The 115,343-nt window shown below is 45.5% G+C and carries 101 protein-coding genes and 10 tRNA genes; 40 read left to right on the top strand and 71 right to left on the bottom strand.

Features of this window, described 5'->3' with window-relative positions:
- Positions 1–133 precede the first annotated feature (133 nt).
- Together L5M29_RS07365 and L5M29_RS07360 are read right to left on the bottom strand one after the other, a co-directional pair.
- Complete coding sequence (locus tag L5M29_RS07365; RefSeq protein WP_263167208.1) at positions 134–1,627, bottom strand: putative bifunctional diguanylate cyclase/phosphodiesterase; 1,494 nt, start codon at positions 1,625–1,627, stop codon at positions 134–136.
- A 90-nt stretch (positions 1,628–1,717) separates the two neighbouring features.
- Positions 1,718–2,560 (bottom strand): HDOD domain-containing protein, encoded by an 843-nt coding sequence (locus tag L5M29_RS07360; RefSeq protein WP_131523262.1) that lies wholly within the window; start codon positions 2,558–2,560, stop codon positions 1,718–1,720.
- A gap of 328 nt (positions 2,561–2,888) precedes the next feature.
- On the opposite strand from L5M29_RS07360, the gene yegQ reads away from it, so the two are divergent.
- The 3 genes from yegQ (at position 2,889) to L5M29_RS07345 (ending at position 6,923) form a co-directional block, all read left to right on the top strand.
- Positions 2,889–4,256 (top strand): tRNA 5-hydroxyuridine modification protein YegQ, encoded by a 1,368-nt coding sequence (gene yegQ, locus L5M29_RS07355; protein WP_105251727.1) that lies wholly within the window; start codon positions 2,889–2,891, stop codon positions 4,254–4,256.
- 4 nt (positions 4,257–4,260) lie between these two features.
- Positions 4,261–4,512: a YfhL family 4Fe-4S dicluster ferredoxin gene (locus L5M29_RS07350; RefSeq protein ID WP_006082676.1), complete on the top strand. Its 252-nt coding sequence runs from the start codon at positions 4,261–4,263 to the stop codon at positions 4,510–4,512.
- 521 nt (positions 4,513–5,033) lie between these two features.
- Positions 5,034–6,923 (top strand): S8 family peptidase, encoded by a 1,890-nt coding sequence (locus L5M29_RS07345; RefSeq protein ID WP_263167031.1) that lies wholly within the window; start codon positions 5,034–5,036, stop codon positions 6,921–6,923.
- A 109-nt stretch (positions 6,924–7,032) separates the two neighbouring features.
- Here the strand turns inward: L5M29_RS07345 and L5M29_RS07340 are convergent, their stop codons facing one another.
- Positions 7,033–7,566 (bottom strand): SCP2 domain-containing protein, encoded by a 534-nt coding sequence (locus L5M29_RS07340; protein ID WP_263167029.1) that lies wholly within the window; start codon positions 7,564–7,566, stop codon positions 7,033–7,035.
- Between the two features lie 138 nt (positions 7,567–7,704).
- Between L5M29_RS07340 and L5M29_RS07335 the strand changes: the two genes are divergently transcribed.
- Positions 7,705–8,715, top strand: coding sequence for a peptidase U32 family protein (locus tag L5M29_RS07335; protein ID WP_113939322.1), 1,011 nt, complete (start codon positions 7,705–7,707; stop codon positions 8,713–8,715).
- A 37-nt stretch (positions 8,716–8,752) separates the two neighbouring features.
- On the top strand, positions 8,753–9,640 hold the full coding sequence (locus tag L5M29_RS07330) for a U32 family peptidase (RefSeq protein ID WP_263167027.1): 888 nt from the start codon (positions 8,753–8,755) through the stop codon (positions 9,638–9,640).
- Positions 9,641–9,676: 36 nt separating this feature from the next.
- On the opposite strand, the gene L5M29_RS07325 is transcribed toward L5M29_RS07330, so the two are convergent.
- Complete coding sequence (locus tag L5M29_RS07325; RefSeq protein WP_113939320.1) at positions 9,677–10,390, bottom strand: hypothetical protein; 714 nt, start codon at positions 10,388–10,390, stop codon at positions 9,677–9,679.
- Positions 10,391–11,096: 706 nt separating this feature from the next.
- On the opposite strand from L5M29_RS07325, the gene L5M29_RS07320 reads away from it, so the two are divergent.
- A complete protein-coding gene (locus L5M29_RS07320; protein WP_173243401.1) occupies positions 11,097–12,455 on the top strand; it encodes a YjiH family protein in 1,359 nt (452 codons plus the stop codon).
- A gap of 1,038 nt (positions 12,456–13,493) precedes the next feature.
- Here the strand turns inward: L5M29_RS07320 and L5M29_RS07315 are convergent.
- The 4 genes from L5M29_RS07315 to L5M29_RS07300 form a co-directional block, all read right to left on the bottom strand.
- Positions 13,494–13,952 (bottom strand): hypothetical protein, encoded by a 459-nt coding sequence (locus L5M29_RS07315; protein WP_219235956.1) that lies wholly within the window; start codon positions 13,950–13,952, stop codon positions 13,494–13,496.
- A gap of 88 nt (positions 13,953–14,040) precedes the next feature.
- Entirely contained in the window at positions 14,041–14,313 is a 273-nt protein-coding gene (locus L5M29_RS07310; protein WP_219235952.1) for a hypothetical protein, read from the bottom strand.
- 92 nt (positions 14,314–14,405) lie between these two features.
- Positions 14,406–14,882 carry a hypothetical protein gene (locus L5M29_RS07305; RefSeq protein WP_263167021.1) on the bottom strand — a complete coding sequence of 159 codons (477 nt, stop codon included), beginning with the start codon at positions 14,880–14,882 and terminating at the stop codon, positions 14,406–14,408.
- A 105-nt stretch (positions 14,883–14,987) separates the two neighbouring features.
- Entirely contained in the window at positions 14,988–15,371 is a 384-nt protein-coding gene (locus tag L5M29_RS07300) for a hypothetical protein (RefSeq protein ID WP_115334423.1), read from the bottom strand.
- A gap of 570 nt (positions 15,372–15,941) precedes the next feature.
- Between L5M29_RS07300 and L5M29_RS07295 the strand changes: the two genes are divergently transcribed.
- From L5M29_RS07295 to L5M29_RS07285, 3 genes are all read left to right on the top strand, one after another.
- On the top strand, positions 15,942–17,039 hold the full coding sequence (locus L5M29_RS07295) for a UDP-2,3-diacylglucosamine diphosphatase (RefSeq protein ID WP_263167018.1): 1,098 nt from the start codon (positions 15,942–15,944) through the stop codon (positions 17,037–17,039).
- On the top strand, positions 17,029–18,915 hold the full coding sequence (locus tag L5M29_RS07290; RefSeq protein ID WP_263167016.1) for a lysophospholipid acyltransferase family protein: 1,887 nt from the start codon (positions 17,029–17,031) through the stop codon (positions 18,913–18,915). Before L5M29_RS07295 ends, L5M29_RS07290 begins: the two co-directional genes overlap by 11 nt.
- Before the next feature lie 115 nt (positions 18,916–19,030).
- Complete coding sequence (locus tag L5M29_RS07285) at positions 19,031–19,462, top strand: CBS domain-containing protein (protein WP_113939315.1); 432 nt, start codon at positions 19,031–19,033, stop codon at positions 19,460–19,462.
- A gap of 62 nt (positions 19,463–19,524) precedes the next feature.
- Here the strand turns inward: L5M29_RS07285 and L5M29_RS07280 are convergent, their stop codons facing one another.
- Positions 19,525–20,877 carry an NCS2 family permease gene (locus L5M29_RS07280; protein ID WP_105251716.1) on the bottom strand — a complete coding sequence of 451 codons (1,353 nt, stop codon included), beginning with the start codon at positions 20,875–20,877 and terminating at the stop codon, positions 19,525–19,527.
- 708 nt (positions 20,878–21,585) lie between these two features.
- Here L5M29_RS07280 and L5M29_RS07275 point away from each other — a divergent pair.
- Complete coding sequence (locus tag L5M29_RS07275; protein WP_173243387.1) at positions 21,586–21,957, top strand: PilZ domain-containing protein; 372 nt, start codon at positions 21,586–21,588, stop codon at positions 21,955–21,957.
- 76 nt (positions 21,958–22,033) lie between these two features.
- Here the strand turns inward: L5M29_RS07275 and radA are convergent, their stop codons facing one another.
- Positions 22,034–23,398, bottom strand: coding sequence for a DNA repair protein RadA (gene radA / locus L5M29_RS07270; protein ID WP_006082696.1), 1,365 nt, complete (start codon positions 23,396–23,398; stop codon positions 22,034–22,036).
- A gap of 100 nt (positions 23,399–23,498) precedes the next feature.
- On the opposite strand from radA, the gene L5M29_RS07265 reads away from it, so the two are divergent.
- Complete coding sequence (locus L5M29_RS07265; RefSeq protein ID WP_263167015.1) at positions 23,499–25,880, top strand: PilZ domain-containing protein; 2,382 nt, start codon at positions 23,499–23,501, stop codon at positions 25,878–25,880.
- On the opposite strand, the gene L5M29_RS07260 is transcribed toward L5M29_RS07265, so the two are convergent.
- Together L5M29_RS07260 and serB are read right to left on the bottom strand one after the other, a co-directional pair.
- Positions 25,877–26,863 (bottom strand): alpha/beta fold hydrolase, encoded by a 987-nt coding sequence (locus tag L5M29_RS07260; RefSeq protein ID WP_212599319.1) that lies wholly within the window; start codon positions 26,861–26,863, stop codon positions 25,877–25,879. The two genes, L5M29_RS07265 and L5M29_RS07260, sit on opposite strands and share 4 nt — an antisense overlap.
- A gap of 115 nt (positions 26,864–26,978) precedes the next feature.
- Positions 26,979–27,959, bottom strand: coding sequence for a phosphoserine phosphatase SerB (serB, locus tag L5M29_RS07255; protein WP_263167014.1), 981 nt, complete (start codon positions 27,957–27,959; stop codon positions 26,979–26,981).
- A gap of 79 nt (positions 27,960–28,038) precedes the next feature.
- Here serB and L5M29_RS07250 point away from each other — a divergent pair, with 79 nt between their 5' ends.
- A complete protein-coding gene (locus tag L5M29_RS07250; protein WP_411569038.1) occupies positions 28,039–29,073 on the top strand; it encodes a YtjB family periplasmic protein in 1,035 nt (344 codons plus the stop codon).
- A 189-nt stretch (positions 29,074–29,262) separates the two neighbouring features.
- Here L5M29_RS07250 and deoD read toward each other — a convergent pair whose 3' ends face one another.
- The 11 genes from deoD to pnp all read right to left on the bottom strand — a co-directional run bounded on the left by deoD (position 29,263) and on the right by pnp (position 42,596).
- The gene (gene deoD, locus L5M29_RS07245; RefSeq protein WP_006086929.1) at positions 29,263–29,973 is read right to left on the bottom strand and encodes a purine-nucleoside phosphorylase; all 711 of its coding nucleotides are present in this window, start codon (positions 29,971–29,973) and stop codon (positions 29,263–29,265) included.
- Between the two features lie 91 nt (positions 29,974–30,064).
- Positions 30,065–31,279 (bottom strand): phosphopentomutase, encoded by a 1,215-nt coding sequence (locus tag L5M29_RS07240; protein WP_263167011.1) that lies wholly within the window; start codon positions 31,277–31,279, stop codon positions 30,065–30,067.
- 9 nt (positions 31,280–31,288) lie between these two features.
- Positions 31,289–32,620 (bottom strand): thymidine phosphorylase, encoded by a 1,332-nt coding sequence (gene deoA / locus L5M29_RS07235; protein ID WP_173243376.1) that lies wholly within the window; start codon positions 32,618–32,620, stop codon positions 31,289–31,291.
- Positions 32,621–32,804: 184 nt separating this feature from the next.
- Positions 32,805–33,575: a deoxyribose-phosphate aldolase gene (gene deoC / locus L5M29_RS07230; RefSeq protein ID WP_219234627.1), complete on the bottom strand. Its 771-nt coding sequence runs from the start codon at positions 33,573–33,575 to the stop codon at positions 32,805–32,807.
- 423 nt (positions 33,576–33,998) lie between these two features.
- The gene (locus L5M29_RS07225) at positions 33,999–34,868 is read right to left on the bottom strand and encodes an outer membrane protein OmpK (RefSeq protein WP_263140120.1); all 870 of its coding nucleotides are present in this window, start codon (positions 34,866–34,868) and stop codon (positions 33,999–34,001) included.
- A 347-nt stretch (positions 34,869–35,215) separates the two neighbouring features.
- Entirely contained in the window at positions 35,216–36,475 is a 1,260-nt protein-coding gene (locus L5M29_RS07220) for a NupC/NupG family nucleoside CNT transporter (RefSeq protein ID WP_263167010.1), read from the bottom strand.
- 176 nt (positions 36,476–36,651) lie between these two features.
- Positions 36,652–37,416, bottom strand: coding sequence for a TatD family hydrolase (locus L5M29_RS07215; RefSeq protein WP_263167009.1), 765 nt, complete (start codon positions 37,414–37,416; stop codon positions 36,652–36,654).
- 10 nt (positions 37,417–37,426) lie between these two features.
- A complete protein-coding gene (locus tag L5M29_RS07210) occupies positions 37,427–37,630 on the bottom strand; it encodes a hypothetical protein (RefSeq protein ID WP_317629662.1) in 204 nt (67 codons plus the stop codon).
- A gap of 91 nt (positions 37,631–37,721) precedes the next feature.
- Complete coding sequence (prfC, locus tag L5M29_RS07205) at positions 37,722–39,302, bottom strand: peptide chain release factor 3 (protein WP_263167007.1); 1,581 nt, start codon at positions 39,300–39,302, stop codon at positions 37,722–37,724.
- A 99-nt stretch (positions 39,303–39,401) separates the two neighbouring features.
- Positions 39,402–40,304: a lipoprotein NlpI gene (gene nlpI / locus L5M29_RS07200; RefSeq protein ID WP_173243270.1), complete on the bottom strand. Its 903-nt coding sequence runs from the start codon at positions 40,302–40,304 to the stop codon at positions 39,402–39,404.
- A 192-nt stretch (positions 40,305–40,496) separates the two neighbouring features.
- Positions 40,497–42,596, bottom strand: a complete 2,100-nt coding sequence (pnp, locus tag L5M29_RS07195) for a polyribonucleotide nucleotidyltransferase (RefSeq protein ID WP_105251702.1) — start codon at positions 42,594–42,596, stop codon at positions 40,497–40,499.
- 195 nt (positions 42,597–42,791) lie between these two features.
- Between pnp and L5M29_RS07190 the strand changes: the two genes are divergently transcribed.
- Complete coding sequence (locus tag L5M29_RS07190; protein ID WP_263167004.1) at positions 42,792–44,846, top strand: putative bifunctional diguanylate cyclase/phosphodiesterase; 2,055 nt, start codon at positions 42,792–42,794, stop codon at positions 44,844–44,846.
- A 181-nt stretch (positions 44,847–45,027) separates the two neighbouring features.
- Here the strand turns inward: L5M29_RS07190 and rpsO are convergent, their stop codons facing one another.
- The 14 genes from rpsO to rlmE form a co-directional block, all read right to left on the bottom strand.
- Positions 45,028–45,297 (bottom strand): 30S ribosomal protein S15, encoded by a 270-nt coding sequence (gene rpsO, locus L5M29_RS07185; protein ID WP_028761447.1) that lies wholly within the window; start codon positions 45,295–45,297, stop codon positions 45,028–45,030.
- A 148-nt stretch (positions 45,298–45,445) separates the two neighbouring features.
- Positions 45,446–46,411, bottom strand: a complete 966-nt coding sequence (gene truB, locus L5M29_RS07180) for a tRNA pseudouridine(55) synthase TruB (protein ID WP_113939302.1) — start codon at positions 46,409–46,411, stop codon at positions 45,446–45,448.
- Positions 46,411–46,869, bottom strand: coding sequence for a 30S ribosome-binding factor RbfA (rbfA, locus tag L5M29_RS07175; protein WP_263167003.1), 459 nt, complete (start codon positions 46,867–46,869; stop codon positions 46,411–46,413). The genes truB and rbfA overlap by 1 nt, the downstream gene beginning before the upstream one ends.
- Positions 46,870–46,926: 57 nt before the next feature.
- Positions 46,927–49,569 carry a translation initiation factor IF-2 gene (infB, locus tag L5M29_RS07170; RefSeq protein WP_105251699.1) on the bottom strand — a complete coding sequence of 881 codons (2,643 nt, stop codon included), beginning with the start codon at positions 49,567–49,569 and terminating at the stop codon, positions 46,927–46,929.
- 25 nt (positions 49,570–49,594) lie between these two features.
- Complete coding sequence (gene nusA / locus L5M29_RS07165; RefSeq protein ID WP_263167002.1) at positions 49,595–51,094, bottom strand: transcription termination factor NusA; 1,500 nt, start codon at positions 51,092–51,094, stop codon at positions 49,595–49,597.
- A gap of 29 nt (positions 51,095–51,123) precedes the next feature.
- Complete coding sequence (rimP, locus tag L5M29_RS07160) at positions 51,124–51,579, bottom strand: ribosome maturation factor RimP (RefSeq protein ID WP_006082718.1); 456 nt, start codon at positions 51,577–51,579, stop codon at positions 51,124–51,126.
- 173 nt (positions 51,580–51,752) lie between these two features.
- Positions 51,753–51,829 (bottom strand) — tRNA-Met (locus L5M29_RS07155).
- An 82-nt stretch (positions 51,830–51,911) separates the two neighbouring features.
- Positions 51,912–51,998, bottom strand: a tRNA-Leu gene (locus L5M29_RS07150).
- Between the two features lie 11 nt (positions 51,999–52,009).
- Positions 52,010–52,345, bottom strand: coding sequence for a preprotein translocase subunit SecG (secG, locus tag L5M29_RS07145; RefSeq protein WP_028761453.1), 336 nt, complete (start codon positions 52,343–52,345; stop codon positions 52,010–52,012).
- Position 52,346: 1 nt separating this feature from the next.
- Complete coding sequence (gene tpiA, locus L5M29_RS07140) at positions 52,347–53,129, bottom strand: triose-phosphate isomerase (protein ID WP_006082720.1); 783 nt, start codon at positions 53,127–53,129, stop codon at positions 52,347–52,349.
- Positions 53,130–53,323: 194 nt separating this feature from the next.
- Positions 53,324–54,661 carry a phosphoglucosamine mutase gene (gene glmM / locus L5M29_RS07135; RefSeq protein WP_028761454.1) on the bottom strand — a complete coding sequence of 446 codons (1,338 nt, stop codon included), beginning with the start codon at positions 54,659–54,661 and terminating at the stop codon, positions 53,324–53,326.
- A gap of 80 nt (positions 54,662–54,741) precedes the next feature.
- The gene (folP, locus tag L5M29_RS07130) at positions 54,742–55,575 is read right to left on the bottom strand and encodes a dihydropteroate synthase (protein WP_263167000.1); all 834 of its coding nucleotides are present in this window, start codon (positions 55,573–55,575) and stop codon (positions 54,742–54,744) included.
- Between the two features lie 210 nt (positions 55,576–55,785).
- Positions 55,786–57,756, bottom strand: coding sequence for an ATP-dependent zinc metalloprotease FtsH (gene ftsH, locus L5M29_RS07125; protein WP_173913187.1), 1,971 nt, complete (start codon positions 57,754–57,756; stop codon positions 55,786–55,788).
- A 29-nt stretch (positions 57,757–57,785) separates the two neighbouring features.
- Positions 57,786–58,415 (bottom strand): 23S rRNA (uridine(2552)-2'-O)-methyltransferase RlmE, encoded by a 630-nt coding sequence (gene rlmE / locus L5M29_RS07120; RefSeq protein WP_006082724.1) that lies wholly within the window; start codon positions 58,413–58,415, stop codon positions 57,786–57,788.
- Between the two features lie 90 nt (positions 58,416–58,505).
- Between rlmE and yhbY the strand changes: the two genes are divergently transcribed.
- On the top strand, positions 58,506–58,805 hold the full coding sequence (gene yhbY, locus L5M29_RS07115) for a ribosome assembly RNA-binding protein YhbY (protein ID WP_006082725.1): 300 nt from the start codon (positions 58,506–58,508) through the stop codon (positions 58,803–58,805).
- An 89-nt stretch (positions 58,806–58,894) separates the two neighbouring features.
- Here yhbY and secF read toward each other — a convergent pair whose 3' ends face one another.
- From secF to L5M29_RS07080, 7 genes are all read right to left on the bottom strand, one after another.
- Complete coding sequence (secF, locus tag L5M29_RS07110) at positions 58,895–59,797, bottom strand: protein translocase subunit SecF (protein WP_028761458.1); 903 nt, start codon at positions 59,795–59,797, stop codon at positions 58,895–58,897.
- Positions 59,798–59,799: 2 nt separating this feature from the next.
- On the bottom strand, positions 59,800–61,614 hold the full coding sequence (gene secD / locus L5M29_RS07105) for a protein translocase subunit SecD (RefSeq protein WP_263166999.1): 1,815 nt from the start codon (positions 61,612–61,614) through the stop codon (positions 59,800–59,802).
- 226 nt (positions 61,615–61,840) lie between these two features.
- Positions 61,841–62,416 carry a hypothetical protein gene (locus tag L5M29_RS07100; RefSeq protein ID WP_263167205.1) on the bottom strand — a complete coding sequence of 192 codons (576 nt, stop codon included), beginning with the start codon at positions 62,414–62,416 and terminating at the stop codon, positions 61,841–61,843.
- Positions 62,417–62,814: 398 nt separating this feature from the next.
- A complete protein-coding gene (gene greA, locus L5M29_RS07095; protein ID WP_028761461.1) occupies positions 62,815–63,291 on the bottom strand; it encodes a transcription elongation factor GreA in 477 nt (158 codons plus the stop codon).
- Positions 63,292–63,590: 299 nt separating this feature from the next.
- Positions 63,591–64,409 carry a DUF4198 domain-containing protein gene (locus L5M29_RS07090; RefSeq protein WP_263166997.1) on the bottom strand — a complete coding sequence of 273 codons (819 nt, stop codon included), beginning with the start codon at positions 64,407–64,409 and terminating at the stop codon, positions 63,591–63,593.
- A 55-nt stretch (positions 64,410–64,464) separates the two neighbouring features.
- Positions 64,465–64,977 carry a DUF2271 domain-containing protein gene (locus L5M29_RS07085; protein WP_105251693.1) on the bottom strand — a complete coding sequence of 171 codons (513 nt, stop codon included), beginning with the start codon at positions 64,975–64,977 and terminating at the stop codon, positions 64,465–64,467.
- A 16-nt stretch (positions 64,978–64,993) separates the two neighbouring features.
- Complete coding sequence (locus tag L5M29_RS07080) at positions 64,994–65,590, bottom strand: PepSY-associated TM helix domain-containing protein (RefSeq protein WP_212599331.1); 597 nt, start codon at positions 65,588–65,590, stop codon at positions 64,994–64,996.
- 470 nt (positions 65,591–66,060) lie between these two features.
- Here L5M29_RS07080 and L5M29_RS07075 point away from each other — a divergent pair, with 470 nt between their 5' ends.
- Complete coding sequence (locus L5M29_RS07075) at positions 66,061–66,777, top strand: hypothetical protein (protein WP_263167204.1); 717 nt, start codon at positions 66,061–66,063, stop codon at positions 66,775–66,777.
- 199 nt (positions 66,778–66,976) lie between these two features.
- Here the strand turns inward: L5M29_RS07075 and L5M29_RS07070 are convergent.
- The 10 genes from L5M29_RS07070 to L5M29_RS07025 all read right to left on the bottom strand — a co-directional run bounded on the left by L5M29_RS07070 (position 66,977) and on the right by L5M29_RS07025 (position 71,282).
- Positions 66,977–67,051 (bottom strand) — tRNA-Gln (locus L5M29_RS07070).
- Between the two features lie 40 nt (positions 67,052–67,091).
- Positions 67,092–67,176, bottom strand: a tRNA-Leu gene (locus L5M29_RS07065).
- A gap of 75 nt (positions 67,177–67,251) precedes the next feature.
- A tRNA-Met gene (locus L5M29_RS07060) sits at positions 67,252–67,328 on the bottom strand.
- 2 nt (positions 67,329–67,330) lie between these two features.
- Positions 67,331–67,405, bottom strand: a tRNA-Gln gene (locus tag L5M29_RS07055).
- Positions 67,406–67,429: 24 nt separating this feature from the next.
- Positions 67,430–67,504, bottom strand: a tRNA-Gln gene (locus L5M29_RS07050).
- A 74-nt stretch (positions 67,505–67,578) separates the two neighbouring features.
- Positions 67,579–67,663, bottom strand: a tRNA-Leu gene (locus L5M29_RS07045).
- A gap of 94 nt (positions 67,664–67,757) precedes the next feature.
- Positions 67,758–67,834: transfer RNA gene (locus L5M29_RS07040), tRNA-Met, on the bottom strand.
- A 208-nt stretch (positions 67,835–68,042) separates the two neighbouring features.
- Positions 68,043–69,134 (bottom strand): redox-regulated ATPase YchF, encoded by a 1,092-nt coding sequence (gene ychF, locus L5M29_RS07035; RefSeq protein WP_028761466.1) that lies wholly within the window; start codon positions 69,132–69,134, stop codon positions 68,043–68,045.
- Between the two features lie 132 nt (positions 69,135–69,266).
- On the bottom strand, positions 69,267–69,854 hold the full coding sequence (gene pth, locus L5M29_RS07030; protein ID WP_028761467.1) for an aminoacyl-tRNA hydrolase: 588 nt from the start codon (positions 69,852–69,854) through the stop codon (positions 69,267–69,269).
- Between the two features lie 165 nt (positions 69,855–70,019).
- Positions 70,020–71,282, bottom strand: a complete 1,263-nt coding sequence (locus L5M29_RS07025; protein WP_263166996.1) for an FAD-dependent monooxygenase — start codon at positions 71,280–71,282, stop codon at positions 70,020–70,022.
- A 377-nt stretch (positions 71,283–71,659) separates the two neighbouring features.
- On the opposite strand from L5M29_RS07025, the gene miaB reads away from it, so the two are divergent.
- The 7 genes from miaB (at position 71,660) to L5M29_RS06990 (ending at position 78,657) form a co-directional block, all read left to right on the top strand.
- The gene (gene miaB / locus L5M29_RS07020) at positions 71,660–73,084 is read left to right on the top strand and encodes a tRNA (N6-isopentenyl adenosine(37)-C2)-methylthiotransferase MiaB (RefSeq protein WP_006082739.1); all 1,425 of its coding nucleotides are present in this window, start codon (positions 71,660–71,662) and stop codon (positions 73,082–73,084) included.
- 214 nt (positions 73,085–73,298) lie between these two features.
- Positions 73,299–74,348: a PhoH family protein gene (locus L5M29_RS07015; RefSeq protein ID WP_028761469.1), complete on the top strand. Its 1,050-nt coding sequence runs from the start codon at positions 73,299–73,301 to the stop codon at positions 74,346–74,348.
- Positions 74,338–74,799, top strand: coding sequence for an rRNA maturation RNase YbeY (gene ybeY / locus L5M29_RS07010; protein WP_105251690.1), 462 nt, complete (start codon positions 74,338–74,340; stop codon positions 74,797–74,799). The genes L5M29_RS07015 and ybeY overlap by 11 nt, the downstream gene beginning before the upstream one ends.
- Before the next feature lie 40 nt (positions 74,800–74,839).
- Positions 74,840–75,715 (top strand): CNNM family magnesium/cobalt transport protein CorC, encoded by an 876-nt coding sequence (gene corC, locus L5M29_RS07005; protein WP_006082742.1) that lies wholly within the window; start codon positions 74,840–74,842, stop codon positions 75,713–75,715.
- A 6-nt stretch (positions 75,716–75,721) separates the two neighbouring features.
- Positions 75,722–77,296 carry an apolipoprotein N-acyltransferase gene (gene lnt / locus L5M29_RS07000; RefSeq protein WP_263166995.1) on the top strand — a complete coding sequence of 525 codons (1,575 nt, stop codon included), beginning with the start codon at positions 75,722–75,724 and terminating at the stop codon, positions 77,294–77,296.
- 10 nt (positions 77,297–77,306) lie between these two features.
- Positions 77,307–77,810: a type II secretion system protein gene (locus L5M29_RS06995; RefSeq protein WP_263166993.1), complete on the top strand. Its 504-nt coding sequence runs from the start codon at positions 77,307–77,309 to the stop codon at positions 77,808–77,810.
- Between the two features lie 187 nt (positions 77,811–77,997).
- Positions 77,998–78,657: a class I SAM-dependent methyltransferase gene (locus L5M29_RS06990; RefSeq protein WP_263166991.1), complete on the top strand. Its 660-nt coding sequence runs from the start codon at positions 77,998–78,000 to the stop codon at positions 78,655–78,657.
- Positions 78,658–78,762: 105 nt separating this feature from the next.
- On the opposite strand, the gene L5M29_RS06985 is transcribed toward L5M29_RS06990, so the two are convergent.
- Complete coding sequence (locus L5M29_RS06985) at positions 78,763–79,263, bottom strand: zinc ribbon-containing protein (RefSeq protein ID WP_028761474.1); 501 nt, start codon at positions 79,261–79,263, stop codon at positions 78,763–78,765.
- Between the two features lie 121 nt (positions 79,264–79,384).
- Here L5M29_RS06985 and leuS point away from each other — a divergent pair, with 121 nt between their 5' ends.
- From leuS to lipA, 14 genes are all read left to right on the top strand, one after another.
- Positions 79,385–81,964, top strand: coding sequence for a leucine--tRNA ligase (gene leuS / locus L5M29_RS06980; protein ID WP_263166987.1), 2,580 nt, complete (start codon positions 79,385–79,387; stop codon positions 81,962–81,964).
- Between the two features lie 100 nt (positions 81,965–82,064).
- Entirely contained in the window at positions 82,065–82,559 is a 495-nt protein-coding gene (gene lptE / locus L5M29_RS06975) for an LPS assembly lipoprotein LptE (RefSeq protein ID WP_012089938.1), read from the top strand.
- Between the two features lie 17 nt (positions 82,560–82,576).
- The gene (holA, locus tag L5M29_RS06970) at positions 82,577–83,608 is read left to right on the top strand and encodes a DNA polymerase III subunit delta (RefSeq protein WP_263166984.1); all 1,032 of its coding nucleotides are present in this window, start codon (positions 82,577–82,579) and stop codon (positions 83,606–83,608) included.
- 24 nt (positions 83,609–83,632) lie between these two features.
- Complete coding sequence (gene nadD, locus L5M29_RS06965; RefSeq protein WP_263166982.1) at positions 83,633–84,283, top strand: nicotinate-nucleotide adenylyltransferase; 651 nt, start codon at positions 83,633–83,635, stop codon at positions 84,281–84,283.
- A 107-nt stretch (positions 84,284–84,390) separates the two neighbouring features.
- Positions 84,391–84,720 (top strand): ribosome silencing factor, encoded by a 330-nt coding sequence (gene rsfS / locus L5M29_RS06960; protein ID WP_006082751.1) that lies wholly within the window; start codon positions 84,391–84,393, stop codon positions 84,718–84,720.
- A complete protein-coding gene (gene rlmH, locus L5M29_RS06955) occupies positions 84,720–85,190 on the top strand; it encodes a 23S rRNA (pseudouridine(1915)-N(3))-methyltransferase RlmH (RefSeq protein ID WP_006082752.1) in 471 nt (156 codons plus the stop codon). The genes rsfS and rlmH overlap by 1 nt, the downstream gene beginning before the upstream one ends.
- Before the next feature lie 61 nt (positions 85,191–85,251).
- Positions 85,252–87,108, top strand: coding sequence for a penicillin-binding protein 2 (gene mrdA, locus L5M29_RS06950; protein ID WP_131523225.1), 1,857 nt, complete (start codon positions 85,252–85,254; stop codon positions 87,106–87,108).
- Positions 87,105–88,211: a rod shape-determining protein RodA gene (gene rodA, locus L5M29_RS06945; RefSeq protein ID WP_028761480.1), complete on the top strand. Its 1,107-nt coding sequence runs from the start codon at positions 87,105–87,107 to the stop codon at positions 88,209–88,211. Before mrdA ends, rodA begins: the two co-directional genes overlap by 4 nt.
- A 15-nt stretch (positions 88,212–88,226) precedes the next feature.
- Positions 88,227–89,297, top strand: coding sequence for a lytic murein transglycosylase B (mltB, locus tag L5M29_RS06940; protein WP_263166979.1), 1,071 nt, complete (start codon positions 88,227–88,229; stop codon positions 89,295–89,297).
- Positions 89,281–90,126, top strand: a complete 846-nt coding sequence (locus L5M29_RS06935; protein ID WP_131523223.1) for a septal ring lytic transglycosylase RlpA family protein — start codon at positions 89,281–89,283, stop codon at positions 90,124–90,126. The genes mltB and L5M29_RS06935 overlap by 17 nt, the downstream gene beginning before the upstream one ends.
- Before the next feature lie 141 nt (positions 90,127–90,267).
- The gene (locus L5M29_RS06930) at positions 90,268–91,443 is read left to right on the top strand and encodes a serine hydrolase (RefSeq protein WP_028761483.1); all 1,176 of its coding nucleotides are present in this window, start codon (positions 90,268–90,270) and stop codon (positions 91,441–91,443) included.
- Positions 91,444–91,564: 121 nt separating this feature from the next.
- Positions 91,565–91,831, top strand: coding sequence for a DUF493 family protein YbeD (gene ybeD / locus L5M29_RS06925; protein ID WP_006082758.1), 267 nt, complete (start codon positions 91,565–91,567; stop codon positions 91,829–91,831).
- Between the two features lie 93 nt (positions 91,832–91,924).
- A complete protein-coding gene (gene lipB, locus L5M29_RS06920; RefSeq protein WP_263166977.1) occupies positions 91,925–92,578 on the top strand; it encodes a lipoyl(octanoyl) transferase LipB in 654 nt (217 codons plus the stop codon).
- Positions 92,575–93,540: a lipoyl synthase gene (gene lipA / locus L5M29_RS06915; protein ID WP_028761485.1), complete on the top strand. Its 966-nt coding sequence runs from the start codon at positions 92,575–92,577 to the stop codon at positions 93,538–93,540. Before lipB ends, lipA begins: the two co-directional genes overlap by 4 nt.
- 172 nt (positions 93,541–93,712) lie before the next feature.
- Here lipA and rimI read toward each other — a convergent pair whose 3' ends face one another.
- Both rimI and L5M29_RS06905 read right to left on the bottom strand, forming a co-directional pair.
- The gene (gene rimI, locus L5M29_RS06910; protein WP_411569037.1) at positions 93,713–94,300 is read right to left on the bottom strand and encodes a ribosomal protein S18-alanine N-acetyltransferase; all 588 of its coding nucleotides are present in this window, start codon (positions 94,298–94,300) and stop codon (positions 93,713–93,715) included.
- A 47-nt stretch (positions 94,301–94,347) separates the two neighbouring features.
- Complete coding sequence (locus L5M29_RS06905; RefSeq protein WP_113939278.1) at positions 94,348–94,701, bottom strand: hypothetical protein; 354 nt, start codon at positions 94,699–94,701, stop codon at positions 94,348–94,350.
- Between the two features lie 243 nt (positions 94,702–94,944).
- Between L5M29_RS06905 and dpsA the strand changes: the two genes are divergently transcribed.
- Positions 94,945–95,412, top strand: a complete 468-nt coding sequence (dpsA, locus tag L5M29_RS06900) for a DNA starvation/stationary phase protection protein DpsA (RefSeq protein ID WP_028761488.1) — start codon at positions 94,945–94,947, stop codon at positions 95,410–95,412.
- Between the two features lie 94 nt (positions 95,413–95,506).
- Here dpsA and L5M29_RS06895 read toward each other — a convergent pair whose 3' ends face one another.
- From L5M29_RS06895 to L5M29_RS06855, 9 genes are all read right to left on the bottom strand, one after another.
- Entirely contained in the window at positions 95,507–96,763 is a 1,257-nt protein-coding gene (locus L5M29_RS06895) for a DUF1624 domain-containing protein (RefSeq protein WP_263166974.1), read from the bottom strand.
- The gene (locus L5M29_RS06890; RefSeq protein ID WP_263166972.1) at positions 96,753–98,924 is read right to left on the bottom strand and encodes a TonB-dependent siderophore receptor; all 2,172 of its coding nucleotides are present in this window, start codon (positions 98,922–98,924) and stop codon (positions 96,753–96,755) included. Before L5M29_RS06890 ends, L5M29_RS06895 begins: the two co-directional genes overlap by 11 nt.
- Before the next feature lie 85 nt (positions 98,925–99,009).
- Positions 99,010–99,300, bottom strand: coding sequence for a DUF2607 family protein (locus L5M29_RS06885; RefSeq protein WP_028761491.1), 291 nt, complete (start codon positions 99,298–99,300; stop codon positions 99,010–99,012).
- 154 nt (positions 99,301–99,454) lie between these two features.
- Positions 99,455–100,456 (bottom strand): siderophore ABC transporter substrate-binding protein, encoded by a 1,002-nt coding sequence (locus tag L5M29_RS06880; RefSeq protein ID WP_263166970.1) that lies wholly within the window; start codon positions 100,454–100,456, stop codon positions 99,455–99,457.
- Positions 100,453–101,235, bottom strand: a complete 783-nt coding sequence (locus L5M29_RS06875) for an ABC transporter ATP-binding protein (RefSeq protein WP_113939275.1) — start codon at positions 101,233–101,235, stop codon at positions 100,453–100,455. Before L5M29_RS06875 ends, L5M29_RS06880 begins: the two co-directional genes overlap by 4 nt.
- On the bottom strand, positions 101,232–102,182 hold the full coding sequence (locus L5M29_RS06870) for an iron chelate uptake ABC transporter family permease subunit (protein WP_014611500.1): 951 nt from the start codon (positions 102,180–102,182) through the stop codon (positions 101,232–101,234). The genes L5M29_RS06875 and L5M29_RS06870 overlap by 4 nt, the downstream gene beginning before the upstream one ends.
- On the bottom strand, positions 102,179–103,120 hold the full coding sequence (locus L5M29_RS06865; RefSeq protein ID WP_317629547.1) for an ABC transporter permease: 942 nt from the start codon (positions 103,118–103,120) through the stop codon (positions 102,179–102,181). Before L5M29_RS06865 ends, L5M29_RS06870 begins: the two co-directional genes overlap by 4 nt.
- Positions 103,121–103,192: 72 nt before the next feature.
- Positions 103,193–103,903 carry a TetR/AcrR family transcriptional regulator gene (locus L5M29_RS06860; RefSeq protein WP_219234616.1) on the bottom strand — a complete coding sequence of 237 codons (711 nt, stop codon included), beginning with the start codon at positions 103,901–103,903 and terminating at the stop codon, positions 103,193–103,195.
- A 132-nt stretch (positions 103,904–104,035) separates the two neighbouring features.
- Positions 104,036–106,153 (bottom strand): TonB-dependent receptor, encoded by a 2,118-nt coding sequence (locus L5M29_RS06855; protein WP_263166967.1) that lies wholly within the window; start codon positions 106,151–106,153, stop codon positions 104,036–104,038.
- 319 nt (positions 106,154–106,472) lie between these two features.
- Between L5M29_RS06855 and L5M29_RS06850 the strand changes: the two genes are divergently transcribed.
- Positions 106,473–108,065: an ATP-binding cassette domain-containing protein gene (locus L5M29_RS06850; protein WP_263166965.1), complete on the top strand. Its 1,593-nt coding sequence runs from the start codon at positions 106,473–106,475 to the stop codon at positions 108,063–108,065.
- A complete protein-coding gene (locus L5M29_RS06845; protein ID WP_263166964.1) occupies positions 108,062–109,639 on the top strand; it encodes an ATP-binding cassette domain-containing protein in 1,578 nt (525 codons plus the stop codon). The genes L5M29_RS06850 and L5M29_RS06845 overlap by 4 nt, the downstream gene beginning before the upstream one ends.
- 285 nt (positions 109,640–109,924) lie before the next feature.
- Here the strand turns inward: L5M29_RS06845 and L5M29_RS06840 are convergent, their stop codons facing one another.
- From L5M29_RS06840 to L5M29_RS06830, 3 genes are all read right to left on the bottom strand, one after another.
- The gene (locus L5M29_RS06840) at positions 109,925–111,334 is read right to left on the bottom strand and encodes an ammonia-forming cytochrome c nitrite reductase subunit c552 (protein ID WP_263167193.1); all 1,410 of its coding nucleotides are present in this window, start codon (positions 111,332–111,334) and stop codon (positions 109,925–109,927) included.
- A complete protein-coding gene (locus L5M29_RS06835) occupies positions 111,318–112,529 on the bottom strand; it encodes an NnrS family protein (protein ID WP_263166962.1) in 1,212 nt (403 codons plus the stop codon). The genes L5M29_RS06840 and L5M29_RS06835 overlap by 17 nt, the downstream gene beginning before the upstream one ends.
- 671 nt (positions 112,530–113,200) lie before the next feature.
- Positions 113,201–113,277: transfer RNA gene (locus tag L5M29_RS06830), tRNA-Trp, on the bottom strand.
- A 381-nt stretch (positions 113,278–113,658) separates the two neighbouring features.
- On the opposite strand from L5M29_RS06830, the gene L5M29_RS06825 reads away from it, so the two are divergent.
- Positions 113,659–113,997, top strand: a complete 339-nt coding sequence (locus tag L5M29_RS06825; protein WP_028761503.1) for a PBPRA1643 family SWIM/SEC-C metal-binding motif protein — start codon at positions 113,659–113,661, stop codon at positions 113,995–113,997.
- A gap of 106 nt (positions 113,998–114,103) precedes the next feature.
- Here the strand turns inward: L5M29_RS06825 and L5M29_RS06820 are convergent, their stop codons facing one another.
- Together L5M29_RS06820 and L5M29_RS06815 are read right to left on the bottom strand one after the other, a co-directional pair.
- Positions 114,104–115,048: a hypothetical protein gene (locus L5M29_RS06820; RefSeq protein ID WP_263166959.1), complete on the bottom strand. Its 945-nt coding sequence runs from the start codon at positions 115,046–115,048 to the stop codon at positions 114,104–114,106.
- Between the two features lie 67 nt (positions 115,049–115,115).
- Positions 115,116–115,343, bottom strand: a 228-nt coding sequence (locus tag L5M29_RS06815) for a transposase (protein WP_411569023.1), incomplete at its 5' end; no start/stop codon positions are given.

The raw sequence follows: 115,343 nt of genomic DNA, 5'->3' as shown, positions 1-115,343 counted from the left end.
AGAAGTACAACTCAAATAGCGATAACTGGACAGTATTAAGGCGCGGCTGTAAGCCTTAATACTCTTGATTTGACGAGCATTTGATTTAACGAGCATTTGATTTAACGAGCGCTTACTTTAATGAGCACAAGGTTTAGATTGTATTATGTAGTTGGGCCCAGTTCATTTCGAGTTCGGCGGCACTCATGGGCTTCGCGTAATACATACCTTGTATAGTATCAACCCCCATAGCCACTAACCTATCTCTAATCTCAAGCGTTTCAATTCCTTCAACAGTTACCTCGTAACCGAGTTTTTTGGCAATATTAATACTGGCTTCGAGGATGTATTCCGACGGTTTATCCTGCTCTAGATCCTTTAAAAAGGCTTTATCGATTTTGACTTCATTAACGGGTAAATGCTTTAAATAAGCTAAGGAAGAATGACCTGTACCAAAATCATCAATTGCAAGCCTAACCCCTAAGGCACGTATCTTTCCTAACGTCTCGACCGCCTTAGTTAAATCGGCCATTAAAGTGCTTTCAGTAATTTCGATCATCAAGGATTCGGGAGGGAGCTGGTAATAGGCTAATCTTGCAGCAATTTCTTGGGGTAAGGTTTCACTGTCAAGGTCCCGTGTCGACAGGTTAACTGCAACACACAATTGTATCCCCGCCGCGCGCCATTTTGCCTGCTGTGCTAAAACCTGATCGAGTGCCCATTGGCTGACTAAATCAATCATGCCAGCATATTCAGCCAAGGGAATAAATTCTCCAGGAGAAATAATCCCGAGTTCGTCATGCTCCCAACGCATCAAGGCTTCAACCTGAAAACATCGACCCGTGGCAATATCCTGTTTAGCTTGATACACCATATATACTTGATTACGTTGCAAACCTTTAGGCAAACTATCGATAATTTTCAGTTCCCTTAACTGACGAATATCATCATTTTGGGCATAGTAAGCAATCGCACTACGAGAATGGCGGGCTTTCTTCAGCGCCAAATCGACTCGACGTAGCATCTGACTCGTGTCGGCGTGGTGTTCTTGTAAATGCAGACAACCGATTTGAAGCTTAACGCTGACTGGCGTGTTCTTAATGTTAAAAGGCACTTGCAACCGCCCTCTTAGGTGGACTAATTGCTCCTCAGTCAACGCTTGCTCGTAATACAAACAAAATTCATCACCATTGAGGCGTGCGATTAATCTCGGGGATAAACTTAAGCTGTTTAAGCGTTCGGCAAATTGCTTCAGCAGGATATCGCCAAATACAAAACCAAAGAGATCATTCACATAGCGAAATCGATAAATATCAATTAGCACTAATGTCCCTTGAGTCAGCGGCATCATGCCGGTAAGAGTACGTTTCAAGCCGACACGATTAACAAGTCCTGTTAGCTTATCCTTACCCACACTTGCCGGTAACGCCTTCAATAATTCATTTAAAGTATGGTAGAGAGGAGCAAACGCTTGGGGGACAATGCCAATGTCTAAAGCTTGGCGTTCAACCTTTTGCTGCTCTAGCTGGGTACAAAGCTGTGCTAAGAATTTTTGCTGCGACCGTAAAGATCTGTATTTTGCCTGCAGGATATACAATGAAAATATCAATAAAGCGAGAGAAGCGACAACTAACCCGATTACGAACATACCTTGGCCTCTGCCATACCACGTAAGCTTTTTCTCAAATGACACGATAAAAGATATCAGCGCCATTTGAATTCCATTTAGGCCTAACGATTATTGGTAACTTTCTCTAATTGAATGGAATTTATCCATAAACTCATCACTGGCTAAATCATCGGTCGTCACAGGTAATCCACGGGCGACAAACACACCGAGACGTTGCTCTAGTTCAGTGCCCGCTCGCAATTCACCAGTATAAAAGGCCGCTGCACGGATAAAGTCGAGATAGGTGACATGATCGGGTAGATAAGGTAAATCAGCCCAACGCTCAACCACTTCCATCACTTCGGTAGAGAAATCCCAACTTTTCAAAACCGCACGACCCAAAGGCCCTTGCATTTTACGTACGAGCGCGCGTAATTGATCAATGCTAGTGAATAAATGGGGATGCGCCTCCGCTTCTGTTAATACAGGTAAGGCGCCAATGTTATGCACGAGTCCAGCTAAGGTTAAGGTATCAAAATTTAACCGACTGGTTGAATGACGCTTATTGTACATCTGCAGCATGGCACAAGACGCAGCGGTTACATCGATTGAGGTACGCCACACTTCGTCCATGACTTCCCACACCATTTCATTGGTGGAAATGAACAATTGCTCCATCGCCACCGAAGTGGCGATGCTTTTAATCTGGATTAACCCAATACGAGAAACCGCACTATTAATGCTTTCAGCGGGGACGCCTCGGCTATATAACGCGCTGTTAGCGACCTTAATAATACGCGCAGAAATCGCAGCATCTTGACCGATCACTTCCGCCACTTGTTTAAGGCTCGCATCGGAGCGTCCGACCACTTCTTGCACCCGCATCGCCACTTCAGGCAAGGTCGGTAGCACTAAGGCATCATCTTTTAGTTTTTTTAATAAACTGACTAACAGTAGATGTTCGGTAGACATCTTAACTCCCATCAATCTGTAAACATCAACATTGGATTGTTGGAGTATATCAGTTGGCTGTCATTAGATGCCTAGAAAAAACAGCAGACGTTAATAATTTGTATGATTGCGTTATCAATTTTGCCTTACTTCTCTGTCTTGATCATCGACCTCAATCATCACTCAAGTTGAAATATTCCGCTCCAGTTGATCTAAGCCAAACTCACTATATTCGTAAAATGTGAAGTACTGCTAAAGTTAACTAAGCCAATTTGCATACCCCTACTTTCATTGTGTAAAATGCCGCCCCCGCGCACCGCGTCATTTATTAACCCATTTGAGAGTGATTATGTTTAAACCTGAGCTGCTGTCTCCAGCTGGAACCTTAAAGAACATGCGCTACGCCTTTGCCTATGGTGCAGATGCCGTGTATGCCGGTCAGCCAAGATATAGTCTAAGGGTACGTAACAATGACTTTAAAATGGAAAACCTTGCCACTGGGATTGAAGAAGCCCATGCACTCGGTAAAAAGCTGTATGTGGTGAGCAATATCGCGCCCCACAATGCCAAGCTAAAAACCTATATCAAAGACATGGAACCCGTAGTGGCGATGAAGCCTGACGCACTGATCATGTCCGATCCCGGTTTAATCATGATGGTGCGTGAAGCGTTTCCTGATCAAGTGGTGCATTTATCCGTGCAAGCGAATGCCATCAACTGGGCCTCGGTAAAGTTTTGGCAAACCCAAGGCATCAAACGCGTGATCCTGTCACGCGAATTGTCCTTAGATGAAATCGAAGAAATTCGTCAGCGCTGCCCCGATATCGAACTTGAAGTGTTTGTGCATGGTGCCCTGTGTATGGCGTATTCAGGCCGTTGTTTACTCTCGGGTTATATCAACAAACGCGATCCTAACCAAGGCACCTGCACTAATGCTTGTCGCTGGAAATACGATGTACACGAAGCGCAGCAAAATGACAGCGGTGACATCATTGCCATGCCAAATGCGGTGCAAATTGAAACGCCAACGACCTTAGGCGCAGGCGCCCCCACAGATCAAATTTACCTACTACAGGAAGCCAATCGCCCCGGCGAATACATGCCCGCCTTCGAAGATGAGCACGGCACTTATATCATGAACTCTAAAGACTTACGGGCCATTCAGCACGTTGAGCGCCTGACTAAAATGGGCATAGACTCGCTCAAAATTGAAGGCCGCACTAAGTCCTTCTATTACGTTGCCCGTACAGCACAACTGTATCGCCGCGCGATTGAAGATGCTTCATCGGGTAAAGATTTCGACCGCAGTCTAATGAATCAATTAGAAGGCCTAGCCCACCGTGGTTATACCGAAGGCTTTTTACGTCGCCATGTGCATGATGAATATCAAAATTATGACTATGGCTACTCAGTTAGTGACACCCAACAATTTGTAGGTGAACTGACGGGAAAACGTAATCTTGCAGGATTGGCCGAAATTGAAGTAAAAAACAAGTTCTCCGTTGGCGACAGTGTTGAACTGATGACGCCGCAGGGCAATATCAGTTTGACGATTGAACAACTCGAAAATCGCAAAGCTGAAGCGGTTGAAGCCGGTTTAGGTTCGGGGCACACTGTGTATCTACCCGTGCCGAAAGAAGTCGATTTGAGCCACGGTATTTTGCTGCGTAACTTGCCCCAAGGTCAGGATACTCGCAACCCACATGAACTAGGTTAAGATCATGGCACTACTGATCGACGATAGCTGCATCAATTGCGACATGTGTGAACCTGAATGTCCTAATCAGGCCATCACTATGGGCGAAGAGATCTATGAAATCGATCCAGACCGTTGCACCGAATGTGTGGGTCACTACGACAAACCGACTTGCGTGTCTGTCTGCCCCATTGATTGCATCGACCCAGATCCAAACCGTGTCGAATCTAACGACGAATTGTTAGTGAAATTTGCCGTGTTAACGCAAAAAGCTTAATCACGTCACCTGACCGAGTGGTTATAATGCCTCTCGGTCAAATCTACCCTAATACCTGCCATAACCTGCGCAAAACAACCCGCATAAAAAATCACAATAAAGATGCATTTAACGGTATGAGGAACCTTTAAATCGCTTAAATCCAAGCCTTTATTTCAGCATTAGTCAAAACACTACTTTAGACTGACTTCTTTTCAGCGGTGAATGTCAAAAAAGTAGCAGACGGAATTTATCGCTACTGCACGGTTTGTGATTCGGACAAAATGTCGCTTGATAAATCACCACTTTTACAAACTCGGTTGTTTTAATAGATTAATAGTTATTATTTTGACGCTTATTTGTACACCTCACTCTTTAGCTAAGTAAAAAGTCACTTGCGGTCAAATTGTAAATCAAGTGTTACATTTTAACCTTATAAATTAGGTATACCTTAATCATCAAACTGGGCAGGTTGAAAATACCTTCTACATTGAATTATGTCTCGAAGTCCGTGGAGACATAAAAAGAAAATGGAGTTCAACATGCATAAGAAACATTTAATTGCAGTCGCGGTCGCAACTGGACTTGCTTACTTCCCTGTTAACGCTAATGAATACCAAGCGAATATGGTAAGTGTCCCACAATCTAAAGCCATCAAAGATACTTACATTGTTGTATTCAATACCCCAAGCGTTCTTAATCTAAGTAATAACAACACCATAGCTGAATTCGCGACGAAACAAGCCGAGAGTTTAGTCAACCAATATGATGTCACTGTGATGAAAAACTTTGGCAATGTGCTCAATGGTGTACTCATCAAGGCCAGCGCCCAACAGATTAAAGCACTGCGTAAAGATTCAAATGTGAAATACATAGAACAAGATCAAATCATGTCAGTAACGCCTATGGTTGAAGCCAATGCCAATCAACCGAGTCCGACCTGGGGCATAGACAGAATCGATCAACGAAACTTGCCATTGGATAGTAACTATCACACGGATTTCGACGGCTCTGGTGTAACCGCCTTTGTGATCGATACTGGCGTGCTTAATACTCACAATGAGTTTGGTGGTCGCGCCAGCAGTGGCTATGATTTTGTGGATAATGATTACGATGCGACTGACTGCAATGGCCATGGTACCCATGTGGCAGGAACTGTTGGTGGCGCTACCTACGGTGTGGCTAAAAACGTCAATCTTGTGGGCGTCAGAGTACTCAACTGTTCAGGTTCAGGTAGTAACTCTGGCGTGATTGCAGGGATAAACTGGGTGAAAAACAATGCTTCCGGCCCCGCCGTCGCAAACATGAGTTTAGGAGGCGGCGCCTCCCAAGCAACTGATGATGCAGTCAATGCCGCAGTTGCCGCAGGGGTCACTTTCGTAGTGGCGGCGGGTAACGACAACAGCAGCGCCTGTAACTACTCACCCGCCCGTGCGGTAAACGCCATCACAGTTGGTTCAACCACCAGTAACGATTCCCGCTCGAGTTTTTCTAACTTCGGGACTTGCCTTGATATCTATGCGCCTGGTTCGAGCATTACGTCCGCTTGGTATAACTCGAATTCAGCGACTAATACCATAAGTGGTACCTCAATGGCAGCCCCACATGTGGCAGGCGTTGCCGCATTATACTTAGATGAAAATCCAAATCTCTCTCCCGCACAGGTGACAAACTTACTCACGACGCGCGCCACGTCAAATAAAGTTACAGACGCGAAAACAGGTTCACCCAATAAATTACTCTTTTCACTCGCAGGCGATGATGGTGGCTGTGGCAATAATTGCCCCGTCGATGAAACACCGCTGCAAAATAATGTGGGTGTCGCAATCAGTGGTGCCACAGGTTCTGCGACGTATTACTACATCGATGTCCCAGTCAATGCGGCAAGTTTAGGGATCAATCTAGCGGGTGGTTCTGGTGATGCGGATATTTATGTCAGCCAAGGGCAAAAACCGACGACAACAAGCTACCAATGTCGCCCCTATCAAAATGGCAACAACGAGAGCTGTAATTTCACCACACCTACGGCGGGTCGGTGGTATGTGATGGTGCAAGGCTATAATAATTACGCCAATGCCCAACTGACAGCCAGCTATAACCTGAATGGTGGCGGAAGCTGCACCGATGCAAACTGCTTAACCAATCGCGTACCTGTCACGAATTTAAGCGGGGCAACGGCAACAGAGAAACTGTATAAGATAGTGGTTCCAGCCAATAGCCAACTCAACATTGCCACCAGTGGCGGAACTGGAGATGTAGACCTGTATGTCAAAGCAGGCACTACCCCAACGACCACCAGCTATGATTGCCGTCCCTATAAAAATGGGAACAATGAAAGCTGTTCGATTACCGTGACTCAAGCGGGAACTTACCATGTAATGTTACGCGCTTATTCGAGCTACTCGGGACTACAACTGAGTGCAAGCTACTAACTCATTGACCAAACCATATAATAAAGTTTAAATAAAAATAAGCCCACTAAGATAACAACTTAGCGGGCTTCTTTATGGAATTAGCAGTGTGTAGTCTCACTAAATAACGTTAAAAACTTGGGGATTTGGCGAGAATAATTGTCGGTTTCGCTTCAATTTGCAGACGCTCAATCACAGCGGCAACCTTTTCAACACTAAGACGAATTGGGGCTGGCATACTGGCAAATTCGATACTTAACAGCAGGTTTTTCACTTCGAGTCCTAATTCAGTATCACCTTGAATACTCAGCTTGCGCTGGAAAAATAGCGTGTCGGGATCTTCCTTCGCCGCCGCCACTAACACTAGCTCAGCAGAGTTGGCACTAAAGGTCACCTGCGCATCGGTGAGCTCTCTGACTTGCCATTTTCCATTAAAACTGACTTCGAAGGCTAAGTTTATATCTTCCACTCGAATCGCGACCCATTTATCCGTCAAAAATCCAAGCTCATCGTCAGCAGCTTGCTCGGCAAGTAAGAGTTCAAGCAATTGGCTGATGGCTTTTGCTTTGAGGCTAAACGGCATCTTAGCAAGGGGAAAGCCGATGGCTTTTGGGGTGAACTCTAAAAGTTGCTGAGCAAATTTTGCGAAAAAAACAGCGGACATAGCGGGAACCCTACAAGAATAAAACATGATATATCCCAGTTTATCGGGATTTTATGATCTTAAACCTGTTTTAAATCAATTCATCGCCATTCAATCTTACCTACACTCAGCGGCTATCATTTTATCGGGAGCATCACTATGGAGCTGTTGTGTCCAGCAGGAAATCTGGCCTCGCTAAAGTCGGCATTACATGCCGGAGCCGACGCTGTGTATCTAGGGTTAAAAGACGACACCAACGCGCGCTCGTTTGCAGGATTAAACTTCACCCCCGCAAAATTGCAAGAAGCCACTGAGTTGACGCAAAAGCACGGCAAAAAAATCTTTTTAACCTTAAATACTTTTCCAAAGCCCGGTGAAGAGCATCGTTGGTATCAGGCTATCGATTTAGCGGCAAAACTGGGTATGGATGCATTAATTGTCGCCGATCTTTCTTTACTCGATTATGCCCATAGGCACTATCCAAACCTGCCACTGCATTTATCGGTGCAGGCCAGTGCAACCAATCTGGGTGCGCTGAGCTTTTATAAGGAAGCCTTTAACATCGCCCGAGTAGTATTGCCACGGGTGTTATCCATGAAACAAGTACGGGATCTTGCTAAAGTCAGCCCAGTGGATTTGGAAGTATTCGCCTTTGGTAGTCTGTGCATTATGGCCGAAGGGCGTTGCCAGCTGTCATCCTATGTAACGGGCCAATCGCCCAACACAGGTGGATCTTGTTCACCAGCAAAACACGTACGCTGGCAAGAAGAAGGGCAGAACAGATTAACCCGGCTCAACGATGTGTTAATTGATAAATCGGCCCTCGACGAACAAATGGGTTATCCCGTGGTATGCAAAGGCCGTTACATCACAGCAGATCAAGATTCGCCGCAATATTTACTCGAATCACCAACCAGTTTGAATACCTTAAGCTTACTTCCAGAGCTAGCCAAGGCGGGCATAGTGTCGCTGAAAATCGAAGGACGTCAACGCAGCCCCGCCTATGTTGAACAAGTCACTCGAGTATGGCGTCAAGCCATAGACACCTATCTAAATAATCCAGCGCTGTACTCACAAAGCCAAAATCAACCCCATTGGGAACAAGCCCTAGCGAAAGTATCCGAGGGTCAGATCACTACGCTTGGCGCCTACGAGCGCGATTGGCAATAAAAGGTAAATAGAGAGCAAGATTGACAAAGGACACCTTATGAAGATTTCCCTAGGACCACTGTTATATTGCTGGCAGAAACAGCAAGTCGCTGACTTTTACCAGCAAGTCGCCGCCAGTCAAATTCCCTTAGTGTATTTAGGTGAGGCGGTTTGTAGCCGCAGACGCGAACTCAAGTGGGGCGATTATCTGGAGCTGGCGCAAATGCTCAAGCAGGCGGGTAAAGAAGTCGTGCTTTCGACGCTGGCCTTAATCGAAGCGCCATCTGAATATACTGAGCTCAAACGCCAGGTCGATAACGGTGAGTTTATCGTCGAAGCAAACGATATGGCGGCAGTGTATCTTGCCAAAGAGCGTAAGTTACCCTTTGTCTGCGGCGCGAGTATCAATAACTACAATCGTGCTAGTTTAGACATTTTGCAGCGGTTTGGAATGCAAAGATTTGTCATGCCAGTGGAGCTATCTAAGGCTTGGTTACAACAAGTAATTCAAGAGCAGCCATCATTTGAGGTGGAAGTGCTCGGCCACGGCTATTTACCACTCGCCCATTCGGCGCGCTGCTTTACCGCTAGGCACAAACAGCTCACGAAAGATCATTGCGAAACGGTATGCCGTGAATACAGTAAAGGACTACTCGCGCAAACCCAAGAGCAGCAACCTTTACTCAGGCTCAATGGAATTCAAACCCAATCCGCTAGCTGTTTAGATTTACGCAGTGAAATAGCGGCAATGACACAAATAGGGGTCGATGTGTTTCGAGTATCACCCAGTAGTCTTGACTGCATCACTAAAGCCAATACTTTGGTCGATACGATTCAAGCGACTAAAAATGTTCAGGATTTTTCGATGAATAGCAATCTTGGTATAACCCAGTGCAACGGTTATTGGTTTGGTGAAGCGGGCCTTGCTGTGCATGTGAATCCATAGCCTAGAGCTGAAGATAAGTCTAAATTCAAAGATAACTCAGCCAATGATTTTGGGATCTTGGCTGAAGTTTAACTGGCTAAAAAGCAGCACACTTGTCCAGCACAATAAACTTCCCAGTCCAATCCATTCTAGTAGGGCTGGCCACCACAAAGTAGGACGCGGCAGTTGCAATACCATCTCCTGATAAAACGGTCTATCGCCTTCGGTCAAACCTAAATTGAGCTGTGGCGCATACAGAAACGTCAACATGCTACATAAGACTATTAACGCCAACAACCCAGTCCAACGGCCAAAGTTAGACTTGCCGAAACAGACCAAGGCTAAATAGAAGATCGCACTCAAACTCCCCAGATAGAAAAACCATTTCAGCCCAAGAACATGCAAGTGATACACGTTCACCGGAAATAATCCCACGCTCGCTAAAGCCAGAAAAGTGAGAGCCAAACTGATAAAGAAAGGATATCCCCAGCAAGAAGTTACCTGCTGCAAAGAAGACAAACAATAGAAAACGAGGCTTAAACTGCCAAAAAACAATCCACCGTTGAGAATGACAGCGAAAGACGAATGACCATAAGTCCCTAATTCACTTAGGGTATGATTCAAAAAATTGAAGCGATGGAATTCAGAATCATCGAACCCCAAAACAGTAATGACAATGCCAATTAAAAGCCCAAAGATCCCCAAAAAACCAAACTTAATGGCCAGTGTTGAGCCGCCTTTAATCGTAACCTTCTGTACTTTTGCGATCATGAATACTAGAGCTGGATGGGAGTAATACTAACTTACATGGAAATGAGAAGATTTAAAGCGGCGGGTATCCGCTTTATGAATAATATTTTTACTTTCATCGTTATTTGCGACTTTTTAGTCAATCACAAAAACATCAAGATAATGGAGAAGGTCACTTTTAGAGATAAGTCGATTTAAAGGCTTATCGCATAAAAATGTGTCCTAGTGCCCAAGACTCCTTAACATTACCGCGATATGCACAACAGGTTCTCGTCAACGCTATATAGCCAGAGTTATCTCTATTGCACTTTCAAATCGAACAGAAAACCAGCCAACATGGCGATAGGGCTAAAGTTGCTGATGTTTTTTTGTGCAGAAATAACATCTAGATAGTTTCACACACATCAGTAAACAAGTAATTAACCAGTCGTTAACCCTTCTAGGGTAAGTGATGGTAAAGCTATGTTTAATAATGCTTTTACAGTAATGTAAGCCAATATAGCCACTCTTAATTTATCGACAACTAAAGTAAAATAACTATGCTGTTTTGCTGCTTATATCAAACTAACTAGCGAATCGTTTTACATAGAGAAGCTAAGCGAGTAATCTTCCCCATTCTCGTTTTTGAGTTGAATTTAAATGCACCTTAATTAGCGTCGACAGCTTGTTACGTGCGGCTATTTATTCAAATTTACCATGTACGACTCGTACTTTAAGGTGTACAACATTGGCTACTGAAAATAAAAACCGAAACATTAAGACGATACTCACCTTTATCGTCCCTTCGCTGATTGGTCTGTTGTTATTTATGACCCCTATCAGCTACAACGATGCGATCACAATTCCTATCGCTATCATATCTAAAGCACTGCAAGGTGCATTGAGCGGTGTGCTAACCCTCATAGTGACTATTATTGTTGTGACTACGGCGCTGGCCTCTTTACTGTCAAAAGTGTTTAAGCCCACATTCGTTACGCAAAATCACTTCCTTAATGGTTTATTGAATGTCAGCCCTATGTGGTTGACAACTCGGATCTTAGGTGCAGTGTTTATCGTACTGACTTACTTAGGTTTAGGTCCAGAGATCATCAACTCCTCGAGCACTGGCGCATTAGTCTTAAACGACTTATTACCTGTGTTGTTCTCGGTATTTATCTTTGCGGGTATGTTACTGCCGCTGCTGCTGAACTTCGGCCTACTCGAGCTCTTTGGCACACTCTTAACGAAAGTCATGCGTCCCGTGTTCAATCTACCGGGTCGTAGCGCTATCGATTGTATGGCCTCATGGTTAGGTGATGGCAGTGTCGGCATTTTGCTGACCAGCAAACAATACGAAGCCCGTTTTTATACCCAGAGAGAAGCCGCAGTTATTGGTACAACCTTCTCGGCGGTATCGATTACCTTCAGCTTAGTGGTGATTTCACAAGTTAAGTTAGAGCATATGTTTGTGCCCTTTTATTTGACTGTGTGCCTCGCGGGTTTTGCCGCCGCTGTGATTGTGCCTAAGTTGCCACCATTATCGTGGAAGAAAGACAACTACATAGATGACACACCACGCATGCCAGATGATGAGCTAATCCCAGCTGGACATGGCGCCTTATCTTGGGGCTTTGATAAAGCCTTAGAAAAAGCCGCCAGTGCCGGTGGCATAAAAGCGGTCTTAAATGAAGGTATTAAAAACGTTGTCGATATGGTGTTTGGTATTATTCCTGTGGTAATGGCCATTGGTACGCTGGCACTGATTATTGCCGAGCACACGCCCATATTTAACTATTTGGGTATGCCGTTTATTCCATTACTCGAATTACTGCATATTCCAGAAGCCACTGAAGCCTCTAAAACAATCGTGGTCGGTTTTGCGGATATGTTTATTCCGTCAATCCTTGCCAGCTCAATTGAATCAGATATGACCCGCTTTGTAATTGCAGCCTTGTCTGTGACTCAGTTGATCTATATGAGTGAAGTCGGTGCACTGCTTATCGGCAGTAAAATTCCCGTCAACTTCGTTGAGCTTTTCGTGGTGTTTATTCTACGCACCTTAGTGACACTGCCTGTTATCGCAGGTGTAGCGCATTTATTGTTCTAAAAGCTAACGGCAACAATAGCTCAGCTAAAAGGGGAGTCAGATTAACTGGCTCCCCTTTTTTGTAGTAACTCATACACAAACTGACCGTTTTGATTATATCGTGTTACTTAATCGTACAACCTCCACTCGTAACCACACAACTCACTTTTGGACACTTAAAAGCTGGATCTGATGGATGGATGAGTCATGGCATTTGCTCGGCAACACGCAATAGTCCATCCGTGGATGTTCGACCGCCCCGTCTGATATGAAAAGATTCACAAATGCCGCGATGGCATGGACGCCAAAGAACGGCCATAGGGCGAACGGTCGTCTCGCTAATCACCATGGTTCCACCTTTCGTGCATTCGCGTAATCTGTAGATTTAAAGACATACGCAACATACTTTTGGACCGGTATGTGTTGGAGACTAATGTTTTGGACCAGTAATTTTAGTTGTTAGCAGTTTAGCGTTTGCTGATATTCACTCTCACAGGCTTGCCATGGCATTCGCTCGTCGACTCGCAGCCAGTCCGTCCTTGGATGCTCGACCGCCCCGTCCATGGGGCGGACGGTCGTCTCGCCAATCACCATGGCTCACCTTTTGGGCAATAGTGTAACCAGTCTGTATGAAGGAGATACCCAGCACGCTTTGGGACAAAAGTGCACGAATAGTACGATTGAGTGACTTATAACTTAAGCTGTAGGGAACTTAATGCATAGGCCCCGACTTATAGGTTTGCCATACCATTTGCTCGTCGACTCGCAGCAAGTCCGTCCTTGGATGCTCGACCGCCCCGTCCATGGGGCGGACGGTCGTCTCGCAAATCACCACGGCTCACCTTTTTGGCATTAGTGGAACATGCGGGTTTGAAGGAGATACCCAGCACGCTTTGGGACAAATGCGTGTTAGATTCCCAACTCTAATTTTTGAGTTTCGGATTAAGATTTCTATGGGTAACGCCGCGTTAAGCGGACTAAAACTGTGGGTTATAACGTGTAGCGAAGCGAAACGTAACTCACTGTTTTAGTTCTATTTAAACGCCTTGCTATGCGTATTTACACTTTTGCTCGAACTACGGTTTGGCTTGTAATTCGATTGTTTATTTTTTGTTTCCAAGCAAGTTGTTTCTCTGACAATTTTCGTTTGTTTTTTGTGTCCATAAGAAAGCTATATTCATTTTCAAATATATAACCTAGTTTATAAGCATGGATTATTAGATCTTCATTTGCGTTAGCTGAGTCATTTTTAGCTATTCGTTTTAGACCAGCAAATAAGTTACCAGTATCAATGCCAATAAATTTGTTAATACAAACATTACCAACGTAAGTCTTTTGATTGTTGAGTTGGTTTTCAATATAACAAAGCTCTTTAATCGATTGCCCACAGGGACAATTATCCCAGTCTTCATTTATTTCAACACCAACAAGTTTCCACTCGTTTTTTGCATGATGAAAGTCAGTTGAATTGGACAAAGGCAATATATGCTCTTTTAACTTCTCAAAATTATGTTCCATGTAGAAGACTCCTCATCAGTACGCATAACGCCGCCAGCAGGGGCAGACAAAGCGCGTCGCGGTTTGGCAGTCCCTCTGGCAGGCCTTGTTAACTGTGGGATTGAATAAGCTCATCGACCCACGCTTTAAGTTTTGGGATTACCTCATTGATTTCAGACTCAAAGCCCTCTTTGTCGAAGTATTCCTCAGTTTCAATTTTGTACTGCCAATCCCTACCTTGCTGCTGAACTGAATAGGGTATCCCCTCCAGGGCTTCGATTGACTCATAAACTATTTGTGCAAAAGCATCACGATCATTACGATTTTTATCGTACTTCTCTATTTCGTTTAAAAGTCTTTCTAATACGGTTTTATTCGACATTACCAACTCGATACTTTCGTACAGTTAACGTATGGTTAAGGGGCGGGCTTTAGCCCGTCCCAGTGAGCGAAGCGAACGGTTTGAACCAGTTGTTAGGAGTTGCTGACACTGCGATCAAAACTGACACCGCCTCTGCTCAGGAACCCTAGAGATTGTCGATCGAGAAGGGTCGGACTCTGACGGATATACATTTTGTACCCCGTTGCTTGCAAAGATACTTCTCCTTCCTGGCATGCAAAGCAAAATTTGTACTGAGTAAACTTCCCATTTGGAGAGGGGCCCAGCTCTGTGCAATGCAGAGCCGAAATCTCCATATCTCCTTGAGATGATTGGATATCCACTCTTACGTCAAAAGCATTTTCAAAGACCATTGTTACTGGTGCAACCCAGAACTTGTAATAGGTTTCGCCGGGGCCTGGATCAACCCATTTGAATATGTAATCAAGGTCAATCAGAAACTCGAAGGACTCAGTATTTGCCACCATTGACCAAATTGTGGCGTCATGCCAACCCATGATTTTGAAGTCATGGTGATCCCAAATGTTTTTGTCCGGGCGGTAATGGTCCATGATTATGTCCTGGCGACTCCTAACGCCAGCAGCACGCGCGGCTTTGTAGTGGAGGCGAAGCCGCAACGAAAAAGCCGTCGCTGTGCCTGCGATTGTTAGGCATTTCTACTCCCTACCTCTCGAGATATAGTCAGCATATTCGTCTTGAATCATTAGCTCATTCAGTAACTTTTCAGATGATCCAGTGAATCGCTGCTCAATAAATTCGATCGCTTGTCCAAATGAAGCGAACGATATGTCTTCATTTGCTTCTTCAAGCTCCAGGTCTGGATCAAGCGGACCAAATTCATAAATATCAAGGAATGACTCATCACCCAAGTCGGCTGTTTCGTAAACCGAGACATCTATTTGGGGGCCGGCCCCCCGAATGCTTAGCCACTTTATGCCGGCACGGCCATCCCGTTCGCATCCGCCAAGGAAGCACTCAACTGCTTTTCCTCGTTTAAGCGCCGATTCGGCTTCCTGAAGATTGAGATATCTACGGCTCATTGTGTATGCCTAACATTTTATTAGTGCGCATGCGCGTTTACCTCATTAGACCAGTGAAAACGCGCACAGTTAACTACCTGTATGCAAAGAACTTATCAGTTTTTTATCAAATACACCATCCGGAAAAACGCGCATGCGCGTTTTCCAAACCTATTAACTAATTTTGGAAAAATATATACAAATGATTTTAAAGGGTTTTGTTAATTTCATGCTGGATAAACGCGTAAAAAAATGAGCTTAAAAACACTCAAAAGCATCTAAATTTAAATACGACTGTACCCATACATTGTTAGTCGCTTTACGGTAGGGCCAAACATTCGTTAAATAGATGAGATTTTGTAGGGCAATTTATTCGTCCGTTTTCGACTCACTAAATGAATGCTAGCAAGCTTTGGGGCAGAAGTAAGTTAAACCAACCTATCGGATCTAATTGCATCCTGATGTGAATCTTGCAGGTTCAGTCCAGGCTAATTCACCTTTTGTCATCTGCATGTCATCTAAACTTCATCATTCGGTCAAAGCCCCCCACTAAGCTCATATTCGTTAACAGCCTAATGGGGTGAATACGAGATGACAGGATTTAATTTCAGGAAACTTGAGAGGTCTACGCGGGAAGAGATAAATGACCCCAGCCTTTCTCCTCCCATCTTTAATCGCTCAACACAAACGCCAACATTAGCACCAACATCCTCAAATCAATTCAATTATGCCGCGATTACCCCATCCGCATTAACTTCAGCCCATACAGCAAGCATCACAGTTAACGCCCTCTGGTTGTCAGATATCCATTTAGGCTGTAAGGATTGCAAGGCTGACTACCTGCTCAGCTTGCTTGAAACCGTGCGTTGTCAGCACTTGTATCTGGTCGGTGACATAGTCGATTTATGGGCGTTGAAACGTAAGCTGCACTGGCCCGATAGCCACAATAAGGTACTGCAGAAATTCATTGAACTGGCACAAAACGGCACCCAAGTGATTTATCTGCCGGGCAACCACGACGAACTGATTAAACCCTACGCAGAGCTAAGCCTGTGGAATATTAAAATTGCCCGCCAACATATTCACCACGGAATTGGCGGCCATAAACTCTTGATGCTCCACGGGGATCAGTTTGATGCCGATGTGTGTGTCGGCCGTTTCTACGCCATATTGGGCGACCATTTATATGACCTATTATTGTTCCTCAATCGCAATCTCCATAGCTTGCGGGAACGCTTAGGTTACCCCTATTGGTCACTGGCAAGTTATATCAAGTCCAAAGTGGGTAAGGCTCAAGCCGCTATTGGACATTACCGTCAAGCGGTACTCAACTATGCCCAGCACTTTGATGTTGACGGTGTGATCTGCGGTCATATCCATCAGCCCGAACTCTCGACTCACCCCAGAGCAGCCCAATATTACTCACCACTCAGTCCCCCTGAAAAGAGGCAGATCATCTACGCCAACGACGGTGACTGGGTCGAAAACTGCAGTTTAATCACAGAAACCTTAAGCGGCGAATTACAACTTTGCCGCTGGAACGAGCAAACGCTCAAGCTCGATATTCTCAACAGTATAGCGCTGGTACAACTGCCACCAGAGACGCACAAAGACAAGCAACAAAAAACGGCAGCGCAGCAAATGCCAAACATAAATACCGGCGAAACTCGCCCAAGGGATGTTGCCTAACACTATGAATCAATTACATAACGCTATGGAATACAATGAACAAATGCTAAACAGCAGCCTTAGCCATAACAAGCATACTGTGCCGTTCAAGGCGAATAACATGATTTTTACCGTTGATAATGTGGTTGAACAAAATCTACCAGCGATCAATGACAAACCTTGGCTAGCTAAACCTGCCAAGGCCATGCTGCGTTACCTGCTCAATGAAAAACAGTGCAACGATATCGCCAGTCAATATACCTATTTACAGGGCGTAGATTTTGTCGAACAAATGCTGGCGAGTTTTGACTTTAGTTTTACCGTACCCGCCAACGAAATAGAAAATATTCCCTGTGAAGGCCGAGTGGTCATATTCGCGAACCATCCTATAGGTTCACTCGATGCATTAGCGCTCATCAAACTCATCAGTGAAGTTCGCCCTGATATTAAAGTCGTCGCGAATGAACTCTTGATGGCGCTGGAACCGCTGCACTCAATCCTACTGCCAGTGCGCAATATGACCGGCGGCACACCGAAACAGCATTTAGAAAAAATCCACCAGCACCTGCGTAACGAAGGCGCAGTGCTGATTTTTCCGTCGGGCGAAGTCTCGCGTCTGCGCCCTAACGGCGTGCGTGATACCCAATGGCACTCAGGCTTTTTAAAGATGGCGATTTCCTGCAATGCGCCCCTACTGCCAATATTTTTAGATGCCAAAAACTCTGCCACTTTCTACGGCGCATCTATGATTTACAAGCCACTTGCGACACTGCTGCTAGTGAAGGAAATGTTCAAGCAGGCTAAACGTAATATGCCGATCCGCATTGGCGAGCTCATTTCTAATGAAGCCGTACGCTCAATGGACTTTCCACTCAAGACCAAGATAAAACTGCTTAAAAATCACTTGTATCGTATCGGCAAAGATAAAGATCCACTGTTTATCACCCAGAGCGCTATCGCCCACCCCGAATCGCGCCGTGAACTGCAAGCGGCACTGCAACAATGTGAACTTCTAGGGGAAACGCAAGATAACAAGTTGATTTATCTGTACCAACACAACGACAGTAATCCCATCATGCGGGAAATTGGCCGCCTGAGGGAAATCGCCTTTCGCGCCGTAGGCGAAGGTTCGGGCAAGCGCCGCGATATCGATAAATACGATTCCTACTACCAACACTTAGTGTTGTGGGATAAAGAGCAGTTTGAAATTATCGGCGCCTATCGTTTTGCCAGTGGTGAGCAAGTCTTAGCAAAATATGGCAACAACGCACTCTACAGCCAATCCCTATTCCAATACGCCGACAGCTTTATGCCCTTTGTGAAGCAAGGGTTAGAACTCGGTCGCAGCTTTGTGCAGCCTAAATATTGGGGTAAACGCAGTTTAGATTATCTGTGGTTTGGCATTGGGGCTTATCTCGCCAAGCATCCTGAATATCGTTATCTATTTGGCCCTGTGTCCATCAGTAATCAACTGCCTGGAAGTGCTAGGGAAATGCTAGTGCACTTTTATGCGCGGGAATTTGCACCTGCGCAGCAGATGGCAGTTTCCATGTCACCCTTTGGCTTATCTAAATCCCAAAAAGCTAAGTTAGATGACTTGTATTTCTCCGAGGATTATCAGAGTAACTTTAAGCAACTCAAACAAGTGCTCGCGAGTATGGGGGCGGCCGTACCTACGCTCTACAAACAATATGGTGAACTGTGTAAAGCGGATGGGGTTAAGTTTCTCGCCTTTGGTATCGACGCCGACTTTGGCGATTGTATCGATGGCTTAGTGCTGGTGGACACCCACAAACTGAAAGGCAAAAAGTATCAACGCTACATAGGCGCACACTTACCCGAATCGGAGCGGATGCCAATAACAGCGGATGATGAGCCAGAGGTCCAAGATCTTTGAGTTAAAACTTTGTAATGGGTGTTGGCTAAACTTGCACCACTCTGTTATAAGTAACTGTAATGCAGCGCATTAACAGAGCGCATCCTAGGATGCGCAAGCTTAACAGGGGATCATCATGCCGATCATTATCGCCGATATTATGAGTACCCGAGTCGTCACGGTTGAAATGGACGATCGATTAACTGTGGCGAAGGAAATCTTCGACCAAGCGAGCTTTCATCACTTGTTGGTCGTAGATGAGTACCAACTTGAAGGCGTGTTATCGGAGCGGGATCTATTGCGTGCGATTAGCCCGAACTTGGGCAGTAGCGCCGAAACCGCAAGAGACTTAGAAACCCTACAAAAACGTGTGCATCAAGTGATGACGCGTAATCCGGTTACCGTCGCACCCCACATCAATTTAGACACGGCTACCCGCATGTTATTAGATAACAATATAGGCTGCTTACCCGTGTTAGAGGACGGTAAATTGGTTGGGATTGTTACTTGGAAAGACTTATTACGTGCCTATTGTGAGTACAGAGCACAAAATCAAAGCGAGTGCTAATCCTAAGACTGCACTCGCTTCTGTTATCAATAACTAAGTTCAAATCACTCAGTTTGCCTAGCTTAAATCGCCCAACCACCCATATAGAACACCACTAAACCTAAGGTGATGGCAAGCACGCCTAACTTCAGTTTGCGCCATTCGCCACTGCAAATACGGCCTACCACCAGTGTCACAAAACCCAGCATTATACCGGTAACGATATTACAGCTTAAGATGATAAACACAGCGCAGGTTAAGCCCGACATGGCATCAACTTTATCGTCAAAATCGAGTTTCGCCACATTACTCAGCATCAACAAACCCACATACATCAAAGCAGGCGCTGTCGCATAGGCAGGCACTAAGTAGCTTAATGGCGCTAAAAACATCATCAATAAAAACAGTACGCCAACGATAGTCGCGGTTAAACCTGTCTTACCGCCCGCTGCAGTCCCCGCCGCCGACTCGATATACACAGCCGCTGGTGCTCCGCCGACTAAACCTGCCACCATACTGCTGACTGAGTCTGAGGTTAAGGCTTTACCACCGCCGACAATATTGTCGTCTTTATCGAGTAAATTCGCTTGCCCAGCCACAGCACGGATAGTGCCGGTCGCATCAAAAATCGCCGTCATCACTAACGCTAATACGATAGGCAATACCACAGGATTAAAGGCACCCATAATATCGAGCTGTCCAATCAGTGAATGCTCTGAGGTAAAATCAGGCAAGGCGAACAAACCTTGGTATTTAACGCTCGGATCGAACACTAAACCAAATACCGATAGCGCGATAATCACCAACAAAATACCGCCTGGTACACCGCGGCGCTCTAAACCAATTGTCGCCGCTAAACCTATAACGGTAGCGATAACAGGTAAGCTGTTAATGTCGCCTAACTTCACCGGTAAGCCTGCGCTATTGGCCACAATCAACTGCACACTGTTAGTCGCAATCAAAAGTAAAAACAAGCCGATACCTATGCCTGTACCGTGGGCTATGCCCTTTGGTAAATTAGCCAGCACCCACTGGCGAATACCTGTCACACTCACAAGTGTGAACGTCACACCCATTAGGAAAATAGCGCCTAAGGTGACTGGAATCGACATTCCCTGACCGAGCACTAAGCTAAACGCAGTAAAGGCCGTGAGCGAAATAGCACAGCCAATCGCCATAGGTAAGTTAGCCCATAAACCCATGAGCAAAGAACCAAATGAAGCAATTAAACAGGTAGCGATAAACACAGCGCCGGGATCAAATCCCGCTTGGCCTAACATGTTAGGCACCACAATCACTGAGTAGACCATAGCGAGGAAGGTTGTGAATCCCGCAATCACTTCTTGGCGAACAGTGCTACCACGTTGTTGAATAGAAAAATAACGGTCCAGAAACGAACCAGAGGATACGGCTGTTGAACTCAATTGCTCAGACATAATATTGTTATACCTTGTGATCTCTTAAAATGGGGTCGGTACCAATTACCCTAAAACGCAATTGGCGACGCTGGCTGCGGCAGATTAGAGCCCCAAATCCATCAGACTTGGGTGAGAGATCCACATCATTTTCCTACTGTGGGAAAAATCCATGATCTGCAAGCAGTGATGCCTCGCGATGATTAAAAAGCCATTAACCATGTAGACGCAGCCGTTGTTGGCCGCGGATGATACTGGAATCTCCCAAAGATAGCTAAGACATCGCCTACACTTCGATAAAAAATTAGCGGCAAAAACTGAAATCTGTTGTTTAAAAAAACGCCTAAACCTATGTAATAACTGCTACTTAATATCACATTAATCACGATAAGAGTCTGCCAGTGCCGCGTAAACGTACGCTAACTTCCCCCTCCTTCATCTCCCAATATTAGAATATGGCAAGTCAACCAAACCTTGATACTTAGTGTATTGATACTTAGTGTATTGATACTTGGCGTATTAACGTTTCAGTGGTTGTTGTTTAAGGAGCCACACTTACGCTTTCTGTAACGAACACCTCGTCATTCACACCGCCTGCGTGAATATGCGATCTTGGTAGCTTGATTGAACAAAAAATTACTCTGCTTTTACAGTCACATCAATATGACTTATGCTTAGAGGCACTGATGGGACTACACTTAGCTGACTATGAAAGAAAAAGGATTGGGTATGGACGAAAGGCGTAAGTTTTCGCGGATTCTATTTGCCACGAGCGCACATCTACAACAAGGTGGTGCACAGTGGGAGACGACCATTCTCGATTTGAGTCTAAATGGCGCCTTGGTTGAAGAACCGCAAAATTTTATTAATTCGGGTGATGCTATTACCCTCAGTTTTGCCTTACCAGAATCTGACATTGAGATCCGTATGGAAACTGAGTTGGTCCATCAAAAAAATGCCCAATTAGGTTTGAAGTGTAACTTTATCGATGTTGATAGTATCAGCCACCTAAAACGTATGGTGGAACTGAACCTAGGTGATGCTTCTTTGCTGAATCGTGAACTCATGTTGTTTATCGAAAAACACAATATCACAGATTAAGACACTCGCTCACAAACAAAAACAGCGCCTAATGGCGCTGTTTTGCTTGCAGGTGTTAACTCGCGAGCATTTGATGCTAAATCGCTTCTAGCGCTTCGGATAACTTAGAAACACCCACCACTTCCATCCCAGCAGGAGGCTTTTTCGGCACATTGGCCTTGGGCACTATTGCTCGCTTAAAACCATGCTTAGCGGCTTCGATTAATCGCTCTTGCCCATTAGGCACAGGACGAATTTCGCCGGACAACCCAACCTCACCAAAGGCAACTAAATCGCTAGGTAAAATGTCACCACGAAAACTCGATACCATAGCCAAGAGTAACGTTAAGTCGGCACTGGTTTCCGTTACTTTCACGCCGCCCACCACGTTAACAAACACGTCCTGATCCGACATCTGCAAACCACCATGGCGGTGCATTACGGCAAGCAACATGGCCAAACGGTTTGCATCCATACCCACAGCCACGCGGCGCGGGTTAGACATGGCCGAGTTATCCACCAGCACTTGCAGCTCCACCAACAAGGGCCGGGTGCCTTCCCAAACCACCATAACAAGCGAGCCAGATGATTCTTCTTCACCACGAGAAAGGAAGATTGCCGAAGGATTGGCGACTTCCTTTAAGCCGCGCTCTGTCATGGCAAATACGCCTAATTCATTGATCGCGCCAAAACGATTTTTATGGGAGCGCAAAGTGCGGTAACGACTATCGCTATCCCCTTCGAACATCACAGAGCAGTCGATACAATGTTCCAATACCTTGGGCCCAGCCAAACTGCCATCTTTGGTTACATGGCCGACCATAATCACGGCAATGCCATTTTCTTTCGCAAAACGGGTTAAGTAAGAAGCGGATTCACGCACCTGCGACACACTGCCAGGGCTCGATGCCACATCACTCATGTGCATCACTTGAATCGAGTCAACAACGATGACTTTAGGCAATTCTTTAAGGGCAACTTCGCAAATTTGCTCGACGCTGGTTTCAGACAACATCCGCAATTTATTGGTTGGTAAACCAAGGCGATGGGCGCGCATCGCTACCTGCTGCAACGATTCTTCACCCGTGACATACAGTGCAGGCATTTGCTCGGCCAAATGACACAGAGTTTGCAATAAAAGCGTACTCTTACCTGCGCCTGGATGTCCGCCAATCAAAATGGCAGAACCTGGTACAATCCCACCACCGAGCACTCGATCTAATTCGCCAAAATGACTCAAGATCCGCGGTAAGGCATTAAGATCGATTTGATCTAATGTCTTCACTTCATTGCTGCTTGCTCCGGCATAACCGACAAACTTAGTGCTGCGCCCAGGCGAAGCTGCACCGAGCCTCACCTCAGTGATCGTATTCCATTCCTGACAAGCGCTACACTGCCCTTGCCAACGGGGAAAGTCTTGTCCACACTCATTACATACGTACGCCGTTTTATTCTTTGCCATAACTCATTAAAATCTGTATAAAATCAATTTAAGTAACTACGAATACTGCCGACATAAGACTAACAGCCCAATACAAAATAAGCATTAAAAAGAACCCTACATGAGTCTAGATAACCATAGTGCACTCATCGAACAGCTCAAGCCATTGCTCATGGAACCTAACTTCCATGAGATTTTCCAGCAGCTGACGATAGATGAAACCAATTCGACCCGTTTTCTAGTGAAAATGGAACTCAGTCGTTTGGCTTCACCATGCACGCGAATTATCGATCTCAGGGATAAATCTGAGCTTCCTTGTGTTGAAGTGATGTTAGGTCAACAGCGACATTTTTTAGATGAACCCGCCAAAAACAGTATGCATGAGGCCATGTCACTGTTTCGCAACCAATATACCTTGGGAGTATACGAGTATGTGCTCAATGCTCACCAACAACGTCGGTTAAAGTTGCGCCAAAATATCATGCAAGTGGAAGCCGCTGAGTCAGAGCCTTTTATGGTGCCCGGCGTGGTATTAGGCAGTTATTTCAACCGCACAGAAGAGCGGATGAATTACAGTATTCGCATCGCAGCATCGCAAACCGGCCGTGGTGAAGTACAAGGGATAACTGCAGATTTATCCGTAGGTGGTGCCCGTATTCGTCTTGCAGCCAACCATCCCTTCGATCTCGACCATCCCCTAAAAATAAAGTTACTGGAACTCAGTGAGGAGTTTTACTATCCCGATCTCCAGCTCGGTGTTGACTATGAGGTTGTCGATAGCCAAACCAATGGCGAATATATTTGGTTAAGACTCAAGCGTATTGGGGGCAGCGAAGCCTTAAGTGAAATGCTTGGCAATTTAATCCGCGGCTACAAACTGCGTTATAAAGTAGATGTGAATGATGTGATAGTCACAGCAACAGGGCTTGGATTTGAGCGTCATTATTTACCCCATTTACCGCACTTACCTTTATATTTCAATACTCAAACTCAAGGTTTGAGCCACATGCTACTCAGCCGAGATAACCAGCAGATAGTGCATTATTTTCAAGATGAAAATGATGTGAGCCAGTTACCAGCTATGCTGACACCAAGCCGTTTATCTGCGCTACTTAATCATCCTGAAAATCCCGACCATGGGCTATTTTTTAGCTTTACCTATAATGCCCAAGGTTGCTTATATTTTTACTCTGCCACCTTAGCAGAGCTTAAAGCTAAGGGCATGATGCCTTTATTTTTAGGCTTTGCATCGACCAAGCCCAGCTGGCGGATCTTCAAAGTCACCCAAGATAAAATTTATCATGATAAGGGTTATCGACGTGCGACCCTCCCCGGAGATGAAGCAAAATTTAGCCCATTGGTCGAACAACAATTATCACAATTTAGTCATTTGCTTCAGCTCATCGAAATCAGCAACGAAGATACCAGAGGCCATTACAAAGCTTGGCAAGACGATAGTAATGCCAACGCCCTAAAAACCTTTGGTCAACAACGACTGACCACCAATCAAATTAAGTTAGTTTCCATGCAGTTTAGCGAGCGACGCCAAGAAGCGCGTTTCGCCTTTAAAACCTTAGTCAATGTGACTCAAGACAAGCACAAAGCCACGGGCATTACTTTAGATATTTCTAGCCGAGGCATGCAATTAACCTTGGATAATCCTGCAGATTTTTCATCAAATAAACCACTACTGTTAAGCTTCCCAAAGCTCCAAACCATTGCAGGCAAAACACAGTTAGATAACCTCCCCTACCGCTTAGTGCGTACCCGCAAGAATGGTGTAACCTTGCATTTAACCGCCGTTATGGGCCATACGCCCCATGTTGGGGTCGAATTTTTAAATAAACTTATTGCCCATAACAAAGAAAAATTAGAGCAACTCACCGAAAACAATAGTGAAATCAAAGAACTTGCCGATGGTTTAAAAAATATTTTGATGCATGATTTACATTCTGTGCCCTATTTTGTTGAAAAAACGACAAAATCCGCCCAAGTCGCTTGTTTAGGCGTTGGCACACAACAGGATGAGATCTGCGATATTTTTGCCGCAGGCACCTCAGATACCCTGCAATATAATTTAGCGCCACTGCTAAAAGACGGTTTTTTTAAGCGAGATATTCTCGAACCTATCCGTCAAATGAAACCCCAACAGGACATGGATTTTATTGAAGTGTTTATTCAGTTAATTCGCCAATCTCGCGGAAAAATCTTTTTAAAGTGCACTCTTGCAACTGAAATCGGTGATGTCGAAGCACAGATAACCTTTATCAATCAGAGCAAAGCACTAGGCAGGTTTCTCGCCCTACGGATTTATCGCGGCGCGACAGAGAAGCCTGATATGAACTACCTACGCCGTGAATTGGAATACATTAATATTCATGCAAACCATAAAGCTAAGCAGTTAGAAGAACAGTTATGGCGTGTGATTGGTGTCGGCGAACTGTTAGATATTACCCAAGAAGTTGAATTAAGATACCCAGTACTTCATAAAAAGCAGTCTTAATTGTTTAATACCGCCAGATCAAAACTTAAATACCAATCCCTTATCTTAGGAAAATGATCACTGGTGGCATCTAAATGCGTCAGCATATCTGCATGACCATAGTCATGCTTAAAGCCATTATCCTTAGAGAGAAGCGTCGATTTAACCCGTTTAAAACCACACTCTACGACCATATCCGCCACATCTTCTGGATGCCCCAACACAGTATCGTTTTGCCCTGAGATAAACCAAGCTGGTGGCCAATGAGCATGCTTTGCCGCTTTCGCATAATCAAACCCATCATCGTGATCGATCCAATCACCCCGCACCCAATCGATACTTTGAACTAATGAGGCGCGACTTTCATTATCCATACCAATACGCAGCTTATCGGCGGCGAGGTAACCTTGGCCCATCGCTAAACCTGGCGCTAAACGATTCCAAAAAACATCAACCATTAACCACTTTTTGAAGGACTTAACCCGAATTGTCCGTTTGCTACCGAAAGTAAGCAGTGAACGAACGCTTTGCTGCAAATCAGGATATCGGGCCAAACTACTCGCCATCAACACGCCGCCCCATGAATGGGCGCACCAATGCACCTGCAAAGGCGCCACGGCTTTACGAGCCGTGGCGCCTTTGCAGACTTTTTGATGTAAATCGAGAATCGCCTGCTGCACTAAAGGTAACTGCTCGCGGATCACTTCACCCTGCCCTAAGGTAAAATCACGATCGATTTTAGGCAAGCTGAGCCCTCTTCCTGCAGTATCCAGCACATACACCACAAATCCCGCCTTAGCTAAATAACAACCAAGACCACGGCCACTCTGGCTATAAAACACTCGACCGTTAGACATAGCACCATGAAGCATGAGGATAGGCGTTTTAGAAAAATCAGGCGCAGCCGGTAATAACTGGCGTAGATGCAGTTGACCATCGCGGTACGGCAGGTAGATTGAAGACTGTGAAATGGTCGAAATTGAGCCTTGGGCGAGCTGAGTCAAAATAAGTCACTGGTAGTTTATCAATATCCCTAAACTACCAGCTCATCAATAAAAGACAAGAGTCCTTACTCTAACTCAGTCTCTATCCAGACTTATATTTAAATAAATGAATAACCTAGATTTGTAGCAGGTAAGGTAGAACTCGCAGGTCGAGATGGCGAATATTGGCATCCGCCGCCGCTGCCAGCTTAGGTTTCGCATGGAAAGCGATACCAAAATCCGCTGCCATCACCATAGGAATATCATTCGCGCCATCGCCGATCGCGACTCTTTGGCCTTTTGGAATTTGCCACAGCTCACTGCAACGCTCAACCACATCTGCTTTAAACTGCGCATCCACAACTTTACCTGTTACTTCCCCCGCAAGTTTACCGTCAGTGATCACTAACTCATTAGCAAAGGCCGCATCTAAGTTTAAAAGCTGCCTTAAATGGCCAACAAAAGGCGTAAAGCCGCCAGATGCCACCACTAAACGCCAGCCATGGGATTTAAGCTCTAAAAGCATAGGCTCAAGCCCAGGCATCAAAGGCAAGTTGTCGCACAAGGTCGTGATAATACTGGCATCGGCGCCCTTAAGCTGTGCCACACGCTGACGCAAACTCTGCTCAAAATCTAGCTCACCTTGCATAGCACGTTCAGTAATCGCCGCCACGCGCTTGCCCACGCCCGCCATAGCCGCTAATTCATCAATACATTCAATCTGAATCGCCGTTGAATCCATGTCCATCACTAATAAACCGGGATGATTCAAGCAAGGCAAATCAAAATTGATGACATGCAATTCAGCTAAAGACTGCGGGAATGCCGCTAACTGTGCCTGAGAAGGCAAATTTACCAGTGCCAACTCGATACAATGTAAACCAACTTGGCGTTCGATATGGGCGATACCGATAACGTTAGACTGAGGCAATTGCGCTATCCAGGCCGATATTATCGCCTCTACCGCGGCATCTTGATAAATAATTCGCACACGTGAAACACCAGCGGGGTTTGCTGACTCTTGATAACGTTCAAACACTTGCCCTTGGCGTTCAAACCTTGGGGAATGGTCAGAGACTAACCACAAAAAAAGCGCATCTTGGTTCAAGCTTTCCATCGGACTTAAATTCTCCAACTATCGGGCTCACTCAGAATCAATTATGATTAGGCAAGCGCTCTACATTTTAAGGGTCAAAGTGTTATATCTTAAAGGGCTAAAGAAAAGCCATAAAATCAGTAGACTGATCCAAATTGCCGCCGCCTTCGCCTTGATATTCGGCTTAGTGCAATTGTGGCAGACAAGCCTACTACAAGGTCAGTTGCTTCTAAAGTCCCAAACTCAAAAGATGGCCAGATTACTGGTACAGCAAACCGCGTATGGTGCCGCGCCCGCGCTACAACTGCAAAATGATGAGCAGTTGCAATGGCTCGCCAGCGCTTTAGTGGAAGATCCTAAAGTGATGTCCGCCGCCATCTTCAGTGACCAAGGCATGCGGCTATCCTTCGCTCAAAGCATCACTAAGGATGTAGTTGATCCTGACTCGGAAGAAATGAATTTGCTGCTAAGCAAATATCCTCCCTATGTAGAGCCCGTGATCCAAGAAGGGAAAAATCTAGGTTATGTCGAAGTCAGGCTTGATACCAAGTTATTTTTCAACGAAATCAAAGAAGCCCATAATTTAAACATGGAGCAACAACAAATCATGCTGTTGGTTGCAGGCTTGATTGGTATGTTACTTTCGCGCTCTTTGTCTTTCAAACGTGCCGACTTCGACCGCCGCCGCTTTAGGGTTAAGTTGCGTCAAGCGCCGAAAAAACCTAAGAAACGATCCTCAGCTAAAGAGCAATCAGAAAGTGTTAATGATGGTTTGGCGCAAGTGCTAACCGAAGATCAACTGGTGTCGACCACTGATCATCCACAAGAAAAAGCGGCTAAACCCACTAAGGCGCCAAAAGCAGTGACAGAGACCCGTGTTGATAAGCTCGTGCAGGAAAGCGTGCAAACTAAGGCCGAAAAAACGTCAGAAAATTCATTGGAATTACAGGATAATACAGCAGTTGAAAACGCGGCAAACGATGCGGAACAAGCGGTACCTGTTAAGGTTAAACCTAAAGTGAAAAGTGTCCGTCGGGTAAAACACGCGACTAAAGCAACAGCCGCTGCGGCCGAAACCTCGACGCCAAAAACACCCAGTGAACCAAGTGATCTCGACACAGATTCAACAGGTTAATCTCTATTTCGATAGATAAGGTAAATCACTAATCTATTGATAGCTAAGCTCTAGATAAGCCATAAACAAGCAATTTCTAATAACCAAACCATTAATAACAAAGTCGAATAGAACAGCCGCTAAAAATTGGCATAAAAAAGGGTTCGCATTGCGAACCCTTTTCAGTAGCACACTCTTACAGCGTAACAGTTACAGTGTAATCGCCGCTTCTAATGTCATGATGATCATGTCATTGAATGTGGTTTGACGTTCTTCTGCAGAAGTCTTTTCACCGGTGCGGATATGGTCAGATACAGTCACAACGCACAGGGCACGCGCACCAAACTCATGGGCAACGCCGTACAAACCAGCCGCTTCCATTTCTACGCCTAATACGCCCATCTTCTCCATCACGTCAAACATTTGTGGATCAGGAGTGTAGAACAGGTCCGCAGAGAAAATGTTACCTACGCGAACTTTAGTGCCACGAACTTTCGCAGATTCGATAACCGCATTCATCAGCTCATAGTTAGCGATAGCGGCAAAATCTTGGCCTTTAAAACGTAAACGGTTAACCGCTGAGTCAGTACATGCACCCATACCGATGATCACGTCACGTACTTTAACGTCAGTGCTGATCGCACCACAAGTACCCACACGGATCAGGTTCTTAACGCCGTAATCACGAATTAATTCAGTTGCATAGATAGAGCATGAAGGAATACCCATGCCAGAACCCATAACTGAAATACGCTTACCTTTGTAAGTACCAGTAAAACCTAGCATGTTTCGAACATCAGTCACTTGCTCAACATTTTCTAAGAATGTTTCAGCAATATATTTTGCACGTAATGGATCGCCTGGAAACAGCATTGTCTCAGCGAATGCGCCCTCTACAGCATTAATGTGTGGTGTTGCCATCGAAATAACCCCTGTTTATTTTATTAAGACTTAAGTCTTTGTTTACTGGCGGCAAATGTCAGCCGCCAAATCGAAATAAATGCTAATTTGCCTAAAGGAACGATTCGCCATAGGCCATAGGTTCAAGCTTAAAGTGACTCGCAATAGATTGGCCGATATCGGCAAAGCTGTTACGACGCCCCAGCGATCCCGCTTTCAATCCAGCGCCAAAGGCTAATACTGGCACATATTCACGGGTATGATCCGTGCCTTGCCATGTTGGATCGCAACCGTGATCCGCCGTTAAAATCAGCAGATCGTCTTCACCTAATAATGAGAGCATTTCAGGCAAACGGGCATCAAAATATTCCAGCCCTTTGGCGTAGCCAGCAACATCACGGCGATGACCGTAGTGAGAGTCAAAATCCACAAAGTTAGTAAACACTATAGTGTTATCACCCGCAGATTTCACTTCGGCTAAGGTCGCATCGAAAAGTGCTTCTAAGCCGTTCGCCTTCACTTTTTTAGTGATACCACAGTAAGCATAAATGTCGGCAATCTTGCCTACACTCACCACTTCACCGCCAGCCTCTTTCAGCTTATCGAGTACAGTTTTTGCAGGTGGCGCGAGCGAATAATCCTTACGATTGCCGGTACGGGCAAAATCACTTGGACCAGTACCATCAAATGGACGGGCAATGACGCGACCTATGTTGTAAGGCTCTAACTCTTCACGGGTTATTTCGCAAAGACGATAAAGATTGTCTAAACCGAAGGTTTCTTCATGACAAGCGATTTGGAATACTGAATCAGCAGAGGTGTAGAAAATAGGCTTGCCAGAGCGCATGTGCTCTTCGCCTAACTCTTCTAAAATGGTTGTACCTGAGGCATGGCAATTACCTAAGAATCCATCCAGACCTGCACGGGCTAAGATCTTATCCGTCAGTTCTTTAGGGAAAGAATTTTGATGCTCGCTGAAATAACCCCACTCGAATAGTACGGGCACGCCCGCCATCTCCCAGTGACCGCTCGGCGTATCTTTACCCGAACTTAACTCTTGTGCATGACCATAAGCACCAATCAGCTCAACATTATCGCCAAAACCTGGTGCAAAGGCGCCAGTACTTTCCATCGCTGCATGGCCTAAACCTAAGCGCGCTAAGTTAGGTAATTTCAGCGGACCTTCACGGCCAATATCGGCTTTGCCTTCGGCACATGCTTTAGCAATATGACCAAAGGTATCGGAACCGACATCACCGAAGCTTGCTGCATCAGCAGAAGCACCGACTCCAAAGGAGTCCAACATCATAATAATGGTACGTTTCATAATTCTTCCTTAAAGATCTGATGCACGAATATAGGCATAGATCTCAGGTGTTTTTTCTGGAGCGGTTTCACCAATGTGAATCGCTTTTTTCACCGCAAGTTCAGCTTCCGCGAAGGCGGCTTCAGACTGTGCATGGATAACGGCAATCGGAGTCGATGAATCTACTTTATCGCCTAAAGCACACACTTGAGTTAAGCCAACACTATAGTCTAGTGCATCACCAGGCTTACGGCGGCCGCCACCTAAGGTCACAACCGCTAAACCTAATTCACGGGTATCCATGCTATAGGCATAACCTTGCATATCGGCAAAAACTGGACGAATAATTTGTGACTGCGGTAGGTATTTACTGTAGTTTTCAACAAAATCGACTGGACCACCAAGACCCGACACCATCTTGCCAAAGAGTTCTGCAGCGCGACCATTATCGAGCACACGATTCAGTTTAGCGCGAGCATCGGCTTCATTGCTTGCAAGACCGCCCAGAAGCAACATCTCAGCGCAAAGACCCATAGTGACTTCATATAAACGCGGGTTACGGTAAGCACCCGTTAAAAAGTCGATGGCTTCTTTCACTTCAACCGCGTTACCGGCGCAAGATGCAAGCACTTGATTCATATCGGTAAGCAAAGCTGTCGTTTTGGTGCCCGCACCATTAGCAACAGCTGCAATACTGCGAGCTAATTCTTCAGATGCTTCATAGGTTGGCATGAAAGCACCACTACCGACTTTCACATCCATCGCTAGTGCATCTAAATTACAGGCTAATTTCTTAGACAGAATCGACGCTGTGATGAGGGAAATGGATTCAACGGTGGCGGTATTATCGCGGATAGAATAGAAACGTTTGTCGGCAGGAACGAGATCGCCTGTTTGGCCAATAATCGCCACACCGACTTCTTTAACCACTTTGCGGAACAATTCACTTGATGGCTCAGTTTGATAACCCGGAATGGCATCAAACTTATCGAGCGTGCCGCCCGTATGACCTAGGCCACGCCCAGAAATCATAGGCACATAACCACCACAAGCCGCAGCCATAGGGCCAAGCATAAGGCTAATCACATCGCCCACACCGCCAGTGCTGTGTTTGTCGATAACAGGGCCATTAAGTCCCAATGATTGCCAATTAAGTACAGTGCCAGAATCACGCATCGCTGTCGTTAAAGCGATTCTTTCATCCATATTCATGTCATTAAAGTACACAGCCATGCCTAATGCGGCAATCTGACCTTCGGACACTGCGTTAGTAGTGATACCTTGAACAAAAAACTGTATTTCTGCGGAACTTAGCGCTAAACCATTACGTTTTTTACGAATAATCTCTTGAGCTAGAAACATGATACTGCCTCCAAGATAGGCACTAACAACCTTGTCGCTAGTGCTTATCTTTGCAATGAAACATCAAAACTGTAGCAATATTACAAGTTCATACTATCGAAGTTTTGAGTTTGCCAAATAGATTTAGGTCACACTTAATTAGGCTCGCTATACGCTGATAGTATTAATCAGCGATAGTTTGCAATTAATAGCCTTGAGTCGGCTTAGGCGCATCAGCTAATTCTAGTGTGTGTAACAAGCTGTTTAGTAAACTTGAAGCACCAAATCTAAAGGTACGTGGTGAAACCCATTCAGCACCTAAAATACGCTCAGCAACACCAAGGAATTCAGCCGCTTGTGCAGCATCACGCACACCACCGGCAGGCTTGAAGCCTACTTGTGTATTCTTCTCGCTAATCACAGTTAACATGATTTCAGCGGCTTCAAGTGTGGCGTTTACAGGCACTTTACCAGTAGAGGTTTTAATAAAGTCAGCACCTGCATCGATTGAAAGCTCTGATGCACGGCGGATAAGTGCAGGATCAGCTAACACGCCAGATTCGATGATGACTTTTAACAAGACTTCACCACAGGCTTCTTTACAGGCTTTAACTAATTCAAAACCAATTGTTTCATTGCCTTCCATCAGTGCGCGGTATGGGAATACCACGTCAACTTCGTCGGCACCATAAGCAACAGCGGCGCGAGTTTCTAGCACAGCAATGGCAATGTCATCATTGCCATGGGGGAAGTTAGTCACAGTGGCGATTTGGATATCTTCAGCACCGATCTCATCTAACGTCTTGCGTGCAATCGGGATGAAACGTGGATAAATGCAGATAGCGGCAGTATTGCCCGCAGCCGTTTTCGCTTTGTGGCACAGGTCGATCACTTTTTGATCTGTGTCGTCATCATTCAAAGTCGTTAAGTCCATTAACTCAATGGCGCGTTGTGCTGCTTTTTTTAAATCAGTCATAATAGCTCTCCAAAATAAAAATTAAATGAATAGAAATCAGTCGCATAAAAGCAACGCTTGAGAGGTGGCATTATTTTGATTATTTTTATATGGCCGGGCCTTCAGGCGGTGCCGAGTAATTTGCTTGTACAAACTACCTTGTTGTAGGTATTCAATCTTGCCTAAGTCATAAAGAACAATAGGCATCCTGACACTTAAAATAACTTATAAGTGACCACGACTTGAATCCTTGAAGACCGGAAGAGAGGATACGAATAAAATCTTGCTCCTACTTTTCCGCGAAAAATCCATTTTAGCGCGAGAAAAACACAAACCTTTATATAAACCCACTTGTTAGCCTAATAGGCTTAGATAAAGACTCATGGTAAAACAAAGATGGAGCCGCATAATGCGGCTCCAACAAGCAACTACTATTACAAGAAATTAGAACTTGTAAGTAGCTGACAGGTAGTGTGACCAACCAGTTGATTCTAGGCCAGTAGCACCATCATCAGTTAGCAAGTAAACATCTTTGAAGCCTTTCAAGCCATAACCCAGAGCATAACGATCTGAATGCCAGTATAGACCGAAGAATACGTTACCGCCGTTAGTTGATTTGCCCTTAACTAAAGGACCATTCTCAACAGCAGGCCAATATGCTTCGTCAGCACCAAATTGATAATCGATGTAACCTTGGAATGACAGGAAGCTTTTGTTATCGAAGAAGTAGAAAGGTTTGAACCAGTTAGCAGAGAACTGATATCCATTCCACTCTTTAGCGTTCATGTCATAGTAACCGTACAGGTTCATGCCTGTTTTGCCTAACCAAGGCACGTTTACATCAGCACCGACACCCCAAAATGTAGAGTTAACGCCAGAACCATCACCATCGTTAACTAATCCATCCCAGTTGAACAGAGTAGAGAAGTAAACTTCTTGGATTGGTCCAAAAGACAAGTCTTTACCAGTCAGCGCATCGATAGATACACGTGGAGCAAACTTCATAAACAGCTTACTTTTACCTGTACCTGGATTCTTGTCACCATTGCTTGATGTTTCGTTTGCCAAGTTGAATACGTCAACATAACCGTATAGATCGAATACGCCAGAACGACCGCCGAATTCCATTTCTAAGTAGTTGTGTTGATCGCCAGCCGCTGGGTTCTCTGGCTTTTCACCGATAGAGTACATAGCGTTGAACTGCATCCACTTGTAATCAGAACCGTGAAGGTCTGTACGATCAGCAGCAAATGCGTTGCCAGAGATTGCTGCTACTGCAGTAGCGGCTAAAGCTAAAGTTTTAACGTTTTTCATCATCAACCCCATTTATCTTGTTTGCTACCATCGAGGGTAGCGTTCTTTTTGTGGCGTTCGCATTCTACCTAGATTAAAAAAAATCTCAATAATCTAGCGTAAAATCACAAACACAAAATTCTTAATTGTGAACAAAGTCGCGACTTCTGCATTACGATTAATTAACGTAACCGTAGACTCACGACATTTAAGACAGAATGACAGCTACACTTCAGTTGCATTCTGTGTCTTTCAATTGGAGAAACTATTCACTACAGGAATCACTACTGGAAAATGGTTGAATTAACTTAGGCCCTGCCCTGCATGGTCAGGACCCAGTTAGTGGGGTTTCCCCCTGCTGTTGTTACTTAGATAGCTAAGAACAAACCAGCAAGTGTTGCGCTCATTAAGTTAGCTAAAGAGCCGGCGATAACCGCACGAATACCCATTGTAGCTAAATCATGACGACGGTTAGGAGCCATAGCACCTAAACCACCAAGCAAAATCGCGATTGAAGACAAGTTAGCGAAACCACACAGAGCAAACGAAATAATCGCCTTTGTTCTGTCTGTCATAGCTAAACCAGTTTCAGCAACTACCATGCCGCCATCAGCAATATCTTTTAAGTATGGAGCAAAGTTCAAATAAGCAACGAATTCGTTAACAATGATCTTTTGACCAATGAAAGAACCAGCCACTAAAGCTTCATTCCAAGGTACGCCGATAAGGAAGGCTAAAGGCATGAACACATAGCCAAGGATCAGTTCAAGTGTTAAACCTTCAACGCCAAACCAACCACCCACACCACCAATAATGCCGTTGACCATAGCGATCAAACCAACGAAGGCTAACAACATAGCGCCTACGTTTAAGGCTAAATGCATACCAGATGAAGCACCTGCAGCAGCGGCGTCTAGCACGTTAGCTGGTTTGTCAGGATCTTCTGGCAAATCGCTCATGTCATTTTTAGCAACTTCAGTTTCTGGGTGCATCAGTTTAGCCATTAATAGACCACCTGGTGCTGCCATGAATGAAGCGGCAACTAAGTATTCAATAGGTACACCCATCTGCGCGTAACCAGCCAATACTGAACCCGCGATTGATGCCAAACCACCCACCATGATCGCAAACAGTTCAGACTGCGTCATAGTTGGAATGAATGGGCGAACCACTAATGGGGCTTCAGTTTGACCAACGAAGATGTTAGCAGTTGCTGACATAGATTCAGTACGGCTTGTGCCCAATGCTTTTTGTAAACCACCACCGATGATACGGATGATCCACTGCATAACGCCTAAGTAATATAGAACCGCGATCAGAGAAGAGAAGAACACGATAACGGGTAACACGTTAACTGCGAAGATAAAGCCAAGTTTGAAGTTAGCTAAATCACCAAACAGGAAACCGATACCGTTTTGTGCGTAACCAATAACGCTAGAAACCGCATCAGACATCCCTTTCAGAATGTCTTTACCAACTGGAACATACAGTACAAAACCACCGAAGGCAGCCTGGATAGCTAAAGCGCCACCCACTGTACGTAAATTAATTGCTTTTTTGTTATTAGATAGGAGGAAACCTATCGCAAGTAGGGTGACCACCCCTACTAAACTCATCAATATATTCATTAACCATCACCCTATTGTTAACACTTTTTAATTATGTTGTTAATCAACCTATTTCCGAGTCAGATTATACCCGAGGCAAAGTCGAAAATCGTCGTTTTGATCATATTTTTGGAGTTTAATTTCAATCGCTTAGTGCAGAATGCTAGTGCGACATACACCTGTTTATTTAAAAACAGCTAAAGGTCAAACAGTTGCATTGCATTCAACATCAAGTGTTCTGATATTAGAACACTTGATTTTTTTTGCAAATTGGCAATTTCGTCTATAAAAAGAACAAGGTTAGCGGGCTGGTTACGTTTTTCAGTAACATTTATCGGTGTCATTGCAGGAGAGTCAGTCTCAAGTATGAAGTGCTGAAGTGGTAATTCGCTGACAGTTTTGAGCAATTTTTTAGCATTAGGGTTCATAATCAAACCACCAATTCCCAGCTTAAAACCTAATTTGATATATTCCAGTGCAATTTCAGTACTGCCAGAAAAAGCATGTATCACACCGCCTCTAGGCAATTGATACTTTTTCAAACACTCTAAAGCCTCTGAATGTGCTTTTACGCTATGAATAATAACTGGCAGATTAACGGACTTAGCTAAAGCTAATTGTGCCTCAAAAAATGCGAGCTGCTGAGGCCACGTTGAGGAATAGAGCTTATCTAAGCCACATTCACCAATAGCAACAAAGCGAGGACATTCTAGTAACGCAGAAACTTGAGATGTTAATGCTAAGATCCCAGCATCAACATCCTCTGGACAAAACCAAGGATGAATACCAAGGGCAAAATAAGTTTGGTATTGTTCGGCAACGGCGAGCTGTTTGTGCCAGTGCTGCGGGGACACACCGGGAATAATCAGATTATCTACGCCAACACTGTGCATTCGTAACACCACATCGTCGCGGTCAACATCAAACTCAGCAAAATCCAAATGGGCGTGGGTATCAATCACAGTAAATACCTCACTCTGCGGTCGATTTACCAATTGAATGAGGTTCGGGTGGTGATACCGTTTCGTCAACCACCAAAGCTTTGGCGCATTTTACCGCTAATGGAGGATCTTCAAGGTGCGGCATGCAACAGCGACGATTTTCAGGTGTCAGCCCCATTCGGTCGCACCAATGAATATAAGCCTGCCATGTTTTTGTGATCCAATTCGCCATCATTCACATCCAGAACCGATTTTTAATTTTCATTAGATACAAAAATGGCGGTGAATTCACCGCCATTTCAACCACTATTCTAGACCGAACCCTATTAATGTTCGCGGGTTTTCGCAAACTCAATATCAGGATATCTTTCCATCGAAAGATTAAGGTTAACCATAGTTGGTGCAATATAGGTTAAGTTATCGCCACCATCGAGAGCCAAGTTTTGGCTACACTTACGGCGGAACTCTTCAAGCTTACGCTCATCCTTACAATAAACCCAGCGAGCGGTAGACACGCTAATACCTTCGTAAATAGCTTCGACGTTATATTCACTCTTCAGACGACCAACAACCACTTCAAACTGCAGTACACCCACAGCGCCAACAATCAAATCGTTAGTATCAATTGGGCGGAATACTTGTACAGCACCTTCTTCAGATAACTGTACTAAGCCTTTTAAGAGCTGTTTCTGTTTAAGCGGATCACGCAGACGAATACGGCGGAACATTTCAGGGGCGAAGTTAGGTACGCCAGTGAAACGGAATTTTTCACCTTGGGTAAACGTATCGCCAATACGGATAGTGCCATGGTTATGTAAGCCGATGATATCGCCGGGATAAGCTTCTTCAGCACGCTCACGATCGCCCGCCATAAAGGTCAATGCATCGCTAACGTTAACATCTTTACCAATACGCACATGGTGCATTTTCATGCCTTGCTCGTAACGGCCAGAACACACACGCATAAAGGCGACACGGTCACGGTGTTTTGGATCCATGTTTGCTTGGATCTTGAACACGAAACCGGTGAATTTTTCTTCATCAGGCATGATAACGCGTGTATCGCTTTCGCGCGGTAATGGCTTAGGTGCCCACTCGACGATGCCGTCAAGAATATGGTCCACACCAAAGTTACCTAGCGCAGTACCGAAGAACACTGGGGTCAACTCACCTTTCAAAAAAGCCGCATGGTCAAATTCATGCGACGCGCCACGTACTAATTCCATCTCATCACGCAAATCGGCGGCATAACTGCCAATCGCTTTCTCAAGATCAGGATTATTAATGCCTTTAATCACTCGACGCTCTTGGATCGTATGTCCCATGCCGCCTTGATACAACACCACTTCATCACGCAGTATGTGGTAAATACCTTTAAATTCTTTACCGCTGCCAATAGGCCAAGTAATAGGTGCACAGGCAATATTCAGCACGTTTTCGACTTCATCCATCAGATCAATAGGATCACGGATATCGCGGTCGAGTTTGTTCATAAAGGTCACAATCGGCGTATCACGCAGACGTGTCACTTCCATCAACTTGATCGTACGGTCTTCAACACCCTTAGCAGAGTCGATCACCATCAAACATGAGTCAACGGCTGTCAGAGTACGATAAGTATCTTCAGAGAAGTCTTCGTGACCAGGCGTATCGAGTAGGTTAACAAGGGCGCCACCATAGGGGAATTGCATGACAGACGTAGTAATAGAAATACCACGGTCTTTCTCCATTTCCATCCAGTCAGACTTAGCATGCTGACCCGATTTTTTGCCTTTAACCGTACCCGCTTTCTGCAAAGCGTTTCCGAATAACAGCACTTTTTCGGTAATGGTTGTTTTACCCGCGTCGGGGTGCGATATGATCGCGAAGGTGCGACGTTTATCGACCTCTACTTTATTGCCTGACATGTTAACCTATGCACTTGTATCGCTAAAAAGGCGCAAATTATAGCGCCTCAGTTCGAGCTTGGCTAGGCAAAGCCCGAGATGAACTCGGGCTGAGAGAGGTTATTTTGTGGCTTCGAGCAAACCTTTGACTTTGGCGAGTTCAATACGCGCATATCTATGTTCGACAAAATCATAGATATTGGTTGCCAATGCTAAGCGAAAATAGTTTGCAGCATCTTGATATTGCTTAGTTTCTATCGCCATTTTTGCAAGGTAAAAATAAGCTTCGCATAAACGTTCAGCATATTCTTTCGGATATGTTAAGCCGACTTTAGCGGCAGAAAACACCTCATCACGGCTTTTTTTACCTAAATAATAATCGACGATAACGGTCGCCCAAGCATCATTTTCTAAATTCTGACGATGCTGCGCTAACTGTTTTTTAGCTTCAACGGAGTCAGCTTTCAAATCAATCAAATACAACCATAATGCCCGATAACCGTCTTTATTATCGCCTGCATAAAACGCCTGCATATCTTTAGTCGCTAAATCAATACGGTCGCCATAGTACAAAGCAATACCACGATTCAAATAGGCATAATCATAATTAGGTGCTAACTCTAATACGCCATCGAAGGCTTCATAGGCGCTGTCGAATTCACCTTCTTGGGTGTAATAAATTCCAAGGAAATTATAGGCATCAGCGAGATCAGGCTGAAGTTTTAACGCTTGCATAAAATCAATCCGTGCGAGCAGTCTTAAGCCTACACTGTCGTAAATCACACCACGATCGTAATGAAATCTGGCTCTCTGTTCATTCGTCAGTTCGACCGTAGCCAAAATCTCGTTGAGTTTTGCCAGTGTCACTTCGACTTTATAATCAGGCATAACTGGCGCGACAACCAATTTACCTTCAACATCATTATGGTTATCTAAAGGAGACTGGGTGGTTGCGCATCCGGCTAACAACAGACTGGCACTCGCCAGCACAGCAACGACAGCGGTTCTAATTTTAAGACTCATCCATTTCTACCTTTTTAGATTCCCAACATACGCAGAAGAATCTTCATGATAGCAATCCCACCACAGGACCGCTATTAGGGAATTAAGATTAATAGTGACTTTCTTAATGCCAAAACAAAAAAGGAGATCATTTGATCTCCTTTTGATGCAATCACTTAGAAAGTGTGTGCCTATAAATAAGTCAAAGACTCATTATTCAGCAGCAGCTTCTTTCGTTTGTGCTTCTTTAATTGACAGACGTACGCGGCCTTGACGATCCACTTCCATCACCTTAACGGCAACTTCTTGGTTCAGCTCAAGGTGATCAGACACGTTAGCAACACGTTCATCACTGATTTGTGAAATGTGTACTAAACCGTCTTTGCCCGGCAGAATGTTCACGAACGCGCCGAAATCAACGATACGGATAACCTTACCATTGTAGATACGACCCACTTCAACTTCTGATGTGATTTCTTCGATACGACGGATAGCTTCTTTAGTTGCTTCGCCGTTTGAAGAAGCGATCTTCACAGTACCATCATCTTCCAGTTCAATCGTTGTGCCGGTTTCTTCAGTAAGAGCACGGATAACTGCGCCGCCTTTACCGATAACGTCACGGATTTTTTCTGGGTTAATCTTAATAACAGTGATACGTGGAGCGTGATCAGAAATATCATCACGGTGTGAACCAATCGCTTGATCCATCACGTTCAGGATATGTACACGTGCGCCATAGGCTTGTTGCAGTGCGATATCCATGATTTCTTTAGTGATACCTTCGATCTTGATATCCATCTGCAGTGCAGTAATACCATCACGCGTACCCGCAACTTTAAAGTCCATGTCACCTAAATGATCTTCATCACCTAAGATGTCAGAAAGAACAACGAAATCATCGCCTTCTTTCACTAGACCCATAGCGATACCCGCTACAGAAGTCTTGATAGGCACACCAGCATCCATAAGCGCTAAAGAAGTACCACATACTGACGCCATAGAGCTTGAACCGTTAGATTCAGTGATTTCAGATACAACGCGCACGCTGTATGGGAATTCAGCAGCTGAAGGCATAACAGCATTGATACCGCGCCATGCTAACTTACCATGACCGATTTCGCGGCGCTTAGGTGATCCCACCATGCCTGTTTCACCAACAGAGTATGGAGGGAAGTTATAGTGCAGCATAAAACGGTTAGTGCGCTCGCCCATGATGCTGTCGATCTTCTGTGCATCACGTTCAGTACCTAAAGTACAAGTGACTAACGCTTGAGTTTCGCCACGAGTGAACAATGCGCTACCGTGAGTACGTGGCAATACGCCCGCTAACACACTTAAGGCACGGATCATGTCTGGTTCACGACCATCGATACGTGGCTCGCCACGGATGATGCGACCACGAACCACTTTCTTCTCTAAGCTACCCAGTAAGTTGTCAACTTCACGTAAATCAACGCTTGGATTACTCGCTAACAAGGCTTCTTTTGCTGCTGCTTTAACTACAGAAACTTGAGCATAACGATCTTGTTTAACTTGGATTTTATACGCATCACCTAAACCAGCTTCAGCAAGCTCTTTGATTTGGGCAACTAAATCGGCATCTTGCGTTGGTGCAGTCCAATCCCAAGTTGGTTTACCGGCTTCTGCTTTAAATTCAGCAATCGCCTTGATAACCACTTGTTGTTGATCGTGACCGTAAACTACAGAACCTAACATCACTTCTTCTGGTAATGCTTGGGCTTCTGATTCCACCATTAATACTGCACCAGCAGTACCAGCAACCACTAAGTTCAGTTGACTGGTTGCAAGTTGTGCAACACTTGGGTTCAACACGTATTCGCCATCAATGTAACCCACACGTGCAGCACCTAAAGGACCGCTGAATGGAATACCAGAAATAGCCAGTGCCGCAGAAGTACCGATCATGGAGATGATATCTGGCTCGATTTGTGGATCGACAGATACTACGGTAATGATAACTTGAACTTCGTTTTTGAAACCATTAGGGAAAAGAGGGCGAATTGGACGATCGATCAGACGAGCGATTAATGTCTCATCTTCTGAAGGACGGCCTTCACGCTTAAAGAAACCACCAGGAATTTTACCCGCTGCGTAGGTTTTTTCTTGATAGTTAACAGTCAGAGGGAAAAAGTCACGGCCTGCATCTGCATCTTTTTTACCGACAACAGTGACTAACACTGTCGTGTCACCCATACTCGCTAAAACGGCTGCATCAGCTTGACGCGCTATAACACCTGTTTCCAGGGTGACTGTATGTTGACCATACTCAAAACTCTTTACAATAGGATTCACGTGACCCATTCCTTAATTAATGACCTTGAATTACGCGCGTAAGTATACTGCAATTCGGATCAATAGATAAAGAGCAGATAATGATGACAAATACGTAACTTTTCACTAAAGTGGTTAAATCAACAAAGAGTTGCGGTTTATATTGATACGGAAAATCTCGCCGATGGTGAATAATTATCATGAAGGATGCGCCCGATGACAGGCCGTTTTAAGTCACTGACGTGGAAACAAACTAACATAGTCGTATTTACTGCCCTATTTTTTGCCATTGCCATTTTTATTGTTGAAATCGCTTTAGTCGTCGTATCAACCAAACAACAACTCACGACCACTCAGCAAGAACTCCTTGATTCAGTTGAACAACCTGCAGCAAATGCCGTATGGGCATTAGATGATAATTTAGCCCGTCAAACTTTAGAGGGTGCCATCAAAGTCGAACATGTTGGCTCGGCGGTGATTGAGCTGGACGATGGCTCAATGTTTGTTTCTGTCAGTAATAATAAGCAGAATAACTCACAGACTTTTATCAGTTTAAGTAATAAATTATTTGATGATCTCAAAGAAATTTCTCGCCCTTTGTATAGGCCTTTTTATTTTGAAGGTACCCAACAACAGCAACTCATTGGTACATTGACGGTTTTCTACGATACCCAAGAACTAACAAACACCCTCTTCTCGCAGTTAAGATTTAGTTTTTTTGCTACTCTCGCTCGTGCACTCTTACTCACCTTAGTGCTGTCCGTGGTATTCCATCGCTTCCTGACTCAGCCTATCGCACGCATCAGTGAGGCCATAGATAAGATCGAACCCGACTCTCCAGATGAAAATCTCTTACCTATGTCCAACGCACACAAGGATGATGAACTCGGCTTAGTAACCTCAAAATTCAACCAAATTCTTATTCAATTTAGCCAAACCCAGTCCAAACTGCGCAAAATGGCGACCCGAGATCCGCTAACGGGTTTACCTAACCGCACATTATTGCTTGAAACCATCGCAGTCACTATCCAACGCTCGCGAGTACACAAACGCAGCTTTGCATTGATGTTTATCGACTTAGACCGTTTTAAGAATATCAACGATTCCCTTGGCCACGCATTAGGCGATCAATTCCTCGCTCGTATCGCCCGTATTCTCGAACGCTTCGTTGGTGATAAAGGCACAGTTTCCCGCTTAGGTGGCGATGAATTCGTTATTCTGGCCGATACAGTTCACACCCCAGACCAAGCAGCAGATTTTGTAGATAAGCTACTGATCCAGCTCAATGTCCCGATTCAATTAAATGAACATGCAATTCATCCTGCCGCATCGATTGGGATTTCTATTTATCCCGAAGATGGTAACAGCGCTGAAGATTTGATCCGTCACGCTGACATTGCCATGTACAGCGCGAAAGCTGCAGGCTCGAATCAATGGGCCTTCTTCAAACAACAGATGACTGAGCGAGCAGCAGTTCGTTTACGCACTGAAGCATCTTTACATGATGCGTTAAAAAACAATGAATTTTTACTGTATTTCCAACCGAAACTTGATCTGCAAACGGGCAAAGTCATCGCCTGTGAAGCCTTGATCCGTTGGCAAAAAGACGGACGACTCATCAGCCCCATTTCCTTTATTCCCGTCGCGGAAGAGACCGGTATCATCATTCCTATAGGTCGTTGGGTGATAGAGCAAAGCTGTAAAGTACTTAGGGAATGGCAGAAAAAATATAACTATGCCATCCCAATTGCGATTAATGTTGCCTCACAGCAATTTGCCGATGCAAGTTTAGTTCCCGATATCAAACAGATGGCATTACGCTATCAAATCCAACCCGAGTTGCTGGAAATTGAAATCACTGAAACCTCGTTGATGAACGACATTGAACTCGCTATCGCTAAGCTTGAACAATTGAAATCAGCCGGATTTGGTATTGCCGTCGATGACTTTGGCACAGGGTATTCTTCACTCTGTTACCTGCGCCATTTGCCTATCACTACCATGAAAATCGATCGTTGTTTCGTTTCCGATCTACCAGGGGATAGCGCAATTGCATCGACCATTTTAATGTTGGGAAAGCAGCTTAATTTGACCATTGTGGCCGAAGGCATTGAAAACGAGCAGCAATTGGATTGGTTGAAAGAAAATCAGTGCCAAGTCGGCCAAGGTTTCTATTTTAGTCAACCTCTACCCCAAGCAGAATTTGAAGCGCTGTATATAGCAACACAAACAGCAACAATAAGTAGTCTTGATGGTTTACGTGGGGCTTAGGATACTTACATTGGCACTTAAGTTTCGATTCGATGCTTAATCACATCAAGCTAAGCATAACGGACCTAAACATTAGACTGTAACTTCTTTATATCTCTCGTTTACACAATCAATATTCTGTTGGATTTTAGGTAATAAAAAAGGAGGCTAAGCCTCCTTTTTCACGTTAGTCGACGCGAAATTAACGACGTAGACCTAACTTTTGGATCAGAGCAGTGTAACGTGCTAAATCAGTACGTTTCAGGTAAGCAGTTAACTTACGACGTGAGCTAACCATACGTAACAGACCACGACGTGAGTGGTGATCATGAATGTGCTCTTTGAAGTGATCTTGCAAATGGTTGATTTGCGCAGTTAACAAAGCAACTTGAACTTCAGTTGAACCAGTGTCGTTTTCACAACGGCCAAAATCAGCCAAAATTTTTGCTTTTGCTTCAGGACTTAGTGACATGTATATCTCCAAATAAATAATATGAATCTCTAGCCGATCACTAACTCAGCCAGAGGGCGCGCTATTTTACCCATAAACCCACCCTAGCGCAATAAAAGGCGGGGACTAATGCATCAACTAATTTAATCATTTGTCGATGGATAGCGGGCTAATGCGTTTCTGCAGGTTCGTCATGGATAACAATGAGTCGTTTCGGCGCTAATAAGCCATCTTCGTTCATTGTGCCAATCCCCACAAATCGGCGAATGTCACCTAAAGTGATACGTACCAACTCATCGGTTTTCAAATCTGCATTAACTGGTACTCGAACCGCTTGACCTTGCATTAAGTAAGGAGCTATCGCATCCGGCACATTCACCTCTGGAAAATCGGCCACGGCCGTGTCCATAGGCAATAACAGAGGGTCGAGTAATACGCTCGGATCTATCTGTTGTTCATGTGCTTGAGCAACTAGCGTTTCAAGTTGTTCTAAAGTGACCATTCTGGCATAGGGATACTGTGCAACTTGGGTGCGGCGCAGCATAATCACATGGGCGCCGCAACCGAGCATCTCACCGAGATCATCTATGATAGTGCGAATATAAGTGCCCTTAGAACAATGAATGTCTAAGGTCAGCTCATCGCCTTCAAGACCGATGAAATTTAGCTCAAATACCGTAATAGGGCGGGATTCACGCGGCACTTCTATGCCTTCACGGGCATATTTATACAGAGGCTGACCCTGATATTTCAGCGCGGAATACATAGAAGGAACTTGCTGAGTTTCACCACGGAAGAAATCAAGCGCAGTTAATAGCTGCGCCTCGGTAAAATCAATGGCGCGGGTTTGCACCACTTCACCATCGGAATCACTGGTATCTGTCCGTTCGCCAAGCTTTGCCGTGACTAAGTAGCGTTTATCGGCATCCAATAGATGCTGAGAAAACTTAGTCCCTTCGCCTAAGCATACAGGTAACATACCTGTCGCTAACGGATCAAGTGCACCCGTATGCCCAGCTTTATTCGCATTAAAAAAGCGCTTTACCCTTTGCAATGCAAAGTTAGAACTCATGCCAGTGGATTTATCCAGCAGCACTATCCCATCGATAAAACGACCTTTTGGACGACGAGCCATTAATCTTTACCTTCCGTTTCATCTGCGTCATCAGCAATATCATCACCTAAGACTTCATCTTCAACCGATACGTCTTCGCTGCCAAATTGCTGTTGCTTCGCTTTGTCTTGGTTGATCACTTGGCTAACTAAGTTAGACATGCGCATACCTTCAACCAGCGAGCTATCGTAGATAAAACGCAGTTCAGGCATGACACGCAGCTTCATACGACCCGCCACTAAAGTGCGGATATAAGGAGCTGCGCTGATCAAAGCGTTTAGCTTTTCTTGAACGACAGCTTTGTCTTCTTCAAAAAAAGTCACAAACACTTTGGCATAGCTGAGATCGCGAGAGACGTCGACGTCATTCACAGTCACAAAGCCAATACGAGGATCTTTCATGTCGCGCTGTAGCACTTGAGCAAGTTCTTGCTGAAGCTGCTGAGCGATTCGACGAGTACGACTGAATTCTTTTGCCATAATATTTCTTACCATAGCTTAAATTGATAAGGGCGGCTAAAGCCGCCCTTATTATCGTTACAGAGTACGAGCAATCTCGACGGTTTCGAATACTTCGATTTGGTCGCCAACGCGAACATCGTTGTAATTCTTAACGCCAATACCACATTCCATACCATTGCGAACTTCAGCAACGTCGTCTTTAAAGCGACGTAGCGATTCGAGTTCACCTTCGTAGATAACAACGTTATCACGTAGTACGCGAATTGGCGCGCTACGCTTGATGGTACCTTCGGTCACCATACAGCCAGCAATTGCACCCAGCTTAGGTGACTTGAACACATCACGAACTTCAGCCAGACCGATAATTTGTTGTTTGAACACAGGAGACAGCATACCAGTCATCGCTGCACGCACTTCATCAATCAAATTATAGATAACGCTGTAGTAACGTAAATCAACACTTTCACTTTCGATAGTCTTACGGGCTTGTGCATCGGCACGTACGTTAAAGCCAACCATGATAGCGTTAGAGGCAGCCGCTAAGGTTGCATCCGTTTCAGTCAGTGCACCCACACCGCGAGCGATGATGTTCACTTTCACTTCGTCGGTAGACAAACCTGTTAACGAATCAGTAATCGCTTCGAGTGAACCTTGTACGTCTGCTTTAAGAACGATGTTCAGTTCTTTCACTTCGCCGTCTGTCATGTTCGCAAACATGTTTTCTAGCTTAGATTTTTGCTGACGTGCCAGTTTCACATCACGGAACTTACCTTGACGATACAGGGCAACTTCACGAGCTTTACGTTCGTCACGTACGACTGTTGCTTCATCACCTGCAGACGGAACGCCTGACAGACCTAGAATTTCAACAGGAATAGATGGACCCGCTTCAGTGATTGAACGACCGTTTTCGTCTTTCATTGCACGAATTTTACCGTACTCAAGACCACACAGAACGATATCACCTTGGCGCAGCGTACCTTCTTGAACCAGAATCGTAGCCACAGGGCCGCGACCTTTGTCCAATTGTGATTCAATGACCACACCGGCAGCCATACCATCACGTACCGCTTTCAGTTCAAGAACTTCAGCTTGCAGTAAGATACCTTCTAACAGTTCGTCAACGCCTTCACCTGTCTTAGCTGAAACGAAGGCAAACATGTTGTCTCCACCCCAATCTTCAGACATAACACCGTGTTGCGACAATTCGCTCTTAACGCGATCGATATCCGCTTCCGGTTTATCCATCTTGTTCACAGCCACGATTAATGGCACGTTACCAGCTTTAGCATGTTGAATGGCTTCGATTGTTTGCGGCATTACACCGTCATCGGCAGCAACAACTAGCACAACAATATCCGTTGCCTTGGCACCACGGGCACGCATTGCGGTAAACGCGGCGTGACCAGGGGTATCAAGGAAAGTGATCATGCCATTTTCAGTTTCAACATGGTATGCACCGATATGCTGAGTAATACCACCGGCTTCGCCAGCAGCCACTTTAGCGCGGCGAATGTAGTCAAGTAACGAAGTCTTACCGTGGTCAACGTGACCCATGATAGTCACAACTGGTGCACGAGATTCTAGCTTGATGCCATCTTCATCATCACGGTCTTGTAGCACTTGGTGCTCAAGTTCGTTTTCACGGATAAGCACAACTTTGTGACCCATTTCTTCAGCAACTAGCTGGGCAGTCTCTTGATCCAACACTTGGTTGATCGTGACCATAGAACCCATTTTCATCATCTGCTTGATGATTTCAGTCGCTTTCACTGCCATTAAATGCGCAAGTTCAGAAACAGTCACAGTTTCACCGATACGCACATCACGGCTCACTGCTGCCACAGGCTTATTGAAGCCATGCGCCATAGACTCAGGTGCAGTACTGCGGTTACGCATGTGTTTTTCACGGCCGTCACGGGCATCTTTGCCGCCACGTTTTTTCGCGTTGCTCTTGTTACGAGCACGACGTCCGCGTTTTTCTTCATCCAGATCAGAGGTATCTTCAGCAGCACGAGCTACTTTAGATGTCGTGATGTGATGATCACCGTTTTTCTCGGCTTCTAAACGTTGGCGCTCTTCTTCGGCCCAGCGCTTAGAATGTTCTTCAGCGAGTAAGCGAGCAGTTTCTGCCGCTTTAGCCGCTTCTTCGTCTTGCTTACGTTTAGTTGCCGCTTCTTGCGCCGCTTTCAAACGTTCAGCTTCTAGACGAGCCGCTTCTGCTTCTGGTGACATATCTTTAACCACTTTCACTTCGGCTGCTGCTTTAGCTTTCGCCTTGGCTTCTGCTTCCACTTTTGCCTTAGCATCTGCTTCAGCTTTCACTTTTGCTGCCGCAGCAGCTTCTGCTTCGGCCTTTGCTTTTGCCAAAGCTTCTGCTTCGGCTTTCGCTTCTTCTTCAGCCTTCAGAGTAGCCTCATTAGCATCACGCTTAACGAAAGTTCGTGTTTTACGAACTTCAACTTTAACATCTTTAGATTGACCACCATTACCGGCCACACTTAGGGTCGATACGGTTTTACGCTGCAGCGTCATTTTCGTTGGCGCATTTTCGCCACCGTGCTGCTTTTTCAGATAATCCAGTAACTGCTGCTTTTCAGCTTCAGTCACTTTATCAGCTTGGCCTTTCTTAATTCCAGCCTGAGAGAATTGCTCAATCAGACGTTCAACACTTTTACCCACTTCCGTGGCCAATTTCTCTACGGTAGTATCTGCCATCAGTTAAATCCCCCTGTTGATCGACTTATGCTTCTTCGCCAAACCAACAGATATTGCGGGCTGCCATGATGAGCTCACCTGCTTTTTCTTCTGTCAATTCTTCAATTTCGATCAAATCATCAATGCCTTGTTCAGCCAAGTCTTCTAGAGTCACAATACCTTTGCTAGCGAAAACATAGGCTAAGTGTCTTTCAACACCTTCAAGTGCTAGCAACTCTTCACTTGGCTCCACACCATCCAGTGCTTCTTCAGTAGCGAGAGCTCGAGTTGAGATCGCCGCTTTTGCACGTTCACGTAAAGCTTCGACGAGATCTTCGTCAAAACCATCAATCGCCAATAGTTCAGACACAGGCACATAGGCAACTTCTTCGAGCGACGTAAAGCCCTCATCTGCCAGTACTTGTGCAAAATCTTCATCGACATCCAGTGAGTTAACAAATAAATCAACCACCTTGGCACTTTCTGCCTGATGTTTCTTATTCATATCTTCCACTGTCATAACGTTCAGAACCCAACCAGTCAGTTGTGTTGCTAAACGTACGTTCTGGCCATTACGTCCAATGGCTTGTGCCAAACTATCGGCTTCAACAGCGATATCCATAGAATGGTTATCTTCGTCGACTATGATAGAGGCAACATCGGCTGGCGCCATGGCATTGATCACGTATTGTGCTGGATTATCATCCCACAACACGATATCAACACGTTCGCCACCCAGTTCATTCGAAACGGCTTGTACACGCGCACCGCGCATACCCACACACGCACCGATAGGATCGATACGGCGATCATTCGACTTAACGGCGATCTTAGCGCGAGCGCCTGGATCACGAGCTGCGCCCATGATTTCAATCAGTTCGTCAGCAATTTCAGGTACTTCAACACGGAAAAGCTCGATCAGCATTTCAGGTTTAGTACGGCTTAAGAATAACTGTGCGCCGCGAGCTTCTGGACGTACTGAGTACAATAATGCACGTACGCGGTCGCCTGGACGGAAAGATTCACGTGAAATTAAATCTTCACGGAACAACACGCCGTCAGCGTTATTACCTAAGTCAACCACTACGCTTTCGCGAGTTGCTTTTTTGACTATACCAGTGATTAACTCACCTTCTTGATCTTGGAACTGTTCAACCACTTGCGCACGTTCAGCTTCACGTACTTTCTGTACGATCACTTGCTTAGCAGTTTGAGTGGTAATACGGTCAAACACCACTGATTCGATATCGTCTTCGATAAACTCGCCAGGTTGGATGTCTGGATTTTCGTATCGTGCCGCTTCTAACGTGATTTCGCGGTAAGGATTTTCTAACGCTTCACCGTGATCATCAACCACCATCCAACGACGGAAAGTATCATAACCACCGGTTTTACGGTCGATAGCAACACGAACGTCAATATCACCTTCGTATTTTTTCTTGGTTGCTGTGGCCAGAGCAATCTCTAGCGCTTCAAAAATTTTTTCGCGTGGAACGGCCTTTTCATTTGAAACCGCCTCAGCGACTAGCAGAATCTCTTTATTCATCTCGTCTTGCCTCGTTCACCTTGAAACCATCAAAACTTAGCGATTAAGTTGCCTTTGCGGATATTATCCAATGCGACAACTAACTCTTTACCATTCACTTTCAGCGAGAGCATTTGCCCGTCGACTGCAGTGATGGCGCCTTTTAAATTACGACTGCCGTCAACCGGCATAGTCAATTGAAGCTTTACATCCTCGCCTACATAGCCCGCGTACTGCTCAGCAGTAAATAAGGGTCTATCTACGCCTGGCGAAGAAACCTCTAGGGTATATTCTGTAGAAATAGGATCTTCAACATCGAGTACAGCACTGACTTGGCGACTTGCATTGGCACAATCTTCAATATTGATACCATTCTCACCATCAATGAACACTCGCAGTGTGGAATGCTTACCCGCTTGAACATATTCAATGCCCCACAGCTGAAAGCCTAATGCTTCCACAGGTACTTTGAGCATTTCTGCCAGTCTGAATTCTAACGTTGCCAAGATTGACCCCCGAAAAAACAAAAAAGGGCTTAATAGCCCTAGTACAACGCCACATACGAAGCATGCGACAAATTTAAAAGTCCCAGATAACAAAAAACCCCGTAATCACGAGGTCATTAATTTCAAGAACCTGTAAACCATAACGAATTCAAAAACTATTCGTTACTAGGAGCTGGTTGCGGGGGCCGGATTTGAACCGACGACCTTCGGGTTATGAGCCCGACGAGCTACCATGCTGCTCCACCCCGCGTCAACTGTGTGCAAGTATATTGACTATCGTCATTTCTTGCAATAACTAAGAGAGAACTTATCTCGTCTATCTTAGTTATATTTGGTGCCGAGAGCGGGACTTGAACCCGCACGACCGTTAGGTCACAGCCACCTCAAGGCTGCGCGTCTACCAATTTCGCCACCTCGGCGACACCTTTTACTAGTCAGGAATTTTCGTTTCTGACTTTTGGGTTCCTTGCTCAACAGGTTGGGTAACCTGTTCAGTGTCTGAACCTAAATCTTTCCATGAATCTTCATTTTTTGCGTGATTTGCACTTAAGTTACCAATAAGCAGACTTAAAGTGAAAAACGCAATGGCAAGAATCGCCGTACTGCGTGTCAGGAAATTACCTGAACCGCTTGAACCAAAAAGAGTACCTGATGCACCGGCGCCAAAAGAGGCCCCCATGTCAGCTCCCTTACCTTGCTGAATTAATACTAAGCCGATTAGACCTAATGCAACCAACAAGTAAATAACTACTAGAACTTCATACATATTATGCGCTCATCGCTATGGTACACAGACTTAAAAACTCGCTAGAGTTTAAGCTAGCACCGCCAATCAGTCCACCATCAACATCAGGTTGGGCAAATAAATCTGCAGCATTACTCGGTGTCACACTACCACCGTAGAGAATCCTGATATTTTCTCCGATAAACGGAGACACTTCAGAGAGGCGTTTGCGAATAAACGCATGAACTTCTTGTGCCTGCTCTGGTGTAGCACTTTTACCTGTTCCTACAGCCCAAAGCGGCTCGTAGGCGATAATAGCGTTATCAAAAGCCATAGTGCCATTTTTCTGGATCACTATATCCAACTCTTCAGCAATCACCTCAAAGGTGCGTCTTGCTTCACGTGCTGGACCTGACTCACCCACACATAAAATTGGAGTTAAGCCATGCTTTTGTGCAGCGGCGAATTTCTCCGCTACGATATTACTCGTCTCTCCGTACATACGGCGACGTTCTGAATGCCCGATAATTACATATCGACATCCTGAATCTTTGAGCATCTGACCTGAAACTTCTCCGGTATAAGCGCCAAAGTCATGTTGACTTAGGTTTTGTGCGCCCATCCTAACAAGTGAACCGTCTAACGCTTCCTTGTTTGCTTCTAGCAGTTGCCTAACGCTCTCTAGATAGATAGAAGGCGGGCATAAAACCACTTCAGCTGAATCATTTTGGAGCTTAGAGGCAAATTTTTTGAACAACTCTTGTGCTAATGCCGCACTGCCGTTCATCTTCCAATTGCCAGCTACCATAGGACGTCTGAGTGCCATCACTGTCTCCTCTGAAAGCGGCGTGAATAATAGCGAACCACTTATTAAGTTACAATAGCTAAATTCGAATTTTTTCAGATATCAGGTTGGAATGCTTATTTTTTACACGCCAAAGCTGTTTTCTGTTCATTTGTGCAGCTAACACCTTAATTTTAAATTGGTATCAGCCGCACTCATTACAAAATTAGCAAATATTAGCTTGCCGATTTTACCGCATCCGCAATCAAATTTGCGTGCGCCAATACTGCACTATGATCGTCACCTTCAACCATGACACGGATCAAAGGTTCAGTACCTGACTTACGTAATAATACTCGGCCACGCACGCCCAGTTGAGATTCAACCTGTGCCTGCGCCGCTTTAACTTTATCTGACTTAAGAGGGTCGTGCTCGCCTTCAAAGCGCACATTGACTAACACCTGCGGCAACATTTCCATCGCAGAAGTCAGTTCTTCTAGCGTGGCATTCTGACGACGCATAGCCGCTAACACTAAAATCCCCGCAACGATGCCATCACCAGTTGTGCCGTGATCAAGATTGAGGATATGCCCTGAATTTTCACCGCCAATGCGCCAATCGAGTTCTTTAAGTAGTTCCATCACATAACGGTCGCCCACTTTCGAACGCGCAAAGGGGATGTCTAATGCTTGCAAGGCGAGATCAAGCCCAAGGTTTGACATTAACGTACCAACTACACCACCACGTAATACGCCACGGGATTTCGCATCACAGGCCAGAATATATAAAATTTGATCGCCGTCGATCACTTCGCCTTTGCTGTTGACCATCATAATACGGTCACCGTCACCGTCGAGTGCGATGCCTAAATCGGCACTTTCGGCTAGAACGGTTTCACAAATTTTGCCCATGGACGTCGCGCCCACTTTATCATTGATGTTCATCCCGTTGGGTTTATCACCAATGGCAATCACCTCGGCGCCTAACTCACGAAACACAGCTGGCGCTATGTGATAAGTTGCGCCATGGGCACAATCAACCACAATTTTTAGCCCAGTTAACGTGTGTTCTGCAGGAAAATTACCTTTGCAATACTCAATATAACGGCCACGGGCATCTTCAATACGCGATACCTTCCCCAATAGATGCGATTCAACACAAACGAGGGGCTTTTCAAGCTCGGCTTCAATTTCTAGCTCTAGGTTATCGTCTAACTTACTGCCGTCGGTGGAAAAAAACTTAATACCATTATCGTAATACGGATTGTGTGACGCGCTGATCACCACCCCAGCTTCGGCGCGAAACGTGCGCGTCAAATAGGCTACTGCTGGCGTTGGCATAGGTCCCATTAACATCACATTAAGGCCTGCAGCAGAAAGGCCAGCTTCTAATGCTGACTCAAACATATAGCCCGAAATACGGGTATCTTTACCTATAATCACCTTTTTGGTACCACTGCGGGATAACACGCGCCCCGCCGCCCAACCTAACTTAAGCGCGAGCTCAGGCGTCATTTGACCTGAACCGACTTTTCCCCGAATACCGTCAGTTCCAAAAAATTTACGTTCTTTCATATCGCTCCACAAACTCAAATGTGTCCCAATGATTTGGGATCATAATATTAATTAAATGCTTAACGAGAGCATAACGATGCTTAAAAATACGCTTGTGTCGCTTGTAACACCTTGAGCATATCCACAGTTTCAGTAACATCATGCACACGAATGATATGAGCGCCCTTTTGGGCCGCTATCATAGCGCCAGCAAGGCTCCCAGCAAGACGTTCTGAGGTCGGTTTTGCTAAGAGGTTTCCTACCATGCTCTTACGAGACAATCCTATCAATATCGGTAAATCAAACTGGGCAAAACTGTCGAGCTTCGCCAGTAATTCATAGTTATGTTCTAAGCTTTTACCAAAACCAAATCCCGGATCGAGTATTAATAATTCACGGGGGATCCCTGCTCGCAAACAAGCTTCAATCCGCTCAGTTAAAAAGGCAGAAACTTCTTCAATAACATTATGGTAAGTCGGTGCAAATTGCATGATTTTGGGTTCGCCTTGCATATGCATTAAGCATATGGGGACTTGCAACTCTGCAGCAGCTTGAAGCGCACCAGGCTCCATCAGGGCACGCACATCGTTAATCAAATGTGCGCCCGCAGCAACAGCTTGACGCATGACTTCAGGTTTACTGGTATCGACTGAAATCCACACATCATGGTGCGCCGCAACATATTTCACCAACGGGATCACCCGCGCAAGTTCATCGGCTAAGCTCACCTCTGCAGCGCCAGGTCTTGTCGACTCACCGCCAATGTCTATCATTCCCGCGCCTTGAGCCACCATGTCATCGGCATGCTGACAGGCAAGCTCATAGGAAGAATATTGACCACCGTCGGAAAAAGAATCGGGAGTGACATTAAGTATACCCATCACAATGGGCGAAGATAACGCGAGGCGTTTAGTGCCAGCAATCAGTTCAAACACGCATTTACTCCTGTAATACGAACACTTACGATTTTACTCACTGGCATAACTTGCGTCATTAATTTCAAGCCTTCATTTTCTATCCGAAAAGACCAATGTCAGAAGATAAATATCAATTGTGGCAGAGAGTATTAATGACAGCGCAGTCAAATTGCTACAAGGTAAAACAAGAAAACCCCTTTACGGGGTTTTCTTTAGTTTCACAACACATTACTTAGCTGGAGATTCATCAGGATCTTTCAGTTCTGGCTCAGCAGGGGCAGTCACACTGTCTTCAGCTTTCGCTGCTGGTTCACCATGACCATTGCCTTTATCGTTAGAACCACTGTCATCCACTTGCCAATCAGCAGGCTGACGCACTTCACGACGTTTCATTAAATCGTCAATTTGAAGTGAATCAATGGTTTCATACTTCATTAAAGCTTCTTTCATTGAGTGCAGAATATCGAGGTTATCCGTCAATATCTGTCTCGCTCTAGCGTAGTTTTTGTCGATAAAGACTTTTACTTCAGCATCGATAATAGTTGCAGTTTCATCGGACATCGCTTTGGCTTTACCCATGCTGCGACCTAAGAAGACTTCACCATCTTCTTCTGCATACAGCAATGGACCTAACTTGTCCGAGAAGCCCCACTGAGTCACCATGTTACGCGCAATAGATGTTGCATATTTGATGTCCTGTGATGCGCCAGTCGACACTTTCTCAGTACCGTAGATAAGCTCTTCTGCTAAACGACCACCGTAGGCGACCGAAATTTGGCTTTCTAACTTACGACGGCTCTGGCTCACTGAGTCAGCTTCAGGTAAGAAGAAAGTCACACCTAAGGCACGGCCGCGAGGAATGATAGTCACCTTGTGCACAGGATCGTGCTCTGGTACTAAACAACCCACAATCGCATGGCCTGCTTCATGGTAAGCGGTCATTTCTTTTTCGGCTTCAGACATCACCATAGAACGGCGCTCAGCACCCATCATGATTTTATCTTTTGCACGCTCAAATTCTTCCATGCCTACAACTCGGCGATTTCCGCGAGCCGCAAACAGGGCAGCTTCGTTCACTAAGTTAGCTAAATCAGCACCCGAGAAACCTGGCGTACCACGGGCAATCACGCTTGCTTTCACATCTTCAGAAAGCGGTACTTTACGCATATGCACTTTCAAAATCTGCTCACGACCGCGCACGTCTGGTAAACCAACGACCACTTGACGGTCAAAACGACCCGGACGTAATAACGCAGAATCGAGTACGTCTGGACGGTTAGTTGCCGCGATAACAATAACGCCTTCATTACCTTCGAAGCCATCCATCTCAACCAGCATTTGGTTCAGTGTTTGCTCACGTTCATCATGACCACCACCTAAACCCGCGCCACGTTGACGACCGACAGCATCGATTTCATCGATGAAGATAATACAAGGTGCCGACTTTTTCGCTTGTTCAAACATGTCACGCACACGGGATGCACCGACACCAACAAACATTTCCACGAAATCAGAACCTGAAATAGTGAAGAAAGGGACTTTAGATTCACCCGCAATGGCTTTCGCCAGCAAGGTTTTACCTGTACCTGGAGGACCCACCATCAGTACGCCCGTTGGAATTCGGCCGCCCAATTTTTGGAATTTAGTTGGGTCACGCAGGTAATCAACCAGCTCTTTCACTTCTTCTTTTGCTTCGTCACAACCAGCAACATCGGCAAAAGTAGTTTTAATCTGATCTTCGCTCATCAGCTTGGCTTTGCTCTTACCAAAGGACATAGCGCCTTTGCCACCGCCGCCTTGCATCTGGCGCATGAAGAAAATCCATACCCCGATAAGCAATAACATCGGGAACCAAGAGATGAAGATTTGGGTAAGGAACCCTGACTCTTCGGCTTCTTGGCCCTTCATAGTGATGCCTTTACGATCAAGATCATTAATTAAATCTTGGTCATATAACGGCATGATAGTAGTGAATTTTTCACCAGTTCGTTTAGCACCTTCAATAGTACGTTGGTCGCTCTTAACTTCAACAGTTGCGACCTGTCCATCACGGACATTATCTAAGAAGGTAGAATAATCCATCTTCTGCGATGACGAAGAAGAGGGGGAGTAACCCTGAAACACTGACATCAGCACAACGGCGATGACAACCCAGAGTATTAGATTTTTTGCCATGTCACTCAAATTACTAGACCTCATTAAGTCTTGCGATTATTAACGCTAGGTTACTACAACTTGTACCCAGTCGCCACAAGATAGACTTCGCGGGAACGAGCCCGTGAAGAGTCTGGTTTACGTGTTTTAACGACTTTAAACACTGCTTTTACCGCTTTCATGTATTCGTCAAAGCCCTCCCCCTGAAAGACTTTTACCGCAAAACAGCCATTAGGAGCCAATACTTGATGGCACATATCTAACGCCAATTCCACTAAATACATGGCACGGGGCTGATCAACACTATCTGAACCACTCATGTTGGGTGCCATATCAGACAACACAACGTCAACTTTAGCATCACCGACGCGAGTAAGTAATGCTTGAAGGACTTTATCTTCACGAAAATCCCCTTGCAAAAAATCGACGCCGACGATTGGATCCATAGGCAAAATGTCACAGGCGATGACTTTACCTCTATCTCCCGCTAATTTAACTGCCACTTGAGACCAACCTCCTGGAGCGGCACCGAGATCAACCACAGTCATGCCTGGGCGAATTAGTTGATCCTTTTGCTGGATCTCCTCAAGCTTAAACGCAGCGCGAGATCGCAAGCCCATTTTTTGGGCGAGTTTGACATAGTGATCATCAAAGTGTTCTAGCATCCAGCGATTAGAACTGGCCGTACGTTTTATACCTGACATTTAAAATCCGCAACAATTGAGAGTTACACAAAGGCTATATAAGGGTAGAATAGCCGTTTTTCAACAGTAACTCAGCAAAAGTTGGTAGAAATGAACTTAACAACCAAACAAAAACAGCATTTAAAAGGTCTAGCGCATCCGCTAAAGCCAGTGGTGCTGCTTGGTGCCAATGGATTGACTGAAGGTGTACTCGCTGAAATTGAAAGCGCACTCGCTTATCATGAACTGATTAAAGTGAAAGTAGCCTCTGCTGACAGAGAGCTAAAAAATGCCATCGTTGATGCCATAGTACGTGAAACTCAATCCGCAAAAGTGCAACTTATTGGTCATATTCTGGTGATTTATCGTCAATCACCAGAAATGAAAATTGCTTTGCCAAAGGCAAAGTAATTTTTCTTGATTTTATCGTGTTAACAAAAAGGCCATTCAATCGAGTGGCCTTTTTGTTTTCGCTGTTAATTTAAGCGATTAGCATAGCCCTAAGGTGTTTCAGAAATCACTTGTTCCTTATAATGCTCAGGCGTTAAGCCTAATAACTCAGGCAATGAGGTACCAACTGAAATCGAAGAGAATGTGCCGGTTAATATACCGATAAACATTGCAATCGAAAATCCTTCCAGCGGTCCACCGCCCATGATCCACAGCGCACCGACCGTCATTAAGGTTGTTCCTGAGGTCACCATAGTGCGAGAAAACGTCGCCACAATTGCTTGGTTGTTAATGTCTTGAATCGCAAGCTTTGGCTTAGCAATCAATAATTCACGAATACGGTCAGCGATAATGATCGAATCGTTTAAGGAATAACCTAAAATCGCCAGCACAGCCGCAAGTATCGTTAAATTAAACTCCATCTGAGTCAAGGCGAAAAATGCCAACACGAACACTACGTCATGCACTAAGGCGAATAGGGCACCCGATGCGAGTCGCCATTCGAAGCGGTAACTTAAATAACCTAATATCGCCAGCATAGCGACTAACAACGCCAAACCGCCCTGCTCTGCCAATTCTTGACCAATCTGCGGCCCGACAACACTGCTGTTAAGCACTTGCACTTCAGAGTTAAGCGGCGCTAATACCTGCTGAATATCGATATTACCTTGCTCTGTATCGGCACTCTTTATATCGGAATAGCGCAACACCCAACGTCCCGGCTCACTGGCGGAGACTACACTCACTTCTTGCTGATAAGCGGCGTTGAGTAAAGGTTGCAATTCACTACTGGTAATTTTTCTATCGATCTGCACTTCGGTGACGACACCGCCAGTAAAATCTAAGCCCCAGTTAAAACCTTTCACGCCGATGATGGTTAATGACACTAGCATCAACAAAATAGAGATAGCACTCGAAACATAACGCCATTTAGTTAGATTGATATTTTTCATGGTTATACCCTCACATGACGGCTAGCATCACGCCCATAAACTAAGTTGATCAAGGCCCTTGAAGCAAAGATACCGGTAAACATGCTGGTCAATAGACCTAGACCTAAGGTCAAGGCAAAACCTTGAATTGGACCATTACCTATGGAGTAAAGCACCACTGCAGTGATCATAGTGGTGAAGTTGGCGTCGAAAATGGTAGAAAACGCGCTATCAAAACCCGTATCAATTGCCAGCGCAAAACTGCGACCTTCCTTTAACTTATCTTTTATTCGCTCGAAAATCAGTACGTTGGTATCGACCGCCATACCGACGGTTAACACCAAACCCGCAATACCAGGTAAGGTCAACACAGCGCCAGGGATAAGTGCCAGTAAACCAAACAGGATCACCATATTGGAGATCAGCGCTATATTCGCCACCCAACCGAGACGGCGATACCAAAGCGCCATAAACAGCAAGGTAATCCCCATCCCTAAACCAAGGGCAGCAAAACCGTTTTCAATGTTTTCAGCACCCAGCGTCGGGCCAATAGTGCGCTCTTCAACAATAGTCACTGGCGCCGTCATAGAGCCAGCTCGCAGTAACAAAGCTAATTGTTGTGCTTCTTGATAGGAGCCAGCACCCGTAATGCGAAAACGATCTCCAAGTTGGGATTGAATCGTCGCAACACTGATAATCTCTTGTGTTTGCTTTGCCTTACCTTGCTCATCACGGCTGTATTCGCTGTAAGACGTCGCCATAGGTTTGCCGATATTGGTACGGGAAAACTCAGACATTTTCTGCCCGCCCACACGGTCAAGGTTAATGTTCACCTCCGCCATGCCCATCTCGCCTAAACTCGCCCTCGCATCGACAATATGATCGCCACCCAGTACTGGTGTGCGGCTCACATAAATAGGCTTACCAGACTTGTCATTGAGTACCATAGCATTAACGGAGCCAGATTCTTTAACCTCGAAAAAGGCCAGACTCGCCGTAGCACCGATAACGTTTTTCGCGGCGGCAGGATCTTGTACTCCAGGCAATTCAATCCGAATTCGATGCTCCCCTTGACGCTGCACTAAAGCTTCAGTGATACCGAGTTCTTCAATACGGCTGCGCATCACTTGTAAGTTTTGCTGCACTGTCAAATTACGCAGTTTCGTTTGCTCTTCTTGGCTCAACTTAATCAGTAAACCCGCGCCATCTGCATTGGATAGCTGCCAATGAGGATAGGACTCTTTCATCATTTGACGCACGGCAGCACGGGCGTCATTATCCGGCAACGTCATGTTTAACTGATGACTTTGGTCCAAATGCACGCTAGCACCACGAATTTTCTGCTCACGGATGAATTGACGTAGCGAATCAACAAGCGTCTCGGCCTGAGTTTGATAAACAGGATCAATATCAACATCGAGTAAGAACTGTACGCCACCGCGCAAGTCGAGCCCGAGTTTAATCGGCTGAAAGCCTAAGTTTTGTAACCAACTTGGCGCCGCACTGGCAAGTGATAAAGTCAATTCTTTTGGCTCTGCGACCATAGAAGAGACTAAAGTTTTGACTAAGGTTTGTTGGTTATCCGCATCGAGGACAATTAAGGTTTCACCATTTTTTTGGTCGATACGTTTTACCGTCACGCCTTCAGCTTGTAGCTTATCTCGAAGGGCAATAGGTGTGAGCGTTAACCCCGCCTTAGCGCCCACCTGCACCGCCGCATCCTCACCGTAAAATGTCGGCAACGCACTGAATAGCATCACTATAATAGTGACGATAAGCACTAAGTATTTCCAAGCTGAATAGTGATTTAGCAGCCGTTGATTGGGTTTTCTTTCCATGGGATTAACTCGCTATTTAACGCTCAGCATTTGAATCAAATCGCTAAGCGAACATATTGATATCAGTCCGAAACACATGATTGAGTACCAGCGGCTAAGCTCGTAAGGCTCAAATCATCACTGCTTACTTAAGCAGCTATAAAAAGTTTCGGTGAGTACAAAAAGGCAACAGCATGAAAAATCGATAAGAGTAGGCTCCTATCAACGTCATGCCTAAATAGGCGAGCTAAGCGGCTTGTTGGCTAAATCGATATTGAAGATTTGAGACTTTCCAACCCGAAATTCGGGCGGGGGAAGAAACAGCAGAAAGCGTCCAATCTGATGTGATATCAAGATCGGTGGGTTCAACGACATTGGATGTCGGTTCGGCAGTAAAGTCTACAGCGAGTACATATACTGGCTTGACCTCACGCACATCGTGCTGGGCAAGACTGATAAATCGCGGCGAATTTATCGGGGCAAAATCTAAGTCATCTGAATGACTTACATAGTCAGAACTCGGACAAGGTGCTGGCTGTGATTCTAATTCTGAGTCTGAACTGACTAGATTGGTATCATGACTATTCGGTGAGCCGCAGCTCTCAACGGTTTGCGCATCAGACTGTGCATTAGATTGGGCGATAACATCGGCATCGGGTAAGCTTTGAGGCTCAGCGCTTCGCTTTGCATGGGGGGTCGAGCTATCAAGACTCACAGTATGCATCTGAGCATAATGGCGAGCTGCATCACTGCGCTGTACTGAGGGTTTTGGCGCATAGCTAGCCGAGTGCGCAATCAACATGATCGCCACGCAAACTAACATCAATCCTGTACGCCAATGTTTGACCAAAGCGTGCCCTCTTATAAAACATTATCAAACTAAAGATGAACCTATTCACTGTTCGCTTTTGATGCTTAACTGTGGGTCCATAAAGTGAAACTCGCGCAAAAAAACAACATACACATTTCGCCAATGTTGATTTTGCTAGGATGGCAGCTTAGGTAAAAACCTACAAAGAGACAAATTAAACTTTGTCCATCTTACCCCGAATTCAACGCTGAAGCGCGATCGATATCCTTGGCTAAAGCCCTAAATTCGAGCCCTAAACTCAAGCCGTAAACAAACTTAATTCGCGGATAACAAAAAACCGCCCTAGGACGGTTTTAGCGATATAGCATGAGTCACGCTCACAACACTATAAGCAAAGTAATATAAGCAGATTATAAATACTGTACTGAGATGATTTCGTAATCTGTCATACCACCTGGCGTAGTAATAGACACTTCATCACCTTCATTTTTGCCGACTAAACCGCGGGCTATTGGTGAATTCACTGAAATCAGGTTTTCTTTAATATTCGCTTCGTCATCGCCGACTATGCGATAAGTCACTTCGACATCGGTATCAAGATTTAAAATAGTCACAGTGGCGCCAAAAATGATACGACCGTTATTCACCATCTTAGTGACGTCGATAATTTGCGCGTTAGATAACTTACCCTCAATATCACGGATACGTGCTTCACAAATACCTTGTTCCTCACGAGCCGCATGGTATTCCGCGTTTTCTTTCAAGTCGCCTAACTCTCTCGCTGAAGCAATTGCTTCAGTGATTTTAGGGCGACGGTCAAACTTGAGAATATCTAACTCTTTACGCAGCTGCTCTGCACCGACAACTGTCATAGGAACCTTAGTCATAACTTCTTTCGTCTCCTTTAAAACAAAAGCAACCCGTGCCAACGCTAAGGTCAACACAGTCAAATGAGGGTGGAATTGCGCTATTCTAATCGTTATGCGCTTTTGATGCACCAAGAACAATGCATTGACGCAGCTTACCCAACCTTAAGCAGAGTTACCAGTAATCAAATTCAAATCTGTATACCTAAGGAAATTTCGCACACGTTTTAGTACGAAATGAATACAAAAATGCCCACTCGCCATTTAGACTGTGGGCATTAAGACTCAAAGCAAAAACCTCAAATTAGAGGTTAACTCACTTATTCAAGCCCAGCCTCAAAGGTCAAAAAGATTTCGCTAACCGTTTTATCAGCAAGGGATTGATCTGAATTAGGGCGCTCAATTGCCGCATGTAAGAGATAACGTCCTGCTGAAGGTAAGATCATTGAAACTTTACCGTCTTTATCTGAGGTAAATTCGATTTCCTCTGGTTTGTTTCGATATAAGCTACCGTCTTTCATAATGGCGACTTTAACGCCTTCAACGGGCTTACCATCGAAAACAAATTGCAGGGTAGCAGCTTCATTCTCAACAATATCTGCAGGATGAGTCACAGGCACTAGTTCTAAATATTCCCCCTTAGGCTTTAACACTTCCTCAGTTGGCTTATTACGTGTGACATAGGTTTCAACCCGCGACACATTTAAAGAACTTTCAAGTTCATAGGCTCCCTTTGGCATAGCAGCAGCTGTGGCTTTTTTATCCATACGGCTGCGTACAACCCCTTCTTTTCCTTTAACTTTATACTGAGAAAAATAACGAGGTGAAACTTCTTTTTCAAACTTATAAGTGCCATCTTGCATCAGTTGCACATCAAACACCGACTTACGTCCGCCCGTGTAACTTGAACTTGGAGACGTTGGTTTTCCATTTGGCTGTAATATACGCACATCACTGGCACTAAAAGGTTTATCCATCATAAACACTTGATTACTGGCAGACACATCTGAGCTAATCCACACAATTTCTTCACTTTCAGCCGAAACGTTGAAGTGGCTAGGTAAAATCCATCTGTCGTGGCTACTTGCCAATGGGCTAATGCAAAGTGTGCCAAGTAATGCAATAAGACGTAATTTCATGCCTTTTCCTTAAGTTTAACAATTAATATACGGGCTAAATATTTAATGGATTGACTCAACGAGCCATGCCGCTTAAGCGTATGTCGATAACGCCAGTTTCTGTCGTGGCGGGCAACTGCACAGAGAAATCTCCCGCAGCTAAATCGATATTTTGTCGTACAAGATCGCGACCACCGTGTTCACGCACCACTTCAATAAATACAGTGTAAGTGGCAGGTTCAAGCACTTTTCCCGCCTCATCTTTTAAATCCCAATCGATTTTGTAATGACCCGCGGGACGTGTCGCAGATGCAATACCGTCAACAAAGCTCATATCTTCGCGTCCGGCTTTACGCCACCAACGACGGATATCTTTCAACCATTTATGGCCTTCATCCCATACCCAAAGGCTTAAGGTTTTAACCGTTTGCCCCTTGGCATCCTCAACCCATACGGCCACATAAGGTCTGTGATATTGCCCTTCGGTAATTTCAGGCAAGGTTAAATCGACTGTCATTTTAGGCGTCGCAAACGCCACAGAACTGACAAACAAAGCACTCACCGCAATGGTGCGAATAAGATGACGCATACTCGGCCTACACTCCTTATGGAACAAAATAAACATACACAAGCCCGCAACTACTGCTGACGAGTACCATGTATAACAATGACTTTTTGAGGCGCTTGGTTTGAGGCAACAACAAATAAGCCCCAGTGAGCGAAAATAAAATGATAAGCACAGCGCTGAGATCGAGTATCCAAGCCCAAGCTGTGCCTGTGTTACGGCCCTTATGCAAATCATTCACTACGGCAACGACACCGTAATCTAAGGTTTCGACATAGGCTTGGCCGTCGAGCAAGTCCAATGTCAGACTCCGATAAGTACCAGGTCCTTTGCTGACTAAACTAATTTCATCTTCATCGATATCGGCGCTCGCCATATCCATAGCCCATTCACTTTTCAACCAATGACCCGCAGCCAGACGCCATTGTGAGTCTTGGGCATTAACGGGTAACAAATAGGCAGGGATTGGCACTTGTTCCCGCTTAGGTTCCTGATCAGCTTGAGAAAACCAATTAGGATGATTTAACGTTATACCTGTCACCGCAAAAAACAGCATCAGCAACAATAAAGCCATAGACACATAAACATGAATAATGCGGGCAAAGGACAAAGACGACTTACTGACTCTTAATTTCAATGATGCACTCTCAAAAACAAACCGAAGAGAAATACCTCCAGAGTCTGCTTTCCCTATGCAGCTAAAGAGAGAAATAAGCTGCATTAAACTAATTTAATGCGCCGAGATTAAATGAGATCGATTATCAAACAGAACAAAGTTTACAAACTTTACATATTCAATACTGAAAAAGAAGTTAAAAAGTAAGAAGAAAAATAAGTGCTAAAAATAAAGCACTTAGGGGTAAATCTGTTTTTAGCACTCAAAAACCATTACCTTCGATTAAATTAGCAGCAAATGATTTATTGTATCACCTGTAAATACCTTTCAAATTCATAAGGATAAAATCCAACATTTGGGTTAATTTTTTTGCTTAAAATTTACTTTGCCACCCTCTCGTTTACCTTATGCCAATCAGCTACAATCCGCCGCCGGCGACTTGCTGGTACTTCCAAGGAAATATCATCTTGAGTACATCTCTGCTCAAAAAAATGCGCTGCCTACATATTGTGTGGCTCGCATTAATGCTCAATGCCTGCGTTGCACCACTCTTATTAATGTCACCCCAAGGCCAGCTCATGTGGGCCTTGCTTAAACCCCTTGTCGGTTTAGACCCGAACGATGTCGGATTATTCGAACAACCGCTCATCAAGAACCGTATGCAGGAATTGCTGGGTAAAAATTACGATACCACCCTGTCCCTGCTCAAAACGGCCGACAAGATCCAACAGGAAGGTCCACTCATCTACTTAGTGTCGACTTACACCCCTGTCCCCGAAATGGCCGAAAAAGCGGGTCTAGTTTGGAACTCAGACACCAACCAAATGGCAGTCATGCTGATGAAAGGCGGTGCACCCTTAGTGATTTCTGAGCAATTCAGTAATCAGGCAGAAAAACGGGTCCCAAGTTGGCCGAAGGAATTAGCCGACTATACCGATCCACAGAAGTTACAACAAAAAGCCTTAGAAGCGGGGGCAAATCAAGTACAGCAACAGTTAGCAATACCTGATGCAGTCAAAGCCGTTGCAACAGGTGATGTTAAAGCGGCCCAAGGTGACGTTATTGATAGTGCAGTCACAGAGAATGCCGTCATTAAGAATGCTGCAATGCCAATCAATATCACTGAAGCAGCTGCAAAAGTCGCCGTTCCAGTGGCTCCAGCAGAAATAAAATCGCCACCTGTTACTCCTGAAGTCAAAAAGCAATAAAACGGATCACCACAGTGTCAGCTCAAATGGCACTGTGGATTAACTTTGAAAATAGCTGAATTGCCACAACCAACGGGAATTATAGAGATAAGGGAAGGGCTAATATTGAAGGGAAACTGAAAGCAAAATAACGCTAAGCTGAAAATAGTTAAAAGTAAAAAAGCAAAAAGCCTGTCCGAAGACAGGCTTTTTAACTTTTTGGCTGGGGTACAAGGATTCGAACCTTGGGATGCCGAGATCAAAACCCGGTGCCTTACCACTTGGCGATACCCCAATAAACTGTGTTTAATCTTCTATCGAAGATTGCATTTTGATGGTACGGGAAGAGAGACTTGAACTCTCACACCTCGCGGCACCAGAACCTAAATCTGGCGTGTCTACCAATTTCACCATTCCCGCATCAAAATGTACCAAAATTGTCTATTCAACATTTTTGGATTTTTCTCTGATAAATCACTTTAACAGAGTTAAATATGGTAGCAATGGCGGGACTTGAACCTGCGACCCCAGCATTATGAGTGCTGTGCTCTAACCAGCTGAGCTACATTGCCAATGGCTGGGGTACAAGGATTCGAACCTTGGAATGCCGAGATCAAAACCCGGTGCCTTACCACTTGGCGATACCCCAATCAACTTGGAAACTGAGAAAAAATGGCTGGGGTACAAGGATTCGAACCTTGGAATGCCGAGATCAAAACCCGGTGCCTTACCACTTGGCGATACCCCAACTAACTCTGTTTCAAACATCCGCTATCGCCGATGTTTCTAAATTCATATATCAAACTTATATTTTAAATATAATGGTACGGGAAGAGAGACTTGAACTCTCACACCTTGCGGCACCAGAACCTAAATCTGGCGTGTCTACCAATTTCACCATTCCCGCACAGTTTCATGTTTACATCGTGAAGAGATGCTAGCAATCAATGCTAGAGTAAAATCGTGATTCATTTTATATAAGAAATTTATCTTAAATAAAATGGTAGCAATGGCGGGACTTGAACCTGCGACCCCAGCATTATGAGTGCTGTGCTCTAACCAGCTGAGCTACATTGCCACATCGATATTACGCGCCCCTCTCAGCGAGGAACGGGGCGTATTATGCTTATTCGAGGTATCTAGGTCAACAGCTTTTTTTCGCTATTTCCCTTAGGTTAAGCTGTTCGGCTATTACTTCACCAAACTGAGCAACAGATGTGCTAAATAACACCTTGTTGCTCATACTTAGCTTAATTTATCGAGACTTACAGCGTGAATAAGCTTTGTTATACGTTAAACAGGAAATGCATCACATCGCCATCTTTAACGATATAGGTTTTACCTTCCACGCGTAACTTACCGGCTTCTTTCGCGCCCGCTTCACCTTTGTGGGCAATAAAGTCATCAAATGCCATCACTTGGGCACGGATAAAACCACGTTCAAAATCGGTATGGATAACACCCGCCGCTTGCGGAGCACTCGCACCCACTGGCACAGTCCAAGCACGCACTTCTTTCACGCCTGCGGTGAAATAGGTTTGCAGATTCAGTAATTCATAACCTGCGCGGATCACACGATCTAAACCTGGTTCTTCGATACCCAGATCCGCCATAAATTCATCGCGCTCCTCGATTTCCATCTCGGCCAGTTCAGATTCAATCGCCGCACATACGGCAACAACGATAGCGTTTTCTGTCGCAGCAATGGCGCGAACGGCATCTAAGTGCGGGTTATTTTCAAAACCATCTTCCGCAACGTTAGCAATATACATGGTCGGTTTTAAGGTTAAGAAGTTCAGGTAAGCCACCGCTTCCAGCTCTTCTTTCGATAAATCCATTGAACGCAACATTTTAGCTTCGTCTAAAATGGGGCGCATTTTTTCTAATACTTCCACTTCAAACTTAGCGTCTTTATCGCCACCTTTAGCACGTTTCTGCTGACGCTGAACCGCACGCTCTAAACTGTCTAAGTCAGCTAACGCTAATTCAGTGTTGATGACTTCGATATCGCCAGCTGGGTCAACCTTGTTAGCAACGTGAACAATGTTGTCATCATCAAAACAACGTACTACATGACCAATCGCATCGGTTTCACGGATGTTAGCGAGGAACTTGTTACCTAAGCCTTCGCCTTTAGATGCGCCAGCCACAAGACCCGCAATATCCACGAATTCCATGGTGGTAGGTAACACACGTTGTGGATTCACAATCGCAGCTAACGCATCCAGACGTGGATCCGGCACAGGTACAACACCAGTGTTAGGTTCAATGGTACAAAACGGGAAGTTAGCCGCTTCGATGCCAGCCTTAGTTAACGCATTAAAAAGCGTTGATTTACCTACGTTAGGAAGACCAACAATGCCGCATTTAAAACCCATATGCTTACCTTTCTCTCGATTATTGGCTGACAAGTCACACTCATCAGCGAGGTTTAGTCGTCCTGCCCTATGGCAGCACATTACTGAATAATTAAATCACTTGAATCACTTAAGTCTCGTCAAAGGCAAAACCTACTCCGCTTTAAAGGAGTGTAATCTGTTCATGGCTTTCACCATGTCTTGTTTAAACAAAATTTCGGTAGAACGCACGGCTTCATCTATCGCCGCCTCGATAAGCTCTTGCTCTTTAGCTGGTGCTTTTCCCAGTACGTAACCACTCACTTGATTTTTATCACCGGGATGACCGATACCTAAGCGTAAACGGTAGAAGTTTTTATCGTTAGCCAGTTTAGCAATAATATCTTTCAGACCATTGTGGCCGCCATGACCGCCACCGAGCTTAAACTTAGCCACACCGGGCGGCAGATCGAGTTCATCGTGAGCGACCAGAATCTCTTCCGGCGTGATACGAAAAAAATTCGCCAAAGCGCCAACCGCTTTACCGCTTAAATTCATATAAGTCGTTGGGATCAATAAGCGGACATCTTTACCGTGCAATACGGCTCTGGCAGTCAAGCCAAAATACTTACTGTCGGCCACTAAAGTCACGCCGCAAATTCTCGCTAACTCAAGAACGTACCAAGCCCCCGCATTATGGCGAGTGTGTGCATATTCAGCACCTGGATTAGCCAGACCAACTATTAATTTTATTTCGCTCATGACACTCAATATCGTTATTTCGTCGATGACAGCCGCGCAAAGCGCCAACTGAACTGACCATACCAGCTAAAAACGCGGCATTTTAGCACTCAAACCCCAAGTCAACAAATGCCACGTCATCGCACAGGAGCAGAACATAAGGTCAGAACACAGAACAACAAAGCGTTAATTAAGCCCCATAGCATATTTAAGGACAGTCTTTTTGAGCGGAGAATTGATGTTTGCTAACTTTAACGCGCCATTACGCAGCAGCTTTAGCGGCAGAATATCGTTGCTAAAACCGGCGTAAAACAAATCCATCGCCGTCATCATCAATTGATTATCGCGATAACGCTTGCGCTGATATTGGGCAAGCACCTCATTCGACCACCAGATATTATCTTGAGCTAATGCATCCTTGATGACCGCCAAAAACGCTTCGACATCCTTAAACCCAAGGTTCACCCCTTGGCCTGCGAGGGGATTAATGGTGTGAGCGGCATCGCCTAAAATCACCACATTATGGCGATAGTAACTCTGGGCATGGCGGCGAGTGAGACCAAAACTGCCTTTATTCTCAACGGTAAAATCAGCGTCCAAACGCGCTGGGAAATGCACTCTTATCTGATCTGCAAGCTGTTTATTATTAAGCTGCATTAACTGCTTAATTCGATTGGCATCGTCGTACCACACCAGCGAAGCGTTATTGCCAGGTAAAGGTAATAAGGAACGTGGCCCTTTGGGCGTAAACTGCTGCCAAGTCACATCCTGTTGCCCCTGTGCGGTGTTGATATTAATCAACATGGCCGATTGAGCGTAATCCCAACCCGAAATGCCAATTCCCGCCCATTGGCGTACCTGCGAGTGAGCACCATCGGCGCCAACCAACAACTTAGCGGTCAGTTTACTATTTGACTGTAAGTGCACGCTCACACCGTCGCTATCGCGGGCAAATGCCACCACTTTATCGGGACAATATAAGGTGATGCCAGCCAATTGTGTCATCTGTTGCCACAGGGCAAGTTGGATTAAACGGTTTTCGACTATATGACCTAAATGGCTGGCGCCAATTTGTGAACAGTGGAATTGGGTGATGCAGCCATCGAGCTCCCAAGTTTCTAAGCCCAAATAAGGCACATTACGCATCTTGAGCAATGAGTCCAAGGCGCCAAGACGTTCAAGCAGCGTTTCAGAAGCCACACTGATGGCCGAGACTCGCACATCTAATGGCTGTTCGGCTTGATAAGCTTCTGGCGCAAAAGATTCAATCACCGCCACTTGCAAACCCTGTTGGGCTAATCCAATTGCCGTCGCCGCACCAACCATGCCGCCGCCGACAAGAATGACATCGAATCGAGTGCCTTCTGCATGAGTGACGTCAGAATGAGTCACGTTAGAATCTGTGGTGTCGGATATCATCTGTGCATGTGTCTCTTCAATCTGGCTCATCCTACTTACCACCTTAGTTACGACCTTAGTTAGCACCTTTAAGCCCTTCTGTATTTCTGCTCAAGCGACTTTTCACAAACCCGCTCGATTATGCCTTATATCAAGATACCACGGAAATGTTGAGCGCATTTCGATTCGAAATCCGTGAAGACATAGGCATTCAAGCCCGAATAGTTTGCTGGAAATAACGAAAGCTCAGCATGTTAACAATATTAATCTTGCCCAAATGCAGCCGAACAATAAAAACCTAGCATTTGTGAGGGTATCGCCCTTGGCAAAAGCCAATCGGTAAAAGTGTGGACAAAGCTGGTCAGCAGCCATAACAGCAGGTAAAATGTCGCGCTATTTTTATTGGTCATCTTAGGGCGACACAACTGATGAGTAAGAAACTCCATATCAAGACTTGGGGCTGTCAAATGAATGAGTATGACTCATCCAAGATGGCTGATCTGTTAGGCGAATACCAAGGTTATACCTTGACTGAAGAAGCGTCTGAGGCAGACATTCTCCTGCTGAACACTTGTTCAATTCGTGAAAAAGCGCAGGAAAAAGTGTTCCATCAGCTAGGACGCTGGAAGACGCTTAAAGATAAAAATCCCAATTTGATTATTGGCGTGGGCGGCTGCGTTGCTTCACAAGAAGGCAAAGCGATTAAAGACAGAGCCCAATGTGTCGACATTATTTTTGGCCCACAAACGTTGCACCGTCTGCCCGAGATGATCGAGCAAGTGCGCCGTGGTGACAAAGCGGTTATCGATATCAGCTTCCCTGAAATCGAAAAATTCGACCGTCTGCCAGAGCCACGCGCCGAAGGCCCAACCGCGTTTGTGTCTATCATGGAAGGTTGTAGCAAATACTGCTCGTTCTGTGTAGTGCCTTATACTCGCGGCGAAGAAGTCAGCCGTCCATCGGACGACATCATCCTTGAAATCGCCCAATTGGCGGAGCAAGGTGTGCGCGAAGTGAACCTGCTAGGCCAAAACGTGAATGCCTATCGCGGCGCAACTCACGATGGCGCTATCTGTACCTTTGCGGAATTACTGCGTTTCGTGGCGGCCATCGACGGTATTGACCGTATCCGCTTCACGACCAGTCACCCGATTGAATTTACACAGGATATTATCGACGTTTACGAAGATACCCCAGAGCTAGTGAGCTTCTTACACTTGCCAGTACAATCGGGTTCTGATCGTATTCTCACGGCGATGAAGCGCGGCCATATGGCGATTGAATATAAGTCAATCATCCGCCGCCTGCGTAAAGCCCGTGAAGGGATTCAAATCAGCTCGGACTTTATCATTGGCTTCCCTGGCGAAACCAAAGAAGACTTCGCCGATACCATGAAGTTGATTGAAGACATAGGTTTCGACCACAGCTTCAGCTTTATCTATAGCGCACGTCCGGGCACGCCAGCGGCGGATTTACCCGATAACGTCGATATGGAAGAGAAAAAACAACGTCTGGCGATTCTGCAAGACCGCATCACCCAGCAAGCCATGCGCTACAGCCGCCACATGATGGGCACAGTGCAACGTATTCTGGTTGAAGGACCATCGGTGAAAAATCCTATGGAACTGCGCGGCCGTACTGAGAACAACCGAGTGGTGAACTTCGAAGGTCAACCAAAACACATTGGTACTTTCGTGGATGTCGAAATCGTCGACGTTTACACTAACTCACTGCGCGGTGTCTTTATCCGCGGCGAAGATGAAATGGATCTACGTCGTAGCCTGCGCCCTGCTGAAATTCTGGCCAAGCGCAAGCAAGATGATGAACTGGGTGTGACTCAATTTAAGCCATAAGCGTTTAATCGGCTTAAACAGTACCGATATCGGTACCTATATAAAGAAGGGCGACTTAGTCGCCCTTTTGCTTTCACGCACTTTTGTTTAAGTCTACCGAGGCAATTGTTATTTTCCGTTAGCAATTATCGGCTATGGCTCGTAAACTAAAATTATCTTGCGATGGTTAACCAACCTCGTACCTTGCTTTCTTATTCGCTATTGGGAGTGCTATTTGTCCAGTAAATTAACTACCATGAATCTGTATCTCGAACCCGCAGAAACACGCCGTTTGGCTTCACTGTGCGGTCCATTCGATGACAATATCAAGCAGATAGAACGTCGCGTTGGCGTTGAAATCGTCCGTAAGAACAATCATTTCCAGATCACCGGACTACCACGCAACTGTTTAAGCGCCAACAACTTACTCAAAGAACTCTACATCGAGACCCAAACGGTTAAAGGCAGCACGCCCGATCTTGAGCCTGAGCAAGTCCATATCGCCATTCAAGCGGCCATTGCCCTAGAGCAAGCAGACGCTAACGACGACAGCGGTATTAATATCAAAACCCGCCGCGGTGTCATTAAGCCACGCAATCCGAATCAAAGCTTGTATGTGGCCAATATTACGCGTCACGATATTACCTTCGGTATTGGTCCAGCAGGAACGGGCAAAACCTACCTTGCCGTAGCAGCGGCAGTAGATGCGTTAGAGCGCCAAGAAGTGCGCCGCATTTTACTGACTCGCCCTGCGGTGGAAGCGGGTGAAAAACTCGGTTTCTTACCTGGCGATCTCAGCCAAAAGGTCGACCCTTATTTACGCCCGCTCTACGATGCCCTGTTCGAGATGCTTGGCTTTGAAAAAGTGGAACGCCTTATCGAGAAAAATGTAATAGAAGTGGCGCCGCTTGCCTATATGCGCGGTCGTACCTTAAACGATGCCTTTATTATTCTCGATGAAAGCCAAAACACCACAATCGAGCAGATGAAGATGTTCCTTACCCGTATCGGTTTCAATTCCCGTGCGGTGATCACAGGCGACATCACTCAAACCGACTTACCTAAACATCAAAAGTCAGGACTACGTCACGCGATTGAAGTGTTAAGTCAAGTCGAAGAAATCAGCTTTAACTTTTTTGTCTCCCAAGATGTAGTGCGCCATCCTGTGGTTGCCCGTATCGTTGAAGCCTATGAAGCCTTCGAGTTAAAAGAGCAAACCTTAAAAGCCAAAAAAGAAAGCCAGTACCAAAAGCAACAGCAGGAAGCCGCAACACATGAGTCTTGAGTTAGCCTTAGATATTCAACATGCCAGCACCAGTGAGTGGCTACCAACGGACGAACAATTCGCCCTTTGGGTCACTACCGCAATTGGCAATAGCATGGATGAAGCTGAATTAACCATACGTATCGTCGATAGCCGCGAGAGCCAAATGCTCAACAATACCTATCGGGGTAAAGACAAACCGACCAATGTACTGTCATTTCCCTTTGAAGCACCACCAGAAATTGAACTTCCTTTACTCGGAGATCTTGTCATTTGCGCGGCAGTCGTTGAAAATGAAGCCCGTGAACAACAAAAACCACTAGAAGCGCACTGGGCACACATGGTTGTACATGGTTGCTTGCATCTGCTAGGGTATGATCACATCGACGATGAAGAAGCCGAAGAGATGGAGTCATTAGAGACTCAACTCATTGAAAGCTTAGGTTTTACTGACCCATATAAGGAACAATAATTAGCTAAGATAATCCCTATCAAAAGCTAATGAGAAAACTATGAGTGACGATATCCCCCCTAGTACGAACGCCCACAAGAAAGGTTGGTTTGATAGAGTAAGTCAGCTATTTCAGGGCGAACCTCAAAATCGTGAAGATCTAGTCGATGTGATTGATGGTGCCGAGCAGCGCGATTTGATCACCCAAGACACCCGCGAGATGATAAAAGGTGTATTAGACGTTTCTGATATGCGTGTTCGGGATATCATGATCCCAAGAGCTCAAATTGTCGCCCTCCAGATAGACAACTCGGTCGAAGAGTTACTTGCGACTGTGATTGGTTCAGGTCACTCGCGCTTCCCCGTCGTTAACGAAGATAAAGACCATATCGAAGGCATATTGCTTGCCAAAGATTTGATCCCTTACGGTTTCTCCAACAGTGATGAGCCCTTCTCACTGGATCGCGTGATCCGTCCCGCCGTGGTTGTGCCCGAAAGCAAACGCGTCGATGTTCTGCTAAAAGAATTCCGCTCTCAACGCTACCATATGGCGATTGTGGTTGACGAGTACGGCGGCGTATCGGGTCTTGTGACTATCGAAGATATTCTTGAAGAAATTGTCGGCGAAATTGAAGACGAATTCGACCACGATAGCACTGAAGAAACCGAGATCCGCAAAGTTGGTAACACGGTTTATATGGTTAAAGCCTTGACGCCAATCGAAGATTTCAACGAAGAATTCAACACTGAATTCAGCGATGAAGAGTTTGATACCGTCGGCGGCTTAGTCTCACACGCCTTTGGCCATCTGCCAGAACGTAACGAGAGCATCATCATTGAAGGCATAGAATTTAAAGTCATCAATGCTGACACTAGGCGTTTAATCCAACTCAGAGTTAAACTCCCCGATCCTAATACTGGCGAAGACGTAGAATAATCACTCGTGCTAAAAAAAATCCGGGCTTTTGCCCAACAACAGTCCCAACCTAGTGCTTTGAGACTCGTACTGGCATTTGCCCTTGGCGCCAGTACGGCGCTTTCATTTGCGCCCTATTCCATTTGGATAATCTATCCGTTTGCCATGGCTATTGCCCTCTGGCACAGCCGAACGCTGAGCGCTAAGGCAAGCTTTTACTATTGGTTAAGCTTTGGATTTGGCTGTTTTTCCGTAGGGATCAGCTGGGTTCACGTGAGCATGGATACCTTTGGTGGTATGCCGCTCATTGCCTCCGTTGGGTTAATGGCCTTGTTAGCCTTGTATTTAGCCTTGTATCCAGCGCTAACTGGTTTAGCGCTGGTTTGGTTAACTAAAACGCTGAGCCATGATGGTGAAACTCGATTTGGTCTTTGGCGTAATCTCGCCCTATTCCCCGCGTTATGGACCTTGACCGAATGGGCTCGTGGCTGGGTAATGACAGGCTTCCCTTGGTTATGGGCGGGTTACTCGCAAACTCAAGGGCCGCTAAAACCCCTTGCCAGCATCATAGGCACACTGGGAATAAGTTTTGTATTGGCCATGCTCGCTGGTGCATTAGCGCTTTGTTTTACTAAGCGTTATAAGAGTTTACTGCTTTTACTGCCGCTCAGTATTCTGGCAGTGTGGGCTGCGCCTAAACTTTGGGACATTCATCCTACGGGTGAAAATGTTAAAGTGGCACTGGTGCAAGGCAATATTCCCCAAAGCATGAAGTGGGAACCCGATGCCCTGTGGCCGACGCTGTTAAAATACATGGATTTATCCCGCGAACATCTGGATGCCGATATCATTATTTGGCCAGAAGCGGCAATTCCAGCGCCAGAATCTATGGTGCAGGACTTTTTAGATAACGCCAATAAAGTCGCCAATCTAAACCATACCTCAATTATCACTGGCATTATTAGCCATCAAAACAATGAGTTCTATAATTCATTGATTGTGCTTGGTAATCATAATCAGAAACAACAAGCAGGCCCAGACTATGAGGGCGATGGTAGCAATCAATTTAAGAAACACCATCTGTTGCCAATTGGCGAGTTTGTCCCCTTTGAAGCGCTGCTGCGCCCGATAGCACCTTTCTTTAATTTGCCCATGTCGTCCTTTACGCGAGGCGAATATCAACAGCCTAATCTCAGCGCACTAGGCCATAAAATCGCGCCAGCAATTTGTTATGAAATAGCCTTTCCCGAACAGTTGCGCGACAACGTGAATCAAGGGACAGATATACTATTAACTGTCTCTAACGATGCATGGTTTGGTAGCTCAAATGGGCCATTACAGCATATGGAAATCGCTCAAATGCGCGCGGTTGAATTGGGTCGGCCTCTATTACGCTCAACCAACAATGGCGTGACAGCCATAGTCGATGAGCATGGCAATATCACAGCGTCATTACCACAGTTTGAAATAGGCGTGCTAAGTGCAACTATTCCATTAGTCACAGGACAAACTTGGTTTGCAAAATTAGGCCAAATGCCCCTACTGATACTCTGTGGTTTAATCGTTCTTCTTGGTCTTGCCCGACGTTTTAAAGCGCAATAGGATTTAGGCCATGCATTACCAAGTCAATAAACAAGATGTGGCAGGTTTTACCTTAATTGAACTTGTCGTTGTGATTATTGTGCTTGGGATCTTGGCTGTGATTGCCGCGCCTAAATTTATCGGTTTAAGTAAAGAAGCGCGGGTACAAACCTTAAGCCAAGTACAGGCCAGCGTTAAAACAGCCAATATGCTAGCTTACTCAAAAACCCAAATGCCTAGCCTACTGAGCCAAGCGGTAGCTGGGCGCGATGATATTATTGATATCGACCTCAATGGTGATGGCACTCCAGATACACGATTAAAATGGGGTTACCTCGATAATACTGATGTGGAAAAATGGATCACCTCAGATGATAAATTTATCATCCAATATCAAGGCATTGATATCACTTATATAGGCTACGATCTTAACAACAATTCCTTAGTGAATGATGACCAATGCTATTTCCGCTACACCCAAGCCAGCGATGCCAACACTGCGCCGCAATATGATATCAACACCCAAGGTTGTTAGGCTGACACTCAGTTAACCTGTGTTATCCCGCAATTGTCTGCGAATACATTAGGCTGATTGCGCGTTCCACGTTAAGGTGAACGATTAGACGTGGCCTTATACCAATCACAGTGACTGTGTCTGCATAGCCAATATGATTGGTACCATTACCTCGTTCCTTACCAAGGTACACAGTCAAGGCAACTCTATGGCACAGCTTCGCGTGCGCTACCAAACCCACGAATTTGGGGATCTCGACATTCATGTCAGAACCCTAAGAAATAACCAAGAATTTGAAGACCTAGATGGCGAAGCTGAAAAGCTCGGTATTTCCTCCGCTACTTGGCCATTATTTGGCATAGTTTGGCCGTCTAGCCAAGTGCTATCCCATCATATGGCCGATTATCAAATTGATAATAAACGCATTCTTGAGGTTGGCTGCGGTATAGGGCTGGCAAGTCTAGTGCTAAACCACAGACATGCCGACATCACAGCAACCGACTATCACCCCGAGTCGGAAAATTTCCTTAAGCAAAATGTCGATTTAAATCATGGTCGTGCGATTCCGTTTGTTCGAACAGGATGGGCAGATGCACAAACTAATTTAGGTTTATTTGACCTCATTATTGGCAGCGATCTCTTGTACGAACAAGAACATGCCGATCTCTTATCACAATTTATTGAGCAACATGCTAAACCAATTTGTGATGTAGTCTTAGTCGATCCAGGCCGTGGTAATCATGCCAAATTCAGTAAACGTATGGTCACCTTAGGTTACGAACACACGCAACATAAACCCATTCACACTGAATTTTTATTGGCGCCCTTTGGCGGTCAAATCCTCAACTACTCTCGTACCAACAGTTGATACAGCCTAATTAATGCAGATATGAGCAATTTAGGTCTAGTCTAATAGAACTCAAAAAAAACGACGCTGAGGCGTCGTTTTAGCTGCATAACATCACCACCTTGATTAAGGCGTTAGCGGCTCGCGGGTAAATTCTTCATGATCACACTCTGGACAATCTGGGATGGGACTTGGAAATTCAATACTCATTTCATTGCCACAGTTAGTGCACACCATGATGCCCTGATTCACTATGTCACCACTCTTGTAGTAGCCCTGATGCTTAAAATCTTGCGTTAACTCATGCCATTCTACTTGGCTGCGGTCGGTGATTTCACTGAGCCAATGCCAAAGCGTATTCTCTAAAGTAATCACTGTTGGGCTATGACTCAAACTATCCGCGTTCTGCTCACGGAGAAAACTCGTAATATCACGCTTTAAGAATTGTTCGACTAAAGCGAGTTCATCTTCCCCTGCCTGTTCTTTAAGACGTAAATACTCCTTACCTTGAGTGACAGAATTAAATAAGTTCTTTACAGTCATAGTGTTATCTTCTGCAAATTGAGATTTCACTTCGGTAATTAAGGCTTGATACAGTCCTAGTAACGCGTTACTTCTATCATTCATAACCAATACTCCTTCATACGAACCTTTTTAATGCATCGCTTCTAGTTTATTCTATGCAGATCTTACTCGCGCTGATATGGCGTTAGATCCAATAATAGGCGGCACTGCCGGAAATAGAGTGATGCAAGAGCAATATAATCCCTCAGAAATTGAAGCCTTAGTGCAAAAGCACTGGCATGACAACAAAACCTTCGAAGTCACTGAAGACGCAAACAAAGAAAAGTTTTATTGCCTTTCGATGTTTCCGTACCCTTCTGGCAGACTCCACATGGGACACGTACGCAACTATACCATAGGTGACGTAGTTGCACGCTTTCAACGTCTTCAAGGCAAAAACGTGCTCCAGCCTATTGGTTGGGACTCATTTGGTTTGCCCGCAGAAAATGCCGCGATTAACAACAAGACTGCGCCTGCGCCATGGACCTATGAAAACATAGAATACATGAAGAACCAGCTGAAATTGCTAGGTTTTGGTTACGATTGGAGCCGTGAAATCGCCACTTGTACCCCTGAATATTATCGCTGGGAACAATGGTTCTTCACTAAGTTGTACGAGAAAGGCCTAGTCTATAAAAAGACAGCTTCAGTCAACTGGTGTCCAAACGATGAAACCGTACTGGCGAACGAGCAAGTTCAAGACGGTTGCTGCTGGCGCTGTGATACCCCTGTGGAACAAAAAGAAATTCCACAGTGGTTTATTAAGATCACTGCCTATGCAGAAGAATTATTAAACGATATCGATACCTTAGATGGCTGGCCTGAACAGGTTAAGACCATGCAGCGCAACTGGATTGGTCGCAGCGAAGGTGTGGAAATGACCTTCGGCGTCGCAGGTCACGATAAAAGCTTCGATATCTATACCACGCGTCCAGATACCTTAATGGGCGTAACCTATGTGGCGATTGCCGCAGGTCATCCATTAGCTGAAGTCGCCGCGCAAACCAATCCTGAGCTTGCCGCCTTTATCGATGAGTGCAAAAACAGCACAACATCTGAAGCCGAACTCGCGACTATGGAAAAACGCGGTGTCGCTACAGGGCTTTTCGCCATTCATCCTATCACTGGCAAGCAAGTCCCAATTTGGGCTGCTAACTTTGTGTTGATGAACTATGGCACCGGCGCTGTGATGTCAGTTCCAGGCCACGATCAACGTGACTTCGAATTTGCGAAAAAATACGGTCTGGCGATTGAAGCTGTGATCAAGCCAGTTGATGGCGACGTCGATATCAGCGAAGCCGCTTATACCGAAAAAGGCGTACTGTTTAACTCGGGAGAGTTCGACGGTTTAGACTTTGAAGCAGGCTTTAATGCCATCGCTAATAAGTTAGTTGCCGAAGGTAAAGGCAAGCGCCAAGTCAACTATCGTCTGCGCGATTGGGGTGTTTCACGTCAGCGTTACTGGGGCGCGCCAATTCCTATGGTGACCTTAGCCGACGGCACTGTGATCCCAACACCTGCAGATCAACTGCCAGTATTGCTACCAGAAGATGTCGTGATGGACGGTATTCAAAGCCCAATCAAGGCCGATAAAGAATGGGCAAAAACCCAAGTTAATGGCCAAGATGCGCTGCGCGAAACCGATACCTTCGATACCTTTATGGAATCCTCTTGGTATTACGCCCGTTACTGCAGCCCGCATGCAGACGAAATGTTAGATCCCGCGAAAGCCAACTACTGGCTACCTGTGGATCAATACATTGGCGGTATCGAACACGCTTGTATGCATTTGTTATATTTCCGCTTCTTCCACAAGTTGCTGCGTGATGCGGGTTTGGTTAACTCTAACGAGCCAGCCAAACAACTGCTGACCCAAGGCATGGTGTTGGCCGATGCTTTCTACTACATCAACGAAAAAGGCGCCCGTGTATGGGTTTCGCCTTTAGATGTAGCGACTACAGAAAAAGACGACAAGGGCCGTATTACTAAGGCTATCGACAAGGACGGCAACGAGCTGGTTTATACCGGCATGTGCAAGATGTCTAAGTCGAAAAACAATGGTATCGATCCTCAAGTCATGGTCGAAAAATACGGCGCCGATACGGTTCGCCTATTTATGATGTTCGCCTCTCCCCCAGAATTAACTCTGGAATGGCAAGAGTCTGGCGTTGAAGGCGCACACCGCTTCATTAAACGTCTGTGGAAGCTTGCAAACGAGCATGTGAACCAAGATAACAGCGAAGCCTTAGATGTCAGCAAGTTAACTGCCGATCAAAAAGCGCTGCGCCGTGAAGTCCACAAGACGATCGCGAAAGTGACCGACGATATCGGCCGCCGTCAGATGTTCAACACTGCGGTTGCCGCCGTGATGGAACTGATGAACCATCTGCAAAAAGCGCCACAAACCACAGGTCAAGACAACGCCATTATCGGCGAAGCCTTATCAGCCATAGTGCGCTTGCTGTACCCTATCATTCCGCATGTGAGCTTTAACCTGTGGAACGAGTTAGGCAATGCAAGCAACATCGAAGACAGCCAATGGCCAGTCGTTGATGAAGCTGCGCTAGTTGAAGACAGCAAGCTCATCGTTGTGCAAGTTAACGGTAAAGTTCGCGCAAAAATCACAGTGGCTGCCGATGCTGATAAAGAATCAGTAGAAGCCTTAGGCATGAGTGATGAGCACGTGATCAAATACCTAGACGGCCTGACTGTGCGTAAAGTGATCTATGTGCCGGGCAAACTGCTTAGCATAGTGGCCAATTAACGGCTGCTAATAACTCGCTATACTCAAAGCCAATGAAGTTGCAGCATAGCTGCAACTTCAAGTCAGCAGGGTATACCACGAATAGGAAACCGCGAAATCTATGCTAATCAAACGCATATGCTTCGCAATCATGGCACTAGTCATTATGACCAGCGCTGGTTGCGGTTTTAAGCTTCAACGCAGTTATCAGATCCCTGATGCCCTCAATCATTTGAGTTTGAGCAGTGTGGATGAATACAGTGAACTCACTCGTTTGGTGCGTGAACGCCTGCGCTTGAACAATATCCAAGTTGTCGACGCCGCAGATAATGTTCCAGTATTAAGATTAATCACCGACTCCCTTGAACGCTCGACCTTATCTTTGTATCCCACAGGTAACGTCGCCGAGTATGAGCTGATTTATTTAGTCGAATTTGCTGTGGCACTGCCAGGTAAAGAAGCGCAGCCTTTCAAGGTTGAAATTCGCCGCGACTACTTAGACGATCCACGTACCGCATTGGCAAAGAGCCGTGAAATGGAATTGCTGACGAAGGAAATGCGTATCCAAGCTGCCGATCGTATTCTGCAAGCAATGGCCAGTACTGAGGTGAATTAATGCGGGGCTATCATTAAATGAGAGTCTATCCAGACCAACTCTCCCGCCACCTTAACCAGTTATTTCCTTGTTATCTGATTTTTGGGGATGATCCTTGGTTGATTGAAACCACCAAAGATCAGATCCGCCAATTCGCCAAGCGTCAGGGATTCGATGAAAAAGTCCAACTCATTCAAGAGACGGGCTTTAATTGGAACGATCTGACTCAGGAATGGCAGGCCATGAGTCTGTTTTCCAGTAAACGCTTGATTGAGCTAACCCTTCCCCAAGCTAAGCCCGGTGCCGAAGGCTCAAGCACATTGCAAGCGCTATTGCAGACGCCCAATCCCGATATGCTGTTGATTATCGAAGGGCCAAAGCTCGCCACAGAGCAAACCAACAGTAAATGGTTTAAGACCTTAGATGCCCATGGCATGTATCTGCCCTGCGCCACGCCAGAGGGCGAGCAGTTTATGCGCTGGCTCGATGGCCGCATCAAGCACTTTAAGCTCAATCTGCAGCCTGATGCCCGTGCTATGCTGCATTCTCTGTATGAAGGGAATTTACTGGCTGCCGATCAAGCCATGCAGTTGCTGCAACTCCTGAGCCCAACAAAACCCGTCAGTGCCGACGAACTGGGCCACTATTTTGAAGATCAGTCGCGCTTCACCGTATTCCAACTCACGGATGCATTATTAAATAATAAACAGGATAGCGCGCAGCACATGCTGGCCCAACTCAATGGCGAAGGCACTGCCTTACCTATCCTGCTTTGGGCCTTGTTTAAAGAACTCGGTTTGTTATTCAATTTGAAATGCGAGCAAGCCCAAGGCGTTGCGCTGAGTGCACTCTGGGGTAAACATCGAATTTGGGATAAACGTAAACCACTGTATCAAGCGGCACTGCAACGACTCAGCCTTGAACAACTCGAACATATGCTCGCCCTCGCCTCGAAACTTGAGCTCAACTTAAAGCAGCAGGGTAAAGAGGATTGGACCGGTCTGAGCCACCTGTGTCTGTTATTTGATCCTAGAGCCCATCGGCACCTGGCACATATAGCCATAGACTAATCATTGATTAACCAAAGAGTTGATATGCGTATTGGTATTTTAGGCGGCACCTTTGACCCGATACACTATGGTCATATCCGTCCCGCAATTGAAGTGAAGCAAGCATTAGCCTTGGATAAAATCCTACTGATGCCGAACCATATTCCGCCCCATAAACAGCAGCCGAACTTAACCACAACACAGCGCCTCAAAATGGTAGCCGATGTCTGTCAGCAACTCGACGGATTTGCACTGTGCGACATCGAAGCTAAACGCGACACGCCTTCCTACACAGTTATCACGCTTGAGCAACTGAAAAGCTTACATCCTGAAGATGAGCTGTTTTTTATCATGGGGATGGACTCTTTCATCCAATTAAAAAGCTGGCATGAGTGGCAACGCCTATTCGACTTTGCCCATCTCGTTGTCTGCCAGCGCCCGGGTTGGCAGCTCGATGCAGAACATCCTATGCAGCAGATATTGACGGCCCGCAGTCAAGCGCCCCAAGGGACAGACGAAGGTCGTACTAGCTGTGTCCATAAAAACTGTGGGCAGATTTTCCCTGTAGCGATTACACCACAGGATATTTCCTCGACGCTCATTCGTGAACAACTGGCAAAAGGCGAAATTCCCGCCGATTTACTCATGCCAGTCACGCTAGATTACATCAAAAATCAACGACTTTACTTACCTTAGCTCGAACCGTAAGCAGATATCGCCAACTCAACTGCCAATGACAATGTATTCCCAGCAGCAACACTGGTATACTACCGCGCTATTTAAAATTAATGAGGTACGCCAGCGTGCAGAGCGCGGAATTAAAACAGTTTGTTGTCGACAAGATCGACGACTTGAAAGCCAGAGACGTTGTTGTTCTGGATGTCAGCAAGCAATCTAACATCACTGACTACATGGTCATATGTTCAGGTACATCAAAGACTCACGTTAAAGCTATCGCCGAAAACCTTGTGGTTGAAGCGAAAAAAGCCGGTATTCCACCTTTAGGTGTTGAAGGCCGCGAAAGCAGCGAATGGGTTCTTGTGGACATGGGCGATGTGATCCTGCACGTTATGCAAGATCAAACCCGTGATTTCTACCAGCTTGAAAAGCTCTGGTCAGAAAAGCAAGACTGATGAAGTTACAGCTCATCGCAGTAGGAACACGGATGCCCGATTGGGTTACCCGTGGTTTCGAAGAATACCAGCGCCGTTTTCCCCGTGATATGGCGCTGGAGCTTATCGAAATACCCGCTGGAAAGCGGGGGAAAAATGCCGACATTGTCCGGATACTTCAAAAAGAAGGCGAACAAATGTTGGCGGCCATTCCCAAAGGCAATCATATTGTTAGCTTAGATCTCCCCGGCAAAAACTGGACGACCCCCGAGCTAGCAACCGCGCTGACTAAATGGCAACTCGATGGTCGCGACGTCAGTTTACTGATTGGTGGGCCTGAAGGATTAGCGCCAGCTTGCAAAGAAGCGGCAAACCAAAGTTGGTGTCTTTCGGCATTAACCTTACCTCACCCACTCGTACGGGTGGTGGTTGCCGAAAGTTTGTACCGCGCGTGGAGCGTGAACACGAATCACCCCTACCATAGAGAATAGCGGGATCTTGATGTTAACGAGTGTCAACCACCCGTCATGGGATCAGCCGGAGATAGCATAAGTGTCGCCAAAAAAGCGGATAACAATGCATGATCACGCCGCCGAGGCGTCTCTTTTTAAGCGCAGGGCGCTTTTCACTTTTTTTTGCGTTTTCGCTCTATTTTGCGTATTAGTCACCAACCTTTATCATTTACAGGTTGAATCCTATAAAGATTATGCAACTCGCTCAAATGATAATCGCATCCGTGTTGTTCCAATTGCCCCTAGTCGTGGTCTCATTTACGATCGCAACGGTATACTTTTAGCTGAAAATTTACCCTTTTATTCCCTCGATCTCGTGCCCGAAAAAATCAGTAACATGTCAGAGACCTTAGATGAACTCGGCAAGTTAATTGAGATCAGCGATGACGAGCGCGAAACCTTTACTGACGCCCTGAAATTTCATCGCCGTTTCAAACCGCTAACACTCAAAAACCAGCTCACCGAAGAACAAGTGGCCATTTTCAGTGTTAACCAACACAGATTTCCGGGGATTTCGGTCGAAGCGGGTCTTAAACGTAACTATCCCTACGGCGCGCAAATCACCCATGTGCTGGGCTATGTAGGTAAAATTAACACCCGAGATCGCGCCCAACTTGAACGCAGCGATCTGTGGAAAAACTATGCGGCAACCAAAGACATTGGTAAGCAAGGCATTGAAAAATTTTATGAATCTTTGCTGCATGGTAAACCCGGACACTTAGAAGAAGAAGTGAACAACCGCGGCCGCGCCATTCGCACCTTAAAAATTGTTCCGCCAGAGCCGGGGCAAGATATTTACCTCACCTTAGATCTCAAGCTGCAACAAAAAGCGGTGGAACTACTCACAGGTCTGCGCGGTTCTATTGTTGCCATCGATCCCCGTGACGGTGGAGTATTAGCTATGGTATCGAGCCCAAGCTATGATCCAAACCAGTTTGTACAAGGCATTAATAGCAAAGATTACAGTGCGTTACTCAATGATAAATCCCGCCCTTTGATCAACCGTGCGACTCAAGGTCAATATGCACCTGCGTCTACCATCAAGCCTCACCTCGCACTGTTAGGCCTTGATGAGAAAGCCATTAGCGAGAGTACCCGAGTGTGGGATCCCGGTTTTTGGCAAATTCCTGGTGTTGAACGTAAATACCGCGACTGGAAACGCTGGGGACATGGCTGGGTCAACGTTTATAGCGCGATTGTAGAATCCTGCGATACCTTTTTCTATGAATTAGCCTATAAGGTCGGTGTCGATCATATCGCCCGCTTTATGGAACAATTTGGCTTTGGCCAAAATACAGGGATTGATATCTTTGAAGAATCGGCTGGCAACATGCCATCCAAGGAATGGAAACGCTTAAAGTACAATCAAGCTTGGTATATAGGCGACACCATTTCCGTCGGTATTGGACAAGGTTATTGGACGGCAACGCCATTACAACTCGCTAATGCCGTTGGGATTATGGCCAACAAAGGCCGCCGTCTCCCGCCACATCTGCTGAGATCAATTAAAGACAATACTGCCAAAATTGACTCACCGATTAATGAGTTACCACCAATTGAACTTAAAAATCCCCGTAACTGGAATATCATCAACGAAGCTATGCGACAAACCGCAAATAAGTCACGCTTTACCGATGCCACTTACACTGCCGCAATGAAAACCGGTACTGCACAGGTCATCGGCGTGGCGGAAAATACTAAATACGATGCCAGTAAAATTGCCGAACATTTCCGCGATAATGCCTTAGTTGTGGCCTATGCACCCTTCGAGGATCCTAAAATTGTCCTCGCCGTCGTGATGGAAAACGCAGGTTGGGGCGGCGCAAATGCTGGCCCAGTCGCTCGAGCTATGCTCGATGAATATATGCTTAGAGATACTTGGAAACCCATACCATGAGTACCCATAGCCAATATCAAAACATCTGGCAACGCTTGCACATAGACTTGCCTTTATTGCTCGGACTATTAGCTGTGATGGGCTTTGGCCTGTTTGTCATCTATTCTGCCAGCGGTGCAGATTTAGAGATGATGGAACGACAACTATTCCGTATGGTGTTGTCGCTAGGCATCATGTTTACCATGGCACAAATCAATCCTGAAGCGCTTAAACGTTGGGCATTACCCATTTATCTTGCGGGGGTTGTCTTGCTGCTTGGGGTACACTTTTTCGGTGAAATCAATAAAGGCGCGCAGCGCTGGTTGAACTTAGGCTTTATGGAGTTCCAACCATCTGAGCTTATTAAACTCGCCTTCCCCATCACAATGGCTTGGTATATCAGTAAGTTCCCTCTTCCCCCCAAGAAACGTTACCTCGCTGGCGCAGGAGTGATTTTACTCGTACCAACCCTATTGATCGCTAAACAACCCGACTTAGGCACCTCAATTTTGGTGGCTGCATCGGGGATTTTTGTGCTGTTTTTATCGGGTATGAGCTGGATCATTGTTGGCAGCTTTATCGCGGCAGTACTCGCCTTCCTGCCTATCCTTTGGTATTTCTTGATGCACGATTACCAAAGAACGCGGGTATTAACCTTGCTCGATCCAGAGCAAGATCCCCTCGGCGCGGGTTATCACATTATCCAGTCGAAAATCGCCATCGGCTCAGGTGGACTTTGGGGCAAAGGCTGGCTCGAAGGCACTCAATCACAGCTTGAGTTTATTCCCGAGCGCCATACCGATTTTATCTTTGCGGTGATCGGTGAAGAATTTGGTTTAATTGGCAGTATCTTACTGTTAATTATGTACCTTTACATCATAGGCCGTGGGTTAGTCATCGCCTCCCGCGCACAAACCAGTTTCGCTCGTCTACTGGCTGGCAGTATCACGCTGACGTTTTTCGTTTATGTTTTTGTGAATATTGGCATGGTTTCAGGTATCCTGCCCGTGGTAGGTGTACCACTGCCCCTTGTCAGTTATGGTGGAACCTCCATGCTGACATTGATGACAGGGTTTGGCATTCTTATGAGCATTCATACCCATAGACGTTTCGTAGATAGATAATTTTAGGGACTTTTTATGCCTACTCTCCGAGCTTATTTGGCTCCACTCGGTTTACTGTGTTTAAGTTCATGCTTAGTCGCATGCACCACGGCAAATGAACCGACACCCACGCAGGCACCCGCTTCAAGCACCCCAGTGGCTCCGGCCGCTGAAGTCGCACCCGCCACTCCCGCTGAACTCAAAGAAGAGTTTATCCAAGCTCAAGTAAAACAAGGTTTTACTCGGACAGAAGTGCTCGCTTTTCTCGACAAAGCAAAATACAACCAAGGGGTTATCGATGCGATGACCCGCCCATGGGAAGCAAAACCTTGGCATGTGTATTACCCGATTTTTTTAACAGAAAAACGTCTTGATGCTGGGCTCGCTTTTTGGAAAAAACACGAGAAAACCATTGCTAAAGCCGCGGCTAAGTACCAAGTCGACCCACAGATTATCGTCGCCATTATTGGGATTGAAACCTTCTACGGCCAGTTCACAGGTAATTACCCTGTAATTGATTCCCTCTATACCTTAGGTTTTCACTATCCGCCTCGCGCCACCTTTTTCCGCAAGGAATTTGGTGAGTTGATGAAATTAGTCAAAGAAGAACACTTAGATATCAATACCCTCAAAGGCTCCTATGCGGGTGCCATGGGTTATGGACAGTTTATTCCCTCAAGTTACCGCCATTACGCCGTCGATTTCGATAACAGTGGTAACCGCGATTTATTGCAAAGCCCAGAGGATGCGATTGGCAGTGTCGCCAATTATTTCCATGAACACGGTTGGCAAGCCAATGCACCCGTTGCTTTGCCGCTGGTCAATAGCAGCCAAACAGCGCCAAAAGCGAAAGTATGGGCAGGCGAAAAGCTCAATTATAAAGTCGCCAATATTCTAACGCCAACCTTGTCCTTGGCTGATGCGAGGGACTTGGATGTCTCGCAAAAAGCCTTCCTCATTAAACTGGAACAAGCCGATCACGATGATTATTGGCTTGGCTTAAACAATTTTTATGTAATCACTCGCTATAATCGCAGTCCTTTGTATTCAATGGCCGTTTATCAATTTAGCCAACAATTAAAGGAACAGCATGCCGCTAAAAAATAATCTTTTACAGCTTGTCGCTTTGGTTGCGTGCTTCACACTTGTTGCGTGTTCTTCGAGCCCAAACCAAGCTAGCTCCAGCACAAACAAAAAAAATATGGACCCCAACAAGGGGCGCTATTCGCTAAAGAATGACAAGCTGCCACTCAATCCACCCAATGTGGACCATGTGCCAAATGCCACGCCTAAGTACGAGCCCTATAGTCGCCGCGGTAACAAGCCTTATACGGTTTACGGCGAGTCTTACACTGTGATGAACACAGGCCAAGGTTTTAGTGAAACGGGCCGTGCCTCATGGTACGGTGAAAAATTTCATGGCTATGAGACATCTAATGGCGAACCCTATGACATGTATTCCATGTCAGGTGCCCATAAAACGCTGCCACTGCCAAGTTATGCTCGGATCACTAACTTAGATAACAATAAGCAAGTGATCATTCGTATCAACGATCGCGGGCCATTCCACTCAGACCGTATTCTCGACGTCTCCTACGCCGCCGCCTATAAACTCGGCATGCTCGGCAAAGGAACCGCGCGGATCAAACTCGATGTGGTGTATGTCGGCAGTGTCGCGGCCACTAATTCGGCTATTGCCAGCGCGCAAGATACAGGTAATCATTACATTCAGTTAGTCGCATCGAAAGATAAAGCCAAACTCAATACCATGGCGAAAAATCTGGAGCGAAAATATCAGGTAAAGACCCGTGTACAAGCCGCAAACAATATGTTTAGACTACAGCTCGGCCCCATAGGCCAACCTGAGTTAGCAGACAAACTGCTCAATAACGTCCAGCAAAATGGGTTTCCTGAGGGCTATATAGTCCATGAGTAATCACTGTTTGCTCGGACCAGAATTGATTTAAAAATAGAGATGAAGGAACCTTCACTAAAACCCACAGTCAGAAAGTGGTACACTGTTGGAGATCTTCTCGAATCCTTTCCATTTAATACAACCAAAAGACGTGCCAAGTTAATGATGAATTTTGTAAAAAGTCCCATTAAAACATTGCTGCTAATTTCCAGTGTGTCTCTCCCCGTTTATGCTGCGCAGCCTATTATTACACCTGATGCACCAGCAGTGGCCGCCAAGGCTTTCGTCTTGATGGATTATAATTCGGGCCAGATTATCGCTGAGAGTAACGCTTATGAAAGCCTTAACCCAGCCAGCTTAACTAAAATGATGACCAGTTATGTCATAGGTCAAGAAATCAAAGCGGGCAATGTCTCGGTCGATGATGATGTGACTATCAGTAAAAATGCCTGGTCTAAAAACTTCTCTGACTCCTCTAAGATGTTCATTGAAGTTGGAACTACCGTTAAAGTCGGGGATTTAAACCGCGGTATCATCATCCAATCGGGTAACGATGCGTGTGTAGCTATGGCAGAGCATATCGCTGGCACCGAAGGCGCCTTCGTTGACATGATGAACTCATGGACAAAACAGCTGGGTATGCGTGACAGTTACTTCGAAAACTCCCATGGCTTAGACTCAGAAAACCACAAAACAACTGCCTATGATATGGCATTGTTAGGTGCAGCCTTAATCCGCGACGTTCCAGAAGAATACCGCATCTATAGCGAAAAATTTTATACCTTCAACGGTATCAAACAATATAACCGTAATGGTTTGTTGTGGGATAACAGCATGAGCGTGGACGGTATCAAGACAGGCCACACCTCTGGTGCAGGTTACAACTTAGTGGCATCTGCAACCAAAGACGGCATGCGTTTGATTTCTGTGGTTCTGGGTACTCAAAGTGAATCAGCCCGTAAAGCTGAAAGTAAAAAGTTACTGACCTATGGCTTCCGTTTCTTTGAAACTGTCACGCCTTACAAAGCGGGTGATAGCTTCACAACCCAACAAATATGGTACGGTGACAAGAGCACTGTTGATTTAGGCGTCGCAACTGATACACCTATTACAATCAGCCGTGGCCGTGGTAAAGACTTGAAAGCAAACTTCGAGTTGACTAAGCCATTAGATGCACCGTTGAAAAAAGGTGAAACTGTAGGCCGTCTATTCTTCCAACTTGATGGTAAAGACATTGCCCAGTTCCCACTGGTAACGTTGCAAGAAGTCAACGAAGGTAGCTGGTTTAGTAAATTAGTCGATTACTTTAAGCAGATGTTTTCTGGATGGTTTAGCTAACCTAAGTCCCATAAATAAAGCCACCTTAGGGTGGCTTTATTTTTTTGGGGAGTGCATCGCCCTTGAATCGGGTATAATCGCCACCATATATATCCCAATATAGCCGCTAAGAGTACTGAGTATGTTAGACACTAAATTTGATGAACTGATGGATTTCCCTTGCGCATTTCCTTTTAAGGTCGTCGGTGAAGCCCACGAAACGCTAACTGACAAAGTCGTGGCTGTGGTACAAAAACATGCACCGGGTGATTATTCACCTTCGACAAAAACGTCGAGCAAAGGTAGCTATCACTCCATTACTATCCGCGTGACAGTGACAAGCAAAGACCATATCGAAATTTTGTACACTGAACTTGCCGCTATCGAAGGCGTACGCCGCGTACTATAAATATTCCTCAAGGCCATGAAATGTGATCTGTCTTACATTTATAGCCAAGAGGCGTATAATAGCGCCACTCAATTCTAAGGGGAGAGGTTGCCCTTGCAAGACACGACTTTGCACATTCGGCATCTTGGAAAACAAGATTACGAATCAGTGTGGCATGCTATGCAGCACTACACTGACACGCGTAATAGTGAGAGCCCAGATGAGCTGTGGATAGTAGAACACCCACCCGTGTTTACCCAAGGCCAAGCTGGTAAAAGCGAGCATATTTTGAATGCTGGCGATATTCCTGTGATCCAAGTGGACCGTGGTGGCCAAGTCACTTACCACGGCCCTGGACAACTAGTGGTATATCCTCTTCTCGACATAAAACGTAGTAAAGTCGGCGTGCGTCAACTCGTTACTCATATAGAGCAAAGCATTGTCGATATGCTCGCCAAGTACGACATTAACGCTTATGCCAAGGCCGATGCGCCGGGTGTATATGTGGATGAACGTAAAATTGCCTCCCTCGGATTACGCATTCGTAAAGGCTGTTCATTCCATGGATTAGCCCTTAATGTCGATATGGATTTAGCACCATTTCGCCGCATCAACCCTTGTGGTTATGCCGGTCTTGAAATAGTGCAATGCAAAGCACTTGGCGGACCACAAACCGTGATTGAAGCGGGCGAGCAACTTACTATTACTTTTAGCCAATTACTGGGCTATCAACACCTAGTTCATCATCAAGGATTAGCAGCGTCATGAATAGGCCTGAACGTTTACAACCCGGAGTAAAACTAAGAGATGCCGATAAAGTGTCTCGTATTCCGGTCAAAATCGTCCCATCAGAGCGCGACACTATGTTGCGTAAACCCGATTGGTTACGGGTTAAACTGCCGGCATCGAATCAACGCATTTTAGACATCAAGCAAGCGCTGCGTAAAAATGGCCTGCACTCTGTCTGTGAAGAAGCCTCTTGCCCTAACCTCGCTGAATGCTTCAACCACGGTACAGCAACCTTTATGATTTTGGGTGCGATTTGTACTCGTCGTTGCCCGTTCTGCGACGTGGCCCATGGTCGTCCGCTTAAACCTGATGCTGAAGAGCCAGTTAAATTGGCGCAAACTATCCGCGATATGAAGCTGAAATATGTGGTGATTACCTCTGTAGATCGTGACGATTTACGAGATGGTGGCGCCCAGCATTTTGCCGATTGTATTCGCGAAATTCGCAAACTAAATCCGGACATCAAGATCGAAACCTTAGTGCCTGATTTCCGTGGTCGTATCGATGCAGCCTTAGATATTTTATCGACTGAGCCGCCTGATGTGTTTAACCACAACTTAGAAACGGCGCCCATGCATTATCGTAAAGCGCGCCCAGGTGCGAATTACCAATGGTCGCTCGATCTGCTAAAACGTTTTAAAGAACGTCATCCAAATGTGCCCACTAAATCAGGCCTGATGATGGGATTGGGTGAAACCAACGAAGAGATCGCTCAAGTACTGCGTGATCTGCGAGAACATAAGGTTGAAATGCTGACCTTAGGCCAATACCTACAGCCGTCTAAGTTCCATTTGCCGGTTGAACGTTATGTGCCACCAGCCGAGTTTGATGAGCTTAAAGCCTTAGCCGATGAATTAGGTTTTACCCATGCAGCCTGTGGTCCATTAGTGCGCTCAAGCTACCATGCGGACCTGCAAGCCCAAGGTAAAGAAGTGAAATAACCCTCTTGCTTAGATGCAGAGCTTAGGTGATGTAGATTTCAAGGTTATTAAAATAGAAAAACAGCGCTTAGGCGCTGTTTTTTATTGGCTGTTTTTATGACTGTTTTTATGACTGTTGTTTATGAAGAGTGGTTCGTATAGCTGTCGTTATACGACATGAACGCTAATGCTCTTATTCTTGGGTTATCGCTAAATCCATCAAGATAGCATCTTCTTTACCGCCCTCTATCGGGTAGTAACCTTTACGACGTCCCGACTCAATAAAGCCAGCCTGTTGATATAAAGCACGGGCGGCAAAATTGGACTCTCGCACTTCTAACATAAGCACCACAGCGCCCGATACCTTGGCCGATGCCATCACAGCCTTGAGTAATAACTTGCCGTAACCTTTGCCCTGCTGACTCGGTAATAGGCAAATATCCAATAAAGTCACTTCATCGATAATTTGCTGCACTATCGCAAACCCTAAGAGTCCTTCGACGGAATAAGTATCTGAATCTGAAGCAGCGTCAATATTTGCCTCAGTATTTGCATCTACCTCTAAGTGAGCACTCAGCTTTAAACCTAGGACACGGTACAAGTGACCAAAACAATCGGCAAGATTCCCCTCGCTCATGGGATGGCTATGGGCCAAGGATTCAAGCTGCGCCATTTGGGGAACATCTTCAAGCGTGAGAGCCACAAGCTCAACAGGCAAACCTGCAGTCAATTGTGCTACAAATTGTGTTGTGAATAGACTATCTACTGGTGGGATGTTCAACGCCGGTATTCCAAAGTATTGGTTATTAATGTATTTACGAGTAAAGCTTAAGACTTGCTTGGCGCTTGGTCGCGCCATTGGTAAATCTGCTGCCAGAGCGCGCTTTTAGCCTGCCAACCCACCAATAAATCGGCCAACGGCTCAGACACTAACCATGCGGTACGTGGCCTAACTTTGTGACGTCGCAGATCCCAAACGATCTGTTTCCCCGTATGGGGCTCACAGTCAAAATCACATTCGTCCCGCTTTATGTCGATAAGCGTTAGCACAGCGTCAATAAGCGGCTCTGCTTCTGGTAACTCACCATTTTCATCCCAAATCACTAAATAAGGTTTCACCTTAGTGTCGCGCACTCGCCAAGTTGTCACATTCATGGCGGTTAAATAGGCTGATTTATTCATTAGGGTCAGTTTTATTCAATTAAAGTATCGACTCACAATATGCCGCTAGGATAGCAGTTCTGCCATGGCATTGTTACTGCAGCACGGCGAAGGGAGATGATATCAGGCTTTATCGATTACGAGATTTAACACTCGAAAGTTCAATCGAATTTATAGATTTACAGAATCTAATTTACTCATTTTACATTTAATATCAGAAGATTAGACTAAACACACTCAGTAAGACAATAGAAGGAAAACGCCATGATTAACATAGGTATCAATCAAGCTCACAGAGAAGAAATCGCCGCAGGGCTAAACCAACTATTGGCCGACAGCTACAGTCTTTACCTTAAGACCCATAGCTTTCACTGGAACGTTACTGGCCCAATGTTCACTAGCTTACACTTGCTATTTGAACAGCAGTATACCGAACTTGCCCTTGCGGTCGACCTTATCGCAGAGCGTGTACGTGCATTAGGTGCCAGAGCACTCGGCTCATATTCAGCCTATGCCGCGCTGACCGAGATAAAAGAAGATCAAGGTGTCACTCAAGCCGAAACCATGATCCGCGAACTATTAAGCGATCAGGAACTGGTGATCCGCAATGCCAGAGCCTTGTATCCGCTGGTGAATCAAGCGAATGATGAGGCAACTGCGGACTTGCTCACCCAGCGCATCCAACTGCATGAGAAAAATGCCTGGATGCTACGCAGCTTACTCGCAGAATAATCGCTAAATAGATGATTGCTCTAACCAAAACAAAAAAGTCGCCAAGTAAGCACTTGGCGACTTTTGCCTTTAAAGCTTGATCAAACAGAATAGATTAGAGGTACTTAATCCAAGCCTGAGTGCTGTGCTTTTTATATTCGCTAAATCGCTTAACGGGATAATACAATGCGATGGCTAACACGCCCGCGATAAACCAAACCCATCCTATATTGCTCACGCCAAAGTACTCACCATGGTTTACGCCAAAGATGAATTTCGCTAAAGTATAAAGCAGTAACAGCACGTACAAATGTAAGATATAGAAGAACATAGGGACTGAGCCAAACACAGACAACCCATGGCCCACTCGCGCTAATCCCCCTCCCACTTTCCCACTTGATGCAAAATACCGCTCAAAGGCCACTAAGCAAAAGAACATGCCGCCTAAGGTCACCAGTAAAAAGCTTAATGATGGCGGGTATTTCGTTAAATTAAATACCGACATCAAGGTTTCACCCAAATGTGCCCCCGACTGCCAAGGCAAGGTTTCGCCATAAAGGTTAAACCCACGTAGTACCGCAAAAAGTACCCAACAGCTGATCCCTAAAAACAGCAGCTTTTGCTGGCGAGCCGATGCATCAAGATGGCTTCCGTTCGGTTTATTACTAAAAAGTGGCCCTGCAACATAACCCAGTAAAATCACCCCAATCCAAGGCAGCACGGGATAACTCACCTTAACCCTAAGCGCACCTTCGCTGACGAGATAACCGCGGTCGTGCAATATGGTCCACAGACCGTAAGCCCACTCACTGGGCTGAAAACCAATTGGTGTCAACAGATTATGGCCAAAAACAATCGCAAATCCTAAAAGGGCCATCCAAGGTCTAGGCAGGTTTATCAGCGCAGCGAGCGCTAACATACTCAGACCAATCACCCAAATCACCTGCAACCAAAGGGTGTAATAGCTGACCATCCAAGAGAGGTTAGAGAAGTTAATCACTAAAATTTCCAGCGCGATTAAAAACAGCCCGCGTTTAATCAAAAACATACGTGCTGAACGTGGCTCGCCATGGCTACGATTGGCATAAAGCCATGCAGAAACCCCGGTTAAGAACACAAAGACCGGCGCACAAAAATGGGCGGCAAAGCGACTCACAAAAAGCCCCCAAGAGGTCGAACTCAAATCCATAGGATCGCTCACCTGCATGTGAAAGAAAAACCGCTCCCGCACATGGTCGAGTAACATAATAAGCATCACGGCGCCGCGCATCATATCGATACTATTGATCCGGGTGCGGCCAATAGAACGACCCAATTCTTGCTCGGCAAAACCTGAAGATAACGCTGGATTAGCACTGATATTAGAATTCATAGCTGACACTCACTTTAATGCTACGTGGCTCACCCGGCACGGCCCAAAGAGCGGAATAGCTACTTGCGATGTAATGTTCATCCAGTAAGTTATCCAGATTCACTCCAAGGCTTAAGTTGTCGCTTAAGTGGGTGCTCATAAACAACCCAAGTAACTGATAAGAAGGCAATTGAAAACTCGGATCGGCAGAATCACCGAGACGCGAATCCACATAACGCCAGCTAAGCCCTAGATGACCATCAATAGAAAGCCTATTCAAATCCTGTTTCAGAATCACACTCGCGGTATGCTTTGGCACATTCACCAGTGGACTGCCTGCAGGAATGAGCACGCCCCAATCAGGATTCAAGCTGTCATTGGCGGTACGGGTATTAAGATAGGCATAGGATAATTTTGCTTGTAAATCCTCCGTCAGTTCGGCGGCTAAATCGAGTTCAACCCCGCTACTTTTAGCTTTACCTAAGGTGGCAGAAAAACCAACATTGATAGGATCTGAGGTCAAGATATTGCTCTTTTGGGCATCGAACACGGCTAAACTACCGTTTATAGGAAGATCGTTTAACCAAGTACCATTAAACTTCATCCCCAGTTCAACCGACTGACTCTCTTCCGCTTCGAAGGGCTTACCCGCAAAGTCAGTTCCAGAAAGCGGTAAAAAGCCTTCAGAATAAGAGCTATAGAAACTTAAGGCATCGGACCATAAATACACCAGACCTACCTTGGGGCTGACTCGACTATCGGTTTGCTCTGACAGAGTATCTTTCGCGACTTCACTGATATCTTGCTGATAACTATCGAACCTTAGCCCAAGGTGCAGCTTCCACTTTTCAGTTAAATCCATTTGATCTTGCAGATAGGTCCCCCACGCCTTTTGAGTCTCGTTATTCTCATACAACAAACTCACCTCTGGCTGAGGCCCACCGTATTGAGGGGTATAGATATCGATGGCATATTCGCCTTTTTTACCTCGATAGCGATAAAGCCCCGTCTTCAGGTTGTAGTGGTAGGCATCGGCACCAAGCAGCAAATTATGACGAATAAAACCCGTATCAAGATGACCACTTAATTCAAGACGAAGGGAATTATCCTCTGAGGCATAGTCCCGATATCGATGCTGGCGAGTCAGTGTTCGGCCATCATCAAACAAGGATTGACGCCCCGCTGCCAACTCCGCATCGGAGGAAAATCCCTTTAAGGTGGAATCGCGATAGTTATAACCCGCCGTTAATGACCAATCATCATTTAATTCATAGTCATAGGTCAGTTGATGCCCAGTGGCATTCACCTCCGTTGCGCCATCATTAGGCTCACCTAAATAACGCGAGCGGGGTACGGTATTAATATCGTTATTGAGCACAATAATGCCGCGATCGAATAGCTGTTCCTGCTTGAGGTATTCCATTTCATACAGCAAGGAAGCTTTTTCGGAAATCTGCCAACGCACAGACGGCGTAACGATTTTTTTATCGCTAAACACATAATCACGAAAACTATCGTGTTCCTGCCAAGCGCCATTAATCCGAAATGCCAAGTTATCGGTTAAACCTGAGGTCACATCACCTTCTAACCGATATTGGTCGAAACTCCCAGCCGATGCTTTTAAATAACCACTGGTTTCATATTGGGGTTTCTTAGTGACGATATTAACTGTGCCACCGGGCTCCGAGCGGCCATAAAGTGCCGAACCTGGGCCTTTTAAAATCTCGACATAGGCAACGTTTGATAAATCTCTATGACCACTAAAACCTCGGCCACCATTAAATCCATTAATTAAATACCCCGATGGCATGTTTTCGTTACCCGGAAAGCCGCGTAGGGAAAAACTATCCCATAAGCCGCCGCCATTATTTTGCCGCGCCACACTGGCAGAATAGTCCAGTACATCTTGAAACCGCGTCAGTCCCGCATCTTTTATCAATTGCTCGTCTAACACACTGATCGCTTGGGGAAGTTCAGTTGAGGACACATTGCCACGATAGGCTTGGCGATAGTGGATACTTAAACGTTCAATGTCAGTGTCAAGCACTGCGTCACTCACAGTATCAATAGCTTGTGAACTCGATTGACTGCTTTCTGCGGCCAACAACATTGAAATAGGATTGAGCACAAACAAGGCGCCCAGCAACAGCGCAGTGCGCTTAGGGACATAAAAAGAAGTCATTTTCACTCCGAAAATAAACAGCATCGGCGCCTTAGCTAAGCCAAGGCGCTCAAAGTTAATTAAGATAAATTGAATAAACAGTAACTTATGCTGTTATGGGCGGAGCACGACTATTGAAGAAACGACTAAAAGGTCGCTTAAAGGAAACGGCCTGAAACTCAACCGAGATATAACCCTGCTGAGCGAGTTGAAAATGAAAGGGTGTGCTGGTTAGCGCATGCTGCAACTGGTGCTGATGTAAGCACAGCGAACAATTGGCCTTAGAGTCTTCACTAGCATGGGAAACACTGTGAACAGCAATAGCAACAGACAATAGCACCAATATGGCAGCAAGCCATATTGCTAGGGTGCGTCTTGTTTGTATCACACTATTCAAACCCTACTTCCTCAGATAATTTGGCAGGCGATTGTATGTTAAGCACTACTAAAGTTGCAAACCGATTTACCTAAGCCGTAGGGCTTAAATGTTACAAGAGGTAACTTATCTCATGAGTCATTAGCTATGCCGTCCATAGACTATTTGCAGCCAGCTACTTTACATAACCCTTTAACACATCATCAATCATAATATTAAGGGATGTTATTCCGGCCCCTGTTATATACCAAGCCTCGGGATCCACAAAAATAATGTTCCCCGTCTTCCAAGCGTTAGTTTCACGCAAAAGAGGATTATCAATAGATTGTTTATCCAATACGGGGCTTCGCTCCATCACTGCGGTTCTGTCAACCACGTAAATGATGTCGGGATTGTTTTCAAGAATAAACTCGCTTGATACAGGTTGACCGTGCAATCCCATCTGCTCTGAAAGGCTAGCGGGTTTCACCCCTAGTGCGCTGTAAATAAACCCATAGCGAGAACGAATACCTAAAAATCGAAAAGCGCCGTTATTATGTAGCACCACCAAGGCTTTTTCAGGCCTGTCCTTAATCACCATTCTGGCGGCTTGGATCTTACTTTCCAGTTCATCCACTTTATGTTTTGCCAAGGTTTGCTTATCGAATAATTTACCCAGCATCAATAAGTGTTTTGTGACTATATCAAAGTAATCGCTGTTGCTGTCTTGGTAATCAATATCCAAATGAATGGTTGGTGCCAAATTGGAAAGCGCTTGATAATGACTAGCTTGAACGGATGACATCAGCACCAAATCGGGTTTAAGTGCATAAATACGTTCCATATTGGGTTGAACGATAGCGCCTAAATCAACGATATCACTATTGTTGCTGTAGTCTTTCAGGTAGTAAGGAACAAAATCCTTTGGCATACCGACAATGGGAACACCCAACTGTTCGAGATAGTCGACTTCATTCATATCTAGGGCCGCAACGCGTACTGGCCGTTTTGTAATAACAGTAGTGCCCAACTTATGCTCTACCTCTATCGGGGCAAACTCCAACTCAACCGTTGAAGCACTCGTATCCGATGATGCAGGCTGTAATGACTCGGTTTTATTGTCGCAGGCCAGCAAAAAAGCCGAGCTAAATAACAGAATCGCTACCACTTTAGTCCCACTTCTACATTTCGACGTCACTTGTATTCTCCTTGTAAGTTGAAGTTGAAATAATTACATACAGTTCCTTGACTCGTTTTCAGCACCTCAAGATCCAGTTCGTACAGTGCTTTTAACCTTTGTGCTGTGACGACCTCTTCAACGGGTCCAGCGCAGTGCACAACGCCTTGCTTCATACCGACAATATAGTCGGAATAGTTAGCCGCAAAATTGATATCGTGAACCACTAACACTACCGTTCGTTTGTAATCATCACACAGATGGCGAAGTGCCCGCATTATGCTAACGGCATGTTTCATATCCAGATTGTTGAGCGGTTCATCTAACAATAAATAATCCGTTTGCTGCGCAATCGCCATTGCCAGAAAAGCCATTTGGCGTTGTCCGCCGCTAAGTTCATCAATAAATACATTGGCTAATGACTGTAAAGCTAAAAACGACAGCGCTTCATCAATGGCGCGATGATCTTCCTTTGTGAGTGCCCCTTGGCTATAGGGAAAACGACCAAATGCCACTAACTCCCTGACCGTCAGGCGTAAATTGAGGCTGTTAAACTGACGCATGGTTGCCACTTGCTTGGCATAATCCTTCAAAGGAATATTGTGGATAGCAGTACCTTTGAGTAATACCTCGCCCTGCTGGATATTCAGTAACCGACCAATCGACATCAGTAAGGTACTTTTGCCGGCACCGTTGGGGCCGATAAGAGAAGTCATCTGATGTTCGGGAAATTGTGCAGTGACATTTTTTAGCACAGGTTTCGCGCCATAAGACTGATATAAGTTATTGACGGTTATCACACTGCGCTCCGAGGTTTAAGAATTAAGACAAAGAAATAGGCGCCACAAAATAGATTAATTAACAGCCCAACACTGGTTTGATAATTAAACAGATGCTCAACGAGCATTTGCGCGATCAGAAAAACCGAGATAGCAACGGCGCATCCTGTTATCAAAGTAAATGAGTGCGACGGATGCCTTGCCAGTGCATAGGCCATGTTCGCGACAAATATCCCCATAAAAGCAGTCGGCCCCACTAAACTGGTTGATATTGCGACCAATACCGCGATAAGACCCAATAGCAGGCGCACCACTTTTTGATAATCAATACCAAGAGAGATAGCTTGCTCCCGCCCCATCAGTAATACATCAAGTACAGCACGCACTCTCCAAGCGGCAATACACACGGCACTGACAAGTACTAGAGAGATAAGCAATTGCTCTGGTTGAGCGCGGTTGAACGACGCTAAGCTGTAGCTCTGGAAAATTGAAAATTCACCGGGACTGATAGAATATTGGATTAACTGAGTAAAACTGCCTAACACCACAGTGAGCACTAAGCCCACAAGCAGTAGGAAGAACACATCATGTCGATCTCCACTAAATAGCCAACGATGAATCGCCATTGAGTAAAGCAACATCACCACGACTGAGACAAAGAAATTGCTGTTAGCGGTGATCAGAATACTGCTGCCCGTCCCTAAGATAAGGATCAACAGTGCCTGTAAAATCAAGTAAACCCCTTCATACCCCATGATAGATGGCGTTAAAATGCGATTTCCGGCTAAGGTCTGAAACAGTATCGAAGAAAACGCAATACAGACACCACCAAGGCAAATAGTGCCCAAACGCACCAATCGATTCGGTATGACATAGTCAAAATCAAAGCCTGAGCCCATCAATAAAAATGTGACTGCCAACATAATAGGGAGCCCCCAGCTCAAAAAACGCCATGCACTGTCTTTCATTTGATTTTCCAAACGATAACTAGAAATATGAGTCCACCTAAACAGCTTGCCGTTAGACCTATAGGAATTTCAAAGGGATACAAAATAAGCCGTCCAAGCAAGTCACAGATTATCAGTAGTGTTGCGCCAGCAAAGGCGATAATAGGCAAGGTACGTTTTAAATTATCGCCGTAACGCATAGCGACAAGATTAGGAATAATCAAACCAATAAATGGAATGCTCCCGACTGTGATAACTGTGGTCGCTATAGTCAGGGAAACCAGCACTAACCCTAAGATAACTAGGTTGAAATAACTCAGGCCGAGTGTGGTAGCCAAGCCTTCGCCCATTCCTACAATGGTAAAGCGCTGTGCATAAAGGTAGGTCAGTATGACTACGGGAAGGATCAGATAGATGATTTCGTAGTTACCTTGCACGATTTTTGAAAAATCACCCAACATCCATCCCTGCATACTCTGCATCATATTGTTTTGATATGCATAAAGTTCCGCTATCGCACTGAGTACACTGCCAAACATAATCCCAATAATTGGAATGAGCACCGGACTCTTATACCGAATACCACGAATAATCAGAATAAAGGCTAAGCTCGCAAGCAAGCAAAAAACTAAAGCCCCCAACATTCTGGCGGTGCCCCCCATACTCGGGGCATGAATGATTGAAATTAATATGCCTAGTTTGGCGGCATCAAGCCCGCCACAAGTAGCAGGTTCAACAAACTTGTTTTGCACAATCTGCTGCAATATCACACCACAGACAGCGAGCCCTACACCTGAGCAAATCAAGGCAAAGAGCCGCGGCAAGCGACTCGCAGATAACACCAACCAGACATCATCCGATAACGTCAGCATCTGCGTTACAGATGCATACTTTGCGCCTAGCAGCAATGAGGCAAAACAAAGCACAAAAAAGCACGTCAGTGCATAAACCACCTTCACAAGCTGATACTTCCTATACGCAATAAATCTTGTACTAATCTGCAGCCGCTATGAGGTTTTCATATCGACGCGCTATGTTTGAGCCTTATCGGATCCCCCTGCCTTTTGGGCATGGGTAACGGCAATACCCGCTAACACTAAGTCACGTTTTCGCTCCCACCATTTGCGGGCGCCCACCTTCATGATGTCTACCATCGCATTTATCTGCTCAGCTTTATCAGGGAGCTTGGTGGCTTCATCTTCCCAAATTGCGATAATTCGCTCTTTACGTGTCCGACCATCGGCTTCTGGTTTAGTGGTTGACCACCATCCCAAAAAGCACTCCCCCACCATGTCAACTAAGATATCAACGGCAAGCACTGCTTCATCGAGGGAGAAGCCTTTGCGTTGCAGCTTTTCGACCGATTCAGCAAAAGAACGTATACCCGATGACGGCGTAACACTGGCCTGATGAATAGATTCAGCGAGGCCAGGATGACGCTCATACAGTGCCCAAATGGCATCGGTCAATATGATCAATTCACTCCGCCAATCGGTGGCTGCTGGCGCTCGCCAGTCCAGCTCATTAATTGCAAGCTCAGCGGCAATGGAGATAACATCATTCCGACCTGCTACGTGATGGTAGAGGGAAGAATGATCGACCTTTAAATGCGCCGCTATAGCTGGGATAGTCGCTTGATCAACCCCAATCTCCAACGCAGCTCTGGCGATAGCCTCACGGGAAATACGGCTAGGTCTGCCACGCTGGCGTTTTTGAGTGGGTTGATCCGGTACTTGTGTCATATCGATAAGGTTTCCAAGGCAAAAAAGCCATTCTAACCGCTCTTGCTACCCGCTGCATGGCAATACCCAATACAGCGGGTAGAAGCTAGCCGCTGCATGGCAATACCCAATACAGCGGGTAGAAGCTAGCCGCTAAAACTTCGCCCTAACGCCTACGCCTATTTCTCGAGGTTCAAGTAAATATGCATCCACGCCTCCGGTACTTCTGTCAGCCATTTTTGCCACAGGAGCACGTTCATCCAGTAAATTGCGCGCATAAACAAAGGCTTCAAAATATTGGTTGATTTGATAGGAAGAATTCAGGTTTACCGTTGTGTAAGACCCCACTCTTAACTCAGGCTCATTGGTATCCGTTGAAAAGTATCCATCCGTATGACGCACATCACCGCTCACTTTAAAGGCGTCGGTAATCGCATAGTCAAACCCAAGATTGAACATATATCCTGGCGCTTTACTAAACTCGTTGCCGACAAACTCCTCGCCACGGTAGTCATTAAATTCACTTATCTCAGTTTCAAGTAAACCCAGCCCACCATATAAGCTAAAACTATCGGCAACTTTAAAGTTCCAATCTAATTCAATCCCATAGCTTTGCGCTTCATCAGCATTAATAATGACAGAACCAAAGGGTCGTCCATCTAGGTAGTCAGTAACTGAACGTTGTGAATCTTTAAAGCGGGTGTAAAAGAGATTGCTATTTATGATCAAGCGTTGTTCAAGCAGATCGATACGGGTAAAAAGTTCATAGTTCCATGCCGATTCGGCATCGAATGTATAATATTCGCCGCCGCGGAAGTTAATGCCTGTGCCCCCAGGAATGTTACCTTCACTGATCATAGCGCCGACTAAGACGTTATCTGTCAGATCATAGGACAGGGCAACCTTAGGTAATAACGCCGTAAACGTTTCTTCATATTGATGGCGCACACCTGGGATGTAGCTGGCAATACCATCGTGGCTAATTTCATCAGACTGATAACGGAGTGCGCTGGTGAATGCCCACTTAGGTGAGAAGCGCCATATGACTTCACCGTAGGGGGCAAAACTGGTATGTCTCAAGTCGGCGTCGGCATTACCAAATACGTTGTTCAGCTTGTTGTTGGTTTTATCATCCCAGTAGAAGACACCGGCAACCCCACTAAACTCTGAACTTTTGTCACCAAAGTTCAGCCTTATATCATTCGAAAAGTTTTCATTATCTCGTTTTGCGATCCCTTGATAAGGTGCTGCGAAGCGATAATCAAACTGCCCTTCTGAATACTGCAGTTGGTTATGCAACTTCATCCCATTGTCGAACACATATTCAAGATCAAAAATCCCGACATGATTACTGACTTCTTGATTATCCTGAAAAATTGAACGATTTTCTAAGTCATCATAGGGTTCTGATACCACCTCGTTTCTGGGACGTTTAGCCTCAGTGGAGGAATAAGTCAGCATGGCAGAAAAGTTGCTGTATTTTTCGGGTTCCCATAGCAACTTCGCCCGTAGATTTTGGTTTTTAAACTCAAAATCCAAATCATGGGCAGTAAACTCTGGGTTAACGTAATCAACAAAGGTATCTCTAGCACTGTAATCTGCGCTAATTCTTGCGGCAAAGTCATTACTGAGCGCACCGGACGCCATGACCGAAAAGCGCTGCTTATTTCGACTGCCATAAAGTGCTTGCGCTGCAAATTCTGACGTATAAGTGGGGTTATGGGTATGGATGACTACAGCGCCAGCAATACTGTTGGCTCCTTGACTGGTCGTTTGCGGACCACGGTAAACTTCAATAGACGACACATCCCACACGCCAGCGGCACCTAAATCCAGTTCTGCGGGGCTCAGATATTTACCATCAACACTGATAGTTGCCCCGGGTACAGGCTTAGATAAATAGGCATTACCCGCTGCAACAGGCCCTTTAGTATCTGTTCCGCGGATAATGGGCGCATCGGTATTTCCGGCATAAATTAAGTTTGGCGTACCGCCGAGAATTTCAGAGATCGTTGATTGGTCCGCATTTTTCCTCAACTGTTCTTCAGTGATCACTGTCACTGAGCTCGCCGTTTCCTTCAGCGTGCGCTCGATTTTCTGACCATAAACTGTGATGACTTCAATATTTCCCGCTGCATCTTGTTGCTTGGATTGCTTATCTGGAGCAGTTCCACTGTCAGCAATAGTTGAGCCTGAAATAGCGCTAAGCCCCAGCGCAAGAGAACCGATAACCCACTTTGATTGTGGGTAAAACTTACCAAATCGGGGCATGTTTAATAACTCCTTATACGAAAGATTTATTGCCAATGAGAATAGTTATCAATTATATTATCGCCGTTCAAAACATTTATCAACACTGTGTTTATAAATAAAAATGACCGCTTAATATGGTCGCCATCTCATGGCGGTTCAATTTTTATGAAACAAGGAATTTGGCTCGTGGATGTTCATTTGCCCATAAACTCTGGCACTCAGACTATTTTTTACTCTGCAATATCAAGACTTCATCGCTTCATTGGCCTTGTGTTAATCACACTTTCCAGACCGAAGCCCAGCCTGTTCCACTTCGATTTTTTAGGTGAACATTAAAATGCAGCGACTTTTCAGTCCCACTTCAACATTAGCCCTACGTCCGGCTATTCCCGCACTCACTTTCGGAATGCTGCTAGCGGTAGGTGCTGGCGTGACGACACTAGGTGCACTCTGGTGCATGATTCAACTTATTGCTGGTCATCATTCACTATGGTTAGCGGGGGCGCTCATATTTGGGGTCGTGTCAGCGTTGCTATCAGCTGGCGCATCTTGGGTTAACCACAATGCTGAGGCGCAATTTTCTGGAAGATTAAGGCGTCAAGTTGCAGCGCATCTTGTCAGGTTGCCACCAAGCACCTTGGCAAAATATAAGGGCGAAAAGTTAAAGCGATTAATGGTCGATGACATAGCGTCATTGCATCATATGATCGCGCATTTACCCTCAGAATTAGCGACCTTTATCATTGCCCCTGCCATCACTATTGGTTTGCTGATCTTAAGTGCGGGCTTAGTGGCATTACTTGCCCTTATACCAGGCCTAGTCGCAGCGCTTTTCTATTTGGTGGTGATCCCAAGGCTTGCTGCAAAACAGGGTGAAGCACGAGTCAATGTGATGGGAAATATCACTGCAGCAGTAGATGACTACGCCCGTGGTGCGCCTGTATTTCGCATTTATGGCGCACAAACTGGTGCTATGGCCGACTACCAAAAGGCAACTAAGCATTTTATTGATGAGATCATTGAGCGGGTAAGCAAGGTATCCACTTCAGTCGCCGTGGCCACATCACTACTGCAGGCTGTCTGTACTTTTGCCATTGTCTATGCCATCGGGTATGAATGGCCGCCAGAAAACCTTGCTGCAGCCTTGTTCTTCAGTCTGGCCATAGTCACGCCAGCCCTAAAGCTCGGGCATGGGCTTGATTATCTCGCAACGGGCCGCGCTGCCGCTCAGCGGCTAACGGATTTTCTTGAGCAATCGAGAGTTCCTGTTGGTAACGGCAATATTGAGCTTAATACACCTATGCCGCTCACCCTCACGAATGTTGTGCCTTCACTGTCTACAAGCAATCAATCTGTGCCCATTAACTATCAATTTAGATCTGACAGAGTGACGGCAGTTACAGGGATCAGTGGTGTTGGCAAATCCACATTACTGCGCTTATTAGCTGGCATGGAGCAGCTAAATGCCGGAGATATTCGACTCGCTGGTATGGCACTCAAAGAGATGGATGAAGCCTCAATTAATCGCGCGATCATGCTATTACCGCAAAGTGCGGGACTACTGGCAACCTCCATCGCCGACAATCTCGCGCTCACCGCACCTTGTGCCACGGATGACGATTACTTAGCAGCATTACACTGCGCGCAATTGGATAAATCCTTAAATACTCATGCAAGCACACTGTCTGGCGGTGAAATACAACGCGTTAATCTTGCCCGTGTGTTTCTTTCACCCGCTAGGGTGATATTGCTTGATGAACCCACATCGGCCCTAGACAGCGAAACGGCGTTTAACGTGTTTACAGCACTACGCCATCACGCAAAAACAAACCACAAAACCATTGTGATGGTCACCCATGACTTAACGCTTGCCGAGCTGGCGGATGACAAGCTCGCACTCAAGCATCACAGGGAAGGAGAAAGCCAATGATAAATCGTCCCCAAGATTACGCAGCCATAAAGCACTTAATACCTGTTGCCTGCGGTTGGGCTGTGGCGGCCATATTGGAAGCCGCATGCTACATTCAACTGGCTTTAGCCATTATTGAGCAGCAATCACCGCAAAAAGTGCTATCGATTGCCGCAATAACCATACTCACTACAATACTGGCTTCGCGTTCAGGTTTTTGGGCTGGCGCAAGGCTGGCCAATGCGCTCTACAGTGCATTAGGCACGACCATGCAACAAGCTAAACTATCTTGGTTTACACCGAGTGTCAGGACACTACTCATAGAAACTGTCTCTCGAAGTATCCCTGGCTTTATGAGTATTCCGGCACATCAATTTCAGGTATTTATTCATGCACCGCTTATTCCGCTCTGCATTACCTTTGGCATAGGATTGATCGGTGGCATGCCACTGGTACTGATGTTGGCTAGCTTGTTGCTCGTATCATTTGTGATTCAGAGTATGGCGCAACGAGCCCTTGCCCGCGCAGATATGGACCGAAACAACACTGAATTGGCAGCAGATCAGTCAACCCTTGAACTGATCGACCACCTAGAGTTACTGCGCACAGCAGCAGGATATAGCGGCGCAACAACACGGTTGGAGCAAAACTGGCAAACACAAGAAATCGCACTGGAACGAACTAATCACGCCGCTGCTATAGCAACATTACTGTCGGCTATCGCCAGCTTTTTACCTATTGCAGGCATGGCACTCTATCTGGTGCTATCCGGTATAAACAATACGCCAATGCTGCTCGCTGTCTTGATGTTGACCATGCGCGCGGCGGCGCCACTTGAGACTCTCGCCGTGGCGGCAATAGGCATTAATGATCAGCTAGCGGCTATTAAACACTATCGACAAGCGACTCATGCGCCAACGCTCAAAGAGCCAAGCCAAGCGCAACAAAAGACACCGAACAATCATACAATCGAATTGAATAACGTAACATTTCCCCCTGCGGTGCAAAATATCAATGCCACTATCGAGCCAGGTGAACGCGTGCTGATTTGTGGCCCGAGCGGTTCAGGTAAAACCAGCTTACTTAAGTTATTGATGCGCTTTGATGATCCCACCCTAGGCTTGATCACTTTGGGCAAGGTGCCACTCACGTCAGTCCCCGCTGCTGAACTTGCCCGCTTTTTCGCCTATGTGCCGCAGGATCCACTCATCTTTACAGGCACCATTGCCAGTAACATTCGTATTGGTAACCCAGATGCCGACGATCAAGCCGTAGATAAAGCGGCACGCCAAGTGGCGCTAGATGAAGTATTAGACAGATCAGAACTGGGCATTTACCAAGAAGTCGGCTTGCAAGGCGCAGGGTTATCGGGAGGGGAACGCCAAAGGCTTGCCTTAGCACGAGCGCTTATCAAAAATGCGCCGATTCTGATAATGGATGAGGCCACCTCGGCATTGGATGAAGAGACAGAAAAGCGTGTAGCCAAGGCTATTTGCGAACAGAGTTGTACACTGGTTTTAGTTTCGCACCGAAACCAATCAGTTTGGCAGCCAACCAAGATAATAGAATTTCATCAATCAGTTGCCTCAAAGTAGGATCGGCATTCTACGCATTAAAAAACTGAATTACAGATATCTGACACAGATTACAGTGATTAATTTGTCGTTACAGACCAACATATCAATGAGTTATGTACTGCAGCCGAAATGACATGAATCATTTCGACTGCAGTTATTGCTCGTGCAAAGAAGATGAGCATTACTGTAGAACCGACCAAGCCTTGTTGGCATAACGCTCACTGAATCAAAGCATAAATACTCGAGCTTCCTCTCGCTTTTGAGCTTTAAAATCCCTCAAATTATCAGCTACCCGTTAATAAACTAGTAACCATATTTTGCGACAGGGTGCCAGTTTTTATTAACATCATCTTCAATAAACTTTTGTTTTTCTTTGATTAAATCCGATTCAACTAACCCTATCGCTTGATGGGCCTTTTCCTTAGTACTGACATCTGGATAGCTAACTTGAGTCACGTTAAGTTGCTTCAATATTCCAGCGAGCAGATGACGTGCTTCGTTCGCTTGTTCGATGGCTTTATCTAAAAGCTGCTTACCTTCTTGTGGATTATGTGCATACAAACCATGTGAAGACATGGCAAAGTCCCAGCGCCACTGACTGTGTCGTATCGCCATAATTGGCTCATTCATATTCTCCCATTTAGCACCTGCATCCCATGCCGCTTTGGCTTCATAGTGGGCTTTGACGAGCAGAGCTTCAACTTCGCGAGCTTTGGTCTCAATCGTTAATTTATTGACCGCGAGCTTGGTTTCAATTTTGGTTTTACTGCTATGGCAGCCACTGCAACTGTTATCAAAATGCGGTAAGGCTTTATCAACTTTATGGCTAGTAAATTCAACACCTTTTGCATCCTGCTGGGTTGGCATATGGCAGGTAATGCAAGTGACACCGACTTCGGCATGTTTACTGCGACTCCAGTGTTCAAACTCAGGATGACGTGCTTTGAGTATGGGCGTTTTCGAAAGAGGATGGATCCATTCGAAGAAGCGGCGAGTGTCATAATATTTTTCAATATCGTCGGCTGTGCTGCCAAAAATCCAGGGAATATTAACAACATTACTTTTTTCCGGACGGAAATAGTAAGTGACATGACATTGACCACATACCTGCGCACCTTGCATATTGGTATCTTGATTATCGAATGGCAGGTGAATTTTAGCCATAGCCTCTTGGGCATGGGGACGAGGTAAAGTTAACTTATTAGTGCCAGATTCATGGCAATCACTGCAATACACTACGCTTTGGATCTCTTTGCCCAGATCAGTAAAGTTTTTAGCAGAGTATCCTTCAAATCCCAGTTGTTCAATCAATCTAGGGGCATCCGGTGTCTTGCAGGTCCAACAACTGGCGGATAATCCTTTCTCTCCTGCTTTAGGGGGGATACCTGTACGTAAAGTATGCGTCACATCAGCAACGGCAAAATGATGCCCACGTGGGCTATGGTACTCTTTGGCATAGGAAGATCCAGCCCAGAGTATGATGCTGGCGGGATAATTGGCGAGCATATCTTCGCGTTCAACTTGTTCAGAGGTGGCTTGCCAAGATTGATATTGGTTAGGATATTTTTGTTGATTGCTAGTATCGGAAGCCGCTACAGATGTACATGTAGTTATGGCGAGCAAGCAAATAATTTTTAGCAATGTGACTGTTTTAAAATAAGTTTTCACTTTGTATCCTTTTGTCCTAACATCAATATTAACCTGGGCGCCCATCAATACGGGGGCGAGAAAGTATCGGCAAGTAATGCCATACAAACAGTGCAAATGCGATAAACCAGCAACTGCCAGCCAACCATAACCAGACTTGGGTGTGGGCCGGAAACCAGATGGGCATTAGCGCCCTGAGCAGTGCCGCTAACGGTAGGCAAATAAATGCCAAGATCATCTTAGGGCCCTCATAAATATTTCGACTTGTGTGCCCGAGTGACACTCTGGAAATCATCGAAAGACACAGGGTAGCCATACAGCCAATAGCAAATAGGTGAAGCAAACTGCGATAGGCATATTCATTATCAAGATACCAACTCATGGCTAACAGGCTGAGTGGCAACATTAAATAGGCAAGATGCAAGGACCACAACATAGGTTCCTTCAGTGTTTTATGGGGTAACCAGCGTGCAAATCGGACCAGCTGCAAGAGCCCTGTAATGAGCAGTAAGCCTCGCTCGACCTCCAGAGGTATAAGGTGGATGAGTGATTGAATGACGAGCAAGATCATCGTCAGGATCAGCGGGTATTCAATCCAAGTTAAGGGTTCTGCTTTGGTGGCCTTAATGCGCATCGCGGTAAAAAATGGAATCACACGCCCACCGACTATGGTGATAAGTAAGGCTAACCACCATAACATCGCCTGCCAGATCTGGTTGGCAAGGATAAAATCGCGTTCAAATAAAGCGTAATAGCTGACATTGTTAATCACGAGTGCGGCAAACAACATGATCGGAAAACCAATATTGCGCCATTGCTTTACCTTATAAATACAGCGCCATAGGGTAAGGCTTGCCATACCAAGGAACAATGAATCAAACACGGCGGGCAAAATGAGCGGAACTTGCATTGGAACTAAGAGTAATAATCGTGCCAGTAACCAACAGCTAAAGGTCAATGCGAGTGGCCATCCCTTTAATGTAGGTTGGTTCGTCCAATTTTGAACGGCTGTCAGCAAAAATCCACACACAATTGCCATAGCGAAACCGAACAGCATTTCATGTGGATGCCACCATAGCGGCAATATCTGGCTCCAAAAGGATGAAGGGAAAAAGCTATATTGGGGAGTAAACCAAGTTAATAGCCACAAAGGGATATATAGCGCAGCTAATATTGCTCCCCCAAGGAAAAAAGGTCTAAAGCCTAAGCGCCATAACGCGTGAGTACGTTCGGTTTGTGTAGGATCATCAATATTTAGCATAGTTGTTAGCCGAGTAGCAGAACGATGATGAATACACTTAAGATGCATTCAATATGTTTCTTATATTGTACTGTTATGACCTTCAATTCAAACTAAATCTTAGATTTTGGAACTAAGATCCCAAAGATGAACAAAAAATAAAGTGTCATGGAATACTCATTTCTGACGGCTAATAGGCTTGATCAATGTACTGCGGGTTCATGATGGACAAAGGTTCGATGCAAACTTTTACACAGGTAACGGCACAAACAGTCACACATTGGTAAATTTTAGATGGGAGAAATACCGTTTTGATTTAAATAACCTTGGCTTTGATTGGCCTATCTTATTTCGAACACAGCCAAGACTTTGATAGCACAGGCAGCTCAATTTATAACGGCGATAACAGTTGCAGATGATTATGTGGTAACTCGCTTTAGCATCGATTATCAGGCTAGAAACTGGCGGATTAGTGACTTCGCCAACAACCTATTTGATGAACAAGCATTGACAGGAAATAACCTACAAGTCGCAGTTATGTGGAGGGTTACGACAAAAAAATGGAAATAGTACCGGCAATGGGTAGCGTTAAAAAATGGCGAGTTATTCAATCCAAGCAAAATCATTTTTTACGCTTTATTCAACACAAAATAAAACGGCTCGCATATTTCTATGCAAGCCGTTGTTTTATTTGGCAGGGGTGGCAGGACTCGAACCCGCAACCATCGGTTTTGGAGACCGCTGTTCTACCAATTGGAACTACACCCCTGTTGACGTGGGGCATTATGCTAAAAGCACTTCCAAAGGTAAAGTACTTTTTATGGCAAAACTCATTAACTGAAGGTTTTTCAAACAAGTTAGGCTATTGCTGTTGATTTAACTGCCACTGAGATTAAAAAGCCATCGCATATTAGCTTAATGGCGTAGTAGATACTTAGTTTAAAGCCCATAGGTTAATGGTAACTCGACTAAATGATCCCACAAAAAATCAGTTTGATGACGTCGAATAAGTGTGCCGTTTCGGCCATTTTGAGGTGCTTAAGGGTTAAAGACGCGCATTTATCGAAAAAAGATCTGAGTTCGATTTATAAAATCGGCGTTTTATAGTATAAGCATCGTCAATTTCATACACAGCTCGACGGAACCACTCATGTCTGACAAATTTTTCTTCAAGGGTCGTAAAACTCCTAAGCCAAAGCACGAAAGCTATGGCTACAACACTAAACGTGCCGCTAAACCGGGTACAGAAGCATTACCATTACAATTAATTGTTGCCGACGAAGCGCGTAAACTCGAAGTTGCCGCGATTGTTGCCGAACACCAGCTGTTCGCCAATATCGAAGTCAATGCCGACGTCGCTGAAGATATTGTTGAATTAGAAGGTTTATTAAATAAACCTAAGACCACGACTTTCGAGAAAAAACCGAATCGTAACGAGCCTTGCGTGTGTGGTAGCGGTCAAAAATTCAAGAAGTGCTGCGGCAAGTAAGCGCTTTCATCAGCGTGATATAGATAGGGACTTTTGCTGTAACGCTTTTTTGCGTCGGGAATAGCCCCTTTTCTCCCCTCTTTTTAGTTTCTCTCACCAAAGCCAATTAATCTTCCAACTTGGAGATAAAAATCCGCTGCAAATCGTTATTCCATAGCTGAATAATTTTGCGGGTCTTTTCTTTATTCCAAAAACATTTACCAAATAAAATCAAACCAGCACCTTCAAAGCAGCGTTTATCTTCTATTTCAAATTGCACTAATAATGGTTGCTTTATCCCATCGATAGGAATGCCGATATCTTTGCTGTCGGCAGGATTAAGCCAACTCATCGTCGGGTCAGTGTGGGATATCGTGCCCCAATACATGTGGGGTTTATTGTCGCTTGGGTCCGCATCGGCAAAATTGACAAATAGGTTCTTCGCCCGCCAACGGTATTTTCGCTCAGCGTCTGTGTATACCCAGAGATCCGATTTCGCCAAATCTGTACCGCGCAATAAACTGTGGAGTAATTTTTCGAGCCCTTGGCTGGGCACTCGTTTTTCAGTGGTATGTTCAGCGGTGTTAACTTGGTAGCCTGTTTTCGACTCTTGTATTCGATCATCCACTGACGATGCAACAGACGCTTTCGATGACTCAGGCATAGAGGACAATTTAGGCGTTGGCTCAGTCTTGCCGCTTAATGCCTGTGTTGTCGAAACTTTGTTTACAGGCGTATGGCGACGAGGTTTACGGCTAAAGTCGATCATTAAGGCATCGGCGTCCACCAGCTGTTGCTGCACTTCAATGGCATCTTGCTCCTCACGGGACTTTTGTGCCGAAGGTTTAAATTCAATGCAATCGGCTTGGTGATATCGCGAGCCAAAACAAGCGGCTTTACCGTCTTTTGAGGCTTTACGGAAATATGCTTTACCACCGCAGGCAGGGCAAATTAACCATTGCCGCAAACGCTCGATATCCTCATCGGGTAATTGTTGAAACTTAAAAACACTATAAGTCGTTCTCGCAATTAAATGATCCTCTGTTTCGAGTTCACAAATAGCATCTAACATAGTGTTCTCCTTTATTTTCAACTGCTGGCAATACCGCTATCTATGCCCAGGGCAACCGCATGAATGTTTAAAATTCGCCCAACTGCAATCCTGCTAATAAAACCGATTCTAGATATTCAGGTTTCATCCAAGCTCTTTTCTGTTTCGCCGGAATGCTTCCCTTAGAAGGTTCTGCCCTAAGCATATTGAGTGATATTTGCCTAAGCATGGCCCAATTTTCTGCCCCATGATGTTGGTAAATCTGGCAACTATCTTCTTTCATTGAGACATCTAGCACCCAGTGTAAGCTGTTTTC

The organism is Shewanella sp. SM95 (assembly GCF_025653595.1).
GTDB classification, from domain to species: domain Bacteria; phylum Pseudomonadota; class Gammaproteobacteria; order Enterobacterales; family Shewanellaceae; genus Shewanella; species Shewanella oncorhynchi.
This window is presented reverse-complemented; position numbering and strand designations above follow the sequence as displayed.

Excerpts from the sequence above, each read along its gene's own strand:
- radA (WP_006082696.1), bottom strand. The coding sequence starts at position 23,398 with ATGGCAAAGAATAAAACGGCGTACGTATGTAATGAGTGTGGACAAGAC.
- L5M29_RS07225 (WP_263140120.1), bottom strand. The coding sequence starts at position 34,868 with ATGAAAAACGTTAAAACTTTAGCTTTAGCCGCTACTGCAGTAGCAGCA.
- rlmE (WP_006082724.1), bottom strand. The coding sequence starts at position 58,415 with ATGTCAGGTATAAAACGTACGGCCAGTTCTAATCGCTGGATGCTAGAA.
- pth (WP_028761467.1), bottom strand. The coding sequence starts at position 69,854 with ATGAGCGAAATAAAATTAATAGTTGGTCTGGCTAATCCAGGTGCTGAA.
- leuS (WP_263166987.1), top strand. The coding sequence starts at position 79,385 with ATGCAAGAGCAATATAATCCCTCAGAAATTGAAGCCTTAGTGCAAAAG.
- L5M29_RS06890 (WP_263166972.1), bottom strand. The coding sequence starts at position 98,924 with ATGACTTCTTTTTATGTCCCTAAGCGCACTGCGCTGTTGCTGGGCGCC.
- L5M29_RS07325 (WP_113939320.1), bottom strand. The coding sequence starts at position 10,390 with ATGATCGCAAAAGTACAGAAGGTTACGATTAAAGGCGGCTCAACACTG.
- L5M29_RS06990 (WP_263166991.1), top strand. The coding sequence starts at position 77,998 with ATGGCACAGCTTCGCGTGCGCTACCAAACCCACGAATTTGGGGATCTC.
- greA (WP_028761461.1), bottom strand. The coding sequence starts at position 63,291 with ATGACTAAGGTTCCTATGACAGTTGTCGGTGCAGAGCAGCTGCGTAAA.
- L5M29_RS06840 (WP_263167193.1), bottom strand. The coding sequence starts at position 111,334 with ATGGGCGCCCAGGTTAATATTGATGTTAGGACAAAAGGATACAAAGTG.
- rbfA (WP_263167003.1), bottom strand. The coding sequence starts at position 46,869 with ATGGCAAAAGAATTCAGTCGTACTCGTCGAATCGCTCAGCAGCTTCAG.
- L5M29_RS07075 (WP_263167204.1), top strand. The coding sequence starts at position 66,061 with ATGCGCTGCCTACATATTGTGTGGCTCGCATTAATGCTCAATGCCTGC.
- secD (WP_263166999.1), bottom strand. The coding sequence starts at position 61,614 with ATGGAAAGAAAACCCAATCAACGGCTGCTAAATCACTATTCAGCTTGG.
- L5M29_RS07100 (WP_263167205.1), bottom strand. The coding sequence starts at position 62,416 with ATGTTAGTTTGCGTGGCGATCATGTTGATTGCGCACTCGGCTAGCTAT.
- deoA (WP_173243376.1), bottom strand. The coding sequence starts at position 32,620 with ATGTTTCTAGCTCAAGAGATTATTCGTAAAAAACGTAATGGTTTAGCG.
- L5M29_RS07090 (WP_263166997.1), bottom strand. The coding sequence starts at position 64,409 with ATGAAATTACGTCTTATTGCATTACTTGGCACACTTTGCATTAGCCCA.
- L5M29_RS06870 (WP_014611500.1), bottom strand. The coding sequence starts at position 102,182 with ATGAAAGACAGTGCATGGCGTTTTTTGAGCTGGGGGCTCCCTATTATG.
- L5M29_RS06995 (WP_263166993.1), top strand. The coding sequence starts at position 77,307 with ATGCATTACCAAGTCAATAAACAAGATGTGGCAGGTTTTACCTTAATT.
- serB (WP_263167014.1), bottom strand. The coding sequence starts at position 27,959 with ATGGAAAGCTTGAACCAAGATGCGCTTTTTTTGTGGTTAGTCTCTGAC.
- L5M29_RS07310 (WP_219235952.1), bottom strand. The coding sequence starts at position 14,313 with ATGTCGAATAAAACCGTATTAGAAAGACTTTTAAACGAAATAGAGAAG.
- L5M29_RS07210 (WP_317629662.1), bottom strand. The coding sequence starts at position 37,630 with ATGATGGCGAATTGGATCACAAAAACATGGCAGGCTTATATTCATTGG.
- lptE (WP_012089938.1), top strand. The coding sequence starts at position 82,065 with ATGCTAATCAAACGCATATGCTTCGCAATCATGGCACTAGTCATTATG.
- L5M29_RS07290 (WP_263167016.1), top strand. The coding sequence starts at position 17,029 with ATGTTGCCTAACACTATGAATCAATTACATAACGCTATGGAATACAAT.
- yhbY (WP_006082725.1), top strand. The coding sequence starts at position 58,506 with ATGAACTTAACAACCAAACAAAAACAGCATTTAAAAGGTCTAGCGCAT.
- L5M29_RS07340 (WP_263167029.1), bottom strand. The coding sequence starts at position 7,566 with ATGTCCGCTGTTTTTTTCGCAAAATTTGCTCAGCAACTTTTAGAGTTC.
- L5M29_RS07220 (WP_263167010.1), bottom strand. The coding sequence starts at position 36,475 with ATGAATATATTGATGAGTTTAGTAGGGGTGGTCACCCTACTTGCGATA.
- nlpI (WP_173243270.1), bottom strand. The coding sequence starts at position 40,304 with ATGAGTCTTAAAATTAGAACCGCTGTCGTTGCTGTGCTGGCGAGTGCC.
- L5M29_RS06845 (WP_263166964.1), top strand. The coding sequence starts at position 108,062 with ATGATAAATCGTCCCCAAGATTACGCAGCCATAAAGCACTTAATACCT.
- L5M29_RS06820 (WP_263166959.1), bottom strand. The coding sequence starts at position 115,048 with ATGTTAGATGCTATTTGTGAACTCGAAACAGAGGATCATTTAATTGCG.
- L5M29_RS07365 (WP_263167208.1), bottom strand. The coding sequence starts at position 1,627 with ATGTTCGTAATCGGGTTAGTTGTCGCTTCTCTCGCTTTATTGATATTT.
- L5M29_RS06895 (WP_263166974.1), bottom strand. The coding sequence starts at position 96,763 with ATGAATTCTAATATCAGTGCTAATCCAGCGTTATCTTCAGGTTTTGCC.
- L5M29_RS06825 (WP_028761503.1), top strand. The coding sequence starts at position 113,659 with ATGTCTGACAAATTTTTCTTCAAGGGTCGTAAAACTCCTAAGCCAAAG.
- nadD (WP_263166982.1), top strand. The coding sequence starts at position 83,633 with ATGCGTATTGGTATTTTAGGCGGCACCTTTGACCCGATACACTATGGT.
- ychF (WP_028761466.1), bottom strand. The coding sequence starts at position 69,134 with ATGGGTTTTAAATGCGGCATTGTTGGTCTTCCTAACGTAGGTAAATCA.
- nusA (WP_263167002.1), bottom strand. The coding sequence starts at position 51,094 with ATGAATAAAGAGATTCTGCTAGTCGCTGAGGCGGTTTCAAATGAAAAG.
- L5M29_RS07190 (WP_263167004.1), top strand. The coding sequence starts at position 42,792 with ATGACAGGCCGTTTTAAGTCACTGACGTGGAAACAAACTAACATAGTC.
- mltB (WP_263166979.1), top strand. The coding sequence starts at position 88,227 with ATGCCTACTCTCCGAGCTTATTTGGCTCCACTCGGTTTACTGTGTTTA.
- miaB (WP_006082739.1), top strand. The coding sequence starts at position 71,660 with ATGAGTAAGAAACTCCATATCAAGACTTGGGGCTGTCAAATGAATGAG.
- ftsH (WP_173913187.1), bottom strand. The coding sequence starts at position 57,756 with ATGAGGTCTAGTAATTTGAGTGACATGGCAAAAAATCTAATACTCTGG.
- L5M29_RS07335 (WP_113939322.1), top strand. The coding sequence starts at position 7,705 with ATGGAGCTGTTGTGTCCAGCAGGAAATCTGGCCTCGCTAAAGTCGGCA.
- L5M29_RS06905 (WP_113939278.1), bottom strand. The coding sequence starts at position 94,701 with ATGAATAAATCAGCCTATTTAACCGCCATGAATGTGACAACTTGGCGA.
- L5M29_RS06935 (WP_131523223.1), top strand. The coding sequence starts at position 89,281 with ATGCCGCTAAAAAATAATCTTTTACAGCTTGTCGCTTTGGTTGCGTGC.
- L5M29_RS07285 (WP_113939315.1), top strand. The coding sequence starts at position 19,031 with ATGCCGATCATTATCGCCGATATTATGAGTACCCGAGTCGTCACGGTT.
- L5M29_RS07305 (WP_263167021.1), bottom strand. The coding sequence starts at position 14,882 with ATGGACCATTACCGCCCGGACAAAAACATTTGGGATCACCATGACTTC.
- lipA (WP_028761485.1), top strand. The coding sequence starts at position 92,575 with ATGAATAGGCCTGAACGTTTACAACCCGGAGTAAAACTAAGAGATGCC.
- holA (WP_263166984.1), top strand. The coding sequence starts at position 82,577 with ATGAGAGTCTATCCAGACCAACTCTCCCGCCACCTTAACCAGTTATTT.
- yegQ (WP_105251727.1), top strand. The coding sequence starts at position 2,889 with ATGTTTAAACCTGAGCTGCTGTCTCCAGCTGGAACCTTAAAGAACATG.
- L5M29_RS06985 (WP_028761474.1), bottom strand. The coding sequence starts at position 79,263 with ATGAATGATAGAAGTAACGCGTTACTAGGACTGTATCAAGCCTTAATT.
- L5M29_RS06835 (WP_263166962.1), bottom strand. The coding sequence starts at position 112,529 with ATGCTAAATATTGATGATCCTACACAAACCGAACGTACTCACGCGTTA.
- L5M29_RS07275 (WP_173243387.1), top strand. The coding sequence starts at position 21,586 with ATGGACGAAAGGCGTAAGTTTTCGCGGATTCTATTTGCCACGAGCGCA.
- secF (WP_028761458.1), bottom strand. The coding sequence starts at position 59,797 with ATGAAAAATATCAATCTAACTAAATGGCGTTATGTTTCGAGTGCTATC.
- dpsA (WP_028761488.1), top strand. The coding sequence starts at position 94,945 with ATGATTAACATAGGTATCAATCAAGCTCACAGAGAAGAAATCGCCGCA.
- infB (WP_105251699.1), bottom strand. The coding sequence starts at position 49,569 with ATGGCAGATACTACCGTAGAGAAATTGGCCACGGAAGTGGGTAAAAGT.
- corC (WP_006082742.1), top strand. The coding sequence starts at position 74,840 with ATGAGTGACGATATCCCCCCTAGTACGAACGCCCACAAGAAAGGTTGG.
- L5M29_RS06855 (WP_263166967.1), bottom strand. The coding sequence starts at position 106,153 with ATGCCCCGATTTGGTAAGTTTTACCCACAATCAAAGTGGGTTATCGGT.
- rpsO (WP_028761447.1), bottom strand. The coding sequence starts at position 45,297 with ATGTCACTAAGTCCTGAAGCAAAAGCAAAAATTTTGGCTGATTTTGGC.
- glmM (WP_028761454.1), bottom strand. The coding sequence starts at position 54,661 with ATGAAAGAACGTAAATTTTTTGGAACTGACGGTATTCGGGGAAAAGTC.
- rodA (WP_028761480.1), top strand. The coding sequence starts at position 87,105 with ATGAGTACCCATAGCCAATATCAAAACATCTGGCAACGCTTGCACATA.
- L5M29_RS06930 (WP_028761483.1), top strand. The coding sequence starts at position 90,268 with ATGATGAATTTTGTAAAAAGTCCCATTAAAACATTGCTGCTAATTTCC.
- L5M29_RS07025 (WP_263166996.1), bottom strand. The coding sequence starts at position 71,282 with ATGAGCCAGATTGAAGAGACACATGCACAGATGATATCCGACACCACA.
- L5M29_RS07350 (WP_006082676.1), top strand. The coding sequence starts at position 4,261 with ATGGCACTACTGATCGACGATAGCTGCATCAATTGCGACATGTGTGAA.
- truB (WP_113939302.1), bottom strand. The coding sequence starts at position 46,411 with ATGGCTCGTCGTCCAAAAGGTCGTTTTATCGATGGGATAGTGCTGCTG.
- L5M29_RS07360 (WP_131523262.1), bottom strand. The coding sequence starts at position 2,560 with ATGTCTACCGAACATCTACTGTTAGTCAGTTTATTAAAAAAACTAAAA.
- L5M29_RS07240 (WP_263167011.1), bottom strand. The coding sequence starts at position 31,279 with ATGAAACGTACCATTATTATGATGTTGGACTCCTTTGGAGTCGGTGCT.
- deoC (WP_219234627.1), bottom strand. The coding sequence starts at position 33,575 with ATGACTGATTTAAAAAAAGCAGCACAACGCGCCATTGAGTTAATGGAC.
- L5M29_RS07315 (WP_219235956.1), bottom strand. The coding sequence starts at position 13,952 with ATGGAACATAATTTTGAGAAGTTAAAAGAGCATATATTGCCTTTGTCC.
- L5M29_RS07265 (WP_263167015.1), top strand. The coding sequence starts at position 23,499 with ATGAGTCTAGATAACCATAGTGCACTCATCGAACAGCTCAAGCCATTG.
- L5M29_RS07295 (WP_263167018.1), top strand. The coding sequence starts at position 15,942 with ATGACAGGATTTAATTTCAGGAAACTTGAGAGGTCTACGCGGGAAGAG.
- L5M29_RS07280 (WP_105251716.1), bottom strand. The coding sequence starts at position 20,877 with ATGTCTGAGCAATTGAGTTCAACAGCCGTATCCTCTGGTTCGTTTCTG.
- L5M29_RS07085 (WP_105251693.1), bottom strand. The coding sequence starts at position 64,977 with ATGCGTCATCTTATTCGCACCATTGCGGTGAGTGCTTTGTTTGTCAGT.
- L5M29_RS07300 (WP_115334423.1), bottom strand. The coding sequence starts at position 15,371 with ATGAGCCGTAGATATCTCAATCTTCAGGAAGCCGAATCGGCGCTTAAA.
- L5M29_RS06860 (WP_219234616.1), bottom strand. The coding sequence starts at position 103,903 with ATGACACAAGTACCGGATCAACCCACTCAAAAACGCCAGCGTGGCAGA.
- prfC (WP_263167007.1), bottom strand. The coding sequence starts at position 39,302 with ATGTCAGGCAATAAAGTAGAGGTCGATAAACGTCGCACCTTCGCGATC.
- L5M29_RS07345 (WP_263167031.1), top strand. The coding sequence starts at position 5,034 with ATGCATAAGAAACATTTAATTGCAGTCGCGGTCGCAACTGGACTTGCT.
- rlmH (WP_006082752.1), top strand. The coding sequence starts at position 84,720 with ATGAAGTTACAGCTCATCGCAGTAGGAACACGGATGCCCGATTGGGTT.
- L5M29_RS07330 (WP_263167027.1), top strand. The coding sequence starts at position 8,753 with ATGAAGATTTCCCTAGGACCACTGTTATATTGCTGGCAGAAACAGCAA.
- ybeY (WP_105251690.1), top strand. The coding sequence starts at position 74,338 with ATGAGTCTTGAGTTAGCCTTAGATATTCAACATGCCAGCACCAGTGAG.
- secG (WP_028761453.1), bottom strand. The coding sequence starts at position 52,345 with ATGTATGAAGTTCTAGTAGTTATTTACTTGTTGGTTGCATTAGGTCTA.
- L5M29_RS06850 (WP_263166965.1), top strand. The coding sequence starts at position 106,473 with ATGCAGCGACTTTTCAGTCCCACTTCAACATTAGCCCTACGTCCGGCT.
- tpiA (WP_006082720.1), bottom strand. The coding sequence starts at position 53,129 with ATGGCACTCAGACGTCCTATGGTAGCTGGCAATTGGAAGATGAACGGC.
- ybeD (WP_006082758.1), top strand. The coding sequence starts at position 91,565 with ATGTTAGACACTAAATTTGATGAACTGATGGATTTCCCTTGCGCATTT.
- deoD (WP_006086929.1), bottom strand. The coding sequence starts at position 29,973 with ATGGCAACACCACACATTAATGCTGTAGAGGGCGCATTCGCTGAGACA.